Here is a 115,343-nt window from a genome sequence, read left to right on the forward strand (position 1 = left end):
TTCGATGAATCGACTTTGCCCATGAAGGGTAAGCGGAAACCAAATGGACATCAAGAACGCCGAGGAAAACAGGCTTTTAAACGGAATATCGTTGAAAGAGAAACTGATTACCCGACATTTAAAGAAGAGTTCGGCCATATCGAAGGCGATACCATTGTAGGCATTCATCATAAGAGTGCTGTCATAACTTTGGTAGAACGTCTATCGAAAATCATCATCACCTTGAAGCCCGAGGGGCGCAAGGCGATCGATATTGAGAATACTCTGAACCACTGGTTTGGATCGATTCCCAGACATTTATTTAAATCCATTACCTTTGATTGTGGGAAAGAATTCTCTAATTGGAAGGCTTTAAGTAACCAACATGACATCGCTATTTATTTCGCTGATCCAGGGACTCCTTCGCAACGAGCACTGAATGAAAATTCCAATGGCTTGCTGCGAAAAGATGGTCTGCCAAAAAACATGGATTTTAATCAAGTCGACCAAGCTTTTATCTCTTCAGTGGCGAATAAGAGAAACAATATTCCACGAAAGTCCTTGGATTATCAAACACCCCTGGAAGTATTTATGAGTTACATGAATGAAGATATTTTGTCTAGCTTAATTTGACAAATCAAATAATAAAAAGAGCGCTAAACTGAAAACTAGCTATTTGTTTTCCCGTTTAGAACTCTTTTCAGACAATAAATATTTAATAAAATACGAAGATAAGATAGCTATATTGCTTCTCATCTTTACGTTCTTTTAGAAACTATGCTTCTACTTCAGACCATTCATCGCGTTTTGCTAAAAATTCACGAGCCAAAGCTTGTGCACCTTCTAGTGTATGGCTGGCAGCCCAGCCACATTGTGTTTCATTGCTTGCAGGTACTTCAGTAGCTTCAAGAACATCTTTCATTGTTGCTTCAAGAACATCTAAAATGTCTTCGTAGCTTTCATGATTCAATACAGTCAAGTAAAAGCCTGTTTGGCATCCCATTGGAGACCAGTCTACGATGTAATCTGCGTGATTGCGGATTAGTTCGGCAGTCAAGTGCTCAAGTGAATGTAGACTTGGCATGTCCATGTGTTCTTTATTTGGTTGTTTAAAGCGGACGTCGTATTTAATGATAACATCGCCATGCGCACCCGTTTTTCGATCAGCTACACGTACATAAGGTGCTTTGACTTTTGTATGGTCAAGATTAAAACTTTCGACATTCATTCTCATTTGTAAGACTCCTATCTGTTTGTTCATTCGTTTTGATGCTTTTCACTAAAGAATTATTTAGTGAAATTTACAAAAACGTCTTTCTACTTGATTCTAACACTTATCGTTTCCAAGGTGTAGCAATCTGAAATATTTTTTAGATTTTTCTGCTAAGTCGTTTATTGGGACTTCTAGTTCTTGATTCTGTCAAATGCCTGAGCTAAATCGTTTATGAGATCCTGACCATACTCAATTCCTACAGAAAGACGGATCAAGCCGTCCTTTATGCCAGCCTCTTCTCGTTTTTCTTTTGGAATAGACGCATGAGTCATGACAGAAGGAATTTCCACTAAACTTTCTACGCCACCTAAACTTTCTGCTAAAGTAAATAGTTGGAGTGATTCAACAAATGGAGTAGCAGATTCTTCATTTTTTAAAGTAAAAGAAATCATTCCGCTAAAGCCGCTCATCTGTTGCTTAGCAACTCCATGGAGTTCATGATCGGGTAATCCTGGATAGTAGACCTTTTCTACTGCTGGATGAGAAAATAGAAAATCAGCTACCACAAAAGCATTTTTTTGATGTTCCTCCATACGAACACTTAGTGTCTTGATTCCGCGCTGAAGTAACCAGCTATCTTGGGGACCAAGTACGGCTCCGATAGCATTTTGGTAAAATCCGATCTGATCGGCTAGATCTTTATGGTTAGAAGTCACTAAACCAGCTACTACATCGCTGTGTCCGCCTAGATATTTGGTACCGCTATGGACAACGATATCAGAACCGAGATCTAAAGGTCTTTGAAAATAAGGAGTAGCAAATGTATTGTCAGCAATAACTATCAATCCATGTTGATGAGCCAGAGTGGCACTTTTTTCTAAATCAGTAATCTTTAGAAGCGGATTGCTAGGTGTTTCAAGATAAAGTGCTTTTGTATTGGGTTTGATGGATTGTTCTATTTTATCAAGATTACTCGTATCTATGATCGTGTACTCGAGACCATTTTTAGTAAGAACTTTGTCAAATAGACGGAATGTTCCTCCATAGACATCATCTCCTAATAAGATATGATCGCCAGCTTGAAAAAGAGAAAAAACGGCATGAATCCCAGAAAGACCAGAAGAAAAAGCGAATCCTCGAACACCGCCTTCCAAATCAGCAATCAGTTCTTCCAATGCAAAACGAGTAGGATTACCAGATCTTGAATATTCATATTGTTTAGGCTGGCCGACGCCATCTTGCCGATAAGTGGATGTTTGATAAATAGGTACACTGACAGCTCCTGTTGTGGGATCTTCACTAATGCCTCCGTGGATCAATTTTGTTTGAATGTGCATGTTTCTTTCCTCCTATAAGTAAATGTTTTTTGATAAATAGCGGTCTGCTGCGTCTGGAAAAATCGTAACGACACGATGACCAGGTGGTAAACGACGAATTTCTCTTAATGCTGCTGCAAAAGCCGCACCACTCGAACTTCCAACTAATAGTCCTTGTTCTCGTGCTAACTGCCTAGTATAGTTAAACCCTTCTACATCAGAGATTGTCTCGATCTGATTGATTGAAAGGGGAGAAAGAAACGGCGGAATGAATTCTACACCGATACCCTCAATTTCGTGAGGGGCTGGATCACCACCATTTAACACAGAGCCCTCTGGTTCTACACCGATTATTCGAATGTCGGGATATTTTTCTTTCAAAAAGGTAGAAGTTCCAGCAAAGGTTCCACCACTCCCAATTCCTGCTACAAAACTATGGATATTTTCTTTGATTTCATGAAAGATTTCTGGCCCTAACGTATGATAGTAAGCAGCAGGATTATCTTTATTTTCAAATTGAAGAGGCAGATAGCTGTTTGATATCTCCTCTGCAAGTTTTTTACTTTTGCTGATGGCACCGATGATTCCTTGCTCACTAGGAGAATGGATGATCTTTGCTCCCAATGCTTTCATCAATTGTTGTTTTTCTAAGCTAAACTTCTCTGGAACAACAAAAACCGTTCTTAATTTGTATGTGAGTGCGGCCAGAGCGATCCCAATTCCTGTATTTCCGGCAGTTGGTTCGATGATCGTCGTTTTTTCATTGATTTTTCCTTGGGCAAATCCTTCTTTGATCAAATAACTGCCCAATCTATCTTTGATACTTCCTCCAGGATTTAAATATTCTAGTTTTGCATAAATAGCAGAACCTTTAGGCATAGAATAGTGCTGATTGTCAAAGCGATAAAGCGGTGTGGAACCAATAGCTTCTGTAATTGTCGAGATAATCATATGGGCCTCCTAAAAAAAGATAATAAAAAAAGGAGCTGACTATTAAATCAGCTCCTTGAAAGACATAGAGAAAAATTGAGTAGATAAAAAGATAAGTTACCTGGTACTCATTCTATGAAGGGCAATTAATAGACATGACAAATAGTATGCTGCTTTTATGCACCATACAACAGCAACGATTCAATTGTTTTTGGTTGCTGACTGTCATGTGTATCCCTCCAAGTAAAATTTTTATTAACGATAGCATGAAAAAAAATAAAAGTCAAAGGCTTGAAAGAAAAAAATATTTCGATAGCATCGTTTACCCGTGTTTATTTTTCTGACAAATAGGCATGAGACCTTAAAAGATAGAGAATACTCTAGTTTTCTGGCCGGTTGTCTGATACAATAAAGTTGATTATGATAAAGAAAAGAAGGAGCAAAAATAATGATCTCAGCAAGTGATTTAAGAGCCGGTATGACTTTCGTACAAGACGGCAAACTGATTAAAGTTCTGGATGCAAGCCACCATAAACCTGGTAAAGGAAATACAGTTATGCGTATGAAACTGAAAGATGTCCGTTCAGGTGCAACATACGACACAACGTTCAGACCAGAAGAAAAATTTGAAAAAGCACATATCGACACAAAACCTGTACAATATTTGTACACGATGGATGATACAGCTTTCTTCATGGATTTGGAAACATATGAGCAATATGAAATTCCTGTAGAAACAGTAGAAGAAGAAATGAAATATATCCTAGAAAACATGGAAGTAAAAATCCAATTCTTCGGTAGCGAAGTCATCGGCGTTCAATTACCAACAACTGTCGTATTACGTGTTGTGGAAACACAACCTTCCATCAAAGGTGCAACAGTCACTGGTTCAGGTAAACCAGCGACAATGGAAACTGGCTTAGTAGTCAATGTTCCTGACTTCATCGAAACAGATGAATTGTTGGAAATCAATACAGCAGAAGGTTCTTATGTAAAACGTGCATCAAAATAATTCGCTAACGGATTGATAAGAATTTGAAAACAGAGCTTGACCTCTTGAAAGGCAGATCATCGGATCTGCCTTTCAAGAGGTTTTTTGTGGAATCAGCAAATTGAAAAATAAAAAAGTATTTGATTTTATTTATATTTTGAAAGATGAATGGCAAAAGCTAGAGAAAGAAGAAACTGCACTTATTTATGAAGAAATTGAAATGATTCATAAAATTGAAAATATCTGAACTATTCCGAACTATATTGAAGCGAAAATATTTTTTCATCACTAAATAGTGTTGAATTTATGTTTTTGTGTATAAATAGCTTCTAATAGTTCGGGTATTTTGTTTTTATAACCATTTTTATTCTTATTTTTAAAAAAATATTTCGAAATATACTAGACAATTCAGAAAATTTTGTTTAATATTATTCCAATAAAATTCAAATCTTTATCAAATGAAATTCCAATGAAAACGGAAAAAAAGTGAAAAGAGGAATGAAAAAATGACAGAATTGATAATTGGCGGAGTCACAGCAAGCACATTGGCAGAAAAGTATAAGACACCTCTGTATGTGTATGATGAAGAAAAGATGAGACAAACGATGCTGTCATTCAAGCGAGGCTTTGTATCGAAACGTTTTGATACAAAAGTACTTTACGCCTCTAAAGCATTCCAAACGATTGAGATGCTGCATTTAGTCCGTGAATATGGATTCGGGCTAGATGTTGTCAGTGGTGGGGAAATCTATACCGCTTTGCAAGCTGATTTCCCTAGAGATACTATCTACTTCCATGGTAACAACAAGACGCCAGAGGAACTGATCTATGCACTTGAAAATGATTTGTTGCATATTGTTGCCGATAATTTGATGGAAGTTGAATTATTAGCAGAATTAAGCCAACGCTATTTAAAAAAAATCTGTATCATGCTTCGGTTGAATGTCGGAGTAGAAGCACATACTCATGAATATATCGTCACTGCGCATATTGATTCAAAATTCGGCATGAGCTATGAAAGTAAAGAGTGCCAACAAGCCCTTCAGTTGATAAAAGAAAGCAGCTATCTAGAGTTAGAAGGATTTCATGCTCATATCGGGTCACAAATTTTTGATGTTACTGCTTGGTTAGCTGAAATCGACAAATTGACGAATTACTTAACCGATTTTGACCAACCTCTTTCCTTGAATCTTGGCGGAGGGTTTGGGATTCGTTATACACAAAATGATCAGCCGATCCCAGTCGAAGAGGCACTAAAAAAACTGATTGAATATACGGAAGAAGCTTTGGAAAAACGAAAACTGACCATTCGTCAATTACTGATCGAACCGGGTAGAAGTATTGTTGGAGAAGCTGGTACAACACTATACACGATTGGTTTCATCAAAAAGACACCACATAAAAAATATTACTTTGTAGATGGCGGGATGACAGATAATATCCGTCCAGCTCTGTATCAGGCAGAATACGATTGTGATTTAGCAGCAAAACTGTCGGAAGAAAAAACAGAGAAAGTGACGATTGCAGGAAAAATGTGTGAATCAGGCGATGTGGTAATCAAAGAAGCTTATTTGCCGAAAGCAGAATCGGGTGATCTTTTAGCTGTTTATTCCACGGGAGCTTATGGATACTCGATGAGCAGCAACTACAATCGAGCGACACGACCAGCAGTTGTTTTTGTCAATAATGGCCAATCAAGACTGATTGTTCGCAGACAAGCATTTTCTGATCTACTAAGGGGGGAAGTTTCCTATGATCCTTCATAAATATAATGGCTGCGGAAATGATTTTATCTTATTAGATTACGCAGAAGACACAGATTATAGTCAATTAGCCGCTTCTTTATGCACAAAAGAAAAATATGATACAGACGGATTGATCGCCGTAAAAATCGATCCGTTGGAAATGATCTATTACAACAAAGATGGCAGTCGCGCGCCGATGTGCGGAAATGGCATTCGCTGTTTTGCTCGATACGTAAATGATCAGAACATGATGAATGAACAGGAATTCAACGTAGAGACATTAGCAGGCACAAGAAAAATTACGGTGTTGGATCCCTCACCTTTTTATTGCAGCGTAGATATGGGAGTGCCAGATGATTCTCCGGAAAAAATCCAAGCTAATCAAACTTATCCAATAAAAAACCAGGAAATAGAGATCAATGGTGACAAAGTAACGATCACTAGTTTATTTTTAGGAACGATTCATACCGTTGTTTTTGTTGAAAATGCGCGTGAGGAAGTCTGGAGAAAAAGAGGTGAACTGATCTGTCATCATCCTTTGTTCAAAGAAAAAACCAATGTCAACTTTGTAGAAGTAGTCAATGAACAAGAATTGATCGTCCGTACCTATGAAAGAGGTGTAGGTTGGACACTTGCTTGCGGTACAGGTTGCTGTGCCTCTTATGTGGTTGCTAAGGAAACTGGGAAAATTTCAGCAGATCAGGTAGTTGTTCACTTGGAACAAGGAGACTTGATGATCTCTGGTGAGGATACGATACAAATGGCTGGCCCAGCAGTTCATGAATGGACAAGAATATTGGAGGAATGAAGATGATAAAAGGTTCGATCGTGGCGCTGATCACGCCGATGAATGAAGAGGGATCAGTAGATTATGCTGGTTTGGAAAAATTGATCCAATTCCATTTAGATGAACAAACAGACGGATTATTAGTTTTAGGTACAACAGGAGAATCTTCTACGCTCACACAATCTGAGGAGGAGAAGATCCTTCAACTGACAGTAAAGAAAGTGGCTGGCCGTGTGCCGGTGATTGCAGGAGCTGGAACGAATAATACAAAAGAAACGATTGAAAAAGCGAAGCATTTTGCTTCTTTGGGGGCAGACGCACTTTTGGTCATCACCCCTTACTACAACAAAACAAGTGACGCAGGACTAGCTGCTCATTTTACAGCAATTGCAGAAGCCTCACCGATTCCGCTTATTTTGTATAATGTTCCTTCTAGAACAGGCATGTCGATTCCAATTCATGTATTAGTAAATTTAGCAGAACATCCTAATATCATTGGTTTGAAAGAAGCCTCAGGAGATATGGCTTATGTGATGGATGCCGCTCGGTTGATTGGAGAAGAATTCTTCCTTTACAGTGGAAATGATGATTTGATCCTACCAGTAATGAGTATAGGAGGAAGCGGCGTAATAAGTGTATGGGCGAATATCCAACCTAAAATAGTCCATGAATTAGTAAAAGATACGCAGGACGGAAGATGGCAGCAAGCAAAAGAAAAGCAATTAAATGCACTTGAACTGATCCATGCCTTGTTCAGTGAGACCAATCCTATTCCTGTCAAAGCAGCCATGTCATTATTAGACTTACCTTCCGGACCTCTACGCCTGCCTTTAGTTTCTCTTTCAAAAGAGAAAAAGAAACAATTAGCTCAGCTTTTGTTAAAAGAAAGGACGGTTGAAAAATGAAAATCGGACTGATTGGCAGTGGACAGATGGGAAATAGAGTCGAAGAAGTTGTACAAGAAAGAGAAGATACGGTCCTTCTTTTACGGACGGCACCTAAAGAAGCAACTACGCTTGCTTTTACGGAACTGCCAGAACTGCTTATTGATTTTTCTCATCCAGATAATTTAGAGATGATCCTTTCGTATAGCTTGTCTTATCAACTTCCGTTAGTCATTGGCACGACAGGTTATACACAATCACAGTTCCAAGAAATAAAAGAACATGCCAAACATGTACCTGTGATGTATAGTGCTAATTTTTCGTTCGGCATCATGGTGATGAATCAACTAATCAAGCAAGCAGCTGCAATGTTGCAAGGCTGGCAGATCGAACTGATTGAAAAACATCATAGTCGTAAAAAAGATGCACCATCTGGTACTGCAAATATGCTGCTTCAAACAATCCAAGAAGTGCAAAAGCTGCAGCCCGTATACAACTGGCAAGGAAAAAAAAGAGAAGAAAGCCAAATTGGTGTACACAGTATTCGTGCAGGTTCTTTACCTGGTGAACATGATGTATTGTTTGCTGCTACTGATGAAATATTTACGATCAAACATGAATCTTTTTCTAATCGAATCTTTGCTGCAGGCGCAGTAGAAGCAGCGGACTGGTTGAAAGATCAGTCACCAGGTTATTACAAATTAGAAGATTTATTAATGGACAAAGGGGTGTAAAAAACGTGGAAGCTCAAGAAATCATCCGCTACATTCAAACGGCATCTAAAAAGTCGCCTGTGAAAGTCTATCTGAATGTAACCGAGCCAATCGAATTTAAAGAAAGTAAAGTTTTTGGTGAAGGAAGCAGCTTCGTTGTTTTTGGTGACTATGAGACGATTGCTCCGGTTTTAGAAGCTGAATCAGAAAAAATCATTGAAATCGAAATCGAAACTGCTGCAAGATACAGCGCAGTTCCTTTGCTAGATATTAAAAAAATTAATGCTCGTATCGAACCAGGTGCTATTATCAGAGATCAAGTGTCAATCGGCAACAATGCCGTGATCATGATGGGAGCGATCATCAATATTGGTGCAGTAATCGGTGAAAACACGATGATTGATATGGGTGCTGTCTTAGGTGGACGAGCGACAGTGGGCAAAAACTGCCATATTGGTGCAGGAGCTGTCTTAGCAGGTGTGATCGAACCAGCATCGGCTAAACCGGTTATCGTAGAAGACGGCGTACTGGTAGGTGCGAATGCAGTGATTGTTGAAGGTGTCCATATCGGAAAAGATGCAGTCGTGGCAGCAGGAGCAGTGGTTTTAGAAGATGTGGCAGCAGGCACTGTTGTCGGTGGAATACCTGCACGTGTATTAAAAATAAGTGATGATCAGACAAAAGAAAATACAGCATTGATTGCTGCGTTACGCGAATTATAGAGGAGATGGAGAAAAATGCGCGAAATAGATATCTGTATTGTGGGGGCAACCGGATTAGTCGGCCAAACGATGCTCAAAGTGTTAGAAGAATATGATTTTCCAGTAGGACGATTGAAATTATTAGCTTCAAAACGTTCAGCCGGTAAAGTTTGTGTATTCAAGAAAAAGAAACACACTGTACAGGAATTGACAGAAACTTCATTTGAAGGATATGATTTAGCGCTATTTTCTGCAGGTGCTTCTGTATCCAAAGAGTTTGCGCCAATCGCACGAAGTCAGGGACTATTTGTCATAGATAATTCCTCAGCATGGCGGGAAGATTCGGATATTCCATTAATCGTTCCAGAGGTCAATCTGGAAGACTATACATTGAATCGGCTGATTGCAAATCCAAATTGTTCAACCATTCAAGCGGTACTTCCACTTAAAGCTTTACAAGAAGCCTTTGGTATCCAGCGAGTCAATTATTCGACCTATCAAGCAGTTTCTGGTTCCGGGCAAAAAGGCATTGAAGATCTTCATCGTACGCAAAATGACGAGGAACCAGTTTTGTATCCTTATAATATTAGCCAAACGGTGATTCCGGAAATCGATCAGCCTTTGGAAAATGGGTATACAAAAGAAGAACAGAAAATGATGAATGAGACCCGTAAGATTCTGCATCAGCCTGCTTTGCCAGTATCAGCAACCTGCGTACGTGTGCCAATCGAAAATGGACATGGAGTCTCTGTGGCAGTTCAATTGCAAAAAGAGTTTACGACGGAAGAAATTAGAGAGTGTCTCAGCCAGTTTCCAGGGATTCAATTAGAAGATGATCTAGCAGCACATAAATATCCGACGAGCATTCTTGCTAGAGGAACAGATATGGTTTATGTTGGGAGGATCAGAAAAGACACTTCTTTAGAGAACGGATTGTTGTTCTATACGACTGCCGATAACATACGCAAAGGAGCCGCTGCGAATGCCGTACAGATTGCTGCAGCTTTAATGCAGAAAATAGCGGAGGTGGCAAGATGAGTAATACGCTGAAAGTAGCGAAATTCGGCGGAACATCGATGTCTCATGAAGAGCAATTCAAAAAAGTCCGTACAATTGTTCTTTCAGATCCCAATCGCCAAGTGATCGTTGTTTCTGCTTTAGGCAAACGTACGTCAGATGATGACAAAGTAACAGACTTACTTTATTTGATTTATGCTTACCTTCAGCATCATGTTGATTGGACACCCCTTTGGAAAAGGATTTGTGATCGTTTCATTCAAGTAAGAGATGTTCTTGCCCTGCAGTTACCTATTGAAGATGAACTAGCACGCATACAGAAACAACTGGAAGACGAAAAGATAACTGAAGATTATTTAGTAAGTAGAGGTGAATATCTGACTGCTCAACTGATGGCTGAGTATCTTGGTTACCAGTTTATTGACGCAAAAGACCTGATTTTCTTTGACTATGATGGGAAAATCGATCAGGAAAAAACAGCACAGGAAATCACAAAAGCATTTAAAAGATATCCGAAAATGGTTGTTCCAGGGTTTTATGGGGCGAACCCTGCAGGAAAAGAAAAATTATTGGGCCGTGGGGGAAGCGACATTACCGGCGCGATACTGGCGAAGATGTTGCAAGCGGAAGGTTATGAGAATTGGACGGATGTTTCAGGAATCATGATGGCTGATCCGCGAATCATCGATCATCCTAAAATCATCGAGGAAATCTCTTTTAGAGAACTGAGAGAGATGGCTTATATGGGGGCTAACGTTCTTCATGAAGCAGCTGTTTTCCCAGTTCAAGAGGCTGATATCCCCATCCAAATAAAAAATACCAATGATCCTTTCGCTCAAGGGACAAAAATATCGAATCACGAAATAGAAAAGGAAAATGGACTGACAGGAATAGCTGGACGCAAGGATTTTCTTTCCATTACTTTATTCAAACGTCATATGTCCGATGAAATCGGGTTTATCTGGAAAGCAATGAGCATTTTTGCTAAACATGAGATATCAATCGAACATATTCCTTCAGGGATCGACAATATCGGAGTGATCGTCTCAGCAGAAGCGATTGCCGATAAATTATTTCTCATCACGAAAGAATTAAAAGAAACACTTGGCGTGGAAGAAATCGTCGTGATTGAAGACTTAGCTTTGATCTCTGTCGTTGGCGGACCGCATAAAGAATTGATCGGTTTATCTGGAAAAGTGTTATCGATATTGAACAAATTAGAAATTCGCACATCGATCTTATCACAAGGAGCACAGGAGTTGAATCTGATCATCGGTGTACCGAATAATCAATATGAAACAGTAGTGAAGGGTATCTATGAAGGGATGGTGAATACGGATGCTGAAAGAATATCGAATGGCACTCCATCAAATTCCTGAAATCGGATTTCATGAATTCAAGACAAAAAAATATTTATATGAACAAGTAAAAAACAGCGGGGCCGTTATCCATGAAATCGGCGAAACAGGACTACTCCTTTATTTTGATAATCAACAAGAAGAAACGATTGCTTTTCGAACAGATATCGATGCACTGCCAGTCAAAGAAGAAACGAATCTCTCTTTTGCTTCTAAGCATGAAGGGTATATGCATGCATGTGGTCATGACGGACATATGGCGATGCTTTTAGGGTTGACTGACTTTATAACTAAACACATTGAGGATCTTATTTATAATGTAGTACTGATCTATCAGCCATCAGAAGAAATTTCCGGTGGCGCACAAAGCGTTATTCAGTCAGGATTGTTGGATAAATATGAAGTACAAGCAATATTTGGCTTTCATCTATGGCCTGGACTAGCTAAGGGAGAAGTTTTCTCTCGACCAGGACCTTTGATGGCACAAAGCAGTGAAACAGACATTATCATTAAAGGCCAGTCTGCACATATTGCTTCTAGTGAAAAAGGAATCGATAGTCTGGAGGCAGCTGTACGATTTTTGAAGAATGTTTATGATTTTGACCGGCAATTACCGGCAGAGTGGAATCATCTAATGAAATTTGGCCAAATCCAAGGTGGAACGATCCGAAATGTTTTAGCTGGAGAAGTTATTGTATCCGGAAGTATCCGTTCTTACAGTTCAGATATGCAAAATTATTTGAAGAGGGGATTAGACCATTTAGCAGAACAGTTTCACTCTACAGCTACTATTTCTTTTCACTATAATGACGGCTATCCAGCTGTAATCAACCATAGAGGCTTATATGCAGCACTGTTAGATTCAAACAAACTACATGAATTAGATGCTCCAGTTCTTCAAGCCGAAGATTTTGGCATATATACGCAACAATATCCATGTGTATTTTTCTTTTTAGGTGTCGGTGATACCCCTGCTTTACATGATCCGACGTTCGATTTTGATATGGATGTTTTAGAAAATGGTGTAGAATGGTACAAAACGATTCTTTTTACAGAAAATCTTCTTGTAAAAATCGATAGCAGTTCAAAAGAGGAGCGAGTAAATAATGACGAATTTATCCAATCGATTTAGTCCCAGGCTTTCTAGAATAGAAGTATCAAAAATACGACAATTCGATCAGCAAATATCTTCGATACCAGATGTGATCAAACTCACCCTGGGAGAACCGGATTTTCCAACTCCCGAACATGTCAAACAAGCCGGAATAGCAGCGATTGAAGAAGACTTTTCTCACTATACCGGAATGAGAGGATTAGAGGAACTGCGGGAAGCTGCTTGTATGTTTCAGCAGCAGCGTTATGGACTAACTTATGATCCGCAAACGGAAGTTTTGACGACGGTTGGTGCAACGGAAGCGATTGCCTCTGCATTGTTATCTGTTTTGGAAGAAGGAGACAAGGTTCTTATTCCAGCGCCTGCTTATTCAGGATATCAGCCATTAGTGGAACTAGCTGGTGCTGAATTGATCCCGATAGATACTTCTGACACAGGGTTTGTCTGTCAGCCGGAACAATTTGAACGAGCATTTGAACAATATGGATCAGCTGTCAAAGCAGTCATTTTAAACTATCCTAACAATCCTACTGGGACGACATTGTCTGCAAAACAATTGAAAGCAATCGCTGAGGTTTTAAAAAAATATCCGGTATTTGTTATAAGTGATGAAGTATATGCTGAATTGACTTATAGTGGAACGCATATGTCCATAGCTACTTATCTTCCAGAACAAACAATCGTGATAAGCGGGTTATCCAAGTCACATGCGATGACTGGTTGGCGAGTGGGCTTTATTTTTGCTCAAAAAGCCCTTATTGACGAACTAATTAAAGTCCATCAATATCTGGTGACTGCCGCTACAACGATGTCGCAAAAAGCTGCGGCTGAAGCGCTAATAAATGGGGTGAAAGATAGCGAGAATATGAAAGAGCAATATCAAACACGAAGAGACTATCTGGTCCAGCAATTGGCGCCTTTAGGATTTGAAGTGACCCAGCCAAACGGTGCATTTTACTTGTTTTGCAAACTCCCAGCTGCCATTCAAACTGACTCTTGGCAGTTTTGTGTAGAATTAGCGGAACAGGCAAAAGTTGCGTGTATCCCAGGAATTGCATTTGGACCAGAAGGAGAAGGTTATATCCGGATTTCTTATGCTAGCAGCATGGAAAAATTACATGAGGCCTGCAAACGGATCAAAGACTTTTTAACAGAACAGTGATTCATAGATTTTATCAAAAAAACAATCGTTAATTTTGCGGTATATTCTGCAAGGAGATGATTGTTTTTTAAATTTAGTTCAAATGAACGCGTTTCTTTTGATTCATAACTAATGTAATGTTAAGTTTAAATTGTTTAGAATGATTTTAAAAGAATATTCAAGGAGGTTTCATCAATGGAAAAAATCAAAGTTGTCATTGTAGGTGCATCTCATGGAGGACATCAATCGATCTTGGAACTATTGACACGATACGGTGAAAATGTAGATATCACGCTATTTGAAGCAGGAGACTATATTTCCTTCATGTCATGTGGTATGGAGCTGTATTTAGAAGACAAGGTAACAGATGTAAATGATGTACGTAATTTCAGACCAGAAAACTTTCCGCAATCCAATGTTCATATTTTAAATAATCACGAAGTAAAAACGATCGATGCCGATAAAAAAACAGTAACGGTTACTAGCGCATCAGATAACGAAACAAAAGAATATCCTTATGACAAATTGATTTTGAGTTCTGGTGTCAAACCAAACAATCTGCCAGTACCAGGAGCAGATCTAGAAAATGTCTACTTGATGCGTGGATACAATTGGGCAACCAAAATCAAAGAAAAATTAAATGATCCGGCTATTAAAAAAATCGCTGTCGTAGGTGCGGGTTACATTGGGATCGAAGCAGCAGAAGCAAGCCGAAAAGCTGGGAAAGAAGTCGTATTGCTTGATGTGATCGATAGACCTTTAGGCACTTATTTAGATGCTGAGATGACAGATATTTTAGAACAACACCTAAATGAAAACGGTATTGAAGTTTTGACAAATGCAAAAATCGAAGCTTTTACTGGTAACGGAAAAGTTGAGGCAATCAAAACAAGTGAAAAAGAAATCCCAGCAGATCTAGTCATTCAAGCTGCCGGTGTGAAGGCAAATACAGAATGGTTAAAAGGGATCGTCGACTTAGATGAACGTGGCTGGATCCAAACAAATGAATACTTGCAAACGAATCTTCCAGATGTGTATGCAGTAGGAGATGCTACACTTGCTTATTCTATCCCAGCCCGCAAAAAAATGCCGATCGCTTTAGCGACTGTTGCACGTAGAGAAGCACGTTATGTAGTAAAACATCTTTTTGAAGAAGTACCAAACAAACCGTTCGGCGGAGTCGTAGGTTCCTCTGCATTAAGTGTCTTTGACTATCATTTTGCAGCAAGCGGATTGAATAGCTTTACAGCAGCAAAAGCAGGAGTAGATGTACGAGTGTCTTATTATGAAGATACGTTAAGACCAAAATATGTACCAGAAGAACAAGGAAATCCAAAAGTGTCCATCCAATTATTCTCGGATCCAATGACCCATCAATTGCTAGGAGGAGCAGTATTATCTACCTATGATGTTACAGGTCAAGGAAATGTATTGGCACTAGCGATCCAAAACAAACTGACTTTAGAAGAACTAGCAGAAGCTGACTTCTTCTTCCAGCCAGGCTTTGACCGACAATGGAGCATGTTGAATCTAGCCGCTCAACAAGCGTTAGGAGAAGAACCATTTGTAGAATAAGAAAACGAAATATTTGAAAAGAGGTTGTGAAAAAGCTGCCTTGCATCAAGTAATAAGAACAGCCAAGTAAAAACAGCTTCTTATGTTTTTAACTTGGCTGGACTTATTACCGCAGATGCAAGCTTTTGAACACCGTTTATTCGCAAAAAAAGGACTGTGACACGATTTGTGTACCGACCCCCAAAAGTTAGACCAAAAAATCTAACTTTTGGAGGTCGGTATTTTTTATGGTTAAATATACTTTTGAACTTAAATTAAAGATCGTTCATGATTATTTGGATGGCAAAAGCGATTGGACCGTAAAAATCCAGATCAAGAGATTGAAGCGGAAATGCTTAAAATTCGGGAGAAGCACAAGGATTATGGCTGTTTACGGATGACCAATGAACTAAGAAACCGCGGTTTCTCTATCAATAAAAAGAAAGTTCAGCGCCTGATCAAGAAGCTAGGAATAAAAGTAACGGCATACACACGTAAATCACGGCGCTACAATTCTTATCGAGGACAAGTCGGAGCAGTAGCCCAAAATCGGATCCATCGTCGTTTCTACACCAGTATCTGCCATCAGAAAATCACGACGGATACAACTGAATTTAAATACCATGAAGTGGATGCCAAAGGCATTATCCGTCAAAAGAAATTGTATCTAGATCCTTTTATGGATATGTTCAATAGTGAGATTTTATCCTATCGTATCTCTGAAAAGCCCAATGCATTAGCGGTAATGGAAGGTTTGGAGGAAGCTGTCCAGACCACTAACGATTGTCCCTATCGTCGTATGTTTCACTCAGATCAAGGTTGGGCGTATCAAATGAAAGCTTATAGAAACAAATTGAAGGAGTACAAAATCTTTCAAAGCATGTCTCGGAAAGGGAACTGCTTAGATAATTCACTTATGGAGAATTTTTTTGGCTTATTAAAACAAGAGATTTTTCACGGGAAAGTTTATAACTGTTTCGTGGAATTAAAATCAGCCATCGATAGCTATATCTATTACTACAATAATGAACGGATAAAACAGAAATTAAACTGGTAAAGTCCCGTCCAATTTCGTAAAACAACCGTAACGGTTGTGTAAAAATATCATTTTAGAGCATGAAAAAAGGAGTGGATTTCTCCACTCCAAAAAAATCTAACTTTTGGGGGTAACTACAGTGTTTTAGTAAAAGGATACATTTCTTCCTTGTATATTCCATGCGTGTTCGTGAGAAAGCATATATAATTTAATTAACAGATAGTTAGGGGGAGAAAAAATGATTTTTTCAATTACAATGAAACTGGTATTCGGGTTGATCGGTTTATTATTAGTGGTACGTTTGCTTGGGAAGAAATCCATGTCAGAAATCACACCGTTTGATTTAGTCTATACGCTTGTTTTAGGTGGGATCTTAGAAGAATCAACCTATGATGACAATGTCCATGTAGGGCATGTCCTATTTGCCATTGCGCTTTGGGCAGTAATGATTTATGGTATCGAACGTATCGTCCAAAAAAATGAAAAGGTCAATCGTTGGGTCAAAGGCGAGCCATCTGTTCTAATCAAAGACGGCGTCATCAACATGACAGAGTTGACAAATAACCATATCGAGATGGAGCAGTTGCGAGCAATCTTAAGACAGCAGGAATGCTTTTCTCTTGAAAATGCCAAACATGTTATCCTAGAGAATGCTGGTCAAATGAGTGTATTGAAAAAATCAGATGAAGACAAAGCTTTATCGATCCTGCTTGTAGATGAAGGGCAAATTCAGCATAAAGTGCTTCAGTCCAATCAATTGACTGAAGCATGGCTTATGGAGAACTTGAAGAAAGAAGGCTATGCAGATGTAAAACAGCTGATTTATGTTGAATGGTCAGAAGAAAAAGGGCTCTACATACTAAATAAAGAAGACGTCATGCATGAATCTTACCGAATAGATGGATAGACAGAGGTTGTGAAATCAGCGCCTTGGATTGTTACTCAAAACTAAGCGACTTTTTCACAACCTCTGATATCTAATATACGTTGTTCCAGAAGTTGCTTCTTCGAAAAATCAGCCAAAATTCCACAAAAATTTAAGAAGCAATTTTCGAAAAATCCTTTCTTATTTTTTGAAGTTGATCACTTCTGTCACAACCTCTCATGTCACAAACCATTTTTTTGTTTCCTTTAACTCAATATACCGTACGTCTTCCCACAATATCGGCTGATGGTCAATCATAAAGTAATCTTCATAGGCTTCACCAATGAAGTGCCCTTCGACCTCATCCAAGAGTCTTCCAAATTCATCTTTTAAATTGAGCTGAATGATTACTGCTTTACGAGATAAAAAGGCTTCTGTCAGTATACTATCGATTTCTTGCAATGTCATTTGTTGTTTAGGAAGAGGCTGTTTGCGTGCTTCTTCTTCATTTTTTTTGATACCGTTGACTAGTTCTTCCATCGCAAAAGCAGTCCCCCATTTTAATCCAAATGGCCGATCTCGATACTCGTTATAGTCAATGAATTTTTTTGCTGTCCGTCTCATCTTTTCCACCTTCTAATCCACTCATACCACCTGCATGCCCGCCAACGAGAGAACTACGTGCGATGGCGCGTCCTCCTTGCAAGAGACTATGCGCATGGATGATTGATTGAAAGCCGTATTTTTTTCTAATCGTATCGACAACAAAATCAACTTTTGCTTCATTTATCTGCTTTTCAGGATCTTCAAAAAGGTTAAGCTGTAAACCTGTCGCGTATACGAGGTCGGAACAGTTCACGCCTACACGCCGAATATCCTGGTAGTGGTAATGCTGGTGGAAAATGGTCAATAAAGCATCTGCTAGATCTCTGCTAGCATTTGTCGCTTCGATTTTCATTTGCTGGTGAAACCCGGTCTTGCCATTTGGATCAAGATAGCCTAAAGAGTATCCTACCCATAAGCTGACTACTTGTGTTTTTGCTGCAGATCGTCTCAAGCGAGTGCCGACTTGGTCGGCCATTTCTTTGATAACAATCTCGATTTCTTCTCGTCTTGTATAATCTCTATCTAGGATTTGACTATTTCCGATACTTTTTGATTTTGGTGTATATTCTTGTCCCAAAAAACTTCGATCGATCCCCCAAGTATGGGCATAAAGCTGAGTACCGATGACCCCTAGCTTGCTTTTCAAGTGATAATAATCCGCGTGAGCTAAATCATAAACAGAATGTATACCCATTTGTTTCAGACGTTTTGCTGTTTGTTTGCCGATTCCCCAAAAGTCAGTGATATCTGAGATTTTCCATAACTTTTCTGGTACATCTTCATAACGCCATTCAGCAAACATTTGTTTTCCGTCTTTTGAGCCATTGTCTAAGGCTAGTTTAGCAAGTAGCGGGTTATCGCCAATTCCTATAGTCGTGTAGATTCCGGTCTGCTCAAACACATCTTTATGGATCAGTTTAGCCATGTCGTACGCATTTGTTTTACCAAAGAGTGCCATGCTATTTGTTACATCAAGGAAGCTTTCATCGACGGAATAGACATGATGGTTCGCTTCGTCTGCATATTTTTTATAGATAGAATTGATTTCTCTGTTCTTTTCCATATAATAGGCCATCCTTGGGGCAACAATATATAAATCACTTGGATAGGGGAAGGGAAGATCTCTGGCACGGCTGATATTGGTGATGCCGTAAGCTTTTTTTGCTGCAGGACTGGAAGCCAAGATTAATCCGCTACCCCGTGTTTCTGTCGAATCGGACGGATAGGACATGACTACTAATTTAGTTGTAAGGGGATCAAGATCCTTTTCAACGCACTCTACGGAGGCGTAAAAAGATTTGCAGTCAATACATAAAATATCTCTTGAAGGTTCTTTTTCATAAACAAATACCGGATTTTGATTCGCCCACATAACAATCACCTCTTCAACACAATTAGAACACACGTTCTCTTTCTGTGTCAATAAAAAACAGCAATTTTCGAATACGAGCAAAAGGCTCACATTTGAAAATTGCTGAGAGGTTATTTTTATCTATTTGTTTTTAGCTGAGATCGTTGATTTTTTTATCAAACATGAACAGCTTCTGGATCGATCTTTGTTGTCCCATTTCCAATGTGTGCAACATAAAATTCCGGAGCATAGCCGACAACTTTCATGTATTCATCATAGACATTGTTTTTGAAGGCAGGTATATTTTCTTCTTTGACAAGAGCAATCGCACAGCCACCAAATCCAGCTCCTGTCATTCGTGCACCCAAGACACCTTCTTGTTTTTGAGCAGCATCTACTAGTGTATCTAATTCGATCCCAGTTACTTCATAATCATAGCGAAGAGAGTGGTGAGAATCATTTAACAGTTGACCAAATACTTCTAAGTTCCCAGCTTCTAATTCAGCTTTTGCCTTCAAAGTCCGCTGATTTTCAGAAACGGCATGGCGAGCTCTGCGTATCAATGTATCATCGCCGATTTGGTCAATAGTTGATTCAAATTCTTCTTCATCTAAGTCTCCTAAAGAAGAGATAGGCAAAGTTTTTTGCAAACGTGCCAAGGCTTCTTCGCATTCGCTGCGGCGTTCATTGTATTTTGAATCTGCCAATTCCCGCCGCTTATTCGTATTCATGATGACGATTGCATAACCATCTAGTTTCACTGGGACCATTTCGTATTTCAGCGTATTTGTATCTAATAAGATTGCATGATCTAGCTCACCGAAGCCGATGGCAAACTGATCCATGATACCTGAATTGACACCGATGAATTCATTTTCTACTTTTTTACCTGTTTGGACTAGTTCCAAGCGATCTGTTTTTAAATCAAACAGATCTTCTAATACAACACCTACTAATAATTCTAATGAAGCGCTACTGGAAAGTCCTGCACCATTAGGGATTGTTCCTTCCACTAACAACTCAAACCCATGATCGATTGAGTGTCCAGCTTCTTTTAATTTAAGGACCATTCCTTTTACGTAATTTGCCCAGTTTGCTTTTTTATCATATTCTAGCTCATCTAAAGTAAAACTAATGACACCGATATCGTCAAAGTTTGTGGAATAAACTAATATTTTATTATCGTCTCGAGGTGCTGCGACACCTTGCGTTCCATAAGTGATGGAAGCGGGGAAGACATGGCCTCCATTGTAATCTGTGTGTTCACCAATCAAATTGATGCGTCCTGGTGAGAAGTATTGTGTAGTTTTTTTAGGTCCGAATGTTTCGGCAAATTTTGTGTTTAAGCTTCTTTTGATTTCCATGATGAGTTATTCCTTTCTTGTTTTGATTTTGAATTCTGTCACTGTTTCAAATACTGATCCGGCTTTTAAATGAATCGAACCAAATGCTGAGAAGCGCTCTGCACCTGGAGCTGTTTGAGTCTCAAATGTGATGCCACCATGATGTGCCAATTTTCGGTTGCGCATTTCTGGTGTTTCTGTGCCGAAATTTGCAGTGAAAATAACCACACTAGAAGCATCTGTAGCAATATCTACTTGGATTCTTTTATCGGGGCTAGTCAAGCGAGCGGCTTCTTTATCCAAGCCGGTTTCTTTTAAGAAAAATGGATGATCGATTCCGTCAACAAGATTTTTTTGATCCAAATCACTAGCAAAAACGGACGCTAATTTTTTAGGTATTTGAAAATCGAAAGCACTTCCTGCAGTATTTTCTTTTACCCCTATAGGAATACTATCTGTTCGCAAAGGAGCATAAGCTTCGCTATTTAGCCAAAGCTCATGTTGATCGATTGATTGAGAAGCATCTCCCGTCAAGTTGAAGTAAACATGATTTGTCGGATTGAATAAAGTATCTTGGTCACTGGTGCCGCGAGAGGTCACTCGCCAGATATTATCTTGTGTCAAAGTATAGCGGATTTCCACATCCATTGTACCTGGAAAACCATGTTCTCCGTCGGGACTTGTAGTAGTAAAAATGACAGAAGCTTCATTTTCGCCATTCAAAATGACATAAGACCATTTTTTTAATTCAAATCCAGGAGCACCACCATGCAGATTATGCCCAGTTTTTGGATCTGTGGCTAATTGGTAAGTTTTTCCATTGAGAGAAAAGCGGCCATTTTCGATTCTCCCTGCGGTGCGACCGATAGAAGCACCGATATACGGATCTTTTTCGATATATTCTTCAGCGGTATCAAATCCCAAAACTAATTCTCGATCATTTGATTTTAAACTGACGATTCTAGCACCTAAATCAGAGATAGAAAGTGCTAGCTTGTTTTTGTTCTCCAAGGTTATCAAGTGATAACCTTGGCCAAAATCTTTTTCTGTAATCTTCATTTTCAAGATCCTTTCTTAATGGGAAGGAACTACTGCATCGTGAAGTTCATCTTCCATTGTATCAGCTGGAGCCAATTTGTTTTCCAATTCCTCAACGATTTGTGCATGTTTTTTCTCTGTCAATGTAATCTTCCAAGCAAAAATAATAGCGGAGAAAATCATCAAAGCAGCAGGAGCATAGAATGCATAAGCTTTGAAAGTCGTTACGCCATGAGCAGTGATATCAGCAGCAGTAGCATTACCAGTCATCCCAGAAGCGATAGCGACAAACCCTACGATCCCGTTAGACAAAGCACCAGCGATTTTATCTAGTAAAGGGCGAATTGATAGAGTAACAGCTTCGTTACGGATACCATTTTTCCATTGACCATATTCAACAGAGTCTGTGATCGTCATCAAAGCGGATAAGAAAATCAATTGTTGAGGGAAGTAGAACAATACTAGCCCGATGATAACGATTGGCAAACTTGAACCTGCGATCGTAAAGAAAAAGTAAGAAGAAATCATCATTGCGATCCCTCCAAGGTAAACGTAGCGACGAGAGATGACGCGTGTAAGCATTGGGAATAGTGGAACAGCTACTAAACCAAGTAAGGCAGCAACTAGACCAACGATCCAAAATTCAGTTGGTTGGCCAAGTACATATTTGAAGAAGTAGAATAATACGGCAGTTGTTGCTACATTGGCAATCGCATAAGCGATATAAGCAAGGGCAAGCCACATCAACTGATCATTTTGAGCAACTGCTTTGAACACATCTTTGATCCCAGCTTTTTCATTTTGCTGACGGATCGCAGTATCGACTTCTTTTGTGCCCAAGGCAGTGATAATCGCAGTACCGCCTGAAATAACAGCAGCAATCACACCGAACCAGAACCAGCCTGAAGCGCCTTCAATATGTTTATGAGTAACAAGATAGGTAAAGAAAGTAACGATAGGGACAACGACTAGAGTAGTACCATTTGCACCTAGAGAAGAGCCGAAACGAGCAAACGTAGCAAATTTTTCACGTTCCTTTGTTTCCGTACTCAAAGCTGGAATCATTGACCAAAAAGCGATATCCTTAAATGAATAAAAACTATCCAATAAGATGAAAACGATTGCAAATAATATGATAAATAAAGTCGTATTATGAGTAGCTAAGCCAAAGAAATTGGTAAAGATTGCTACCAAGAGTACGGAACTAACAACGCCGCCGATAACTAACCATGGTTTGAATTTACCGTATTTTGTACGAGTATTATCGATGATGCCACCAATCAAAGGATCAAAAATAATTTCAACTAAGCGGATACCTACAACTAAGCTTGTAACTGTAGCAATCATTTTTGCATTCGTTGCCTTATCTGTTCCTGCGAACATCTGGCTTGTCACGAATACCATAAAATAAGTGCTTAATGTAACATAGAATGTGTCGTGTCCAAAAGCGCCTAAAGCGTAGGACACACGTTGGATCATTTTGCTTTTCATAATCTGTATTCCTCTCCTGTTCAATATATAATACTAAGTAAACCGGTTACAACGAATAACAAAGATCTTTTAATGACTTAAACTTAACAAGAAATCGCTTCCTTTTTAATATATTTCTGTGACTTTTATTTAACTTTTTGTTGCATTATACTAAAGGAGTAAGGAGGGATAGACGTGGAGCAATCGATTTTTTTAAAAAAGGAACATCAACAAGTAGAAAAAGAATTGTATTTTGATTTTTGTGGTTTCTCTAAAACGATGCCGTTTCATTCTTTTGGTCCTGCTATTCGCAATGATTACATCCTGCATGTCGTGATGGAAGGCAAAGGATCTTATCATGTGAAAAATCAACAATTCCAATTGAAAAAAGGTGATCTGTTCTTGATTCGTCCAGGAGACTCGACGTTTTACTTATCAGATGGAGAAGATCCGTGGATGTATTGCTGGCTTTCATTTGGTGGGAGTGCTGCAGAAGAAATCATTCGGCAGTCGCTTTTCAGAGAAGACCAATACACGATGGTCTCTTCTGACATACAAAAATATATCGACATTATTTTAGAATGCATGAAAGATACGGAAGAAACCTTGGAAAATGAATTACAGTTAACAGCATTAACCTACCGTTTTTTATCAGTCCTTTTAAAAGATGGCGGAAAGGTCAGCGGTGGTGTACAAAAGGTTCACTCCTCTTTAGCTGTTGAGACAGTCAAATACATCGAGGCACATTATGCTGAAAAATTGTCTGTTGAGGAAATCGCCCAGCATTTAGCGGTCAATCGGAGCCATTTGTCGCGAGTATTCAAAAATCATATGGGTACCAGTATCAAGGAATATTTGATCGGGGTACGGATCAATCGAGGGGCGTTTCTTCTTTCTCTGACGGATGAATCCGTGGAAAGTATTGCCTATCAAGTAGGGTTCAATAGTCTAGTCGTATTTAGCCGAATGTTCAAAAAGAGTACCGGAGAAACGGCTACGAACTATCGTAAACGTATGAAAAACGAAAATTTTAAGAATATTGCTTTGGATACCTTGAAAAAACAGTTGGAAAAACAAACCGCAGTTTCTTGGACAACCTGATTAGTCTGGTTAAAATGACAAGCATCGGCAAAAGAAACTTGTGGCGGTTATGCTACACTGTAAAGCGAAGACTAAAAAGGAGGAAAAGGGATGCGTACACTTATCATCATTAGCCATCCAACGATCGAAGAATCTTTAAATCAGCAATTTTTCAAAGAAGCTTCTGCTGGTTTACCAGCTACTTGGCATCATTTGGAATCAAGTTATCCAGACGGAAAAATAGATATAGAGACTGAACTACAGCTCTTGGCCCAGCATGATCGGATCATTTTCCAGTTTCCGTTTTACTGGTATAGTTCTCCTGCTCATTTAAAAATTTGGCAAGATAATGTCTTGGAACGAGCATCACATGTATTAAAAGGGAAAGAACTAGGAATCGTATTGACAACAGGTGTGGCGGAAAAAGAATACCAAGCTGGAGGAAAAGAAGAATATACGATTTCCGAATTTTTGAGGCCGTATCAGCGAATCGCAAATAAATTCCATATGACCTATCTTCCGCCATTCGTTTTAGCACAATTTATGTATTTATCCCAGGAAAAACGTTGGGAGAAGCTAATTGCTTATCAGCAGTATCTCTCATTGGAAGGCAAACCATCGCTGACTCAGCGGATTGACTGGTTTATTCAAAGAGTACAGGAAAATCAGAAAATGCAGGAAGAAGAATCTGAAAAACAAGCATATATCGTAGAAGCACTGACTGAGGCAAAAGAGCAGATCGAAGACTTGACCTTTACACTGCAAGAAATGAAAGGAACTTCATTATGACAAATGATTGGCTGATCCAACAATTAGATGAATTAAGCGAAAAATCAGAATATCAAGACCGTGCGCTCTTATATGAAATAAAGAAACTGATGGCTGAGATAGACGAACGAACAATGCAGCTGCAAGGAGAAATCGACGGACAATCTTGGAATCATCTCAACTGGTGAAATTTTCTTATAAATAACAAAGATAAAAATGTGCACAGCGGCAATTATTTGCTACAATAAGAATATGAAGCGTTTGATAACGCTATTATACATAAAAATTGGTGGTGAAAAAAATGTATGATGAAAATGAGTGGGGAGAAAATGTTCGGATGACCCGAAGAAGACAGCAAAAACAGGCAGCTCGTAAGCGGATGATCATGATTGGGGCAGCAGTTGCCGTGTTTTTGATCATAGCAGGAGGAGTTGCGGGTCTATATTTTCATGGAAAAAATTCGTCAGAAGCGAAAAGTACGACCATAACGGAAACAACGACAAAGAAAACAGAGACGAAACAAACAAGTGAGTCATCAACTAAAACAAAAGAGACGCAAACTTCTGAAGAAAAAACAGCAAATGGTTTGCCAGAGCAACTTCAAGCAATCGTAAATGATTATTCGAAAAAGATCGAAGAAAAGACGCCTGCATTGATTGAAGAATACCAGACAGAAATTCAGGGAAATCAAGAGGGCATAGCTGGTTTATCAGCAGTTGCTAACCAAAAAGCACGTGAGCTTCAAGCAATCTCCGACGAAGGGATCAGAAAATTACGTGCAGCGTATCAGGCAGCAGAAAATAAAGACGGTGTAGACTTAGATACTTTGATCAATCAATTATCGGCTAATTATACGAATCATGTAGCTAAGATTTCCGATATTTATTTGCAGACTAGCGCCTCTCTTCAAGCAGAGTCAACAAGCACACAAGACACAACATCTTCTGATTCTGAGACGGCAGAGTCGGTAGAAGCTTCTGAAATGCAAGCTCGAACAACACAAGACACAACAGATTCCTCTGAAACTAATACCAACAGCGCGACTTCACAGGCTGCGACAACCGTAGTTTTGGAAGGAGAAGGTCCAAATCAAATAGCCGAACGAACTGGCGTACCAGTAGAAACGATCTTGTCGCTGAATGGGATGAGCATGGAGAATTATTTCCTGACTCCCGGTGAGACGCTAAAATTGAATTGATAAAAGCAATAAAAAAGAACGAAGCTTCCACTAAGGTGAAGCTTCGTTCTTTTTTTATTTTCCGGTTCTTTTTTCGCGTACAAAGTAATGGATCGTCATGTAAAGCAAGAAAACGAGTCCAATAATCAATGAGATTCTCGTTTCAGGATTGATAAACATGAAAATCAATACGATAGCTAAAAAAGCAAGTGTCACATAATTCGTATAAGGAGATAGTGGCATTTTAAAAGGATGATCATGCATTTTATCTGCGTGCTTCTTTTTGAAGCGAATCTCGCTGATCAAAATCACTACCCAAGGAACCATACCAGGCAAAATACTTGAGCTGTATACGAAAACGAAAATATTTTCTGACTGGTTGATGAACATTGGTAGAAGATAATTTAAGATCAGACCAATTAAGATTCCACCTGAGATTGCTACGACAGGATAAAAAGGCGCGCCGTGACGAGAAAGTTTCAGAAATTTTTTAGACATCTTTCCATTCATGGCAAGTGTATAGACCATACGACTTGCGCTGAAAATCCCTGAATTACAACCTGATAATGCCGCTGTAATCACGACAAAATTAATCAGTCCTGCAGCAAATGTAATGCCGACTTTAGAAAAAGTTTGTACAAAAGGTGAACCAATCTCACTCAATTGATTCCACGGATAGATACTCACAATGATAAAAATAGCACCAATATAAAAAATCAAGATTCGACCGATAGTGGACTGGACAGCTTCAATGATCGTCTTTTTAGGATTCTCTGCTTCACCAGCAGTCATTCCGATCAGTTCGATTCCCTGATAGGAAGCAACAACGATCGATAATGCAAAGAAAAATCCTTTGACGCCTCCAGTGAAGAATCCACCATTTTTCCAAAGATTTGAAATCCCTACTGCCTGACCATGATTACCAAATCCAAATAAGATTACCCCAAGACCTGCAATGATCATCAAAATGATCGTTATGACTTTGATGATCGAAAACCAAAATTCTAATTCGCCAAACGCCTTGACAGAAATAAGATTTGCCAGCATAAGAAACAAGACGACAATGATCCCGGGAATAATTGCCGGCAAATCAGGCCACCAATAATTCATATAAGATCCTACAGCAATCACTTCACTTATTCCTACGACAATATATTGAAAAATATTACTCCAAGCGGTCAAGTAGCCAGCCACAGGATGGATGTACTCGCTCGCGTAATTTGCAAAAGAACCAGTCGAAGGATCAACGTAAAGCATTTCGCCTAAAGCACGCATAATCAAATACAAAAAGAATCCTGCAATCGCATAGGCTCCCATCACTGAGGGCCCTGTCCAGCGTATGGTTGAGGAGGCACCCATAAAAAGACCGACACCGATCGTTCCACCTAGTGCGATCATTTGGATATGACGGGCACTAAGACTTCGAGTTAACTTTTCTTCTTCCATACAAAAACTCCTTTCGTTGTTGAGTCAACAAGAAAAAATAATCAAACGTTTCAACACATGTTTTTCATTATTAGGTTAGCCTTATTGAACTCTTGATGTGATTCTACAGAAAATTTTCATAAAATGCGAGGAAAATTCGAAAAAAACTTTTTCATCATTCTACTTGAAAATGCTTTCCATTTTAGTTAAACTATATTTAAATAAAAAGTTAGGTAAACCTAAAAAGGAGTGTAAGATTTGGAACGTACGGCCATTGTAATTCAAGAACTTTCAGCCGCTTATCAAGGGAAAACTGTTTTGAAAACTATCAACTTGACGATAAATCCACAAAAAATTACCGGTATTATCGGACCAAACGGTGCAGGAAAATCAACATTTATGAAATCTTTGCTAGAGTTGATACCAGCTACTACTGGTAAAGTCACCTTTTCTGGACAGCCGGTAAACTCAGTCCGTAAAAAAATAGCCTACGTGGAACAGCGAAGTGAATTGGATCTTTCCTTTCCAATTGATGTATTAGGCGTTGTACTTTTAGGAACATATCCATCTTTACGAATTGGACAAAGACCTGGGAAAAAAGAAAAAGAACGTGCAAGACAAGCTTTGAAAAAAGTAGGGATGGAAGAATATGCCAAAAGACAGATCAGCGAACTATCGGGTGGACAGCTTCAGAGAGTTTTTATTGCAAGAGCTCTAGCCCAAGGAGCAGAATGGATCTTTTTAGATGAACCATTCGTAGGGATTGATGCGTTAAGTGAACGAAAGATTTTTGACATCTTGCAGGAATTGAAGAATTCAGGAAAAACGATTTTGATCGTCCATCATGATCTTCATAAAGTAGAAGAATATTTCGATGAGGTTATTCTTTTAAATAAACAGCTGATTGCTTCCGGTCCAGTACAAGAAGTCTTTACATCGAAGAACCTTCAATTGGCCTATGGTGAGATCATCAGACATTTAGTAAAAGGAGGAGAGAAAAAATGATCCAATCCTTTATTGATGGATTAATGAATTATCAATTCCTGCAATACGCTTTGGTCACTTCCATGCTTGTAGGACTTGCTTCTGGAGTCATCGGTTCTTTTATTATTTTACGAGGGATGTCTTTGATGGGAGACGCTATCTCTCACGCAGTTCTTCCAGGTGTAGCCATTTCTTATATGTTTGGTTTTAGTTACATCTTTGGAGCCACTGCTTTTGGGATGCTAACAGCAGCAGTGATTGGTTTCGTGACTCAGCGGAGCCGATTGAAAAATGATACAGCGATTGGAATTGTCTTTAGCTCCTTTTTTGCATTAGGGATTATCTTGATTTCATATGCCCAGAGTGCGACAGATTTGTATCATATTTTATTTGGGAATGTCTTAGCTGTTAGGGAAAGCGATTTGTTGCTGACAGCACTCGTTAGTGGAATCGTCTTGATATTTGTCTTTTTCTTTTATAAAGAATTGAAGATCACATCATTCGATCCGACAATGGCAAAAGCTTATGGGCTGAACACATCGCTGATCCATTATCTTTTGATGTTCTTTTTGACATTAGTGGCTGTAGTCAGTTTACAGACAGTAGGAACAATCTTGGTGATTGCCATGCTGATCACACCAGCCGCCACGGCTTACTTGCTAACGAACCATTTACTGAAAATGATCATTACAGCTGCAGGAATCGGTATGCTAAGTGCAGTTGTCGGTGTGTTTTTCAGTTATAGTTACAATTGGCCATCAGGAGCTACGATCGTGTTAGCATGTACCGCATTTTTTATCCTTGCTTTTTTATTTTCTCCAACAAAAGGAATTTTATTTCAGAAAGGAAGCAGATAGATGAAAACAAAAAAATCACTCTTTTTAATCTTGGCAGTTAGTTTCTTGGTATTAGCCGGTTGCGGAAAGCAGGCTTCTGACCAAGCGGATGAAGGAAGTAAAGAAAAGTTGTCAGTCGTGGCTACCAATTCGATCTTGGCGGACATGGCAAAAGAGGTCGGAACAGATCAAATAGATATCCACAGTATCGTACCAGTCGGAACAGATCCGCATGAATATGAAGTACTACCAGAAGACATCAAAAAGGCAAGCGATGCAGATGTTATTTTATACAACGGTTTGAATCTTGAAACAGGTAACAGCTGGTTCGATAACTTGATGGAAACGGCTAAAAAAGAAGAAGGAAAAGATTATTTTGCAGTTAGCAAAAATGTAGAACCTCTTTATTTAACTAGCGGTGAAGAACATACAAAAGCAGATCCCCATGCTTGGCTAGACATATCTAACGGAATAAAATATGTGGAGGAAATCGCACGTATATTCTCTGAAAAAGATGCAGAAAATGCGACACTCTATAAAAAAAATGCAGAAGCATATGTGGAAAAACTAAAAGAATTAGATACACAAGCGAAGGAAAGTTTTGCTTCTATCGAAGAGAACAAAAAATTATTAGTAACAAGTGAAGGGGCATTCAAGTATTTTTCACGAGCATATGATTTGCCAGCAGCTTATATATGGGAGATCAATACAGAAAGTCAAGGTACGCCTGATCAAATGAAAGCGATCATTGATCAGATAAGAGCAAAAGAAGTACCGGTTTTATTCGTGGAAACCAGTGTAGACTCAAGAAGCATGGAACGGGTAGCAAAAGAAACGGGTTTGAAAATCTATGATAAACTGTTCACTGATTCCATAGCAAAAGAAGGAGAACAAGGAGATTCTTACTATCAGATGATGAAATGGAATATTGAAACGATCCATGAAGGTTTGTCACAAATAAAAGAAAGCTGAAAAGTGCAAGGTCTAGCTTGAGGAGCAGGCCTTGTATTTTTTATAAGAGATATGAAAAAAATTATGCTGTTTTTCGGCGTACAGATACCTTTTTTGAAGAAATTCCGTTATAGTTAGAGTAAGGAAGGAAGGTGTGGCTATGAATTTTACACGTAAAGATAAATATACGATTAAAGAAGAAGTCTTTCGATTGATCAGCCAGCAGGAAAATACCGACAAGGATCAAGACCTTCAATTTCTTGAAGCAGAATTAGCTAAATTATTCATAGCAAATCAAAATGAGACAACAGAACCAGATGAAGAGCTGTACATAGGCAAATGGTTGTTTGATGAATTTCAGCCTTTAGATGAAAATACCGGTATCGGTTATTTTGTGTTCCTTTCTCCAGTCGGCTTCACACCTGGCGTATTAGTTAAACAAAACGACGAAATAACCGTCAAAGCATGGCCTGCATTATTTTCAGTCATCAAAGCAGAAGGAGTAATCAAAAAGATCCAGTCGGCCTATTATAAAAGTCAATTTATTGCCAACAGCAAATTAATGAATATGTTTTATAATCGTCTAGTAGAAATTGCCAGGCCTGGGAAAATCCCGCAAATATTCACGTACACACAGCAAAAAAATCTCTATGAAGAAGTATTGTATTCCCGCGATCTGTCTGAGTTTTCGCCATGGGAAGAGGTAAGGCTTCATGAACTGTTAAGTACAAAACCAGTTTCATTGAATTTTTTTAATGCATTAGATAACAAAAGAAAATTAATTTCAACAAATTATTGGGAAGTATTTGCTGCAAGAAAAAAATGGATGGAAGAAAAGAAGATTGCCGATCAGCAGATCCAGTTTGTCCAGCTGAAAAAAGAAAAACTATATTATGGGTTATACAGCCGTTAACAGCAAGCGAGGAAGACCATGACATTAAAAGAAGAAATCATACAAGAAAGCAAACGATTAGGAATTGACAAAATCGGGTTCACCACGGCGGAACCTTTTGATTCATTAAAAGAATCGTTGGAAGAACAAAAAGCAGCTGGCCATACTTCTGGCTTTGAACATCCAAATATCGATGAGCGTCTTTATCCTGAAATGACATTTGATCAGCCGAAATCGATCATTTCCATTGCACTTGCGTATCCTACTAGGATCCATGAAGAAGTGCCTAGGGATGAAAAACGCGGACAGTTTGCTCGTGCTTCTTGGGGGATCGATTACCATGATATACTCAGAGACCGTTTGAACCGATTGATCGAATTCATCCAAACAAGAGCAGAAAAATGGCAAAAAGAAGAGGAATGGCGTCTAGCTCCGCAAGTAGATACTGGAGAACTGATCGATGTCGCTGTAGCACAGCGAGCTGGTTTAGGATTTATTGGACGAAACGGATTGTTGATCACTGAAGAGTTCGGTTCATTTGTCTATCTTGGTGAGATCGTTACTAATATTGTATTTGAGCCTGATAAACCAGGAGAATTTGGTTGCGGTGACTGTATGCGCTGCGTGACTGCTTGTCCGACAAAAGCATTGCTTGGTGACGGAAGAATGAATGCCCAGCGATGTTTGTCTTATCAAACTCAGACAAAGGGGATGATGCCGGAAGAATATCGTAAAAAAATGCGAAATGTCATTTATGGATGTGATATCTGCCAGTTAGTCTGCCCTTACAATCAAGGAAAAGATTTTCATTTTCATGAAGAGATGGAACCAAAAGTAGACGAAGTATATCCAAAATTAAAGCCAATGCTTTCGATGTCTAATAAAGACTTCAAACAGCAATTTGGGCATTTAGCTGGTTCATGGCGTGGGAAGAAACCTTTGCAGAGAAACGCATTGATTGCTTTAGCTAATCTAGGTGATCGAACGGCATTGCCTGAGATTTCAGAATGTTTAACAGATGTCCGCCCTGTCATCAGAGGAACAGCAGCTTGGGCTATTGGATGTCTAGGAACAAAAGAACCGGAAAAATGGCTTGATGTATTAGATGAAATATTAGCTAAAGAAACAGAAGAAGTCGTTATAAACGAATTGGAACATGCCCAGAAATTATTGCGGAGAAAGTTAAAGTAAAAAAATAGTTAACATTATTCAAAGTTTTTGTCCAGTAATTGTTGTAACAATTACTGGTTTTTTTGTATTTTTTACATTTTTTTAAGAGAATTTGATAAAAATCAAAAATTTTTTTGCTTTTTTTTATGGATTATTGCAGTGAATGTTACAGAATCTGCGTTTTTCATTCAAAAATAAAAAAACATAGAAAAACGATTACTTTGCTTATACAACAAGGTTTTTATGGTTTTGTATCAAAAAAATATTTGTTTAAATGTTACAAATATTAAATAATTCGTCATTTTGTCATTAAATGTCATGATTCTTTTACCTATGAAATATTTCTAAATGATAAAGTTAATAGCGTTGAAAGAATAAAAAACGGAGAAAAAAAGGAGTTTAATATGAATTCATTTAAGAAAATTGTTTTAGGTACAACTTTTGCTGCTGGTGCTACTGCAATGTTTGTAGGAACTACAAATGCTCACGCTGATGAAGTTTATACAGTAAAATCAGGTGATTCATTATCTAAGATCTCACAAAAATTTGCAGGAGACAACTCAATGATCGATGCAATTGCTGAAAAAAATTCGATCGCAAACATCAACCGCATTTATGTTGGTGAACAATTAACAATCCCAACTTCAAATGATTCTTCAGCAACAACAGAAAACAAAACAACAGAAAATACAGCATCTACAACTGAAACAGCAACGCAAGAACATACATACGTTGCACCTGTTGAAACAGTTGAAGTAGCTCCTGCTGCCCCAGCTGCTGCAACAGCGCCAACTTCAAGCTCTGCAAAAGAATGGATCGCACAAAAAGAATCAGGCGGTTCATACACAGCTACTAACGGACGTTACATCGGCCGTTATCAATTAGATGCTTCATACTTAAACGGCGACTATTCAGCTGCCAATCAAGAACGTGTAGCAGAACAATATGTAACATCTCGTTATGGTTCATGGGATGCTGCTAAAACATTCTGGTTAGCAAACGGCTGGTACTAAGCCGATAAAAGGAAAATGATGAAACCGAGAAACTTGTTTATTCAAGTTCTCGGTTTTTTTGTGTGAAAAATAACTCGTTTGCTTCCCACAGCGCAGCAGTACAAATAAAAACTCGAATAATGTATAATAAAGAAAACGTTTTTTTGTTTAGGGAATGAGGAGGAGCCATGAGTACAAAAGAGAGTCTCGAATTAAACGAAATCACAAGTGGAAATCCACTGTTATCCAGTATTCGATCGATTGTAGAAACGACATTTTACGGTAATAATGTTCATGAAGTTTTTGACAGGAAGACAGCTTATCAACTAGCAAAAGGGAGTCCAGGAACGATCATCGCAGATTTAACAATCTCACATGCTGAAGAACTAGATTTACCAGCTGATGTCAGGACACTAGTATTCAATGATGGAAACATTGTGGGAAGAACAGCAAGTGCTCGGCGGATCTTTGAGGACTTAGACAAGGAACAAAGCAAATACGAGAAAATTTTAAGAGAAGCTGTGTATCAAAGTCGCAAGCGCCAGTTTTACCATACAAAAGTAATCGTTGGCCTATCTGAAGAATTTTCTGTGCAAAGTCATTTGCTGATTCCAGAAGGATTTGAGAACAATTTGTATTCTTATTTGCTGAATTTTCAGCCAGCGAATTCGAAGATCTTAGAGACTTATCAAAAGTCTGTTTCCTTTGATGAGGGAGATCTTTATATCTTTTGTGATCCCGAGTGGACACATGAAACATTTCCCAATGGACTCATTTTGTTTGATGCTCTCCATAATACAGCGGCTGTGCTAGGATTACGTTACTTTGGAGAATTAAAAAAAGCGACTTTGACGCTTGCTTGGGCATTGGGAAATCGCAATGGTTTTATTGCCTGCCACGGTGGGATGAAACAATATGCTAGTAATGACCAGACCTATACGATGGCTGTATTTGGGTTGTCCGGTTCTGGAAAATCAACGATTACCTTAGCAAAACATACGGAAGGTCACTCTGTTTCGATCTTGCATGACGATGCTTTCGTTATTTCTCGAAAAAATGGTTTTGCTACTGCCTTGGAACCTTCTTACTTTGATAAAACACAAGACTATCCGTCTGATGATCCGGCCATTTCTTCTTTCCTTACTTGTCAGAATGTGGGCGTGACATGTACAAGTAAAGGAGAAAAAGTCCTAGTAACAGGAGATATACGAAACGGAAATGGGCGGACAGTCGAATCACGTTATGCGACACCCGACCGAGTCGATCATCTTAGCGAAAAGATCGATGCTGTTTTTTGGATCATGAAAGATGATTCGCCTCCGCCAATTATCAAGATCAATGACCCAGTTTTAGCAGCGTCTTTTGGTGCAACATTAGCAACAAAACGATCAGACGCGGAAAATATCACTACAAAAAGACAGCTAGATGAGCTAGTCATTGAACCATTTGCTAATCCTTTCCGTGTCTATCCTCTTAGGGAAGACTATCAAGCTTTTCGAGAGTTGTTTTTGAAACAGCAAACAGCCTGCTATGTCCTGAATACTGGATATTTCGATGATAAAAAAATCAAACCTGAAACGACATTGTCAATCGTTGAAAGAATCGTGCAACAAACGGCAGAATTCAAGTCGTTTGGTCCATTTGAAGACATCCACTATTTACCTATACCAGATTTTCCTGTTTCTTTTGAGGATACGTCCTATAAAAATCTGGTGAAACAACGACTTGATATTCGTTTACGATTCATTGAAGCTCAGATAGGAAAAGATCTCTTGCCAGATGAAGCAAAAGAAAGTTTGGAGAATTTGATTCAGAAATTGAACTAAAATAACAGCTTTTTCAAGAAGTAATCCATGCGCAATATCGCTCGGGATCCTTACTTGAAAAAGCTGTTTTTCTATGATGGATTTTTCGTAATATAGGTGGAGATGTCCTTTTGATAATCTTCCGTAGGCCAATGACCAGTATTTAAGAAGTTGGCTAATAGATAGCCGATATAAGGACCTGTGGTCAAGCCAGAAGAGCCTAGACCGCTAGCAGCCAGTAAGCTTGGATCATCTGTCAGTACGCCGAAAAATGGGGAAAAATCTGACGTATAAGCACGGGTACCTACACGGAACTCGTATGGCCAGTTTTTTATCTGATCTGGATCAGTCAAGAACTGTTCTGTACTCTTAGTCAATCCCTTATAAGCTTCGCTAGTAGGAGCCAAATCCCAGCCTTGATCGTTTTCATGGGTAGCACCTAAAAGGATCTTTCCATCCATGAAAGGAATGAAATCAGCTTCTCCGTCAAGCATAGCAACAGGCCAGTCTTGACTCATCTTATAAGATGTCTGAAATGCTAAGAGCTGCCCTTTTTGCGGACGTATATCTGCAGCATAGCCTAATTCTTGTAATAAAGGCTTAAGTGCCGGGCCAGGTGTCAAAATTACACGATCAGCTGTGTATTCTCCAAACGGTCCCTTGATGAGCCAAGAATCGCTCTTCTTATGCAAAGTGACTTTTGCCTGGATCTGCTCCATTTGTTTTTGTGCTAAACGCTGACCAAGATGTTCTAAATATGCTTTTCCATCCAGACGACCACCACCACTGATACGCAGTGAAACTGCTGGTTTCAATAACGGAAGTGCTTGAGATGTCTGTTCAGGTGAAAGCCATTCGATGTTTCCAATTTCTGGCGCTTCTTCTTTTCGTTTCTCGGCAAGAACAGCCAATTCAGCTAAATCTTTTTCAGGTCGAAGCAAAAGTGTCCCTGATTGTGCGTAAATCGTTTGATCAAGTTGGAAATCTTTTATAAGTTTAGGGAAAAAAGCAGCGCCGTCTTTAGCCAGACGATACCATTGTTTGTTTCTGCGTTTCGACAACCAAGGGGAGATAATCCCAGCGCTAGCTTTAGTTGCCTGTCCTGTCCCTTCATCAAATAAAGCAACATTGAATTTTGATGTATCTAAGTAACTGGCTAGGGTCATACCAATGATCCCGCCACCGATAATGGCAATTTTTTCCATAAAAAAGCCTCCTTTTACAAACAACCATTTTCACACAAAAAAACGGCAGATGCAACACCTGCCGTATATGGAATCTACGCTTTTTTAGCAAAGAACAGATAATAGGCGAATCGAGCAAAGCTTACGAGAAGCAACAGCAACAAGACGCCTAATGCTGCTTTTGATCCTAATGTAGTAGACACTTCATAGTTATGGGAAGTATGATGCTGGACGTAATTGATAATGACCGCTACTAATGAAGTAGCCACAGCGCCAGAAAACTGCTGCAAGGTATTGAACATTGCGTTCCCGTCTCCTTGTAGTTCTTCATTCAGTGCATTCATTCCGGTGGTCATCATATTGCTGTAAGATAATCCGATACCGATCATATAAAACACATGACAAGCAATCAATACACCCACTGAAGCGTGTCCTATGAGTAGGAATAATGCTAGCCAACCAATCAAAGAAAGAATCAGCCCAGCAAAAATTGGCTTCTTCGGACCATATTGATCCAGCATTTTCCCGGAAAAAGGAGAAAGCAAAGCACCAACCGCTGCGCCGGGAAGCATCGCTAATCCAGCGACAAAAGGACTACTTCCTTGAACGATCTGAAGGAAATTCGGCAAGACAAAAGATACACCAAGTAATAAAAACTGATAAACTAAGAAGCCAATCAAAAACAAGCGGAATGTTTTATTTGAAAGAATAGACAGTCGGATCAGCGGATGCTCCACTTTTTTACTTCGATAGTAAAAAAGGAACCAGCCAATACCGCCGATGATTAAAGCAATCCAGCTGGAAACTGTTCCCAACGTACTCAAAAATGTTAGACTTCCACTAAACAAAAGACAAATTCCTAAAACGCTTATCCAATCCAAATAACCACTTTTTTGTACTGCCATCTCGGGAATAGCAAACCAGCCGATAATCAAAGAAAGAATCAAAACGGGCACAAGAAACAGGAAGATATGATTCCATGTAAAATGTGAAGTCATAATGCCTCCATAAGTGGGACCAATTGCTGGAGCAATGGCCGTTGTCAAAGTACCGACACCCATCATCGCGCCTCGTCGATTGAGGGGGGCAAATGTCAAGATAATATGGAACATCAACGGAAGAGCGATACCTGTCGCTGCACCTTGGAGCAATCGACCAAACAATAGGACCATGAAGGTAGGAGAGAAGAAATCGATCATTATACCTGCCAAGAAAAGCAGATTTGAAGCTAAAAAGAGTTTTTTGAGACTAAAATTGCGATTCAAATAAGTAGACAGCGGAACAATGATCGAAATCATCAAAAGATAAATCGTTGTTACCCATTGGACTTGTGCAGTCGTTAAATCAAACTGTCTGATAAGAGTTGGGAAAGTTACATTCATGGCCGTCTCGATCAATACGCCCGCAAAAGACATCATCCCTGTTGCAATTACTGCAGGTACTAAAAGCAGCTGTTTTTGTTTTGTCATTTACATCACCTCTAAAAAATTTCGTAAAAAAAGAGAGTGATTTCTATTATAAAAATAGAAACCGCCTCTCTCTCGACACGCCGAAACGTGTTATCTGTACGATTTATTTACTTAACTTATTCTAGCACAAACTGAAAAATAGTGTCAACACGATTAGCCAAGTCACTCAAAAAGAGGTATGATAATAAATAATTAAATGGAATTTCGCAGAGGAAGAAAAATGGAAAAAATTGAATGGCGTAAAGACAAGAGCTATAGTATGAAAAAAAGCCCGCAAATACTAGAGGTTCCTAAAAAACCATTCTTTAGCATCAGAGGGATCGGCGACCCGAATCAGGAAGACTTTAAACGAAGAGTAGCCTGTCTATATGCAGTCAGCTATGCAATACGCATGTCGCCTAAAAAAAATTGGCTGATTCCTGATTATCAGATGTATACTGTCTATCCACTGGAAGGACAATGGGGACTGCAAGAAAAGTATTTGCATGAACCAGTGATGAAAAAAGAACATTTTTCTTATCAATTGATGATCCGACAGCCTGACTTTGTTACAGAAGCGATAGCACAAGAAGCCATTCAGCGTTCTAGCAAACTTCCGGAAGACTTGAAAGAACAAGTAGTATTCAAAAAGATGGAAGAAGGTCTTTGTGCCCAAATCTTACACGTCGGGCCCTATGACGAAGAACCAGCAACGTTTGAGAAATTAGAAGCATTCATCGCAAAAGAAGGCTATGAAAGAGCTTCTAAAGAACACAAAGAGATTTACATCAGCGATCCAAGAAAATCAGCACCTGAAAAAATGAAGACGATTTTGCGTGTTAAAATAGAAAAAGGTTAGCAACCTGAATGAAAACAAAAAATAAAAGTAAAAAATACCAAAATATGAAGAAATATTACTTATCTTTTGCTATAATCAACATTGAGAGGTGTCTAATATGAAAAAGAAACAGCGACAAGCACTGATCCGCCAGATCATTACAGAACAACCTATTGGGACACAGGAAGAGCTGCTTGCGCGGCTGCATGAAGCAGGCGCCGATGTGACTCAAGCAACGATTTCTCGAGACATTCGAGAAATGAAATTAGTAAAAAGTCAAAATGAAAACAAAATAGTACGCTATACATTATTTAACCAGCCATCTGTTTCTTTAAATGAAGAACGTTTGCGTACAGCAATTAGACGCGAGGTTTTGCGTATCCAGTCTGTTCAGTTCATGGTCATCGTATTGACTGAACGAAATGGTGCCGATGTGGTAACGAATTGGCTAGATGAAGTGGCTTACCCTGAAGTTGTCGGAACGATGGCCGGTGTAGATACATTCATTATTATTTGCCGCTCAGAAGAAGAAGCACAGCGATTTGCAGAAAAGCTGGAAAAAATGAGGGAATAAATGAGGAGGACTTTTATATGAAAGATATGAAAGCGCTACAAAATGGATCGGATATTCGAGGAATCGCATTACCAGTTGAAGGTTATAAAGTAAACTTGACGACAGACATGGTAAAAAAGATCGGCTGGGGACTAGCAAACTGGATAAAGAAAAAGAAGAAGTCAACCAATCCAAATAAAAAATGGACGATTGGGATTGGTCATGACAGTAGGATAAGCGGACCAGCACTGAAAGAGGCGTTGATCCAAAGTCTGAAAGAACAAGGGATACATGTCATCGATTTCGAATTAGCTACTACGCCTGCTATGTTTATGTCCACTCAATTTGAACAGTTCTCGTGCGATGCTGCGGTTATGCTGACTGCTAGCCATCTTCCCTATTATTATAATGGAATAAAATTCTTTACCTCAGAAGGAGGAGCAGAAAAAGAAGATATTGCTTTTATCCTATCACAGCAGCAAAAAATAAAAAGCGAACAAACTGGAAGCGTAGAAAAAGCAGACCTGTTGACACCTTATGCGCAAGATTTAGTCGCAAAAATTAAAGAGAGGATTGGAACACTAGAAAGCAAACCACTAAATGGTTGGAAAATCATTGTTGATGCCGGAAATGGTGCTGGTGGATTCTTTGCTGAAAAAGTATTGAATAGCTTAGGTGCGGATTCAACAGGTTCCCAATTTTTGGAACCAGATGGCCGATTTCCTAATCATATCCCAAATCCTGATAATAAAGAAGCGATGGAAAGTATCAAGCAGGCTGTTTTAGCAAATGAAGCAGATCTTGGGATCATTTTCGATACAGATGTGGATCGTTCTGCAGTTGTCAGTGCTTCCGGAACAGTGATCAATCGAAATAATTTGATCGCAGTATTAAGTACAATCGTATTAAAAGAGCATCCAGGAACAAGAATCGTGACGAATTCCCCTACTTCTTCTCATCTACAAAGATTCATTGAAGAAAAAGGAGGCATCCAAGTTCGTTATATTTCCGGCTATCGAAATGTAATCAATAAAGCATTAGAACTTAACCGTCTTGGGAAAGATACACAGCTAGCCATCGAAACAAGCGGACACGCTGCATTCAAGGAAAATTATTTTCTGGATGATGGTGCATATGTCATCGCAAAGATCCTGATGCTTTTGCCAGAATTAAAAAGAAAAGGTATCACATTAGATGAACAAATCAAAGAGTTGAAACAGCCCGTAGAAGTACAAGAAATCCGACTAAAATTGTTCAGCGATGAACCACGCGAACAAGGAAACAAGATATTAGAAGAAATGAAGCGACTGTTGGAAGAAGAAAAAGGGATGAACTTCGACCCGGAAAATGAAGAAGGTATTCGGTATGATCTAGAAGAGCCATACGGAAACGGCTGGTTTTTGATCCGTTTAAGCTTACATGAGCCGTTACTAGTATTACAGATAGAAAATGATGAATTCGGAAAGAACAAGTTGGCGTTAGTAAAATTAGCAAAATTATTCGGACATTTTTCTGATCTTGAATCATTAACAGCAGAATAAACCAGTCTTTTTGAAAGGCTAGTTGCTTGGACGGCAAAAAAAGTGGTATGGTTAAATCGAGTGCTGGTAGGGAGACCAGCAAAAGGAGGAAAAAATGGTAACGAATATGGTTATTTTTTTAACAGTATTGGTTTATGGGGTCAACTTTCTGGTATATATGTATCTTAAAATCAATCATATAAAAGATTATGTAGAAAAGATTGCTATTTATTTTGGAACAAATATGACGCTGTTGTTCACGAGTAGTATTTTTTTGTTTTTTGGAAAAATAGTAGAAGACGGCATTCTGGTATTCGAATAAGCAGAATTTTTGTAGAAAGCGCCTTACTTGTCATACACTATAATTATAGCCAAGTAGCAAATGGTCAATCGAAAGGAGCAGTACAATGAAAAAAGCATACGAAACAGCAATGATCAACCATGGCGGGCGCAATGGAGAAGTCGAGGCACCAAATGGCTCGATGCATATGAAAATCACTCCTCCAGGAATCCATGCAGAAGGAACAAATCCAGAACAATTATTTGCAGCAGGTTATGCTTCTTGTTTCAATGGGGCGGTACAACATATGATCAAAGAAGCAGGAATGACAGCAGAGTCCACAGTAAAAGCACGTGTCTCTCTTTATAATTTAGATGATGGCGGCTATCAGATCGGTGTAGTATTAGAAGTGCATATCGATGGCATCAGCGAAGAAGAAGCCCAAAAAATTGCAGAAGATGCGCATGAATTCTGCCCTTACTCCAAAGCAACTAGAGGAAATATCGATGTAGAAGTAACGATTGTTTAGAAGAATAAAGGAAATCGAACCAGACTAAAAACGTGAAAGGACCGCTTTTTGTCTGGTTTTTTTTGACAAATAAAGCAGATGATTTGGAGAATAGACAATTATCGGTTATCATATTTTTATACCAATCGGTAGGTAAAAAAAGAAGCGAGGGAAAAAGGATGGAAAAATATCAAAATATTGTGATCGGTTTTGGAAAGGGCGGTAAGACTTTAGCGAAGGCGTTAGCTTCAAAAGGCGAATCGGTTTTAGTCGTTGAAAAGTCAACACGTATGTATGGCGGAACATGTATCAACATCGGCTGTATTCCTTCTAAATCATTGATTTTCAATGGAGAAAGAGGAATCGACTTTACAGAGGCTGTTGCTCGGAAAGAAAAATTGACGGGCATGCTTCGCGCCAAAAATTATCATATGATCAGCGATGAGGCAACTGGGACAGTGATGGACGGTACAGCACGTTTTCTTTCTAACCATCAAATCGAAGTGACGAATAATGGTGAAAAAGTGATTGTTGAAGGCGAACGGATTTTCATCAATACTGGTTCTGAACCAATCATTTTACCAATCAAAGGATTGAATACAAGTCGCTACTTGATTGATTCTACGCAAGCGATGGATCAGGAACAATTACCGGAAAAATTAGTGATCATCGGGGCTGGATATATTGGCTTGGAATTTGCATCAATGTTCAATGAATACGGATCTAAAGTTGTCGTTCTTGATGCCCATCCTGAATTTCTTCCTCGTGAAGATGAAGATATCGCGCAAATGATTTTAGAAGACATGACAAATGCGGGAATCGAATTCCATCTAGGTGTATCTGTAGATCAAGTAGCAGACCAAGAATCAACAGCTGCCGTCACCTTTACAGAAAATGGCCAAGAAGTAACAATCCAAGCGTCAAAAGTTTTGGCTGCAACTGGAAGAAAACCAAGTACAGCATCACTTGGATTAGAAAATACAGATGTTAAACTAACAGATCGCGGAGCAATCGCTGTGGATGAATACCTTCGTACAGATGCAGACAACATTTGGGCGATTGGAGACGTCAAAGGCGGATTGCAGTTCACTTATATCTCTCTAGATGATTATCGAATCATTATGGATCAGTTGAAGGGCGAGAATAAACGAACAACGAATAACCGGAAAGCTGTGCCTTACAGTGTATTTATCACTCCGACTTTATCCAATGTAGGTTTAACAGAAAAACAAGCCAAAGCACAAGGCGTCAATTACAAATTATTCAAGTATATGACAAGCGGTGTCCCTAAAGCACAAGTATTAGAAGATCCTAAAGGTGTATTCAAAGTTTTAGTCGACCCTGAAACTGACTTGATTCTAGGGGCAAGTATCTATGCGGAAGATTCTCATGAAGTCATCAACTTGATTTCGCTAGCTATGAATGGAAAACTTCCTTATACGTTATTGAGAGATCAAATCTATTCTCATCCAACAATGAGTGAAGCTTTAAATGATGTATTAAAATAAATAACGAATGGAGAATCCACCATGTTCAATAATAAAAATACAGCAGTAGTTCTCACTGACCCGCAAGTCGAGTTCTTGAAACCAGCAGGCGGTGGCTTTGGTTTGACAAAAGATATCTTAGAAAAATACAATACGATCGAAAACATGATCGAAATGGTGAAACAAGCAAAAGAAAAAGGATACAAACTCTTTATTTCTCCTCATTATTTTTACCCACATGACCATAAATGGCAATTTGGCGGTGCAGGAGAACATATGATGCTTGAGCAACAGATGTTTGCTAGGAAAAGTCAATATGAATCAGTTGAAGAAGGTTCAGGAGCTGATTTCATCGAAGAATTGAAACCATATTTGGATGAAAATACGATTATCAGCTCTCCTCATAAAATCTTTGGACCAGAAAGCAATGATTTGGCGCTCCAATTGAGAAAAAATGGAATCGACACAGTGATTCTTGGTGGAATGAACGGAAACTTGTGTAGCGATTCCCATATGCGTGAATTGGTAGAGAGTGGATTCAATGTTGTGGTAGCGACAGATGCAATTGGTGCTCCTGGTCAAGAAGCAATGGATGCAGCGTTGACGAACTTTGGCTTTATTGCAGATCAAGTGATGACAACAGAGGAAGTATTAGAGCAACTATCATAAGATAGGAATTGCTTTTGTCCTCGCAGTTCTTGAATCAATGAACATCTAGCTATATGAGAACAGTTTTATAGTGAGGGCTGTGTCAGATAATTTGGCACAGTCTTTTTTAAACGATTAAGAAGAAAAAATGATGAATTTATTGTATAATATAGGACTATGAGAAATGAAAAAGGAGAATATCATTGAAAACAAAGGAAAAGATCTTGGAAGCGACCAAAGATCTTATTTATAAAAAAGGCTATCATGAAACGTCAATCCGAGATATTCTAGCAGCTTCTGAGACGGGGAAAGGGCAATTTTATTATTACTTTTCTTCAAAAAAAGAAGTTTGTCTAGCGGTGATCCATGCGCATATGGTCGTGTGGCAGACAGAATTGTTCGAAGACATCTTAAATGCTGGAAAACAGCCAGAAGAAGCATTAGAAGAAATGTTGGACTGGATTTTTGCTGATCATGAGACACAGATCACTTATCATGGCTGTCCTGTAGGTAATTTGATTATTGAGTTGAGTACAGTGGATGAAGAATACCGTCTGTTGCTACTAGAATTAGTCAATCAATGGATCAAGTATACGAAACAAAATATCCTGGCACTTTCTGAAGAAAAACTGTCCGATGAAGAAGCATACCGTCAAGCCAAAGCGTTGATTGCTGAAATCCAGGGAAGTATCTTATTGTTGAAAGTCACACAGGATCTATCACTACTTAGACAAAATTTTCAATTGATCAAAGAAAGATTGTTAACTTCGCAAAAGGTTCTTTAATAATTAGAGGTTGTGACAGAAGTGGTCAGCTTCAAGAAATAAGAAGGAATTTACGAAAATTGCTTCTCAAATTTTTGTGAAATTTCGGCTTATTTTTCGAAGAAGCTACTTCTGGAACACCGTTTACCCAGAGGTCGTAAGCCTGCCGTTTCACTCCGAGTCACAAGGAACAATTTCAAAAAGCAGCTTCTCATGTTTGTTGAATATTGTGACTTGTGACCGAGGAGTTGGCAGGAGAATACCATTCACTGGAGAGTTTGTCACTTGTCACAACTTTTTTAGTTCTACACAAATTGAAAGCGTTTTGTTGGTACGAACTTCTTGTTGCAGTGTATGATAGAAAAAAAGATTGGGAGGGATTAGGATGTGTGGTCGTTATTTTTTTGATCTAGAGTCAGAGCTCCTTCAGAATTATTATCGAGAAGCCCAGACGAAACAACCGGAGCAGGCAGCAGAATTAGCAGCTGGAGAAGTTTTTCCGTCAAATCTTGTTGTGACGTTAAGAAAAGAGGAAGAAAACATCCTCACTCCGGAAATCATGAAGTGGGGATTTACCGGATTTAAAAAAGGACAATTGATGATTAATGCCCGTGCAGAGACAGTAGAAGAAAAAAAGACCTTTCATCAACCATTTTTGCAAAATCGTTGTGTTTTCCCAATGAGTGGCTTTTATGAGTGGAATGAAGAAAAAGACAAATTTATGTTTTCAAATAAGGAAAAAATAGTGTATATTGGCGGTTTTTATCGTAGCCATCAGGATGAAAAAATGGCAGAATCAATCATAATGACTACTGAACCTAACCGCACAGTCGCACCAATCCATGACCGAATGCCGCTTGTCTTGACTGAAGAACAAATCGAACCTTGGGTAACAGATGTTTCTTTTGCGCGAAAAATCATTACTCAACAGATGCCTGAATTAGTAATGGAGAAGGTATAACATAATCGATTTTTCAAAGAAAGAGCGGCAAAAAACGAAAAAGACTTCAGCACAGATCCCAAAAACAAAGAGAACAGAAGAAATGCTCATAAGCTGCATATACTGCATCTATAGAGTCACAGTCGACCTTTCTAAGGTATAGCTTCTATTTGTTTTTTACTCGTTCTGCGAGTCTTTTTTATTTATACCTAACGATGTTTATCATTATGACTCTTTGAATTCTTGGAATCTAAAATTCAAACTTAACGACTGGTTGGCAGTTGTATATTCTCTGAGTTTATAGATAAGAGGTTGCCATTTATCCACATTGATATGAGTTGGATCATGTAAAATCCCTTCTTCTACAAAAATAGCTACGATCTCACATTCTACAATAGCAAAGTCTTCTCTAGTTGAAATTCGTTGAACCAACGTTTCTATTTGAATCGGGCATTCTTTAATCCGAACAGTTGAAACTTCTTCACCTGCTAGTTTCGTGAACTTTCCCAATTGAAATTTGTCAGAGCAAAAGGAATAGCCAGCTTTTTGTTTATAATCAGGCATGATAGGATGGCCTGTCGTCTTTGCGATTTTCTCGATTTTTTTCCAAAGCGTTTTATCTGCAAGATTGAAGGTAGCGGGGAGTTAGCTATAGTATTTGGGTAGCTTTGGATCCATAGGTTCAATGTTTCTTGGATTATTTTTTTATTTAAAGAAAAAATGAACTGGCTACAATTTATTTCTATTTATATCCAATAAGATATACTTTAAACAAAACAATTTTCTAGATAGTTTACAAAGGGGAATTTTGCGTTACTTAGTGTTATATAGTATACTTTTATTAAGGGAGTGATGATAATGCTTGTTACAAAATCTAGATTACAAGGAAGTTCTGTAGTGGTAACTTTACCTTCTGATAACGGAAAGAAACCTTCAGAAAACCAAGAATATATCGTTGTGTATTCTGATGATGGAACAATTACGTTAGTTCCAAAAATTGAAGATCCATTTAGTGGTGGGGAAGAGGCCGAGTATTATGAGAAAGACGAATGGGAAGATTTAACTCCTGAAGGGAGAGAAATTTTATAGTGTCAGAAGAAAGAATTTATATTCCTAAAAAAGGTGATATTGTATGGATTGATTTTGATCCCTCAGTAGGAAAAGAAATTCAAAAAAGACGACCAGGACTAGTCGTCTCTCGTTATGAATTTAACCGTAAAACAATGTTTTCGGTCATATGTCCAATTACTTCCACTATAAAGAATTTACCGACACGTTACTCATTACCTGAAGAGCTAGATATAAAAGGACAAGTAATTATTACACAATTAAAATCTCTTGATTTTAAGGAACGAAAACTCAAAAAAATAGAAAACTTACCATTGCAAGACATGGCTAAAATTGATCAGATTATACAGTATATGTTTTAAGCATTGTAAGTAAACTCTATAATATTTTTATATGCTAAACATAACGAAATTAAAAAAAGGCCAAGTAAATGTCGTTCATTCTACTAGTGTGGTCGATGGGATTAATTTCCGTATCTTAAACTAAAGAATATATAGCATTTTAAACGAATGATTGAGGTGATTTCCTCAAGTCATTCGTTTTTTTGTGTCACAAAACTTGTTTTTTCACGACATATCTTAACGTATACGAAAAGTCGCGACAATACTTTAACAGAAAGAAGAAAAAGAACAACTGACAGTTTTAGTCCTAAAAAATCTAAACTCTTTAGATATGAGTAATGTCATTTTAAACTATATCGATGCTCAAAAACGTAAAATTTGGGATCAAGATCTGTCTAGGAAAGAATTTCTATAGTTTAACTGAATAACACAAAAAGGCATATCATGCGACAAGAAAAACAATGAAAAGAGAAATTTGCCATCACTGGAACATCCGTACAGAAATTAGCATAGATTCTGAAAAATCTACCGCTAGTTTCTATTTAGTTGTTCTAACGACACCAATACTTGTAATGCTCGAAAATGTGCAATTGGGTCAGATAGTGAACCAAAGTAGAATCTCAAAGCGACAATTATGAATGTAAAAGTACCTTTTATGATTAGTTTATTCTCTAATTGATTACATCCCGTATAATTAATAAAATTACTTTACCGATTACACGATCTTATGTCAGTAGAGCTTTTAGGTACACTATCAATACAGTTCATTCCAGTATAATGTAAGGTTTTTTTTATTTTGAGTCACTTTTTGTCAATATTATTATTTACAATACCTTCTATAATAAAAGCTATTTAAGGAAGTGTTTATGAATGAGTAAAAATTCTAAAGGATTCCTAACCATCTTATTAGCTTTTATAGGGTATATGTTGGTTGGGCTGCTAAAATCATACAGTAATGAGTTGCTGAATTTTTCAACATTTATTAATGATACATTAGTTCCAAGTTTGTTTTTCATTGTATTTTTTGCTGTTGGTTATTTTATAATAAAGATATGATGACTAATTTGGCTCAACTATTCCAGCGTCAGCTGAAGATATTGCAATTCCCGATTCCTTAATCATTTATCTGGATGAGACAGAAAGTGAAGTTGCAACAGATATGTATGTAGTTGAGGATAAAAATGATAGTTTAAAAATTAATAGTTCAGATACTTTACTAAGAGTAAGTCCTATCTTTTCAGCTGTTATTTTGGATAGGCTACAATTAACTAGACAGAAAAATTAAGGTGTGTAGACTAGAAGAAAACATACCAGGAGGAATTTTTATGTCTAAGAGAACACGAAGAACTTTTTCACAAGAATTCAAGCAACAAATCGTCAATCTTTACTTAGCTGGAAAGCCACGTGTAGAAATCATTCGAGAATATGAACTAACGGCTTCAGCATTTGACAAATGGGTAAAGCAATCTAAAACGAGTGGTTCATTCAAAGAAAAAGATAATCTTACGCCTGAACAAAAAGAATTGTTAGAACTACGTAAAAGAAACCAGCAATTAGAAATGGAAAATGATATTTTAAAGCAAGCAGCGCTGATATTCGGACGAAGAGACAAGTAATCGATGCGAATAAGCATCTTTACCCTATATCAGCGATGTGCAGAATATTAGGTCTATCACGTCAGTCCTATTATTATCAATCAAAACCAAAGAAAGACGAATCAGAACTTGAAGAAGTAGTCGCTGAAGAATTTATCCGCAGCCGAAAGGCCTACGGCTCAAGAAAAATAAAAAAGCCTTATCAAAACGAGGCATTCAGATCAGCCGACGAAAAATTAGTAGAATCATGAAAAATAGAGGATTAAAATCGAGCTATACTGTTGCTTATTTTAAAGTACATCATTCTACTTGCAATGAAGCCAAAACGACAAACGTATTGAATCGTAAATTCTTAAGAGACAACCCATTAGAAGCGATCGTAACAGACTTGACTTATGTACGAGTCGGGAAAAAATGGAATTGTGTCTGTTTCATTTTGGATCTGTTCAATCGAGAAATTCTCGGCTATTCTTGTGGAGAACATAAAGATGCCGTTCTAGTAAAAAAAGCATTTAGCCGTATCAAACAACCTCTGACAGAGGTTGAGATTTTTCATACTGATCGTGGAAAAGAGTTTGATAACCAAGCTATTGATGAATTATTAACAACTTTTGACATCAATCGATCATTGAGTCATAAAGGCTGTCCTTTTGATAATGCCGTAGCTGAATCAACTTATAAGTCGTTGAAAGTAGAATTTGTCTATCAATACACATTTGAAACCTTACAACAATTGGATTTGGAGTTATTTGACTATGTCAATTGGTGGAACCACCTTCGGTTGCACGGTACACTTGGCTACGAGACACCGGTTGGTTACCGTAACCAGAGATTGGCGCAGCGAATCCTTGATAATGAGCTCGGATGTGCTAACGCTAGCGAGGCAGTCTAACTTTAACTGTTAGCTCCTGCCGAAGATCGTCACATCCGAGGAGGCTCATTGTCAAGGACAATCGGAATAGCATACGGAAAGAAGTTCTGCACCTTATAAAATTTGTCAAAAAAACTGTTGCCATTCCAGTTATGTACTTCCAACAGGTGAGGCAGCCTTTACTGAATTTATCATCTCTTATGGAAGCTATAATGAAGAAATTCAGATCGTAGGAGTAGAAAATCCAGGGCCAGAAAGAGTACCGAATATGAAACGCGGGTCACTTCCTGCTACTGGTGGGAACGGGCTCTTGGCATTCTTACTAATCGGAATAAGTTTGATGATTGGAGCGTACAGCTGGTACCGTAAATTTAAAATGAAGTCTGAAGTATAAGCAACAAAAATAAGCTGCAGCAACCTTTATAAAACCGATTGCTGCAGTTTTTTTAAATAAGAAGGTGAAGAAAATGAAAAAGAGAACAGGTAATAGACCTCAAACCCAAATCAGTCTTTTATTACAATTATTTATGGCAGTGATGTTTCTTGCCGGAGCTGCAGTTTTTACATATCCATTTTTAGCAGATGCTCTCAGCAATTATTTGGATCAAAGAAGGATCGAGAATTATCAAAAGCAGCTTGAACGCGATAAAGAAGAAAAACATGAGCAACAATTAGCAGTGCATGAAAAGAAAAATCAGACGCTTGCTCATACATCAGTAATCCCAGGAATGGGACAAGTCAAAGATCCTTTTGAGCAAGCGGTTAGAAATGTCCGAAATCCAGGAAAAGAATACTACGAACAACATATGATCGGAGCAATCTATATTCCGAAAATCAATGTTAGCTTGCCTTTATTTGATGAAACGAATGATCTTTTGTTAGATAGAGGAGCGACAGTCCTGCAAGGCACCTCTTTTCCAACTGGAGGAGAGAGTACACATTCCGTGATTACCGCCCATAGCGGTATTGCTGAGAAAAAACTCTTTACGGATCTTGAAGAAATGGAGCAAGATGACCGATTCTATCTTGAAGTGTATGGTCGGATGCTCGCTTATGAAGTCGTTGAGAAAATTGTTGTCCTTCCAACAAAAACAAATACATTAGCAATCAGAGAAAAGCAGGATCTAGTCACACTTATCACTTGTACACCTTACACCGTGAACACTCACCGATTACTAGTGACAGGAAGGCGAGTTCCCTTTACAGAAGAAGTCTCTTCAAAGATAGAACAGACAAAAAAATACCATCTTTATCGATTACTTATACTCCTTCTAGGTATATTGCTAGTGCTAACGCTTTTCGGTTATTGGTGTTATTGGAAATTTAAAAGACAAAAACAACTAAGGAAAAATAACAGATCATAGACCAATTGTTAAGAATAACATAATAAATTTAAGCTGTATTGAAAAGACAAAAGCGATTAAATCGCATATTTCCAGTTTTTTTTAACGTTTGCTAAAATGACATTTTCCAGGTAAGCCAACTTGTTTCACAAGGGCTTCTTTGATATTGTAGTAGCAAGAAGAAAGATGGAGGGATTTTTTATGGCAAAAATCATGGTAGTCGAAGACGAAGAGATCATTCGACAATTGATCATGGAGGAACTTGAGAAATGGCAATTTGAAACCTTTGGAACGACCGATTTCAATCAAGTGTTCTCAGACTTTGAAAGAGAAGAACCACAGCTTGTATTACTAGATATTAATCTTCCCGTTTTGGATGGCTATTATTGGTGTCAAAAAATACGTGAAGTATCGAAAGTACCGATCATTTTTATCTCCAGCAGGAATACGAATATGGATATGATCATGGCTATGAACATGGGGGCAGATGATTTTGTGACAAAACCTTTCCAAATCGATGTACTGATTGCAAAAATCAATGCATTACTTCGCCGTTCTTACAACTACACAGAATTATCTAGTGAAATGATGAGCCACAATGGCATTACGTTGAATGTTGACAACGGAAGTATGGAAATCAACGGAGAGATCATTGATTTGAGCAAAAATGAATATCGTCTATTATTTATTTTGATGAAGCACAATGGAAAGATCTTAAGTCGGGAAAAATTGCTGCGAGCACTGTGGGATGACGAACGATTTGTAGATGACAATACATTGACAGTCAACATCAATCGGTTACGCCGAAAAATCGAACAGGCAGGTATCCAAGGATATATCGAAACAAAAGTAGGACAGGGATATATCGTTCCCTGAAAGGATGAGCGGTTAAGATGAATTTTTTTAAATATTTGAAAGATCAGTGGACATTGATCTTGGGATGGCTGTTTTTTATTGCATTGACGATCTTTGTGATGTGGCTGGCGCCAAACATCAAAGTTGATTTGAGCACAATTGCTTATTTAGCTTTGATTGAGGGCGTCTTTCTGATTTTTTATCTGCTGGGTGGTTACTTGAGCAAGAGAAGATGGTGGGGAAAATTAGCCGACATACAAAAAACTTCCCCTTTGCAAAACTATTTGAGCGGTGGACGAACAGAAGAAGAAAAACTGGTAGAAGAATATATCAATCAGCTGATCCGTGAACACCAAGAAGTAATGCAATCAGCAATCAGTAATCAACAAGACCAAAAAGATTATATTGACTCATGGGTCCATGAAATCAAAGTGCCACTTTCCGCTTCTAAATTGCTAGTTCGTTCGATCGAGTTCGATATTGACGATCAAAAGTATACATTACTAGAAAATGAATTATCAAAAATCGATGAATACGTAGAACAAGTTTTGTATTATGCAAGACTAGACAGTTTTTCGCGGGACTACCTCATCCAAGAATATAGGCTAAAAGGAATCATTCAGCCTGTGATACGCAGTCAGGCAAATTATTTTATCCAAAAAAATATTCGCTACGAGATTGTTGGTGAGGATCATACTGTTTTGACCGATGCTAAATGGATCGCTTTTATCTTCAACCAATTGCTTAGTAATGCCATCAAATATACGCCGGATCACGGAAACATTATTGTGAGCATAGAAAAGGAAGCACAAGGAGTCAGCCTTTCAGTTAAAGATTCAGGGATCGGTATCCCAGCGGAAGACTTGAAACGGATCTTTGATAAGGGATTTACTGGGAGAAATGGTCGACTTAGCAAAACACATTCAACAGGATTAGGACTTTATTTAGCAAAAAATCTGGCCGAAAAATTAGGTATCCATTTGACGGCTGAATCAACTGAAGGAAAAGGGACAACAATGACTTTATTTTTCCCAATCTTAAATTTTTATAATGAAAAACGTTAGAAAATCGTTAGAAACGAAAAAAAGTGCTTGTGTTGTTAACGTTTTCGCTGATAAGTTTCTTATCATGTGAAATAAAAGGAGATTGGTTATGGAAATTTTAATAGCATTAGTCCCTATGTTGGCATGGGGTAGTATTGGTTTAGTAAGTGGTAAAATTGGTGGCGATGCCAATCAACAAACACTAGGAATGACGATCGGTGCATTTCTGTTTTCTTTAGTTGTCTTTTTCGTTGTTAGTCCTGTAATCACCCCTTGGATTTTCTTGATCGGATTTTTATCCGGCTTAGCTTGGAGTGTTGGACAAAATGGACAGTTCCATGGAATGAAGTACATGGGTGTTTCTGTAGGGTTACCATTGTCTACTGGTTTTCAATTAATTTTGAATACGATTGCGGGAGCCATTTTCTTCCATGAATGGACACAAACGAAAGATTATGTATACGGTATTATTGCTTTAGCTCTTCTTGTAAGCGGTGCGTATTTGACTGCCCGACAAGATGACGAAGGAAAAATAGATACAGATAATAAAATGCTTGATTTTGGTAAGGGTTTTAGAGCATTGATCTTCTCTACGATTGGTTATGGTGTATATACCATCATCGTCAACTGGGCGAATTTGGATGCGATGTCAATTATCTTACCTCAAAGTATCGGAATGATCTTAGGCGCAAGCTTCTTTGCTTTCCGTAAAGTTAAAGTCGATCAGTTTGTGTGGAAAAACATGATCTGTGGATTATTATGGGGCTTAGGAAACATCTGCATGCTTCTAACAGTCAAATCACTTGGTTTAGCTGTTGGCTTCTCACTTTCACAAATGGGGATCATTATCTCTACTTTAGGTGGGATTTTCATCCTTGGCGAAAGAAAAACGAAAAAAGAGCTCATTTATGTTATTGTTGGTTGCCTTTTAGTCATTTTAGGTGGTATCCTTTTAGGGTATATGAAAACAGTTTAATCGCTGTTTTCCAACCTAAAATGGGGAGGAACTTCAATGGATTTGTTTCGTAAGAAAGAGATCAATCTCAATCATACGAGTGAGATGAAAAAAGAACTAAAAACGTCTGATTTGATCATGCTTGGAATTGGTGCGATCATCGGTACGGGAATATTTGTGGTGACAGGGGTTGCGGCCAATCAAAATGCTGGTCCAGCACTGTCATTTTCATTTGTCTTAGCTGCAATCGTTGTCATTTTGTCTGGACTAAGTTTCGCAGAATTTGCTTCGCGAGTGCCAGTGATTGGTGGGCCATATGCCTATCTGTATGTTGTATTTGGTGAATTTGCTGCCTGGCTGACAGGGTGGTTGTTGATCGGGGAATTTTTACTAGCGGTTTCCTCGGTTGCTTCCGGATGGTCTGGCTATATGCAAGGTTTTTTGAAAAGTTTAGGGGCCGAACTTCCACAAGCATTAACTGGCGGGTACAATCCGGAAAATGGTACATACATTGACTTGATTGCGGTGCTCGTAGTGATATTCGTCACTTACATCGTGTCGCTTGAAGCCAAGAAAGCATTACGTTTGAATAATGCCATGGTATATGTCAAATTTGGTATCATCGCGTTGTTTATCATTGTAGGAATATTTTTCGTTAAACCTGATAATTGGCAGCCATTCATGCCTTTTGGTTTTTCCGGTGTGCTAGATGGTGCAGCTCTTGTGTTTTTTGCTTTCTTGGGATTTGATGCCGTTGCAATGGCAGCCGAGGAAGTCAAAAACCCGCAAAAAGATGTGCCAAGAGGAATCATTGGTTCGATACTGATTGCTACTGTCCTTTACATCATCGTGACGCTGATCTTGACAGGAATCGTTCCGTATACTGAACTAGGAGTCAATGACCCAGTGGCTTTTGCAATGAGGTATGTAGGACATGGAACAGTGGGCGCGGTGATCGCTGTAGGGGCCATTTTAACGCTACTGACGGTAACAATCTCGATGATGTATTCACTTGCTCGTTTACTGTTTGCTGTCAGCAAGGATGGCTTACTTCCTAAGTTTATGACAGAAATCGATCAAAAGCATCGTACACCGAAAAAAGCGACTTATGCCGCTGGTGTGGCAGCTGTATTCTTTGCCGGATTTTTCCCATTGAATGTATTAGCGGAACTAACGAATATCATGGCGCTCGCCTATTTGATGCTTGTTAGTCTAGGCTTACTGAAGTTGAGAAAAATGTTTGGCAAACCAAAAGCTGGAGAATTCAAAGTGCCATTCGTTCCGCTATTGCCAATCATTTCCATCTTGACTTGTATTGTATTGATGCTTCGTCTGCAAACTGTGACATGGATCGTGTTCGGTATCGTAATGGTTATTGGACTGATCATTTATTTTGGCTATGGCTATGGACACAGCAAGATGAATGAGAAATAGACTCCAATGGAGAAGTTAGAAGAAAGATAAGAAAAACGCCCAACAACAGTTGTAATAAACTGTTGTTGGGCGTTTGTTTTAGTAACAAGCGAAAGGTGATCTATTGGGTTAAATCCAACAGTTTTTGTTTCAGATCTTCTTCCATGTGTCCAAGCTCTACTTCTGCATGACGACGTTTTTCTTTTCCTTCTTTTTGGATACGCAATGTCTCTTGGATTGTTTCGATCAAATCATTTTGAGTAGTTTGAAGGGTCTCGATATCCACGATTCCACGTTCATTTTCTTTCGCTGTTTCGATGGCTGAGATTTTCAGCATTTCTGAATTTTTCTTCAATAAGTCGTTTGTTGTTTCAGAGACTTGGCGTTGAGCAGTTACTGCATCTTTTTGACGAAGCAAGGTCAATGCGATCACGACTTGGTTTTTCCACAGCGGAATGGCTGTAGCGATAGATGCTTGGATCTTTTCAGCCAAGGCCTGATTTGTGTTTTGGATCAAACGGATTTGTGGTGCTTGCTGGATCGTGATCTGTCTAGCTAAGCGAAGATCATGCGTACGTTTATCCAGACGATCTAGGAATTGCGTGTAATCATTGGCAATCTGAACATCCATCTGATCGCCAGTTTCTTCTGCTCTTTTCATCGCTTCTGGAATGATCGTTGTTTGAAGTTCTTCCATTTTCAATTCTCCAGCAGCGATATAAATATTCAGTGCATCAAAGTAGTCTTTGTTTTTCTGGTAAAGCTGTTCTAACATCAGATTATCTTTTAGCAGACCGTCTTTTTCTTTATCTAATTTCACTGAAATCTTGTCAATTTGTGCACCAATCTTTTGATATTTTGCTGTCACTTCATAGATCGATTGTTTGACCTTCCCGAAGACACGCTGGAAGATGTTCCCTTCTCCGGCACGCAGTTCGTCAGGATTGGCTTCTTGGAGACGATACATCAGTTCAGTTAAGGAATCTCCTACAGGACCAATATCTTGTGCTTGCACATGATTCAACATCGATTGTGAGAATTCACTTAATTTTGCTTGGGCAGCCGATCCGTAGCTGATGACAGACTGTGCATCATTAGCATCGATTTTTGCTGCTAGCTGTTTAGCTTGTTCTTGGCGTTCCGCCGGTAGTTTGTCAATTAAACGAGCAGCTGTCTGTTGCTCTTGGAGCTGATCAATCTCCGCTTGTTGTGAAGTGGTCAGCGTATCTGTTGGAGTTGAAAACGGGTTGTTCAATAAATCTTCAAGTGTATCGTTAACTGGTGTAACATCTTTTGTTTCAGTCGGTTTATGATCCATAAAAAATTCCTCCTTGTTGAATCTGTTCTCGATTCTTACATGAATGTCTCTACTTTAGAAAAAGTACTCGAAACAGCCAGACATCATCTGAATGTTCCGAGTCTTCTTTTATGAACAAAAGAGTTAATCCTTTTGTTCTGGTTCATATTTATTATCACGCTTTAAGCTCTGTTTCGCAACAGATATCTCTACGTCGATATCATCTAGATCCTCAGCAACGAATTTTTGATAATCTTGTGCGATTAAAGCTGACAGCTGGTCGATGATCTGCGCGCTTTCTTCTAGTTTTTCATAGGTCTGTTTGTTTTTGATCTCATGGTCATTGATCTCATTATACTTATTTGTCAAATCAACTAGATTCGGCAGATGCGTATAAAGAAACTGACTTGCTTCATGCAGTCGGTTTGGTTCTTTCACCAATTCTTTGAATAAAGCTTTTGCTGCTTTGACTGGATCATGGCGGAGATCGATTGCTTTAAGTTTGGCTGTCTGCTGCATATTCATTTGCAATTGATTGATCTCATTTTTTGTTTGATTCATTGTTTGTCGAAAAAATGAAATTTCATTCGCTGTCATACCGCTTTTTTCATAGTGAGTTTCAAGTTCGTTAGTCAGTGCAGGAATTTCTTCTTGTTTTCCCTTTTTCCTGCGCGAACCAAAGAGTCCCCACAAAACTAAAACTACACCTATCAATAAAAGTCCTAGAACAAAAGAAAAACTATTGTTTCGGACAAAGAGAAATAGCAAGACCAATGCTAGAAGCCACGGCCAATTTCGTTTTATCATAATAAACCCTCCATGTCATTTATCGTTGAGTATTGAATTCTTTTCGTTATTCGATTACATACTTATTTTAGCATACGGACTACTAGAAAGAGTATCGGACTAAAGAAGGATTTTCTATATTTAGAGAAAATCTAAGGTTTATCTATGGTAAACTAATAAGGAGTTTTTGAGAAAAATTGAAAAATGAAAAAAAGCAGTTATGATTACAAAGAAAGCAGGAGAAGATATGCTGAACAATGAGCAATTTGAAGAAAAAACAATCAGTCGCAAAGAAATCTATAGCGGAAAAATTATTGATGTTGCTGTAGACGAAGTTCGTTTGCCAGATGGAGGAACTTCGAAGAGAGAACTGGTATTTCATCCTGGCGGTGTTGGGATCATTGCTTTTGACGAACAAGATCGTCTGCTTCTTGTCAAGCAATTTCGAAAACCTTTAGAAAAAGTGATTTTGGAGATTCCAGCTGGAAAAATCGATCCAGGAGAAGGACAAAATCCCGAAATGACAGCAGCTAGAGAATTAGAAGAAGAAACTGGCTATCGTGCGAAGTCGCTGAGCCATCTTACTTCGATGTATCTTTCACCAGGTTTTGCTAATGAAGTCCTTCATATTTATCATGCACAAGGGGTAGAGAAGGTCGAGAATCCTTTAGCACAAGATGAAGACGAAGTACTGGAGTTGTATCATCTAACTCTTGAAGAGGCGCAACAAGCGATGAAAGATCAGTTGATTTGTGATGCAAAGACGATTTATGCGATTCAATACTGGGAACTATTGACCAAAGGAAAGTAGAGGGATCGGCTTATGGCCAAAGGACCGCTTATTACGCGAAGCGAACTTCGCAAGCGACAACAAGCACAAGCAAGTGAGTCATTAAAAAAACAGCGAAAAGCAGAAACAGCTTATCAGCAAGAAGAAAAAAAGATTGCCAGCTTTTATCGTAAAGAAAGCAAAAAGAATAAACCAATCACGAAAACAAGGATCAGCGAACGGGAAAAGACGACCAAATGGAACTCTTTTTTGATGAAATCTCTTATTATTGTTATCCTAATGTTATGTGTGGTTTTTTTAGCAATCGCATTTATATAGAAAGAAGGAATTAAAAAGATGAAAATCGGTATTATCGGCGCAATGGAAGAAGAAGTAAAAATTTTGAGAGAGAACCTAAGCGAACCATTATCATGGGAACGCGCAGGCGCTTTATTTATTTCAGGTTCATTAGGTAACCACGAAGTGATCGTCGTACGTTCCGGTATAGGAAAAGTCTTAGCATCTATTACCACAAGTCTGTTGATCCAACAATACGGCGTGAACATGGTGATCAATACAGGTTCAGCTGGCGGAATCGGTGAAGGCTTACAAGTAGGTGACATCGTTATATCAGACAAAGTAGCTTATTTTGATGCAGATGCAACAGGATTTGGCTACAAACCAGGACAATTACCAGGAATGCCTCTATATTATGAAGCAAGCACATATTTGCGCAGTGAAATGGTTAAAGCAGCAAAAGCAACGAATTTGAACGCAAAAGAAGGATTGATCGTTACAGGTGATACATTTGTCGACTCGCCAGATAAAATCAAAGAAATCTTAACGAATTTCCCTGAAGCATTAGCTTGCGAAATGGAAGGAGCCGCTGTTGGACAAACAGCTCGTCAGTTCAATATCCCATTTTTGATCGTACGTGCAATGAGCGACACAGCAGATCACTCGGCGACACAAAGCTTTGACGAATTTATCGAAGACGCAGGCAAACGATCAGCAGAAATGGTGATCGAATTTGTCAAACATCTCGTATAAGGAGGACTAAGATGAACGCATTGATCTCGATTGACTACACATATGATTTTGTTGCAGAGGATGGAAAGCTGACTACTGGGACAGCAGGACAAGTAATTGAAAAAAAGCTGACTGCTCATACAAAGAAGTTTATTGATCAAAAGGATTTTGTCGTTTTTGCCATTGATGCGCATGATCCAAAAGATTCCTTTCATCCGGAGAACCGCTTATTTCCTCCGCATAATGTGATAGGAACGGGTGGACGGGAATTGTACGGCTCTTTAAAAAGTTTATACCAAGACTATGAGCAAGAGGAAAATGTTTATTGGATAGACAAACGGCATTATTCCGCTTTTAGTGGAACAGATCTAGACATCCGTTTACGAGAACGCCAGATCACAGATATTTATTTGACCGGCGTATGTACAGATATCTGTGTGTTGCATACAGCAGTCGATGCGTATAATCTAGGATACAAACTCCATATTTTCAAAGATGCCGTGGCAAGTTTCGATCCCGTTGGACATGAATGGGCATTGAGACATTTTGAATCCACACTAGGCGCAGAAATTTTATAAAAAAACAAAGTGATTTGATAAAATAAAAAGTACAAAATAATAAAAGAAGAGCATAAAACAAACGACTTTGTTTTATGCTCTTCTTTATACGTTATTTTAAAAAAATCTTATTCTTTTTACGTTAATAAATCTCTTTGTTATCAACAACTTAAGTTATATTTTTTCTTTTTATAAAATACACTTATTATAATTTTGTTTTTTATTGACAGTAAAAATAAATTAGGTAATACTTTAAGTAAACGTTTTCTAATTTGTTGCGGGAGGAATACACTTGTTAAAAAAACGTATAAAATACAGTGCGCTAATGATGAATCTCCTTATGCTCAGTACCCCGGTTTTAATTTCTGTCGTTGAAGTTGCTGCTAACGAACAACAGTCTGTGAACGAAGAAAATGCACACGTGAACATTGAAGGGATGTCAACAATGGAGGAAGTACCAAGAACTAGTGAAGATATGGATACGGAAGAAGGAAATGATCCTATGATGAAAGAATCAGAAAATGAAAAGACAAAAAAGCAATCTGAAGAAGCAAATGAAGAGTGGAAAGGGGTTGTTTTCGGAGAAAGCACAAGTGCTAGTAGGTATGCCATTGAACCATTAGAAGACGGCGTGCGGCTCTCTTCCACGAATAACGGCGGAAAATTCCAGTCAAGCGGATCAGATGGAATGACCTATTATTATCAAGCAATCCCCAAAGACATCAACTTTAGGATGCGGGCGACGATCGAAATAGAATCTTGCACCTATACGAATGCCCAAGAAGGATTTGCTTTAATGGTAAGAGACGCAGTACCAAAAGATCATTTGTTTGGGCAGGCATTTTATTCAAATTCATTTGCCATACTAGGCAGTCGGATCGAATATGTCTGGGACTCGGATAGACAAGAAGTGGTCAACACGAGCGGCAGCAAATATACGATGCGACTTGGATTGGGGACACGGGCAATCACAGGAATATCATCTGAAGATCCGCAAGCTGCGCCAGCTCCTGGGAGTGTCTCAGTGGAAACAACACCTTTAGAGACTTCAGCAGGGTTCTTGGAAAAAGAAACAGGTTCTTATAATATATTCGGAAACGGTCATGGGAATCTGTTTCCGGCCACGAACTCGATTACTAAACTGGACGTAGAGATGAAAAAAACGAATACTGGTTTAGAGGCATATTATTACGATCCTGAAACAGGAGAAGAAATGGCTTCTGACATCATGTATGACTGGGAAAAATTATACGCTTCAGATGAATCGGTTATTTATGCAGGATTTGCTGCAGCAAGGAATATGACGATCAAGGTAGAAGGAATCGAAGTTGCTTACTCAGATCCTGCGACAGATCCTCCTGGGCAAGAAAGACCTACTCGCTTGATTGATCCGATTTACACTGTGACCTCTAGTAATCATTCAGGAAACCAAGATCATACTATGTCCTTTAGAGCAAATGCTGACGGATTATTGACAATTAAAAATAAAGCAACAGGAGAGGTGCTTAAGAACGCAAAAGACTTGGCTATCACTGCGAATCGGGAATTTGATTATCAGACAAAACTGATGGAAGGAACGAACGAATTTACTTTCAGTTTTACGCCAGATAAAAACTATCCGCCAGAAGAATACGTAGAGATGACTAGTTATGAAACAAAAGAGATTCTTCATACAGTGGACTACCGTAAACCTAAATATTCGACAGTTTATGTAACACCAGAAGGGTCAGATGCAGGAAACGGAAGCAGACAAAATCCATTATCTCTGACACAAGCATTGAGATACGCATATGCTGGGCAGACAATCGTCATGGCGCCTGGAACTTATTCCTTCGAAAGAGGATTGACGATTCCCAAAGGCGTTAACGGGACAAGAGAAAACCCGATTAAGTTGATTGCAGAGAAAAATCCAGAAAACAAGCGTCCTGTACTTGATTTTAAAGGAACTGGAAATGGGATGACACTGTTCAGTCACTACTGGGGTTTACGAGGGTTTGACATTACAAATAGTGCAGCTATGCAAAAAGGATTACAGATTTCTGGAAATCATAATTTGATCGAAGAGATTCATGCTTATCGGAATGGAAATACAGGAATCCAAATCAGCGGTAGCTCAAATGATCCTTTCGAAGCATGGCCCGCGCATAACTTAGTCAAGAACTGTACATCTTTTGAAAATGCCGATCCAGGATTTGAAGATGCCGATGGATTTGCGGCCAAACTGACAATAGGAGAAGGAAATGTATTTGACGGTTGTATCGCGTATCATAATGCAGATGACGGTTGGGACCTTTTTGCTAAAAATGAAACAGGTTCGATCGGAAAAGTAATCATCAAAAACTCAGTTGCTTATCGAAACGGCTGGGTACCGGGAATTGAGGGAGAAGGTAACGGTAATGGATTCAAAATGGGCGGTTCTTCTTTAACGGGCCCTCATGAATTGATCAATAGTTTGTCTTTCGAAAATCTTGCGAAAGGAATCGATTCCAATAGCGGAACAGATATTATCGTCAATAGCAGTACAAGTTTTAATAACGGTTCATATAATGTGGCTCTTTATACCTCTTCAGCAGGAAACACAGACTACCATGCTTCTGGTATCTTATCTTTCCGAACAGAGAATCTTGAGATGAGAGAGCAGATCCGCCCATTGAATCAAAACGAAGATCAAATCTACCACTCGTTGAACTACTATTGGAATGAACGAGAGAAACAATCAGAAAATACTCTTGGACATACCGTATCAAAAGATTGGATCGAGTCTCTAAATACATGTTCGAAAGAAGGTCAGCAGCCTGTTACGCGCTATGAAAATGGAAGTATCCATGTTCATGGACTGATGCAGATTAAACCGGGGAATCGTCAAACAGAAAAGGAAAGAGTGGATGGTCTTCCATTATCTGTAGGTGCTATTTTTGACGGAGAAACCTCGCCATCTTCGGAATATCCAGAGTATGCAATCGTACAAGAACCAAATCAGACAAAACCAAATGAACAAAATAATCCGATTATTATACAAGAAGCAAATGGTGTGGCGGAGAATGCAGAAGGAAATATCATTGAACTGAAGCCTTTTACAGTTTTTGTGTCAACTTTCACACCAAATCAAGGAACGCCTGTCTTTGAAGATATGCGTTATTTCCCAGAAAAGATCCAAATCGTTGAAACACAGTCAAGTGCTCAATTTTCTAATCATACCGCTATTTTTTCAGCACCTTCAAAAGGAGAATATACGCTAGAAGTCACTTATCGTTCGGAAATATTTGATGGGGAAAAATGGTCTGCTCATACAGAATCTGTTACCCAGCAAAAAGCGATCACTGTGCGAGAAACTGCCGATGTGCCCCCGGGAAATGACAAACCAGAAAGAGAAAATCCAGGAAATGAATCACCAAATGAATCACCAAATGAATCACCAAATGGAAAACCTTCTCATCCGGACAGGACAGCAAAAGAAAGTGAAAAAAATGGCACTCAAGGACTCCCAAAAACGGGAGAATTTAATAACCCGTTGCTAGCATTAGCTGGAGGAATTTTGTTAATCGGTGTAGTTGTTTATGTCATGAAACAGCGAAAAAAATAAGTGGAATTTCTCCTTTTATGATGTAAAACAATTGACTGAGGAAAGTAAAAATAGAAGGAAATGAGACCAATAGATGTCTCACTTCCTTCTATCTTTTTATAGATGAGGTTCTCCTTGCTGCTTTTGATTGGCTGTTCTTATTACTTGATGCAGGACAGCTTTTTCACAACCTCTCCACTAAACGGTGTTCAATCAGCTGACCCTCGGTATTAGCTCAACAAACGGCAAAATATGAGGAACTATTTTTCCGTTTTTTCTCTAATACTCAGGTCAGGACGCTGATTTCACAACCTCTCGATAAACGGTGTTCAAAAGCCAGTTTCTCAGTAGTAAGTCAAATTTATGCAAAAATGTGGAAAGCTATTTTCACAAAATTTTTCTTACTACTTGAAACTAAGCGGCTTTTTCACAACCTCTGATACATGGTATTCCAGAAGTAACTTCTTCGAAAAATAAGCCGAAATGTCACAAAAATTTGAGAAGCAATTTTCCCCAATTCCTTCTTATTTCTTGAAGCTGACCACTTCTGGCACAACCTCTTACCAGATTCGCACTCTTTTTTCTGGCGCTAGATACATAGCGTCTTGTTCCGTGATACCAAATGTTTCATAGAATTCGTCAAGGTTTTTTGGTTGCACGTTTGCTCGGAGTTTAGCAGGGGCATGGACATCGATTTGCAGTAAAAGTTGTTGGTATTCTTTTTTTGCTTTTGTACGCCAAATCGTTGCCCAATTGACAAAGAATTCCTCGATAGAAAGATCTGATTCCGTTTTTGCTGCTTCCAATGCACAGCTTAGACCGCCTGCATCAGCAATATTTTCCGAAACGGTTAATTTTCCGTTTACTTTTCCGTCAGCAAAAGGCAGACCATCGAATTCTTCGATCATTGCTTGTGCTTTGTTTTGAAATTGTGTAAGATCTTCTTCTGTCCACCAGTTGTTCAAGTTGCCATATTCGTCAAATAAAGCGCCGTTATTATCAAATGCATGGGAAATCTCATGAGCGATAACAGCTCCGATTCCACCATAATTAGCAGAGCTTGATTGTTCTAGACTGTAAAATGGTGCTTGAAGGATCGCTGCCGGAAAGACGATCACATTCCGAAATGGATGATAATAAGCATTGACCGTGTCAGCACTCATTTCCCATTCTGAACGATCCACTGGTTTGTTCCATTTGCTGAAACGATCTTTTAATGTGAGTTTGCTGAAAACAAGAGTATTTGAAAGCAAAGTACCACCCTGATCTGCAGGTACTGTTTTGAACTGGTCGAATAATGCTGGGATCTTATCGGGGTAGCCTACTTGGATACCTAAGTTATTTAATTTTATGACGGCTTTTTCTTTTGTTGCATCCCCAAGCCAGTCATTTTCTTCTAGACGTTTTTTATAAACGGCGATCATTTTTTTCACCATTTGTTCTACGTCTTTTTTAGCAGCTTCGCCAAAATATTTTTTTCCGTAGTAATCGCCAACTACTTGATCGAATTGTCCAGAGGCAAGGTAATACGCTGCTTTTTTCTGAGGCATTGCTTCGTCTGTTCCAGACAATACGCGAGAATAGATTCCGCTGACTTGGCGGAATTCTTCTGATAGATAACCACTAAGAGAACGTACTGTTTTAATGATCATCCAGCTTTTGAATAACGGAAAATGAGCTTCTGTCAGGATGTCATTCAAATGATCGAAGTATACTGGATCAGTTACGATCACTTTATCTGGAGTTGTCCCAATCAAACCCGTGACAAGTTTTTTCAAGTCCAGTTTATCTGTGTATTGAATAAATGTATCAAAAGATTGCGGATTATACATTTTGCTGTAATCTGCGTTTTCTTCTGCACTTTTTACATGAGGAGCAATCAATTTATCAAATTGCACTGCTTGTTCCGTGATTGCTTCTGCCTGACTTTTTTCTTTGCCGGCAAGCTCTAATAACTGAACAGCCATATCAAAGAAAACGCCTATTAGTTGTGCACCGTTGGGATGGTCTGATGCATAATACGTCTTATCTGGAAGGAATAAAGAAGGCGGATAAGCAAAGAAGGCGTTCGTTTGCGCATTCTTCATATCTGCATCTACATCCAGATTAAATGGCAATGGTAATGTATCCAACAGCCATTCTGGAAATTGCTCATTCAATTCGTCGAAAGACTGCAATGATTCAACTTTTTCGATTATAGGTTGAAGTGGTTGAGCATGCAACTCATTTCTTCGGTCATAATCGTTTGCCAGTTGATAATATGCAAGGAAATGTTTCATTTTTTCTGAAGACACTTTTTCTGGATGGGCAAGCAGATCGTCTGTTTCTCCCATCAAAAGTTGGTCGATCCCGTCAACTAAATCTTGGAAACCGCCTGTAGCTGGTTTATCTGCAGGGATTTTTGCTGTTTTTTGCCATTCTTCATTGACTGCTTCATAGAAATCTTGTTTCAATCGTTCTTTGTTCATTCATCGATCGCTCCTTTTTTGTTTCGTGTGCCCATTATCTTACAAAATGAAGGAATTAACAAATAGAACATAAAAAATTGAAAATTCGAACAATCAAACTGATTTGTTTTTTTCAATCCTTCACTTATAATGAAAAAAAGGAGGCGATCCCAACTGAATCAAGTAGTGGATAAACCTTTATATTTCAAAGTAGATAAAAAAATTAAAAAATTAGCCAGCACTCAGCAGCTGCAGTCAAGAAAAAGTAAATTGCTTTTTTTAGCTCTGGTTTTTGAAGATCAAAGTTATGTGATTATCGATCAATCAGGACATCCGGTAGAATATTCTCCAGCAAAATATACTTATCAAGAGGGTCTTTCTTGTAAAAAATGGAAGCTGATCAATGAAGAGCCAATCGAGTTATCTAGATGGATCAACAGAAAAGAAGATATTCCCGCTTTGATCGAAGAAAAAAGGTCAGGAAAGGAACTCGCAAATTGCTGGGTGGGATTGCCAGAAGAACGTTTTTTGAGGTATAAGAAATGGGCTACCCCCTCAGGCTATCTTTGTGGTACTTACGCGGCAGCAGTTCTCCTTGCCTATTATCAAGACTATCGTAAGGAGTGGATGCTTCCAAATGAGATTCGCAAGAAAAATACGGCTGATTCGTTGGTTTTGACGAAGGCATTGCGTAGCCAGATCCAACCACTAGGACTTCCTACGATTCCTTTTCAGGTTAGTACAGGGATTTCTAGTTTTTTAAAGAAGAATGGCAATCATGAGCGTGCACGAGCAACTCTTCTAGGTTCATGGCAGCGAGCTACAAAACGTATACGTGAAGGCAAACCTGTGATGATTGGTATTTTGAAAGTACTTGGCAGTACATATGGCAATCATTGGGTGACAGCGTACGCTTATTTTGAAACTGAAACAGGAGAACGTTATTACAAAGTACACGACAACTGGGGCGATTATCATAAAGTCATTCCTGCCAGTTGGAGTAACGGAACAGTTTCACTTCCTTAAGAATTTGCTGAAATTAACAGAAAATCTTGGAAAAATATGTTAAACTATCGAAGAATAGAGAAGTTTTGGGGAGGACTACATGAGTAATAAGTATCAGGATGACACGTTGAAGATTTTTAGTTTGAATGGCAACCGTCCATTAGCTGAAAAAATCGCGAAAGTGTTCGGAACAGAATTAGGTAAAAGCGTCGTGAAGCAATTTAGTGATGGCGAGATTTCCATCAATATCGAAGAAAGTATTCGAGGGGATCATGTGTATATCGTTCAATCAACGAATGCACCTGTCAATGACTACTATATGGAACTACTGATCATGATCGATGCAATGAAGCGAGCAAGTGCGAAAACGATCAATGTCGTATTGCCTTACTATGGGTATGCTAGGCAAGACCGCACGGCGAAACCTCATGAACCGATCACTGCGAAATTGATCGCTAACTTGATCGAAGAAGCAGGGGCAACTCGAGTACTGACTTTAGATCTGCACACGGTTCAAGTACAAGGATTCTTTGATATTCCTGTAGATAATTTATTTACGATGCCGTTGTTTGCTCATTATTACCGTCAATTAGGTCTGACGGGAGATGACATCGTAGTTGTTTCGCCAAAAAACAGCGGTGTTCAGCGTGCACGTAGTCTTTCAGAATATTTGAACAGCACATTAGCCATCGTAGATCATGCAGATGATGCTTCAACTGAGGGTGGTTATGTGATCGGTGATGTTCAAGGAAAGACATGTATCATGGTAGATGATATCTTGAACACAGGAGCAACGCTTGCACGAGCAGCAAATGTATTAAAAGAAAACGGCGCAAAAGAAGTATATGCCTGTGCGTCACATGGATTATTGTCCGATCATGCGAAAAGTATTTTAGACAATGCACCAATCAAAGATATTTGTATCACTGATTCTGTTTTCACAGAAGAAAATCGTCATCCAGAAATCTTAACAATCGTTACATGTTCAGAATTAATGGGAGAAGCGGTCAAACGCATCCATGAAAATACACCGATGAGTCCGTTATTCCGTCTGGAAGAAAAAGAATTCGAATAAACAAAAAAAGAGGGAAAGAAGTTGTGACACAAGTGAGCAACTTCAAGGAGCTGCGACAAGACTTTTGTCATAGCTCCTTTTTTCTATGCCCATGAAACGTCCTCTAGACAAAAATGAGCTCTTCTTTGGTTTGTTCGCTATTTTATGCTAGAATGTGCCTAGCAATAATTTGGAAGGGATGAATGAAGTGAAAACTATTTATCTGGATCATGCGGCAACTACCCCCATGCATCCACAAGTAATTGAAGCGATGACGGCAATCATGCAAGACACGTTTGGAAATCCTTCAAGCATACATGGATTTGGTCGCCACGCGCATGAAAAATTGGAAACAGCAAGACAAATCATTGCAGACAGTCTGCAAGCAAAACCTCACGAGATCATCTTTAACAGTGGGGGAACAGAAGGGGATAATACAGCTATCTTAGAAACAGCGTTCTCGTGTCAAAAAGAAGGCAGACATCTAATCACTACAGCTATCGAACATCCTGCTGTTCTTAATACCATGAAATATTTAGAGACAAAGGGGTTTGACGTTACATATCTGCCTGTAGATGAAAAAGGGAATCTGTCGATCGAAGAGGTCAAAAAAGCGTTACGAGAAGATACGATCTTGGTCTCTGTGATGTATGGGAACAATGAGATCGGAAATTTGATGCCAATCAAAGAAATCGGTGAACTTTTAGCGGATCATCCAGCTTATTTCCATACAGATGCGGTACAAGCGTACGGAAACCAAACGATCCATCCAGAAGAATTAGGAATCGATTTATTAAGTATCTCTGCTCATAAAATCAATGGGCCAAAAGGCGTCGGTTTCTTATATAAACGAGACGGAGTAAATATCCCTGCATTGCTTTTAGGCGGGGAGCAGGAAGAAAAGCGGCGTGCAGGTACAGAAAATTTAGCAGGGATCTGGGGTATGGCAAAAGCAGTTGAACTGCTGTCACCTGAAGAACGTGAAGCACGTAACAACAAATATAAAGGATTCCAGCAATTGATTCTTGATACATTAGAAGCAAACGAAATCCCTTATCAAGTAAATGGTGATTTAACGAATAAACTCCCTCATGTGTTGAATCTTCGCTTAATTGGCGAAGCAAATGATTTGCTACTGATGAAGCTTGATCTTAATGGGGTCGCTATTTCTACTGGTTCAGCTTGTACAGCAGGTAATATCGAGCCTTCACACGTATTAGAAGCAATGTATGGAGAAGATACACCGATACTAAAAGAATCCATCCGTATCAGCTTTGGTTTGGGAAATACCGAAGACGACATCCAGTATTTCCTTGAACAATTAGTTCGTGCTGTCAAAAAATAACTAGTGAAGTCATTCTTATATGAACAGATGTCTGAGAGAACGCCTTCATTTTTTAGGGAACTTAACTGAAAAACCTAGTAAAAATCAGGATAAACTTTTATAATAAAGAGAAACTAATTTTATCGAGGTGAAAATCATGGCATTTGAAACAACAGCAACGGTACTGGGCGCACCAATTAGCTATCGTTTGCATCCTGATGCAAAAAGATATACATTGCGCGATAATGGATTTACAGAAACAAACGGAGGCAATTATCAATTGATCCGACCATTAGATGCCACGCCGCAAAGCAAAGAAGGATTCAAATTAAAAATCACTGTATCAAAAGATATTCAAACATTGAAAATGTCGATCACTACAGCAAATGGATTGAAAGCAGTCAATATTTTCAAAGATCCAAAACAGAAAATGAGCCAAGATAAATTTTATTTTCTGATGGATGGGATGATTAGCCGTGGGTTATTCGAAAAAGTCGAATGATCTGTGGATATAAAAAGACAACTAGTTTTGAAACGGCCTATTGTTAGATGACTAACTTTGTAAGGACGACGCAAATTAGTTGTCTTTTTTATTTTTAAATTTAACACATGTTGTTATTTTTAATATTTTGCTGATTTATTGTTTCTAAGTAAAGAAATTTAAATTGAAACGATTGTTATTTAGGGAAAAAGGTATTTTTTGAAAAAAGAATCCCGTATAATGATTGTTGTGCAAACGCTATACAAAATGAAAAAGAAAAGAGGGATGTTTATGGAAAATGAACAGTCGGTCGTTTTAACGAATTGGAAGAGAAATTATTTGTTCTTTTTATCGGGACAGTTTTTGTCAGGAATCACTAGTATGGTCGTCCAATATGCGATCATCTGGTATTTGACAAGAGAAACCGGTTCGGCGACAATTTTGAGTTTTGCTACTTTACTAGGAATGATTCCCATGGTTTTACTAAGCCCATTTGTAGAACCGCTAGTGGATCGCTGGGATAAAAAAGCTCTTTTGATTGTCACGGATATTATTGTAGCGATTTTCGCGCTTATTTTAGCAGTAGTCGGAACGATTTCAGAATCCTTCCCGATTTGGCTAGTTTTTGTGTCTTTGTTTATGCGTTCGGTCGCACAAACATTCCAAATGCCAACGATCAGTCGATTATGCCGACAATCGTTCCATCTTCTCACATAACAAGGACGAATGGACAGTTAGGAATGGTCCAATCAGCGAATTTCATCATTGCGCCAGCTCTAGGTGCGGCTTTGTTTTCAGTCGTTCCTGTCAATTACCTTATTTTATTAGATGTATTGGGGGCAGTTTTTGGTGTCGGCTTATTGATTTTTGTGAAGATCCCAAAAGTTTCTCCTGAAATATTGGAAGTTCCGCTTACTATTTTTAAAGATGCAAAATTTGGGCTGCAGCAATTGATGGATAACAAAGGGTTATGGTACATAACGATCAATGGTGCATTTGTGATGCTGTTGTTCATGCCAGCAATCAGTCTGTATCCATTGATGACGCTAGATTACTTTGGTGGTTCCGTTGGACAGGCGGGAGCAGTGGAAGTAGTCTACGCAGTCGGAATGCTCTTAGGCGGTGCACTGATCAGTTTTATAGGAACATGGAAAGACCGAATGAAACCTATTATTATAGCCTACATCATTATGGGCCTGACGATCGGTGCAAGCGGATTGGTTCCAAACGATAGTCAAGGGTTCTTGTACTTTCTTATCTTGAATGCAGGAGCAGGTTGTGCAACGCCATATTTCAATACACTGCTGATGGCAATGATCCAGCAGAGTTATGAATCGAATGTTTTAGGTCGTGTCTTAGGGAACTTCAACTCTTTGATGAACCTGGCAGGTCCAATTGGATTATTATTTGCAGGACCATTAGCTGATCGTTTAGGGGTAGAAAAAATGTTCTTGTTTTCTGGAATCGGGATTTTATTATGCGGAATCGTTTTATTTTTAACGTCAGCTGCTCGAAATTATGATAAAGAATTACAGAAAAAATTGGTAAAAGAACACCATGAGTAAAAAGACGAATAGTATGGAATGGAGTTGTGACAGAAGTCTTGTTACAACTCCATTTCTGATCCTAATGTTCCTGTGGCAATAAGCCTACTCAAATGAAAAATATGAGTAATTATCTTTATTTGTTTAATACTTGATATAGGGCAGTTTTTTCACGACCTATCGTACTTCCTCTTTGCTTCATAGATTTCTTTGATTTGTTGCTCAGATAACGGAGTGCCAAATGGTAGTTTTTCCTTTAAGAGTTCCCTTTCCGGTGCGTCTACGCCTACATTGACATCGTTCTCGATAGGTACGCTGTAATGATGGATATGTCCATGAAGATTGCGGATAGTGTCGTTAGGCCCGAGCAACATCGGATAATGAGTCAAGTAATATTGTTGATGGTCGAATTTAACGATGGCACCTACATCATAAAAATAAAATTTGGGACTTCCGTCAGTAAGCCTAGGATCATTTTTTTCTAAATAACGGAAAAAAGCGCGACTGTCATGGTTCCCTTTGATCAAGTGGATTGTTCCTTGCAGTTGAGTGACCAGTTCCAAAATTTCTGCATTTGCTTTTTCATATTGCGGATGCATAGCAAGGTCGCCTAGATGATAAACATGGTCGGTTTCTTTTATTACTGCATTCCAGCTAGTGATCAACTGTTGGTTCATTTCATCCACATTTGCAAAGAGCCGCGGAGCAAAGTCGTTTTTTCCTAATAAGCGTTCATGGAAAAAGTGCATATCACTGGTAAAGTAATTCATGTATCTTTTGCCTCCCTTTTTTCTTAGAGTAAACAAAATCACTTATCTGAGCAACTCATAACATCTAAAAAGAAAAGGTTGTAAATGAGACGTGTAGCTTTAAGCGATAAGAAGCAATTTTGAAAAATAGTTTTTCACAATTTATAAAATTATTCCTTATTGCCGAAAGGCTGGCCCTTTTTATGAGTATGCCAATTTTTTATATCGAATGCTCAAAAGATGAGTGATTTTTTGGTTGACTATCATGTTTGTGTACTGAATAGGTCCAGTAGAACAGTATTTTTACGACTTGATAATTAAGGGATGAAATTTTCAGAAATATGACGTATAATGTAAAATACTGAAAAGTTGCGACCTTCAACTCGTAGATGTTTCAGAATCTAATTGAAATGATGGTGATATCATGACAGACAACAGCAAAACACGCGTTGTCGTAGGGATGAGCGGCGGTGTCGACTCATCTGTAACAGCACTTTTGTTAAAGGAACAAGGATACGACGTGATCGGAATATTCATGAAAAATTGGGATGACACGGACGAAAACGGTGTATGCACGGCCACGGAAGATTATAAGGATGTAGCGAAAGTAGCTGCTCAAATCGGGATTCCTTATTATTCTGTGAATTTTGAAAAAGAATATTGGGATCGTGTATTTGAATATTTCCTAGCCGAATACCGCGCAGGACGTACACCTAACCCAGACGTGATGTGCAACAAAGAAATCAAATTCAAAGCATTCTTGGATTATGCAATGGATCTTGGCGCCGATTATGTAGCTACTGGACATTATGCGCAAGTCACTCGCGATGAAAACGGCGTGGTCCACATGCTTCGTGGAGTAGACAATAATAAAGATCAAACTTACTTCCTTAGCCAATTATCACAAGAACAGCTTTCAAAAACGATGTTCCCTCTAGGCGGCATGGAAAAATCAGAAGTACGGGCAATTGCTGAACGCGCAGGCCTTGCGACTGCTAAGAAAAAAGATTCAACGGGAATCTGTTTTATTGGTGAAAAGAACTTCAAACAATTTTTGAGCAACTATCTGCCAGCAAAAAAAGGAAATATGGTCACTCTTGATGGTGAAGTCAAAGGGCAACATGCTGGCTTGATGTATTATACGATTGGTCAACGTCAAGGACTAGGGATCGGTGGCGGAGGAGATTCGCAAGAACCCTGGTTTGTTGTAGGAAAAGATCTAGCGACAAACACATTATATGTGGGGCAAGGGTTCCATCATCCTGCATTGTATGCCACAAGCTTGGATGCAAGTGAAATCCACTTTACGACGAATGAACCAATGCCAAAAGAATTCAAGTGTACAGCGAAATTCCGTTATCGTCAGCAAGACGTTCCTGTGACAGTTCGCTTATTGGATGATAATCATGCAGAAGTCGTATTCGACGAACCTGTACGTGCAATCACTCCTGGACAAGCAGTTGTATTTTATGATGAAATGGAATGTCTGGGTGGTGGTTTGATCGACCACGCATATCAAGAAACAAAAGTTTTACAATACGTTTAAGCGATATTAAATGAATCAAAACAGCTATGGCTAACAAAAGAAACACCTTTTCTTTTGGATAGCATAGCTGTTTTTTTTGCAATAAAATTAATTTTTATTCATTTTATACTTGAAATACTTGTGTAAAAAGTTCATAATATCCAATAATATGAATAAAGTTGCTTTTTGTTAAGCAAGAGCAGTTGCAAAATAGAAGGAAATCTTTTGCAAGTGATTTGTTCAATTTTATAAGTGAGGGTGATGGAAATGGAAAAGAAATCAACGGGTATTAGCAAATGGGGACTGGTTGCTCTGGTTGTCAGTTCGTCAATCGGAAGCGGTGTGTTTGGGATCACAAGTGATCTGGCTAGTTCTGCAGCTCCAGGGCCAGCGATCCTTTCATGGATAATCGTTGGGATTGGTATTTTAGCTTTGGTATTATCGCTGAATCATTTAGGAGAAAAACGTCCAGATCTAGATGGTGGTATTTTCGGTTACGCGGAAGCTTCATTTGGTAAATTAGGTGGCTTCATCAGTGGTTGGGGTTACTGGTTGTCTGCGTGGCTGGGAAATGTTGCTTTTGCAACGATGCTGATGAGCGCCATGGGAGAATTTTTCGCGATATTCAAAGGTGGACAAAATGTTCCTTCTATTTTATTTGCAAGTATTTTTATTTGGGGTCTGACTTTATTAGTAAACAATGGAGTTGAAGGAGCGAGCGTCATCAATACAATCGTGACGATCTGTAAATTAGTGCCATTATTCCTATTTTTAATATTTGTATTTATCGCATTTAAAGTGAATATATTCACTGCTGATTTTTGGGGTAACGTATCTGATAATCTAGTGAATGGAACAGGGCAGCAAGGAACGATCTGGTTGCAGATTAAAGGTTGTTTGATGGTTATGATGTGGGTCTTTGTAGGTATCGAAGGCGCAAGTGTTTTAGCCAACCGCGCGAAGAAACGTTCAGAAGCCCAGCAAGCATCGATCATTGGTCTGCTTTGTTTATTGTTTATCTATATCCTTGCTTCGATCTTGCCATACGGCGTCTTATCTCAAGAAGAGTTAGCAACTATTTCACAACCTGCTATGGCAAATATTTTAAAAGGAATCGTGGGAAATTGGGGAGCAGCGCTGATCAATATCGGCTTGATTATTTCGATCATTGGTTCTTGGTTGTCTTGGACGATGCTCCCAGCAGAAACAACGATGTTGATGGCTCGAGACGGTCTGTTGCCGAAAGGTTGGGGAAAAACGAATAAAAAAAATGCCCCAACTTATTCGTTAGTTGTTACTGCAATCTTGACTAATCTATTCTTATTGACTTTCTTAGTTACTGATTATGCCTATCAATTTGCCTATTCTTTATGTACAGCGGCAATTTTGATTTGTTATCTACTTGTCGGGATCTATCAAGTCCAGTTTTCTTTAAAAGAAGGAATCAAAAAACAAGTAGTGATCGGTGGGATTGCTGTAGCTTTTGAATTGATGGGCATCATTTTAGCAGGATTTTCTTATGTCCTTTTATGTAGTATTGCCTATCTTCCTGGTTTTTGCTTCTACTGGATCGCTTGTCGTGAAACCAAACATCAAATTACGGGAAAAGAAAAAGTAATGATTGGGCTGATTTGTGTGGCCGCACTGCTTTCAATCGGGTTGCTTGCTGTAGGCTGGATCAAGATATAAGGGGGAAAGAAACATGAAAATCGCAAATTTCGGTGTAGAAGAATGGCTAAATAAATGGGAAAAGAAAGCGGTATATGATATTGCACAAAGCTCGATCGAAGCATTGACATTAGACGAACTCGTTGGCTTAGATGGGACTAGCGTAAGTGAATTTTTCGAAAAACGCAAAAACGAACCATTGGACTATGGCTGGATCGAAGGATCAGATGTTTTCAAACAAGAAGTCGCTTCTCTTTATCAAACCGTCGATCCGGAAAACATCTTACAAACGAATGGAGCGACTGGTGCTAATCTTTTAGCTCTATACGCGTTAGTGGAAGCAGGAGACCATGTTGTTTCGATGCTTCCTACTTATCAGCAATTATATGACATCCCCAAATCTTTAGGTGCCGCTGTTGACTTTGTTCATTTGAAGGAAGAAGAAGATTGGCAGTTTGATTTAGAACAGCTAGAAGCCTTAGTCAAACCTGAAACAAAAATCATCTGTTTGAATAGTGCAAACAATCCTACAGGCACATTGCTAGATCGGAAAACTTTAGAAAAAATCGCAGAAATTGCTCGTACAGTAGATGCATATGTATTGATAGATGAAGTATATGCGCCTTTAACGGATAAAGGTGAATTCTTGTCGATCGTAGATGTCTATGAAAAAGGTATAGCAACCAATTCCCTATCCAAAACCTACTCCATTCCAGGTATTCGTATTGGCTGGACAGCTACTGGACCTGAGTTGGCAGAAGTTTTTCGAAAGTATCGAGACTACACGATGATTTGCGGCGGAGTCCTGTCAGATGATCTTGCTGTACATGCATTGAAGAATAAAGAAAAAATATTGGAGCGAAACAAAAAGATCATTACAGAGAACCTTGTGATTTTAAAACAATGGGTAGCCAATGAACCGAAAGTTGAACTTGTCGCTCCCAATTACGTCTCTACTTCTTTCATTAAATTAGCCATCGAAGAAGATGACCAGACATTTTGTATCAATTTATTAGAAGAAACAGGAGTACTATTAGTACCAGGAAGTGCCTTTGATTTACCGAAGCATGCCCGACTAGGTTACTGTTGTAAAAAAGAAACCTTGGAAAAGGGATTATTCCTCTTATCTGAGTTCTTGAAAAAACAGGCCTAAACAAAAACACTGCAAGGACAGTCTGTGACAACTGTTCAAGCAGTGTTTTTCATTTACGCTTATTGTCTATGAGAAGGAGAGTGCCCTGAAGATATGGAGACTCCTGAAGCTTTTTCTTCTGCAGTTTCTTGCTGATGGATCTCTTGTGTATTGTGTCGTACAAGCAAGAAGTTGACCAAAACAAGAAGAGAAGTCGAAAGAAAGACGCCACGATAACCAAATGCACTAGAAACACTGGAGCCGATCATAGGCCCTACTACGTTACCAGTTGCTTGGAAAGATTGGTTATAACTGAAGATCCGTCCAGCAGCTTGATGAGGCGAATATTTTGTGATCAATGCTTGGACAGCAGGGAGCAGACAAGCATCAGAGATACCCATCAAAAAACGTAAGGCAGCTAATTGCCAAACATTCGTGACGCATGCCATTGGGATATAAACCAGAATCGCAAAACCCAAACCAATCGCAAGTATTCTTTCACTCCCAATCTTGTCACCTAAGCGACCAAATCTTGGAGCGGCTATCAAAGTGGCAATCCCAGGTATCGAAGCGATGATTCCGCTGATCAACGTAACATTCCCATGTCCATGCAGCAATTGGCGAATGTACAGACTGATGATTGGACTAATGGAATTGTTGGATGCTTGGATGATCATCGTTGTGACGAACATACCGATGACGACGTGTGGATATTTCAAGTCTTTGAAAATCTGTTTGGCAGAAACCATGTTTTCTTTTTTCACTGGGACAAATTTTTCATGGACGAAAAACAGACTCAACAAGAAGACGAAAAATAAGATGATCCCTGTAATGAAAAAGGTAGGGCGATAGCCAAACGCTGAAGCAGAGATCCCGCCAAGAAGCGGTCCAAGTAATGTTCCTGTAACAGAACCAGTTGCTAAGGTTCCAAGAACTTGACCACTTTTTTCTTTTGGCGTCCCAGTTGCGACAAGGGCAGCGGCATTACTGATATAACCAGAAAAAATCCCTTGAAGCAGACGCAATGCGACTAATTGATACACACTAGTCACGCAACCCATCAAAGAAATGACGATTGCCATTCCTAATGAAGCACGCAACAGCATCAATTTTCTTCCTTTTTGGTGGGCTAATTTTCCCCACCAAGGAGAGATCAGCGTAGTCACCAAGAAAGTAGATGAAAAAGTCAATCCGCTCCAAAAGTTCAACTGTGACGTACTATAATTACCTAACGTATCTATGTAAAGTGACATAAAAGGCATGACTAAACTAAATCCGATACCAGCCATAAATGTTCCAAACCATAAGACAAACAAGTTTTGTTCCCAAGTTTCTCTTTTCCTAAATAATTTTTCCTTTATTCTTGCAGCCAATTAGACTCCTTCTTTCTGAAAATTTTCATCTACAGCTCTTTATTATAAACTACAATATGTAGTTTATCAATGAAAGTCTCTTTTTTCTCTTTCTTTTTCGTGGTAAACTGAAAGAGTGAAGGATTTATTTTATGAGAGGAAACATGAAAATGAAAAAAAGAAATCTGTCTCAAGAGAAAATCATCGACTGCTTTCGAGAACTAGCAGAAGAGATGGATGTTCAGCAAATAACCTTTCAGCATTTAGCAAAACGCTTGGATATCAAGGCTCCCTCGCTGTATAACCATTTCAAAAATATTCGTGATGTCAAAACAGCGCTAACAGCGAAACTTCTGCAGGAACTTAATGACCAGCTGCGTCGGGCTCTTGTGGGAAAAAGTGGTCAGGAAGCACTGCAGATCTATGCAGAAACTTATCGATCCTTTGCTTTTTCAAATCAAGCAGTGTATGAGTTACTGATCAGTGTGCCCCACACCAATGAAGCAGTTTTATTAGAGGGAATCCATGAAACGAACCAGATCATTTTGCAGATCTTTGAGGCTTTTCAATTAACGAAAGAAGAAAAAGTCCACCGAAGCAGAGAATTATGTAGTATGATCCACGGCTATCTTTCCTTGCGTTTTTTAGGATACTTTACAAAAGAATCGACAATCGATCCAGAGGACAGCTATTTTTGGATGATCAATGACTTTATCGCTACTTTGCCTTAAACAATCAGATTCATTTATATCATTTTCAAGATGTTCATTAAATGATCCTTTTATAAGAGAAAATTCTTGCAACTTTCTTGAAAAGTGACTAAGATAAGTCTAGAAAAGCTGAAAGAAGGAGCACGAGTATGTATCAAGTAATTACCATGTTCGGGGACAATGAGCCTTGGTGGTTTTTTGAAGACTGGGAAGAAGATATTGAAGCAGAAGAAACATTCGAGTCTTTCGAAGAAGCACGACAAGCGTACGAAAAACAATGGAACGAAATCCATCAAAATTATGAATATATCAATGCAAAAAGTAACTTTCTCAGCGCCTTTTGGAATGACGGAGATGAGCGCTGGTGTGAAGAGTGTGACGATGATTTACAGCAATACAAAGGACTTGCGTTGTTGAAAAATCATCAGCCCATCACAGTAGAAAGCGGAAAGGAATTTTATGAAACAACTAATTCTAGCGGAAAAACCAAGCGTTGCGAAAGACCTAAGCAAGGTGCTTGGTGCTAATCAAAAGCACAAAAATTATTATGAAGGACCCAAGGTGATCGTTACTTGGGCCCTTGGTCATTTATTAGGATTGAAAATGCCGGAAGATCTGAATAAGGAATGGCAGAGCTGGCAAATGGACACGTTGCCAATGATCCCTAAAAAACTAGGAATCAAACCACTTCCTAAAACAGGACATCAATTAAAAGCAATCAAGCAGCTGGCTCAGCGAAAAGATGTCTCAGAAGCAGTCATTGCGACAGATGCCGGAAGAGAAGGGGAACTTGTTGCTCGCTGGATCTTAGAGTATGTGCATTTCAATAAACCAGTGAAGCGGTTATGGATCTCTTCTCAAACAGATAAAGCAATCAAAACTGGATTCAAGCAACTAAGACCTGCGAAAGAATATGATGCATTGTATGAATCTGCTCTTGCCCGGGCAAAAGCGGACTGGCTGGTAGGATTGAATGTGACCAGAGCCTTAACTGTGAAGTACGCGGATAATTTATCAGCAGGCCGTGTGCAGACACCGACACTAGCATTAGTGAGAGACCAAGAAAAGAAAATCGAGCAGTTCCGTCCACAAACGTATTTCACGATCACGTTGCAAGCTGGAAAAGAACAAGCCAAAATGCTTCAAAAAAATCAATTTGCTTTAAAAACACAAGAAGAAGCACAAAAACTTGTTCAATTGATCAGTACAAGCAAAGGAACTGTCACAGAAGTCCAAGAAAAATTAAAAACGGAATCTGCGCCATTGCCTTATGATTTAACAGAGATCCAAAGAGAAGCCAATCAACGCTATGGCTATTCTGCAAAGAAAACATTAAGTCTTGTACAAAGTTTGTATGAGACCCATAAGATCGTTACTTATCCGCGTACAGACAGCAAATATCTGACAAATGACATGAAAAGTACGATGAAAGAACGATTGCAAGCAGTCAGCGACTTTGCTCCTGAGGTCAAGCAGTATTTGAAAAACGGAGCCATCGTCCAACAGACAAAAGTATTCCAAGACAGTAAAGTGACCGATCACCATGCACTTTTGCCAACTGAAAACAGAGCACGTTATGAAAAATTAAGTAATGAAGAGCAAAAAATCTATCAAATGATTGTCTCTCGTTTTTTAGGACTGTTTGCTCAACCCCATAAAGTCAGCCAAACAAAAGTTACGGTTGAATTTGGTAAAGAACGATTCATTTTTCGGCAAAATCGTGTCGTCCAAGCAGGATGGAAAGGCGAAACTGAAACTGAGACGGAAACAGTCAAATGGGAAAAAGGAATGAGAATCAATCCCGATTTCACCATCAAAAAAGAACTATCTGCACCGCCTAAACCATTGTCAGAAGCAAGCTTGCTTGGTCAAATGGAAAAATACAGTCTGGGAACCCCAGCTACGCGTGCAGAGATTATCGAGAAACTAATCAAATCTGAACTGATGGAACGTACCCCTCAAGGACTGCAAGTATCTCCTAAAGGTAAGCAATTATTAGTATTGGTAAATCCCTCTTTAGTAACACCAGATTTGACAGAAAGCTGGGAAAAAGACCTTGAAGCTATTGCTGCAGGAAAGAAACAAGCAGGAACCTTCTTGAATGGAATCGAAAAAGAAACAAAACGCTTGGTGAATGAGATCAAATCAAGCAAACAAGAATATCAAGATTTCTCGATTACCCAAAAGAAATGCCCAGAATGTGGGGCCAATCTGCGCGAGAAAAACACACGTGACGGCAAAATCTATGTCTGCACCAATTCAGATTGCAACTACCGCAGAAGAAAAGATCCAAAAGTCTCTAATCATCGATGCCCGCAATGTCACCGGAAAATGGAAATCATCGAAGGTAAAAACGGTGCTTATTTCCGTTGTAAATACGATGGAACGACAGAAAAAATGCTTGATAAAAAAGAGCAGAAGAAGAAAATGACCAAACATGAAGAACGACGCTTGCTGAAAAAATATGCACAAGCAGAAGAACCAGAAGAAAGCCCATTAGCAGCAGCACTAAAAGCAGCAATGAAGAAGTAATAAGATATGAAAGAGGTTGTGATAGAAGTGGTCAGCTTCAAGAAATAAGAAGGAATTTACGAAAATTGCTTCTCAAATTTTTGTGAAATTTCGGCTTATTTCCGAAGAAGCTACTTCTGGAACACCATTTATTCGGAAAAAAGGACTGTGACAAGACTTTTGTCACAGTCCTTTTTCATTTAAAAAAATGTTTACTTCATTTGACGTATATTATTGGTGAGGCTTCAATTCATTTGGCTTCACTTTTTCTGTTTCTCTTATGATATAAACAGGACGCTGTTTCGTTTCTAAGAAGATTTTCCCGATATATTTCCCGATGATTCCAAGACATAACAATTGGATTCCACCAATGAACAGGAAGATCGAGACCATGGAAGGCCATCCTGATGTAGGATCACCAAACAACAATGCCCGCAAAATAATGAACAAAATTGCAATACCAGAACCGACACAAGACAAAGCGCCGATAAATGAAGCAATCGTTAACGGTGCATCCGAGAAGTTCACGATACCATCAATCGAGTAGTTGAATAATTTCCAGAAGGACCAAGATGTTTCGCCAGCCACACGTTCGCGGTTTTCATAAGAAATATATTCTGTTTTAAATCCGACCCAGCTAAATAATCCTTTTGAAAATCGGTTGTATTCTGTTAATTCTAGGACGGCATCCACCATTTGACGAGTCATCAAGCGGAAATCACGAGCGCCATCGACCATTTCTGTATCGCTGATTTTATTGATCAACTGGTAGAATTTTTTCGCAAAGAAACTGCGTATCGCAGGCTCGCCTTCACGAGTCGAACGCCGGGTGCCGACACTATCGACATCAGAAGTAGTGATCCGGTTGATCATCTCAGGAAGCAGTTCGGGCGGATCTTGCAGATCAACATCCATCACGGTCACTAAATCTCCTGTAGAAGCTTGCAATCCAGCGTACAGAGCCGCTTCTTTCCCAAAATTTCTGGAAAATGAGACAAAGCGGACATAAGGATAAGCTGAGGCTAGCTTCTTGATTGCTGCTAACGTACCGTCTTTTGATCCGTCGTCAATAAACAAATATTCGAACTCATGGGCACCTTTGAATTTTTCAACCTCATCAAAAAAAAGAGGAACAGTTTTTTCTTCATTAAAACATGGGACAACAATTGATACTTTCATCGTTTCTATCCTTTCAATCGTATGTTTATATATGGTTTACATTCAAAATTTAATAAACCTTAAATAACACCTTTTAAATTTGATTTTATGGAAAAGAACAGCTATTCTTTGGTAAACTAACGTATTTAGTTTACCATGTTTCCTCGGTTTATCAAACTTTTAAGAACAATTTTTATTAGTTGGCAAGTAGTTTTGGATAGAGAAAAAGGAGGAAGTTCCAGTCTACTGACCAGGAGCAAACAAAATGAAAATACACACACCTATCGGCTTTTTATGGTTAGATGCAGATGAATCCGGATTGACTGCTGTATCTTTTCAGCCAATTTCAGAAAGCGAATCAGCGAATCAGCAAATTTTAACGCGCACACAAGAACAGTTTGAAGAATATTTTGCGGGAAAAAGAAAAGAATTTGATGTTCCTTTATCTATAAAGAGAGGTACGCCTTTTCAGCAAAATGTCTGGAAAGCTTTGTCGACCATTCCTTATGGAGAAATCCGAACGTATAAAGAAGTAGCTGTTGCTGTTGATAGTCCGAAAGCTGTGCGAGCGATTGGGCAGGCAAATCGAACCAATCCATTGCCAATCGTTATTCCTTGTCATCGAGTGATCGGGCAAAATGGAAAACTGACAGGATATATGGGAAACGCAATAGATGGGGTTGAAATCAAACGCCAATTGTTGTTGTTAGAAGGATATCTGCAAAATTAAAAACAGTTGTGATTCGGACATTGTTCCATGCGAGAATCACAACTGTTTTTTCATGTTCATTCTAAACTTTGATCAGCCAAATAAATAGTAAAGCCATCACTGTTTGGAGAAGCCCGACAGCTAATCCATAAGATAAGAAGCGTGTACCTTCTTTCATGAATTTTGCAAAGTCTAAACGCAGACCAATTGCCGCTAAAGCAGTGATCTCAAACCAGCTGCTGATAAAATGTGCCGATTGGTCAATAACTACAGGTAAAGAAAACAAGCTGTTGACCAAACAAAAGATCACAAACCCTAATACATACCAAGGAAGTGGTAATTTTCGTTTTTTCTGCGTATCAGTTGGCGTTTCAAACAGAGCTGGTTGTTTCTTGTGCATGAATTTTTCAAACAGATAGACAACAACAACGAGCATCATAATACGTAGAATCTTAAATAGCATGGCGAATTCGACAACAGAATTGTCAAGTAAGCTTGCCCCAGCGACTACTTGACCAACAGATTGGAGTGTGCCACCCAAAAGTGCACTTTTTTCAATGAGATTTCCACCAAACAACTGTAATCCAAGGAAAGGGAGAGTCAACATCATCACAGTACCCAGTAGATTGACTAGTGTGATGATCTGTCCTTTTTCTTCCTCTTTCGCATGGATGGAAGGGGCGATCGAAGCAATAGCAGAAGAACCACAAACAGCGTTTCCTCCAGCCATCATCAAAGAAGAAGTATCGCTGAATTGCAGTTTTTTACCAATCAAGTAAGCACCGATGATAGTGACTGACATTTGCAGTAACACAAAAACAATTCCTTTTATACCAATTTGAGCAATCGTTTGAGCTGTGACAGTTGCACCTAGTAAAAAAACAGAGAATTCTAATAGTTTGCTTTCAGCAAATTTTGTGCCGATTGCTAGAACAGGCTGTTTAAAAAAAGTATTTCCTAATAAAATACCCAATAAAATAGCAATAGTCGCTCCACCTAACTGTGGCAGATAAATAGCAAGAAGCCTGCTGAAGGCAGCGATGGCAAAAGAAAGCAGTAAACCGGGTAAGATTTCGCGGACCGCTGAATCCTTTACAGATTTTATTGGATGTGACAATGATTTCATTTGATCGGTTCCTTTCGTCAATAAATACTAAAAGCATACTCGAACATAGTAGCACTAAACCAGTATTTTGACAAAAGAACAAGAGGTCGTGACAAAAGTCTTGTCACGACCTCTTGTTTCGAATAAACGGTGTTCAAAAGCCAGTTTCTCGGTATTAAGCCAAATTTATGCAAAAATGTGGAAAGCCATTTTCACAAAATTTTTCTTAATACTCGAAACTAAGCGGCTTTTTCACGACCTCTTGGTAAACGGTGTTCCAGAAGTAGCTTTTTCGGAAATAAGCCGAAATTTCACAAAAATTTGAGAAGCAATTTTCGTAAATTCCTTCTTATTTCTTGAAGCTGGCCACTTCTTTTACGACCTCTTGGTAAACGGTGTTCAAAAGCTTGCATCTGCGGTAATAAGCCCAACCAATTCAAAAACATGAACAGCTGTTTTTGTTTGGCCGTTCTTATTACTTGATGCAGAACAGCTTTTTCACAACCTATTGAATCGATTATTAAGCGATTTTTTTAGAAACAAATTTTCCATGTTTGCTATGTTCTTTAATTAAGAAACGTACGTAATGAGCAAGAACGTAGAAGACAACTACACTTGCAAACAGACATTCCGCAACTTTTAAGAAATCCAATACGCTACTATAGATACCTAAACTGTTGAAGTAATGAACAGTAGTAAATATAGCTGTTGCAGAGATAACAAGCGGGAATGTAAAGGCTGCATAGCTTGGATAAAAACGAAGCTTGAACAAACGTGGAAGCATAGACAGCACAACGAAATACAATACTTGAGATAAAGCGAACAATGCTACGACAAGATAAAAATTAGGTTCAGCAAAGTTTTTAAGATAACCTGTTAGGCAAAGAGAACCAGGTGCTGCAACGATCGTAATCAGCGGACGTGTCGGATGAGCCATATTTCTTACGAAAAAGACACGTTTGATGATGATCGGCAATAAGAACGCATAGCAGATCAATGAAATCCAAAAGAAAATTTTTCCAATAAGCGGGAAGAAGTTCCCGGCAGTTACAGTGATGACCCCAAATCCAACATAAATGATAAACCAGCTTGGATAAATTGCTTCAATTGAAAGATCAGCTTTGATAACATGGTGATAATTGAAATAAAAGACAAGGATCACTTGGAAGATAACAGCGCACAGCCAAATGAATTTGACAATTGGTGCAATACTTTCATATGAAACAAAATAAGTACAAATAACCATGAGTGACATCGTAAAAGTTGGTGAAACGGAGGCGATGATTGGATCATGCAACGTTTGTTTCGTGTGTTCGAATAAGATAAACAATTTAACAAAAATGAATATCATAAGAATCATAGAGATACCGCCAGTTAGATTGCCTAAAGCAACATGGTGATAGTCTTTAAACAGATTTCCAAGGGAAGCTAACCCAAGGATCAACCCGCAGATCGGGATCGGAATAATTTTCAAAAAGTTCTTCATATATAATATTCTCCTTTTTATTTAATAGATTTTAGTACCAAGATGAACGAATACATTGTAAAATGAATAGGAATGTATGATTACGAGCAAGCAGACAGCTGATTGTCTTCATCTAAGTTACTAGTTGGATCAGCAACTGTTTTGTTGTACATTTCTATTATAGATGGTTTTTTGTATATTTAAATCAAATAGTTTTTATAGTAATTATCATAAAAAGTTATGGAAGTGGTGCCATGTTTAAGTTATTAACGACTTTTCGAGCAGTATATGAAACAAGAAATTTTTCCAGAGCAGCAGAAGTACTGTTTTTATCTCAACCAGCAGTCTCGAATCAAATCAAACAGTTGGAGCGGGAATTGAATATCGATCTTTTTCAACGTAACGGAAGAAAAGAGATGCTTCCAACTAAGCAAGCCGACTTATTATATGAACGGACACTGGTTTTGTTAGAAGAATGGGAAGAAACTCAGCAAAAATTGCTCAATGAACAAAATGAAGAAGAAGTATGTCGGATCGTTGCTTCCCACACCTTTGCTGTCTATCCTTTGCCTCAGTTGATGAAACATCTGATCAAAAGGTTTCCTAAAGTGCATTTTGAGATCGAAATCGCGAATTCTCATGAATCATTAGAACAAGTAGCGAAACATGAATCCGATTTTGGTTTTATCGAAAAGCCATTAGAGACTTCCGGCGTACAAAGATACTCTTTGATGGAAGACCAGCTAGTCATCGCTGGGGACCCAAAAAGCAAATTGTGGCTTGTAAGAGAAGCAAACTCTGGTGTTTTTCATTACACGCAGCGTTATTTTGAAGAGATGAATATCCAAGATAAGAAGATGATCGTGAAAAGTAACGATGTAATTGTTGCGTTGCTGAAGGAAGGAATCGGTCGCTCGATTTTGTCTAAGCGCTCTGTTCCAGAAAATGTGCCAATGACTCCGTTGAATTTCCATCGTTATTTTTATTTCATCCAACGAACCAATCTGGTTTCTGATCAGCTGCTAGAGATTGCCGAAGAGATCCTTCGATACAATGAAAGCACAGAAACTTCTCACAGCGAGGAGAATCTCAGTTGGTAGATAATTGCATGTATCAAAAAAAGTTCTATGATACACTAAAGATAAGCAGTAGGCTTTTGTACTGCATTTGCTCAAGCAACTGCACAAACGGAAAGTTAATTTTTCCCAAATGTCTATGGAAAGACTTTCCATTATCTAACTGGACCGCTATAATAATCAGCAGTATGGTTTTTAAGAAAAGGGATGAAACATGGAAAAAAAATTAAAAGCTTCGAACGATAATCGTATTGATTATGGCGTGATTTTACCAGTCTTTCTGTTATGTTTGATTGGTCTGCTCTCATTATATGTAGCACTTAGCCATGATCCGAACAATCCAGCAGTCTTGAAAGGCGTAGGGATGCAAGTTGTCTGGTATTTAGTTGGAGCGGCAGCAATCGTTGTCATCATGCATTTGAATTCCAAATGGATCTGGAAACTGACTCCTTACTTTTATGGTTTGGGGTTAGTGGTAATGGGACTCTTGCTCAAATTCTATGATCAGAATTTAGCTGCTTCAACAGGGTCTAAAAACTGGTTTCGATTCGGTGCGTTTACTTTCCAGCCAGCAGAGTTGATGAAGATTGCGTACATCTTGATGATGGCACTGATCGTAACTAAACATAATACGCAAGTAAAAGAACGGACGATGAAATCGGACTTTTGGCTGATTGGGAAGCTCTTGATCGTGACAATACCGGTTTTAGCATTGATCATGGCCCAAGATGACTTTGGAACGATGCTTGTCTTTCTTGCGATCTTTGGCGGGATTTTCTTGATGTCTGGAATCTCTTGGCGCATCATCGCACCTGTAGTAATCTTGGCAGTAGTCGTTGGAGCAGGAACGATCTTCTTGGTTACGACTGAAGGCGGAAGAGACTTGCTTTACAAAGTTGGCTTCAAATCTTATCAGTTTGCACGTATTGATTCATGGCTGGACCCTTTCCATGATACGTCAGGAATGAGTTATCAGCCGGCCCAAGGACTTTTGGCAATTGGTACCGGTGGCTTGTTTGGTAAAGGATTCAACGTAAGCAATATTTATGTGCCTGTTCGTGAGTCCGATATGATTTTTACCGTTGTCGGTGAAAACTTCGGCTTTATCGGTGGTGCATTTGTCATTTTCTTGTATTTTATTTTAATCTATCGTATGATTCGGGTGTGTTTCGATACGAATAATGAATTTTACGCCTATATCGCAAGCGGTTTGATCATGATGCTGCTGTTCCATGTCTTTGAGAATATTGGAGCAAATATCGGATTACTTCCTTTAACAGGGATCCCATTGCCTTTCATTAGTCAGGGAGGATCTTCGATTTTAGGGAACATGATCGGTATCGGGTTGATATTATCGATGAGATACCAAAATGAAGCACCTGCAAGATCTTCAAGGAGGTAAGAAAATTGTACACCTTTTACTGGTACCCGAAATGTTCAACATGCAAAAAAGCCAAAGCGTGGTTAGACCAGCATGGCGTTAGTTATCAAACTGTTGATATGATCAAAGAAGTACCGAAGGCCTCAACGATTGAGACTTGGCTAGAAACGAGTCAAGTACCAATCCGTCGCCTGTTCAACACAAGCGGGATGAAATATCGGGAACTTGGACTGAAAGATCAAGTAGGCGAGTTTACGGCTTCAAAAGCGAGCCAAGTCTTATCGACAGATGGTATGCTGATCAAGCGGCCACTGATCTTACGAGAGGACCAGCTTGTTGCAATTGGATTCAATGAAAAAATTTATGAAGGAGAACTGATATAAAATGGCAGGCAAGCATTTGAAGAAAAAGGACAACCTTTGGATCTTATTTAATGGAAAAGAATACTGTGTTGGTTTGACAAATGAAGCGCAAGAAGAACTTGGAGACATCACGTTTGCCAATCTGCCAAAAGCAGGACAATCGCTAAAAAAAGATGAACCTCTGATCGAAGTTGAAGCGGAAAAAGCGGTCAATGAATTTGCCAGCCCGCTAACGGGTACAGTTTCTTCTGTTAATGATAAAATCGGTGAAGATATCAATATCTTGAATGATTCAGATGAAATGAATGCGTGGATCTTAAGTTTCAAAGATGTTGATCCAAAAGAATTTGACGAATTATAAAATCAGAAAATCACTTGAAAAAAGTTGACACTGATTCTTCCAGTTGCTATAATCATAAGCAATCCTATATGAAACGAGAAAGCTTTGAAAAGAAGAGTACATGTCACGGACGTTTGAAGAGAGCCCTGTTTGCTGAAAATGGGTAACGAAAATGAGATGGAAGATGGTCTTAGAGCAGAGTAAGCGAGCGTAAGCAAACTTACTACGGGAGTGCCCGTTACAGCGCGACAGTATACGGAAAGAAGCTAAGTCCAAGTACTGGAAGAGGCTGTTATTGCGAAGTAACGGTAAATCAAGGTGGTAACACGGAAGTTCAAGCTTTCGTCCTTTTGCTTAAGGCAAGAGGGCGAAGGCTTTTTTGTTTGAAAAATCATAAGAGAAAGATGTGAATGGCATGTCATTAATCCAACTAACGAATGTCAAAAAGACATTCAATGGGAAAAACGGAAACATCCAAGCCGTCAATGACGTTTCACTAAACGTTGAAAAAGGGGATATTTATGGAATCGTCGGCTATTCTGGCGCAGGAAAAAGTACATTAGTCCGTCTCCTGAATGGACTTGAGCTTCCCACGAGCGGCGAAGTGATCGTAAACGATCAAGATATTACAAAATTAAAAAACAAAGAATTACGTACATTCCGAAAGAAAATCGGTATGATCTTCCAGCATTTCAACCTGTTATGGTCAAGAACTGTACTTGAAAATATCCAGCTGCCGCTGGAATTAGCTGGCGTACCAAAGAGCAAACGTAAAGAACGGGCAGAAGAACTGTTGCGTTTAGTCGGGTTAGAAGGACGCGGACAAGCATATCCTTCACAACTTTCCGGCGGGCAGAAACAACGCGTCGGTATCGCACGAGCATTGGCAAATGATCCTGAGATCCTGCTTTGTGATGAGGCTACTAGCGCATTGGACCCGCAAACAACAGAAGAAGTATTAGACTTATTGTTAGCGATCAATAAGAAATTGAATTTGACCATCGTCTTGATCACACATGAAATGAATGTGATCCGCAAAATCTGCAACAAAGTCGCTGTGATGGAGTTGGGGAAAGTCGTAGAAGAAGGAGACGTATTGACTGTCTTCAGACAACCGAAAAAAGAAGTAACCAAACGCTTTGTACAACAAGACATCGAACCAGAAGCTGATTCGACAGAACTATTAGCTGAACTCATCAAAGAAAATCCAAGCGGCCGTTTGGCAACTTTGACCTTTAGCGAAAGAAATGCCAACGAGCCAGTCATTTCCCAAGCGATTCGACGCTATAACATCGATGTCAACGTTGTGTATGGAAAGATCAAACAAGTGAAAGAAGGTTCCTTTGGTTCATTGACTGTCTTGATGACTGGTGAAACCAAAGAATTAGATCAAGCAGAAGTGTTCATCAAAGAACAAGGAGTAGGAATTGAGGTGATCCATCGTGGATAAAAGCTTTTCAGAAACATATCTAGATTTTAAACAAATCAACCCGGAAACGATGAATCAGGCTATCCTTGATACACTATATATGACATTAATCTCAATGGTCTTAGTGACGATCATCGGATTAGTTTTGGGATTGATCCTTTACTCTATTGGACGCAAAAACAAACCGTATGCTCGAATCATTTATGGAATCGTATCGATCATCAGTAATATTTTCCGGTCAACGCCATTTATGATCCTGATGGTTTTGATCATTCCATTTACTAAAGCAATCGTAGGCACTATGCTAGGTGCGCAAGCAGCCATTCCAGCTCTTGTTTTATCCGCAGCACCATTTTATGCCCGTCTAGTAGAGATTGCTTTTCGTGAAGTCAGCCCTGGTGTACTGGAAGCAGCAGATGCAATGGGAGCAAGTTACTGGGAAATCATCTGGAAGGTCTTGATACCTGAAAGTATTCCCGCATTGATTTCTGGATTAACAGTTACAACGATCTCGATGATCGGATTTACTGCGATGGCCGGCGCGATCGGCGCAGGTGGACTTGGAGGTCTTGCTTGGCAGGAAGGCTACCAGCGTGGTAATCTGACAGTGACATTCGTTGCGACTTTAATTATTTTACTAATCGTATTTATCGTTCAAGGAATCGGTGATTTCTTAACTAAGAAAACAGACAAAAGATAATAGGATATAGGGGGATGTAGGATATGAAAAAGAAAATTTTTGGATTAGCAGCAGCGCTTTTGCTGACTGTAGGATTAGCAGCATGCGGTAACAACAGCGACAGCAAAGATTCAGCAAATAAAGCAGACGACACGACATTGAAAGTCGGCGCTTCACCGACACCGCACGCAGAGATTTTGGAACATGTGAAACCATTATTGAAAGATGAAGGAATCGATCTTGAAATCGTCAAATTCGATGACTATGTATTACCGAACCAATCTTTGGAAGAAGGCGACATTGATGCCAATTACTTCCAGCATATTCCTTATTTGAACAAAGAAATCAAAGAAAAAGGATATGACTTTGTCAATGCCGGTGCTGTCCACATCGAACCAATGGGCTTGTACTCTAAAAAAGTCAAAGAAGTTTCCGAATTAAAAGATGGTGCAACAATCATTACTTCAAATTCTGAATCAGACTGGGGACGCATCATCACAATTCTACAAGATGCTGGCTTAGTCAAAGTCAAAGATGGAGTAGATCTGGAAACAGCAACATTCGATAATATTGAAGAAAACCCTAAGAACTTGAAGTTCAACCATACGATCGACCCATCACTTTTAGCTTCTACGTACCAAAATGATGAAGGTGACCTAGTTGCAATCAACGCAAACTTCGCTTACGGCGCAGGGTTGAATCCATTAGAAGATGCCGTATTGCTTGAAAAGGACAACTCTCCTTACGTGAATATTATTGCGACTCGTAAAGGTGATGAAGACAGTGACAAAATCAAAAAACTGATTGAAGTGCTTCACCGCAAAGAAGTCCAAGAATGGATCACAGACAAATGGGGCGGCTCTGTTAAACCAGTAAAGGCTGATGCAAAATAAGGTATGGAACAAAAAAGATGAGAAATAAGTCTGTAATGGCTTATTTCTCATCTTTTTTATATCTATTCTAATTTAGAAATCAAAATTGTTTAATAATAAATAAAAGATATTTGATTTTAGTAAGGAAGGTCATTGCGCTTCATTCTCAATTAGTCTAAAATGAGTGAGAACGAAAGAGAATTTGGGGGTATAATGCATGTCTGTCTTAGAAATAAAAAATCTACATGTGTCGATCGAGGAAAAAGAAATCCTTAAAGGCGTAAACCTAACAATGAAAACCGGAGAAATCCATGCCATCATGGGACCTAACGGCACAGGAAAATCTACCTTATCTGCCGCTATCATGGGCAATCCAAACTATGAAGTAACAGAAGGCGAAATTTTGTTTAACGGGAAAAATGTTTTAGACTTGGAAGTAGATGAACGTGCGCGACTTGGCTTATTTTTAGCTATGCAATATCCAAGTGAGATACCAGGTATCACGAATGCGGAATTCATGCGTGCAGCGATCAATGCGAAACGTGATGAAAACGACAAAATTTCTGTTATGGCATTTTTGAAAAAGTTAGATGAAAAAATGGCTTTACTAAATATGCCAGAAGAAATGGCTGAACGTTATCTGAACGAAGGTTTTTCTGGCGGAGAAAAGAAACGGAATGAGATCCTGCAATTGTTGATGTTAGAACCAACATTTGCAATTTTAGACGAAATCGATTCAGGTCTGGATATCGATGCTTTGAAAGTCGTTGCTAAAGGAGTAAATGAAATGCGCGGAGACAATTTCGGTGCATTGATCATCACCCACTATCAACGATTATTGAACTATATCACACCTGATGTCGTTCACATCATGATGGAAGGCCGAGTAGTCATGACAGGGAATGCTGACCTAGCTAAACGTCTGGAAGCAGAAGGCTACGCTGGTATCAGTAAAGAATTAGGAATCGACTATAAAGAAGAAGAAGCGTAAGGGGGAGCAAGAATGAAAGAAAAAAACTGGCTCGATTATCTTGACGCGGTAAATGATTTTTCTTTAAGTAAAGGAGAACCTGATTGGATGAGAACCTTCCGTCAAGACGCACTAGCGAAAGCAGATGAACTGCCATTGCCGCATATCGATCGGGTGAAATTCCATCGCTGGTCGTTATTTGATGTGAAAGAAACACAAACCATCAGTGAAACAGGCACGATTCCGGCATTTGATGCAATGAAAGACAATCCTGTGCTTGTCCAACAAGGTTCATGGACGATTTTTGAACAACTGCCTGTGGAATTAGCAGAAAAAGGAGTCATTTTTACCGACTTGTTCACTGCAATGATCGAATATCCAGAACTAGTCCAAGAATATTATATGAAAAAAGCAGTAAACATGAACGAAGACCAATTGACTGCACTCCATGTAGCTTTTATGAACAGCGGTATTTTCCTGTATGTGCCTAAAAATGTCGTGATCGATGAACCACTCGAGTCCTTATTCATTCAAGATGGCGCATCCGATGAGCACTTCTTCAAGCATGTGTTGATCGTGGCAGATGAACATAGTGAATTTTCTTATCTGGAACGTTTCCAGACAACCAAAGAACAAGTAGCAAAATCATCAGGTAATATCATCGTGGAAGTCATCGCTAAAGCTGGTTCAAAAATCAAATATTCAACCGTAGATCAATTAGGAGAAAATATTACTTCTTATATGAATCGCCGTGGGCACATTTTACGAGATGCTTCTGTCGACTGGGCAATTGGTGTCATGAATGACGGTCATGTGATCGCTGACTTTGACTCAGATTTAGCAGGAGAAGGTGCACACGCAGAAGTCAAAATCGTGGCAATCAGCTCGGGCAGACAAATCCAAGGAATCGATACGCGAGTAACCAATAAAGCCCCTCATACGATCGGGCATATTTTGCAACACGGAGTGATCCGAGAAAAAGGAACATTGACCTTTAATGGTATCGGCCACATCTTGAAAGGGGCAAAAGGTGCAGATGCCCAACAAGAAAGTCGTGTCTTGATGCTTTCTGATAAAGCACGTGGTGATGCGAATCCTATTCTTTTGATCGATGAAAACGAAGTAACTGCTGGACATGCTGCCAGTGTAGGACGAGTTGATCCAGAAGAAATGTACTATCTGATGAGTCGAGGATTGCATAAAGAAGAAGCAGAGCGCTTAGTGATTCGAGGATTCCTCGGTTCTGTCTTAACAGCAATCCCTGTAGAACAAGTTCGGAAAGAATTAGTCGAAGTAATCGAAGGGAAGTTGAATGGATGATCGATGCTAAAAAGCTACGCAATGATTTTCCTATCTTATTTCAAGACGTCAATGATGAACCTTTAGTTTATCTGGATAATGCAGCGACGACCCAAAAGCCAAAACAAGTACTCCAGGCATTAGCGCACTATTACGAACACGATAACGCCAATGTTCATCGCGGTGTCCATACGTTAGCAGAACGCGCGACCCATGATTATGAACAAGCAAGAGAAAAAGTACGGGCGTTCATCCATGCAAAAGAAACAGCAGAAGTGCTGTTTACTCGAGGTACGACGACAAGCTTGAATTGGGTAGCCAGAAGCTTCGGCGACCGCTATATCAAAGCAGGAGACGAGATAGTGCTCTCTTACATGGAACATCATTCTAATGTTATCCCGTGGCAGCAGTTGGCAAAACGAACAGGTGCTGTCTTGAAATATATCGAACTAACAGAAGAAGGCTTCCTGGATATGGAGGATGCAGCGAAAAAGATTACGGACAAAACCAAAATCGTCTCCATTGCTCATGTATCCAATGTCTTAGGTGTCATCAATCCTGTTCAAGAATTAGCTGAACTTGTCCATGAAAACGGCGGGGTCATCGTAGTAGATGGTGCTCAATCTGCCCCGCACAGGGCCATTGATGTCCAAGCACTAGACTGTGATTTCTTTGCTTTCAGCGGACACAAAATGTGCGGACCAACAGGTATTGGTGCTTTATATGGTAAACGAAAATGGTTAGAAGAAATGGAACCTGTTGAATTTGGTGGCGAAATGATCGATTTTGTCAAATTATACGACAGTACATGGAAAGAACTACCTTGGAAATTCGAAGCAGGGACACCAAATATCGCCGGCGCTATCGCATTAGGCCATGCAATCGATTATTTGCAAGAACTCGGCATGGACAATATCCATCGATATGAAGAAGAACTAGCCGCTTATGTGTTGCCAAAATTACAAGCAATTGATGGATTGACTGTTTATGGTCCACAAGACCCGAATTTTCGGACAGGAGTCGTTGCATTCAATTTGGATGGGTTACATCCCCATGATGTCGCGACAGCTTTAGACATGGAAGGGGTAGCCGTCAGAGCAGGTCATCATTGTGCGCAACCGCTATTGAAGTACCTTGAAGTATCAGCGACTGCTCGCGCGAGCTTTTATTTCTACAACACAACGCAAGACGCCGACCGTTTAGTTGAAGCAATCATGGCAACAAAGGAGTTTTTCCAGCATGGGACTATCTAAATTAGACAATTTATACCGTCAAGTGATCTTGGATCATTCTTCCCATCCGCATCATCGTGGAAGCTTGACTGACTCGACAAGTAAGATCGAATTGAACAACCCCACATGTGGAGATGTGATCGAATTGCAAGTCGATGTAAAAGACGGAATCATCAAAAATATCGCCTTTGACGGCAGTGGCTGCTCCATCAGTACGGCAAGTGCCTCGATGATGACAGACGCCGTCATCGGAAAATCAATAGAAGAAGCAGAACATTTAACTGTAGACTTTCTACAGCTTGTCCAAGGAAAAGAAGTCAAAGATCCCGACCAATTAGGCGATGCTGCTATGCTTGGTGGTGTAGCTAAATTTCCAGCTCGGATCAAATGTGCGACACTTGCCTGGAAAGCACTAGGAAAAGCAATGGAAAACGATGGTACCGCAGCTTTCCATCATTACCACAAGGAAGAGGAGTGAGAACATGGGCGTACCAGAATTAGAAGAATATAAATTCGGGTTTCACGATGATGTCGAACCGGTTTTCAGTACAGGAGAAGGCTTGACAGAAGAAGTGATCCGTGAGATGTCAAGAATCAAAGGCGAACCAGAATGGATGCTTGAATTCCGTCTGAAATCTCTAGAAACATTTAACAAAATGCCAATGCAAACATGGGGCCCCGACCTTTCAGACATCGATTTCGATGCCATCAAATATTACCAAAAACCAAGTGACAAACCCGCTCGTGACTGGGAAGACGTACCAGAAAAAATCAAAGATACATTTGAAAAGATTGGTATCCCAGAAGCAGAACGAGCTTATCTAGCCGGTGCTTCCGCACAATATGAATCAGAAGTCGTGTACCATAATATGAAAGATGAATTCGAAAAGTTAGGAATCGTCTTTACTGACACTGACTCTGCTTTGAAAGAATACCCTGAATTATTCAAAGAGTACTTTTCAAAACTTGTACCGCCAACTGACAACAAATTAGCAGCGCTGAATTCAGCCGTATGGTCAGGTGGCACCTTTATTTACGTGCCAAAAGGCGTCAAAGTCGATGTTCCATTACAAACTTACTTCCGGATCAATGCGGAAAACACGGGACAATTCGAACGTACGCTGATCATCGTTGACGAAGGAGCAAGCATCCACTATGTCGAAGGTTGTACGGCACCTACTTATTCAAGTAATAGTCTGCATGCCGCCATCGTAGAAATCTTTACAAGAAAAGATGCGTATTGCCGTTACACAACGATCCAAAACTGGTCAGACAATGTGTACAACTTAGTAACCAAACGAGCAAAAGCATACGAAGGCGCAACCGTTGAATGGATTGACGGAAACCTAGGTGCAAAAACAACGATGAAATACCCAAGTGTTTACTTAGATGGAAAAGGCGCACGAGGCACCATGCTCTCCATCGCCTTTGCAGGAGCAAACCAAATCCAAGATACGGGTGCAAAAATGATCCACAATGCACCAAATACATCTAGCTCTATCGTCTCTAAATCAATCTCAAAAGACGGCGGAGAAGTAAACTATCGAGGACAAGTAACCTTCGCCAAAAACAGTGCGGGTTCGATCTCTCATATCGAATGTGACACAATCATCATGGACGAATGGTCGAAATCCGATACGATCCCATTTAATGAGATCCACAACAGCCAAGTCTCTTTAGAACACGAAGCCAAAGTCTCAAAAATCTCAGAAGAACAACTCTACTATCTGATGAGCCGAGGCCTGACCGAATCTGAAGCAACTGAAATGATCGTCATGGGCTTTGTTGAACCATTCACCAAAGAACTTCCAATGGAATATGCAGTCGAACTCAACCGATTGATCAGTTATGAGATGGAAGGCAGTGTGGGTTAAACCTGTTATAGGAGCTAGAACCCTTGATATATAAGGTTTCTAGCTTTTTTTGTTTTGCCTGTATACTAGAAATGACCAGCTTTTGACCAGCTCTTTTACTGATGAGCCATCATATCAGCAAAGTCTTGACCTGTTTTCTTAGGTGCATTATTTGTAATATGTGCATAGATGTCTAATGTCACTTTACTATTTTCATGCCCTAATCGTTGTTGAACTACCTTGACAGATTCTCCTGCTTCTAATAATAAACTAGCATGTGTATGTCTAAACCCATGAGGTGTAATACGAGGCAAGTTATATTTTTTCAAAATATATCTTAACCAATCATTAACAGTGTTTGGAATGTATAGAGTGTTTTTAACTGTTGTAAAAACATGTTGCTCTTTAGAGCTAGTATTGGTGTTAGTATCAAATCTTAGACAGCTTTTCGTAGAGACAAGAATAAATTAAACTTATCTACGAGAGGATGAATTTTTATGACCCGATATGAAGAAAATTTTAAACAAATGATTGTTGAACTGAATCAAACTGGACGTTCTGTTCGAGGGTTAGCGAAAGAATATGGCTTATCTGAAGCAACGATTTACAAATGGAAGAATTTATATTTACCTGATCAGTCCACAGGACTGACTGGAAAAGAAGTAGCTGAACTGAGAAAAGAAAATGCTCGTTTAAATGAGGAACTTGAAATCTTAAAAAAAGCCGCAGCCATATTCTCTCGGAAAACCTAAATTCGCTTGTTCAATTTATTGAAAAATGGTGTAAGGATTACACTGTTTCTTTGTTATGTCGGTTATTAGAAATCCCTAGAAGTGTCTATTATTTTTATAAGAATAAACCGTTGACAGCTACAGAAATCAGAAATAATAAGTTGAAAAAGAAGATTTCAACAATTTTTTTACGAATAAACAACGCTATGGTGCCACAAAGATCCATCAAGTTTTATTAAAAGAAGGGATTTCAGTATCTCTTAAACATGTCCAAAAGCTAATGAAACAATTAAATTTAAGGTCGATTGTAGTTAAAAAATATAGACCTCAAAGGTCTAATAAACCGATCATTTCAAAAGAGAATCTCTTAAATCAGGACTTTTCTACTGAAACGATCTGTGAGAAATGGGCAGCTGACATTACGTACATTCCTACTAAGAAAAATGGTTGGTGTTACTTATCTTCAATCATGGATTTACACACGAAAAAAATTATTAGTTATACATTTTCAAAACGAATGACTGTGGATTGTGTCATTCAAACATTGAATAAAGCAAAAATACATTATCACATTCCAGAAGGAATGATTCTACACACTGACTTGGGCAGCCAATACACAGCAAGAGAAGTGGAACGATGGCTTAAAACCAACAAAATAAGGCATTCTTATAGTAGAAAAGGAACACCTTATGATAATGCTGGAATCGAATCTTTCCATGCCTCATTGAAAAAAGAAGAAGTCTACACGACTAGCTACTCAGATTTTGAAGAAGCAAATCGAGCGCTATTTAGCTACATTGAAGGATTTTATAACCGAAATCGAATCCATAGCTCGATTCACTATCTAACCCCACAGGAATTTGAAGAATTAGCAAAAGAAAAAATGGCTTAACCGTCTCTACTAAAATGTGTCCAAGATATTGACTCAAATCCAGTCAGCGGTCTTCCTGAAACCTATACAACCACTTTACGAACGTTTAAAAAGTTTCTGCCACAGATCCAAAATGCGCTTCACTACAGCTATTCAAATGGACCATTGGAATGTTTAAACAACCACATCAAAGTATTAAAACGCAATGCGTACGGCTTTCGCAGCTTTTACAATTTCAAACTACGGATCATGATTCGTCATGGCAAAACATTTTTAACCAAATAAACAGAACAGAAAGAGAGTTTCTTCTTTCTGTTCTGTCCAAATTATTCTAAGATTTCTCTTTACCAACATCATTTGACAAAGAGCCTGTATTTATTACTGTCGAGGACAATGGCATCGGCATGATTGAAGAGGAACAAAAAAACATTTGGGATCGCTATTATAAAGCCGATCCGTCAAGTAAAAATACAAAGATAGGCGAGTCAGGTCTTGGATTATCAATCGTGAAGGAACTAGTGCGCCTGCACCACGGTTCAATTGAAGTGACCAGCCGAAAAAATGAAGGAACGACCTTCCTGATACAATTTCCAAAAGAAAAATAAAATTACCAGTAAAAAACCGTGGAGAGATAGCTGCTATTGATTTTTGCTATGTCTTTTCTTTGAGAGGTATCCGGTATGGTGGAGTGTCTGAAAAATAAAAAAATGGAGGCCAATTTTGTGAAAGCTGTTATTTCTGGAAGTATTGTTTTCCAAGAAGAATATCGAGATATGGAAAAAGATTTCAGTAAAAAAGGCATTGAATTAATTGATTATCCTCGCTCATGTCCGATCCTAGACAAAGAGTATCCAGAAATCTTGACGACTTTTTTTTAAATATCGCAGCAGCGGATTTATTTTTTGTATTTAATCAAGATCGGAAAGGGGTATTAGGCTATATTGGTGCCGCAACTTTTTCAGAAATGAAGTATTGTCTGATGCAAAATCTTATTCATGGAAAAAGGATCAAAATAGTCTTATTTAAGGAACCATCAGAGGAAAATTTTTTGTTTTGATGAGGTAGATCGCTGGCTAAAGAATGGCTGGATGGAAATCAGACAGCCTAACAATTTGGCATAACAAAGGTGTGGGCAAAAAACTGCTCACACCTTTTTGAATTTTTTATTTATATACTACAAAATCACTTGAAAATTATGATTCACTTTTGCTTCGATGCGTGGGTGAATATTCAAATAGTCGGCAATTAATTCGGTCATGTCGATTTGGATTTCTCGGACAATTTTCTCCGCACCAAACATCGCATAATTTCCTCCGCCGATTGCCCGATATTGATTTGTCACCACTTCCAGCATTTGTTGCGGAAGAACGGGGTGACCTTTAAAACGAAGTTCGGTAATCCGTTGTCCAACAGGCTGTTTCATATCAATAGTGTACTGAATCCCTTCATACATGTCATAATTGTAGTACTGGGGCTTAGGCTGAATAAAGGCTGGATTGAATACGATTTGGTTATTTTCTACAGCTAAATAATTTGCGGTCTGCTCCAACGCCGCTCTCAAATCTGCACCATTTATTTGAATCACTGCCAGAGTATTCGGATAAATATAGTTGGTGATGACGTCCCGCATCGTGATCGTCTCACCAAAGCCTTTTCCTTCATTATTGAATAACGCAGTTCCAGAAATCTCTGAGCCGCTGGCAAATAATTGTACACGATTAATAAACTCTACATAGGGATGTTCCTCAAGACGAGCCTGCATCGGATCATTAATACGCATATTTCCGTTCACTTTACCTAAGGGTTGATCCAACCATTTCTCTAGTTTTTCTTCTACCGGTACGATCGCTGCAAGAATTTCTGGATCAGGCTCTGATTTTTCAACTGAGTGTAAAGCAACCTGGTGATCTGTAACAACCACTTGCCCCTCTTTTTTCTCGACGGTAAGACGAATTTCACCGATGAACTCGCCACGATAGCCTGGTTGAACAACGGGAACACCATGAACCGTTTCAGCAATTTTCCGGTGCTGATGACCGGTGAAAAGGGCGTCAATGCCTTCAACCTGCTGCAATAGCTCGTAGCCTTCATTCTCTCCAGTTAGCGCTTCTGTGTCCTCACCGGTTAACAAGTCTTTTTCAAATCCGCCGTGGTAACTAACGATTACCAAGTCTGCTTGTTTCCTTAATAGAGGAACATATTCTTTTGCTGTTTCGACGATACTCTTAAACGTAATTCCTGCTAAGGTTTCTGGCTTTTCCCAGTGAGGAATGTATTGTGTCGTTAATCCCAAGATAGCAATTTTTACACCCACCTTTTCGATAATCTTATAGGCGTTTCCAAAGTATGGTTGGTCATTTTTGTTCACCATATTGGCTCCTAATATAGGCGCTTGATAATTCTTAATCGCTTCCTCGAGATAATCCACACCATAGTTAAACTCATGATTTCCCAACACTTGAACATCATAGCTCATTTGGTTAATCAAGTCTGTAAGCTCTTTGGCTGAACCATATTCTTTAGCAAGATAATAACTCAAAGGAGACCCTTGGATGAAATCACCATTTTCGATCGTAATTACCGGTCCATCTGCTTTTGCCCGTAATTCCTTCAGTTTCGACGATACTTTAGCCGTTCCTAAGGCCAGATCGGTTCTGCCGGAATAGTCTGTTGGTGAAACATAGCCATGCATATCACTTGTCTCTAAAAACGTAATGTTCATTCTGCGTGCTCCTTTAGCTGACTCAAAATAGAAAAACCGAAGCGTATTCAGCTGTTCGGTCTCTTTTTTTGATTTATAATGCCTTAATCCTTCATTTGAAGTGTTTTTAAAATGTTGCCTGGAATAAAGTTTTCTGTTGTCTGGCGAACAATCCTTCCTTGATCGAGATGATAAAGGTTATACCCATGACGTTCTTCAAAGCGTACGAAGCCATCGCCTTCATCTTCACCAACAAAGGACATACTCGATACAGTAAAATAGGGGATCCCATTAATTTCATCAGTAAATGTGTGATGGGTATGACCGTTTAGGATACAGCGAATATCGTAAGGTGCGATTAGCTTCAAGAAACGTTCGGTACCAGGCCATTTTGGTATACTGCTTTGGTGAGACAGTAGATGATGATGGGTGACCAAGAAAATCGGTTGGTCTTTTTCTTGCTCTAAGGCTTTTTTCAGCCATTGAAATTGCTGATCGTCCACTATACCATCTGCGTATCCATAGCTTGAATTATCAAAGGAAATCACTGTAAACTCAGGATATTTGACTATCTGGTTGTACGGGGCAGAAGAGGCGGCTTCATCGCACCAGCCTACCCAAAAATGTTCTTTGATATCGTGATTGCCTAGAGTAACAAGAATCGTCGTTTCTCCTAGCGCATTTTCCAGCCAAGTCTTCAAGTATCGATAATCGTCTATTTCGCCATCTTCGGTTAAATCTCCGCTGATAATCACAAGGTCCAAGGGTGTTTGCTGCAGGAGATGATGAATGCATTGCTCCAGAGGGATAAGGGGATTCTGCATCGTAGCCAGCATTCCCTTATAGCCTTCTTCACAAGCCTCATACTCTCTGCGAAAGTGTATATCTGATATATGCAATATATTCATTCTTATCTCAATTTCTTTCTTATAATTCCGGTTATTTGATCTAAAATAAACACGGTTACGACTACGCCAATCAAAATAATACTCACTTTGCTCCAAGACCGAGTTTGAATCGCGAATATCAATGGAGCACCGATTCCGCCAGCGCCAACTAAGCCTAAGGTAGCCGCACTACGAACCGCTATTTCAAAATGATTTAATGCTAAAGAACAATAAATCGGCATCAAATAGGGGATGCGAACAAAGAAAATCGTTTGCCAAAAATTTGCTCCTACCGCATGCATTTCTTCAACAAGTCGCTCATCCATCGCTTCCATTTCTTCTGTAAAAAGTTTTCCAAGCATTCCGATCTGATGGACGCCAATCGCCATAACACCAGCAAAGGGGCCAGGTCCGACGACTTTCACAAAAATAATTGCAAAAACTAGTTCAGGAAAAGCTCGTAAAACATTACAGATAAGCTTGCCAATTTTTGTTACCCATGGATGTGCTTGCCAGAGGTTAACCGCACTGATCAAGGTAATGGGAATCGCTAATACCGTAGCGATCATTGTCCCTAAACAGGCGATTCCAATGGTTAATAATAGCAAACTAATCAAATCCTCGCCGCTGCCATCATATAGAAACTGCCAATCAGGCTGACCTAACCCTCTCAAAACGTCCATTCCCATGGAAGGAGAGAAGGTGCTTAATCCAGAGTAATCCAGAGTAGCGGCCGACAAAATAACGAGAATCACTAAAGCAACTAATGATAAAAGGGTTCTTCTGTTCATTTCACGAAGCATCATAACAGGGACCTCCTGACACGTTCACTTAATTTATCAACGATCGCGACAGTTACTAGGATCGTTAGAATAATGATTGAAACTCGTTCATAATTCAAAAGCGCAAGTGAGGAATTTAGAATAACGCCAATACCACCAGCTCCGACATATCCAAGGACAGTAGAAGCACGAACATTCACCTCAAACGCGTAAAAAGCATAGCTCGCAAACTGACTCAAAACTTGTGGAGCGATCGACCAAATAGCGATTTGCATTTTATTTGCTCCAACAGCCGCAGCGGCTTCAATCGGGCCAAAGTCAATGGTTTCAATTGCTTGAAACATTAATTGTGACACCATACCAAAAGTAAAGACAGCGATAGTCAACACGCCAGTCGCTTCACCAATTCCAAACACAGCAACAAAAAGCGCGGCTAAAAGCAGGGTAGGGATGGTCCGTACTAAACCTAAAAGAAAACGAAAGATGGTAGAAAGAAGACGGTTTTCTGTCACTACAGTGGTCGCTAAAAAACTAACAGGGATCGCTAAAATTAAGCCAATGACCGTTCCAAGCAAAGACATTTGAAGTGTTTTCACCATAGGCTCGACTAATTTAGGTAAATAGCTAAAGTCTGGATGAATGAAGCGTGATAAAAAGACAGTCATTTGATTGGAGTTTTGAAAAACCTGAGAAAAATCAGCTGACGTGATCCAGGCACTTCCTTGAAAACAAACAATTAAGAACAGAAGAATAAGCAGGTGTTTATACCATTTAAAGTGAACGGTTTCTTTCAAGCTCATCGATTTCGCCTGCCTTTTCTTCAAAGATTGCATTGCCATAAATTTGCTCTAAGCGTTCATCGGTTAAGTCGTCTGGACGACCATCAAAGACAACCTGAGCAGCTTTTAACGCGAGCACACGCGTAGAAAACTCACGAGCCAGAGGGACTGAATGCAGATTGACAATGACTGTTTTATCCATCGTTTGATTGATATTTTTTAGGTCCATCATAACCTTTTGAGTCGTGATTGGATCTAATGATGCAACGGGTTCATCCGCTAAAATAATGGGGGCTTGCTGCACGAGTGCTCGCGCAATGGATACTCGCTGTTGTTGCCCACCACTGAGCTCATCACTGCGTGTCTGCAATTTATCAGACAAACCAACTTTTTCCAGTGCTTCCTTTGTCTGCTGGTAGTCTTCCTTCGTAAAAAGACCTAAAATACTTTTCCAAGTGGAGTAATAGCCCAAACGTCCAGATAGCACATTTTTCTGAACCGTACTACGCTTTACCAGATTGAAGCTTTGCGAGATTAGACCAATCTGGCGGCGAATCTGTCGCAGCTCTTTTTTATTCGCTTTTGTAATAGAGGTTCCATTAATGCGAATATCTCCTTTGGTGGTTTCTGCCAAGCGATTGATACTGCGCAGCAGAGTGCTCTTTCCAGCACCACTCAACCCTATGATGGAAACAAATTCTCCATCTTCAATTGTTAAGTCAATATCCTTCAAGCCAACAACGCCATTGGGATAGACCTTCGAAACATTGTCAAAAATAATCATTATCCTTCTCCATTTTTTTAAGTGTAAGCAAAAAAAAGCTTGCTGACACTTACTGATGTTTTATTCTGCTGCTTTTTTCGTGTAGTCTCTGATCGTGTCATAGGCAGAATCAGCAGCTTCTTCATAGCCCTGATGCCCCCACAAAGCCATTGCTTCTTTGCCATCTTTATCATCCTTCATATTTAAGAAGGTCTCTTTAATTTTCGCTTTTAAATCTTTTGACATGTCAGGCTGTACAGCGATTGCGTCATTCGGAATATCGCCTTTTGTCAGGTACAGGACTTTTAAATCCTTAAATAAATCATTATCTGGGAAATTCGAAGCAAAAACATTTCGCGCGCCTTCAAAAACAAACGCCGCATCCATTTGCTTGTTCAACACTGCGGTAATCTCACTCGGAATATCATTCACAGTGGTCATCTTTGTATCTGCAGTAGGATCAATCCCAGCATCTTTCAATTCAGCGACAGGATAGATGTAGCCGCTAGCAGAGTTAGGACTTAAGGTTGCGATATTTTTTCCTTTTAAATCAGTTAACTTATTCAATCCGCTATCGGCACGAACCAATACTTCTCCTTTAAAGGTGTTCGTAAGTTTGTCCTTTAATGGCAAGCCAGTTTCTTGATCATAATCGCCGAGCTGAGAAGTCAGGATTGCATCTGCAGCTCCAGCATCCTTTGCTTGAACATAGGCTGCAGGCGGCATAATTCCGACATCGACTTGACCAGAAGACATCGCTTCGACGATCGTTGAATAATCAGTAGCTAACGTCACTTCTACCTCACGATCTAACTTTTTCGATAAATACTTAGCAAATGGTTTTGCTTTTGCCTCCATACTACCATCATTGTTTGTTGGAACGAATTGAACAACTAATTTTTCTTTGCTCTCTTTTTCTGAGCTGCTACTTGTATTCCCAGAACCGCAGGCCGCCAAAGTGGTCAATAACATGACTCCGATGAACCCTTTTGCTAACTGTTTGAACTGCATTTTTCTCCTCCTGTTGGATATAATTTCTAATACGTCTAAATCATAGCAGGGAATCAAAATCAATGAAGTGACGCACGTCCTATTTTACACAACTTTTACATACAATTTACAAACAATTATAAATAATTATTCGTATTGAGCCGAAAAACAATCTAAGCTATAATAAAGAAAAACTTCTTAGAGGTGACGATTTCATGAAAAAAATCCATGATACGAAGCAATTAACTGCTTACGTTGAGAAGCACAACCTGCAGGATTATATGGATTCAGATATATTGGCAATGGCTTCTTTACTTTTTTTTGAAAAGGAAGAGCACCTCATTCAAACGGGAAAAACCTCAGATTATTTGTATTTTTTAGTGGATGGGACGGTAATGGTGTACTCGTATTCTTCTGATACACAAAATATTTGCATCGATTACGCAAAGCCCGCTACACCACTCGGCGAAGCCTCTTCATTGTGGGAATTATCGCCGAAAAGCAGCGTTAAAGCAGTGACTAAGTGCATCTGTATCAGCATTCCGCTAAATCAATATCGAACACAGCTTCAAAAAGATGTTCGCTTTTTGCAGAATATTTGCCAGTTACTAAGTTATCGTTTAAATTCCGGGATAAATTTGGCGAACTCACTGACAGAACCTGTTGAAACTCGTTTAGCAAAGTTTATTTTGACCCATCACGAAAACGAACGTTTCTCATTTCGGTTAACCACCTGCGCCTCAATCTTAAATGTCAGTTATCGACATCTTTTACGAACAATCACGAATTTTCGTGAGGAGAATATTATCGAAAAGAAAAAGAATTATTACTTGATTCATGATATCGAAGCTTTAGAGGACTTAGCTGAGAATATAAGTAGTCCAGTAAAAGCAGAATAACAGCTATAAAAAAACAGCAGTCAGAAGTGATTGCTGGTTTTTTGATAGTGGAGAAATTGGGAAACGGAAAATCTTCGTTGAAGAGTAGTGTTCTATATATTGGTATGCTATACTTTTAAAAGTTCAATGTGTCAAGACACATAAAAAGGGGAGAAAAATTTTGAAGAAAATACTTGTTTCATTGTTGTTTTTGGTGTCATTAGTAACGTTAGTCGGCTGTAGTCAGTCTCAGGGGGAGAAGCAAAGTGAAAAAGAGAAAAGTAAAATCGCTTTGGTTCTTGGATTTGGCGGGGTTGATGACCGCTCCTTCAATCAAGCTGGCTGGGAAGGATTAGAGGCTTGGGGAAAAGAGAAAAAGCTGACAGCAAAAAAAGATTTTACGTATATAGAAACGAACAATCCAGAGGATAACAGTACCAATATCGATCAGGCAATCAGAAACGGCTTTACCACCATTATTAGCTTGAGCTACTTGCAAGCAGAGGAACTGGAAAATGCTGCTAAAGATAATCCAAAGTTGAAATTTGCCTTGGTAGATGGTGAGATTACTGGGAAAAAGAATATCTCATCAGCAACCTTTAAAGATCAAGAAAGTGCGTATTTAGCAGGACTAGCTGCCGCATATACGACAAAAAGTGATCAAGTAGGCTTTATTGGTGGAATGGAAGGGCCCGTGATCCAACGTTTCCAAAGCGGATTTGAAGCTGGCGTTAAGGCAGGGGCCACAGCACTGAACAAGGAAATTACTGTTAACGTACAATATGCCGCATCCTATGATTCGCTAGATAAAGGAAAAGCTATTGCTGCTTCTATGTACAAAGAGGGAGTCGATATTCTTTATCAGGCGGCAGGAAGTACTGGAGCTGGGGTGTTCCAAGAAGCAAAAGCCCGCAATGAAAACGACTATAGCAGAAAAGTATGGGTGATTGGTGTAGATCGCGATCAAGCGGATGAAGGGGATTATAAAATGGAGAACGGCGAGACAGGGAATTTCACGTTGACTTCTACAAAGAAAAATGTCGGTGCAGAAGTCAAAGAATTTGCAGAAACTTCTCATAACGATAAATTTCCTGGCGGCAAGCATTTGACCTTTGGTTTGAAAGAAGAAGGGGTAGATCTGACAAAAGGACAATTATCAGAGGAAGCCTATCAGGCAGTTTCAGACGCAAAAGAGAAAATCATCAGTGGTGATTTCAGACTGTAGACAAAGTCCATTTTATGGATGATGTCTACAGTCTTTTCTTTTATAATAGATTTATGAAAACGAATGCAAGGAGTGATAGCTATGATGTCTAAAAACAATACGAATGGTAGAAATCAATTTGCGATGCTTACGATTGATGATCTAGTTCCTCAAGATCATCTCGTTCGAAAGATTGATGCCGTGCTTGATTTTGAATTTATTTATCCAATCGTCGAAGCCACTTGCTCCGATTTAGGTCGCCCAAGTATCGATCCAGTGATTCTGATCAAATTGGTGTTTATTCAGTATTTATTCGGTATCCGTTCCATGCGACAAACCATTAAGGAAGTCGATACCAATGTCGCTTACCGCTGGTTTTTAGGCTACTCCTTCGAAGAGAAAATCCCCCATTTCTCAACTTTTGGAAAGAATTATGTTCGCCGATTTAGAGAAACGACGGTGTTTGAGGATATTTTTGCCTATATTTTAGAACAAGCAGTTAAAGCAGGTTTTGTAACAGAGGATAATTTGTATCTGGATTCTACCCACATCAAAGCTAACGCCAATAAACATAAGTTTACGAAAGAAATGACCCATGATGAAGCGAAAGCCTATCAGGATGAATTAGAAGATGAGATCAATCGTCAACGAATAGAGGCTGGAAAACGCCCTTTTACTTTGGACTTAGAAAAGGAAGTGAAGCTGAAAGAAAGAAAAATAAGTAAAGCTGATCCGGAAAGCGGCTACAACGTCAAAGGCGAACGAGAAAAACAATTTGCTTATTCTGCCCATACTTCATGCGACGACAATGGATTTATTCTTAGCACAATCATCACTCCTGGAAATATTCATGACAGTTAAGTCGCCTTTCAGCTCGTCAAACAATCGAAGAGACTTTTTCCTGAAATCAATTGTGTTGTCGCTGATGCTGGGTATAAGACACCTAAGTTTGCTCACTTTTTGACTCATTTGAACCTTCGACCTTGTTTGCCTTATTCAAGGCCCAAAGGGAAAAAGGGGCTATTATCAAAAAATGAGTTTCTCTATGACGAGTATTTTGATTGTTATATTTGTCCGCAAGATCAAATGCTCGCTTTTTCAACGGTTACTCGAGAAGGGTACCGAGAATACAAATCCAATCCAAAAGAATGTGTGAACTGTTCTCTGCTAAACCAATGTACCAAAAGTAAAAATCATCAACGAGTCATCACGAGACATGTTTGGGGAGATCTGATGAATGAAGTGGAACATCTTCGCCTAACAGATCTGAATAAATCAATTTACAAAAAACGGAAACAAACGATTGAACGAATATTTGCGGATGCAAAAGAAAAGCATGGGATGCGTTGGACCAAGTATCGAGGCTTGGAAAAAGTCGCGACGCATACGATGCTAGTGTTTGCTGCAATGAATTTAAAGAAATTAGCCACCTGGCTATGGAAAGGCAAGGAGCCTTTATTTTTTTGTTCAAAAATTCGAAACGAAGTAGATAAAAAGCTGTTCCAAGCTCGAGTTACGAGTTTGGAACAGCTTTTGTCTACAGTCTGAGAGGACTACCTGTATTAGTCCTCTTTTTTGACCAGATTTTGACCAGTCTATTTTACATTCTAATATATTCATATGAGCTAATTTTATGATTAAATGGTAAGTTTTTCCTTGTTTGTTTTAGTTTAAACTAGTGTGTAATTCAAAAATCTATATGGAAGGGTCTGTTGGATAACAACTAATTCATTGCTCGAAACGTTTATATTAAAGCGTTTCGAGCATTTTTTTATTTGCATTTTAATAGTTGGCTACGTTTGGAATTATTAGCCCATAAATTTTGAAAATCGGTCACCTGTTTTCTTAATAGATTGTGGTGTGACATGAGCATAGATATTCATGGTAGTTTTAATATCTTTGTGACCTAATCGTTCTTGTACTTCTTTTATCGAAGCACCACTTTCAAACAATAAGCTACAGTGGGTATGCCTAAATCCATGTGGAGTAATTTGAGGCTCCATCGGTGTCTTTTTGTAAATCCAGTCTAACCAATCGTTTACTACTTGGGGGTAGTACAGCTTGTTTGTGTTTGTAGTGAAAAGAAACTGCTTTGGTGAATTCGTGTTATAGCCATATAAGATCATTATTTTCATTTGTTCTTGTTGCCAAATACGCAGTTGTTTAAGTGTAAAATCATTAAGCTGAATCGTTCTTGATGAATTTTTAGTTTTAGGTACTTGTAGAACTACTTGATTAAACTCGTCTTGAGCGATAGTTTTACCAATTGTTATTGTTTTATTGAAATAGTCTATATCTTCCCATTGAAGCGCCAATGTCTCGCTTTTACGCATTCCTGTATAAGCTAATAAACGGAAAAAAGTGTACAGTTTAACTGAATTATTTTCTTTAGTATTCTGTAAAAATAGTTGTAATTGATCTTTCGTATAAAACTTCAAGGGTTGTTCGTCTTCAATTTTTCTTGGAAGCAATGTTTTAGACATAGGATTATCTTTACAGACTTCCATTGCTACTCCAAATTTAAATATTTGAGCAGTTGTTTTTCTCAAGAAACCATATTGTTTTATTGTTTTGTGCCATTCATTAACCTGTTTTTGACAATAACTAACACTTATTTTATCCAATCGTAATTCCCCAAAAGCAGGTAATATATGGTTCTTGCAAAAACGTTGAGCAACGGCAACGGAAGATGGTTTTACTCTCGTTCTGTAGTTATCAATCCATAATTCATATAACTCTTGAAAAGTTGTAACATTGATTTTAAACTCTTGTTTTTCTTTAAAGTCTACAAGTAGTCTATTAAGTGCTATTTGTGCCTCAGCTTTTGATTTGAATCTTCTACGCTTTGTACGTATATCTTTTCCAGTCTTGGGATCTTTTCCTAAATAAGTTTCAAATCCCCAATATTTTTCGCCATTTTGTAATTTATAACTAAAAAATGTGGCCATTTGATTCTCTCCTTACTTCATGATTGCAGGTAGAGAAGTTATTTGAAGAATCAATTGCTTTTAAATTTATCGTGATTATTAGTTAGAAATTTTGCGATTATACTATTTTTCTCATATGGGAAATTGTATTTTTTGCTAAGATCAGAAATAAATTTTTCTGTTTCAAATTGGTTTTTAGTAATTTTATAAAAGAAATCCTCGACAGATGAATACTGTGAAATATCTTGATAGGCTAAGTCCATTTCGTTTAATAGCTGTTTTGAAGAATCAATCAGTATTTCTTTTTCACCGTATTTGAAATCCCCATTTCTTATCTTATCTTGAAGTCTACTGTTGGCTCTTTTGAAAAATAGCTCTTTAGAGATAGAGTGTTTTTGACTAGCATACTCTTCGATAAGAGGATTGGAATGGCAACAGTTTTTTTGACAAATTTTATAAGGTGCAGAACTTCTTTCCGTATGCTATTCCGATTGTCCTTGACAATGAGCCTCCTCGGATGTGACGATCTTCGGCAGGAGCTAACAGTTAAAGTTAGACTGCCTCGCTAGCGTTAGCACATCCGAGCTCATTATCAAGGATTCGCTGCGCCAATCTCTGGTTACGGTAACCAACCGGTGTCTCGTAGCCAAGTGTACCGTACAACCGAAGGTGGTTCCACCAATTGACATAGTCAAATAACTCCAAATCCAATTGTTGTAAGGTTTCAAATGTGTATTGATAGACAAATTCTACTTTCAACGACTTATAAGTTGATTCAGCTACGGCATTATCAAAAGGACAGCCTTTATGACTCAATGATCGATTGATGTCAAAAGTTGTTAATAATTCATCAATAGCTTGGTTATCAAACTCTTTTCCACGATCAGTATGAAAAATCTCAACCTCTGTCAGAGGTTGTTTGATACGGCTAAATGCTTTTTTTACTAGAACGGCATCTTTATGTTCTCCACAAGAATAGCCGAGAATTTCTCGATTGAACAGATCCAAAATGAAACAGACATAATTCCATTTTTTCCCGACTCGTACATAAGTCAAGTCTGTTACGATCGCTTCTAATGGGCTGTCTCTTAAGAATTTACGATTCAATACGTTTGTCGTTTTGGCTTCATTGCAAGTAGAATGATGTACTTTAAAATAAGCAACAGTATAGCTCGATTTTAATCCTCTATTTTTCATGATTCTACTAATTTTTCGTCGGCTGATCTGAATGCCTCGTTTTGATAAGGCTTTTTTTATTTTTCTTGAGCCGTAGGCCTTTCGGCTGCGGATAAATTCTTCAGCGACTACTTTTTCAAGTTCTGATTCGTCTTTCTTTGGTTTTGATTGATAATAATAGGACTGACGTGATAGACCTAATATTCTGCACATCGCTGATATAGGGTAAAGATGCTTATTCGCATCGATTACTTGTCTCTTCGTCCGAATATCAGCGCTGCTTGCTTTAAAATATCATTTTCCATTTCTAATTGCTGGTTTCTTTTACGTAGTTCTAACAATTCTTTTTGTTCAGGCGTAAGATTATCTTTTTCTTTGAATGAACCACTCGTTTTAGATTGCTTTACCCATTTGTCAAATGCTGAAGCCGTTAGTTCATATTCTCGAATGATTTCTACACGTGGCTTTCCAGCTAAGTAAAGATTGACGATTTGTTGCTTGAATTCTTGTGAAAAAGTTCTTCGTGTTCTCTTAGACATAAAAATTCCTCCTGGTATGTTTTCTTCTAGTCTACACACCTTAATTTTTCTGTCTAGTTAATTGTAGCCTATCCAATATCAATTCCTGCTCGTTTTGGATTACCTTTTCGATTTAATTTTCCATTTTCAGGTGAGTTGAGGAAATTGTTAAGGACACTATAATGAAGAGGTGTTCCATTATAGTCGGGTTTATGACGACTTTTGGAAGTAAAAATCCATCCATTATCTTTATAATCAGGATTGAATCTTATATGTTGGTGATTTAACTCAATTTCCTCTTTAAGAATTTCTATAGCCCTTTTAGATAATTGGACATTTCGGTAACTTTGTAAGTTTTTTACATTACCTTCATAGCTATTTTCTGCAGCTCCTCCGTGAGTGGACTGACTAATGATGATATTTTGCTTTTCAAAATATTGATAGGCACCAATATTTTGGAGTTTTCGACTCTGTAAGTCAACAGGGCCATTAGTTAGAATACCTATTTGGATGCGGTTTTTATGTAGAGCCAGCAGTAGTTGATGTATCTCAGGAATCATCGTAATCTGATCGAGTTCATATTCATAGTCAGCTTGGAATTCTAGAGCTTCTGTCCTAGAAATACTATCGATGCCAAATTCTTCCATAGTCTTCTGACAGCGAAAAATTCTAAGCTGCTCAATACTGATGAGTTTTTTCGTGTATTTAGGAAAAGCAACATCAGACCAATATCTGAAACGTTTGTAAATGTTATCTATTTGTTGGATATCAATCGTTGGAAAACATTTCTCAACGCTACGTTTAAAGGGGAGTTGATGGTCATAAAGAGTGTCATCAAGGTCAAAAACAATATTTTTATAAGTCATAATTCTAGTCCGCTTTTAAAATAGTAGTGTACTGGCTAAATTCCTCTAAGTGTTGAGGGCTAATCTGGTTATCTGTAATGATGGTATCGAGTTGATCTAGATTATAGAAGTTAAAGAAATCGTATCGATCGAATTTAGTACTGTCTACTAATAAGAATTTTTCTACAGCATTGTTTAGGGCAAGTTGTTGAATCACACCTTCCTTGTCACTATATGTAGCAATAGAATTATGGGTAACAGCATTTGCACTAACAAAAGCTTTGGCAAATCTCATTGCTTTTAAATTTGTCGAAGCCATTGAACCTACAAAAGCTCCAGTTATTTCTCTATATTCACCGCCAAGAAGCAATAAATCAATGGTTTCGCTATCTTTTAGAATCAAGAACACAGGGAGACTATTTGTAATGACACGAATTTTATAACCTTTACGACCTTTCAATTCTAATGCCAGTTGTTCAAGTGTAGTTCCGGGTCCAATAAAAATAGTATCGCCATCTTTGATTAAAGAGCAGGCTTTTTTAGCAATGTCAATTTTTTCTTTTGTATTTAGACTTTTCTTCTCGATATGTGTCTTTTCAAGTGGCTTTTTAGAGGAAAGCAATTGTGCACCACCATGAGTACGTGTTAAAAGTCCATCAGCTTCTAGAGCATCAAGGTCTCTACGGGCTGTCATATCGGAAATATCTAGTTCATCTATTATTTCTTTTATGGTTATGGTCCCATCAATCTTTAACATGTCTAAAATTTTTTCTAATCGTCGTTTTTTGTTCATATGAAGACCCTTCTTTCATAAAGTAATTTTTTTCCAAAGATAATTCTCTTTTAATTGTATCATAAAAGACAATATTTTCAAGGTAAAACAAACAATTTCAAACAAAAACAAATGTTAGATGATGAAATAAGAACAGAGGATTGACGTATATTAGCTTAGGTCAGATTTTGTATAAGACGAAAATAAAGTAGGACCTCTTAATCAGTAAGTTATAGAAAGTAAAAGACTTTTGTAATACTTGAATAGATATTTCACGTCCATTTTGTGATGGATTAAATGAACAAAAATGAACAATAATTTAACGGTGTTATCTATTTTTTAAAAAAACAAATAAAAAAAACAAAAAATAAACAAAAAAGTGTTGCTTTTTGTTTGAATGCTTGATATTATATAAACAAAGGAATGGTGGAAACGTTTTTTCGAACATTTTGCAAAATGTTTTCTACTTCTACGTAGCATTTCTTTCTAAAATTTAGGAGGTGGTCAAAATGGCTATTGTTGTTGGTGCAGATCTCAAAGGTACGAGATTAAAAGATGTTGTGAAAAATTTTCTTGTAGAAGAAGGTTTTGAGGTAATTGATGTGACTAAGGACGGACAAGATTTTGTTGATGTTACCTTGGCAGTTGCCTCTGAAGTAAATAAAGATGAGCAAAACTTAGGTATTGTAATTGATGCTTATGGAGCTGGTCCATTCATGGTAGCAACTAAAATTAAAGGTATGGTTGCAGCAGAAGTTTCAGATGAACGCTCAGCTTATATGACACGTGGACATAACAATTCACGAATGATTACGGTTGGCGCTGAAATAGTCGGTGATGAGCTTGCTAAAAACATCGCTAAAGGTTTCGTCAATGGTAAATATGATGGCGGACGTCATCAAATCCGAGTAGATATGCTTAACAAGATGTGTTAAGAAAAGGAGTTAAGGAATGAGAATCGCAATTGGATGTGACCACATTGTCACAGATGAAAAAATGGCAGTATCAGAATTCTTGAAATCAAAAGGACATGAGGTCCTTGATTTCGGGACATATGACCACGCACGTACTCACTACCCTATCTATGGTAAAAAAGTCGGTGAAGCAGTAGTAAGTGGTCAAGCAGACTTGGGAGTATGTATCTGTGGTACAGGTGTCGGCATTAACAATGCAGTCAATAAAGTTCCAGGTGTTCGCTCAGCGTTGGTTCGTGATATGACATCAGCTATATATGCAAAAGAAGAGTTAAATGCGAATGTTATCGGTTTCGGTGGAATGATTACTGGTGGTCTTCTTATGAATGACATCATTGAAGCTTTCATTGAAGCTGAGTACAAACCAACAGAAGAAAATAAAAAATTGATTGCAAAAATCGAACACGTTGAAACACATAATGCACATCAAGCAGATGAAGATTTCTTTACAGAATTCCTTGAAAGATGGGACCGTGGTGACTACCACGATTAAGGTATAACAAATGATTCTGACAGTCACACTAAATCCTTCAGTAGACATCTCTTATCCTCTAGAAACATTGAAAATTGATACAGTGAATAGGGTGAAAGATGTTAGTAAGACAGCTGGTGGAAAAGGCTTAAATGTTACTAGAGTCTTGTATGAATCTGGTGATAAAGTTACTGCTACAGGTTTCTTAGGTGGTAAAATTGGTGAATTTATTGAAAGCGAATTAGAACAATCTCCTGTTAGTCCAGCTTTTTATAAAATCTCAGGAAACACTAGAAACTGTATTGCTATCTTACACGAGGGTAACCAAACAGAAATTTTGGAACAAGGACCAACAATTTCTCATGAAGAAGCAGAAGGCTTTCTTGACCACTATAGCAATCTTATTAAACAATCAGAAGTTGTGACAATTTCAGGAAGTTTACCTTCAGGACTTCCCAACGATTATTATGAAAAACTTATCCAACTTGCTTCGGATGAAGGAGTAGCAGTCGTTTTGGATTGTTCAGGTGCACCTCTTGAAACAGTTCTAAAATCGTCGGCTAAACCTACTGCCATCAAACCTAATAATGAGGAACTTTCACAGTTGCTTGGAAAAGAAGTAACAAAAGATATTGAAGAACTCAAAGACGTTCTTAAAGAGTCACTTTTTAGTGGTATCGAATGGATAGTGGTCTCATTAGGTCGAAACGGTGCCTTTGCAAAACATGGTGATGTTTTCTATAAGGTAGATATTC

The 115,343-nt window shown here is 38.8% G+C and carries 107 protein-coding genes, 9 pseudogenes and 1 other annotated feature (2 of these 117 only partly in view); of the genes and pseudogenes, 84 read left to right on the forward strand and 32 right to left on the reverse strand.

What is annotated here, in order from left to right; genetic code table 11:
- Window positions 1–612, forward strand: the 3' portion of a protein-coding gene (locus RBL01_RS02065) for an IS30-like element IS1252 family transposase (protein WP_000222577.1). 348 nt of this gene lie to the left of the window's left edge; 612 of the gene's 960 nt are visible here — the last part of the coding sequence; its start codon lies off the left edge, out of view; its stop codon occupies window positions 610–612.
- A 142-nt stretch (window positions 613–754) separates the two neighbouring features.
- Here RBL01_RS02065 and RBL01_RS02070 read toward each other — a convergent pair whose 3' ends face one another.
- The 3 genes from RBL01_RS02070 to RBL01_RS02080 all read right to left on the reverse strand — a co-directional run bounded on the left by RBL01_RS02070 (window position 755) and on the right by RBL01_RS02080 (window position 3,459).
- A complete protein-coding gene (locus RBL01_RS02070) occupies window positions 755–1,213 on the reverse strand; it encodes an S-ribosylhomocysteine lyase (RefSeq protein ID WP_002289439.1) in 459 nt (152 codons plus the stop codon).
- Between the two features lie 170 nt (window positions 1,214–1,383).
- Entirely contained in the window at window positions 1,384–2,529 is a 1,146-nt protein-coding gene (locus RBL01_RS02075) for a cystathionine gamma-synthase (RefSeq protein WP_038809489.1), read from the reverse strand.
- A gap of 12 nt (window positions 2,530–2,541) precedes the next feature.
- Window positions 2,542–3,459, reverse strand: coding sequence for a PLP-dependent cysteine synthase family protein (locus RBL01_RS02080; protein WP_002289436.1), 918 nt, complete (start codon window positions 3,457–3,459; stop codon window positions 2,542–2,544).
- A gap of 427 nt (window positions 3,460–3,886) precedes the next feature.
- Here RBL01_RS02080 and efp point away from each other — a divergent pair, with 427 nt between their 5' ends.
- The 14 genes and pseudogenes from efp (at window position 3,887) to RBL01_RS02150 (ending at window position 17,386) form a co-directional block, all read left to right on the forward strand.
- A complete protein-coding gene (gene efp, locus RBL01_RS02085; RefSeq protein WP_002289434.1) occupies window positions 3,887–4,450 on the forward strand; it encodes an elongation factor P in 564 nt (187 codons plus the stop codon).
- Between the two features lie 100 nt (window positions 4,451–4,550).
- Complete coding sequence (locus tag RBL01_RS02090; RefSeq protein ID WP_256624887.1) at window positions 4,551–4,676, forward strand: hypothetical protein; 126 nt, start codon at window positions 4,551–4,553, stop codon at window positions 4,674–4,676.
- Window positions 4,677–4,935: 259 nt separating this feature from the next.
- Window positions 4,936–6,195 (forward strand): diaminopimelate decarboxylase, encoded by a 1,260-nt coding sequence (lysA, locus tag RBL01_RS02095; RefSeq protein WP_002286883.1) that lies wholly within the window; start codon window positions 4,936–4,938, stop codon window positions 6,193–6,195.
- Window positions 6,182–6,982, forward strand: coding sequence for a diaminopimelate epimerase (dapF, locus tag RBL01_RS02100; RefSeq protein WP_002327453.1), 801 nt, complete (start codon window positions 6,182–6,184; stop codon window positions 6,980–6,982). Before lysA ends, dapF begins: the two co-directional genes overlap by 14 nt.
- Before the next feature lie 2 nt (window positions 6,983–6,984).
- Window positions 6,985–7,866 carry a 4-hydroxy-tetrahydrodipicolinate synthase gene (gene dapA / locus RBL01_RS02105; protein ID WP_002327452.1) on the forward strand — a complete coding sequence of 294 codons (882 nt, stop codon included), beginning with the start codon at window positions 6,985–6,987 and terminating at the stop codon, window positions 7,864–7,866.
- A complete protein-coding gene (dapB, locus tag RBL01_RS02110; protein ID WP_307780967.1) occupies window positions 7,863–8,579 on the forward strand; it encodes a 4-hydroxy-tetrahydrodipicolinate reductase in 717 nt (238 codons plus the stop codon). Before dapA ends, dapB begins: the two co-directional genes overlap by 4 nt.
- 5 nt (window positions 8,580–8,584) lie before the next feature.
- A complete protein-coding gene (gene dapD / locus RBL01_RS02115; protein WP_307780968.1) occupies window positions 8,585–9,280 on the forward strand; it encodes a 2,3,4,5-tetrahydropyridine-2,6-dicarboxylate N-acetyltransferase in 696 nt (231 codons plus the stop codon).
- Between the two features lie 15 nt (window positions 9,281–9,295).
- The gene (locus RBL01_RS02120) at window positions 9,296–10,297 is read left to right on the forward strand and encodes an aspartate-semialdehyde dehydrogenase (protein ID WP_002327450.1); all 1,002 of its coding nucleotides are present in this window, start codon (window positions 9,296–9,298) and stop codon (window positions 10,295–10,297) included.
- An 8-nt stretch (window positions 10,298–10,305) separates the two neighbouring features.
- Window positions 10,306–11,655 (forward strand): aspartate kinase, encoded by a 1,350-nt coding sequence (locus RBL01_RS02125; RefSeq protein WP_395521206.1) that lies wholly within the window; start codon window positions 10,306–10,308, stop codon window positions 11,653–11,655.
- Window positions 11,615–12,766, forward strand: a complete 1,152-nt coding sequence (locus RBL01_RS02130) for a M20 family metallopeptidase (RefSeq protein WP_002297890.1) — start codon at window positions 11,615–11,617, stop codon at window positions 12,764–12,766. The genes RBL01_RS02125 and RBL01_RS02130 overlap by 41 nt, the downstream gene beginning before the upstream one ends.
- Entirely contained in the window at window positions 12,741–13,910 is a 1,170-nt protein-coding gene (locus RBL01_RS02135) for a pyridoxal phosphate-dependent aminotransferase (protein ID WP_002328565.1), read from the forward strand. Before RBL01_RS02130 ends, RBL01_RS02135 begins: the two co-directional genes overlap by 26 nt.
- 174 nt (window positions 13,911–14,084) lie before the next feature.
- A complete protein-coding gene (locus RBL01_RS02140) occupies window positions 14,085–15,464 on the forward strand; it encodes an FAD-dependent oxidoreductase (protein WP_002286868.1) in 1,380 nt (459 codons plus the stop codon).
- Between the two features lie 280 nt (window positions 15,465–15,744).
- Window positions 15,745–16,500: pseudogene (locus RBL01_RS02145) on the forward strand (IS3 family transposase); the annotation flags it as partial.
- A 217-nt stretch (window positions 16,501–16,717) separates the two neighbouring features.
- A complete protein-coding gene (locus RBL01_RS02150) occupies window positions 16,718–17,386 on the forward strand; it encodes a DUF421 domain-containing protein (RefSeq protein ID WP_002293693.1) in 669 nt (222 codons plus the stop codon).
- Between the two features lie 195 nt (window positions 17,387–17,581).
- On the opposite strand, the gene RBL01_RS02155 is transcribed toward RBL01_RS02150, so the two are convergent.
- From RBL01_RS02155 to RBL01_RS02175, 5 genes are all read right to left on the reverse strand, one after another.
- Window positions 17,582–17,968 (reverse strand): hypothetical protein, encoded by a 387-nt coding sequence (locus RBL01_RS02155; RefSeq protein WP_002293692.1) that lies wholly within the window; start codon window positions 17,966–17,968, stop codon window positions 17,582–17,584.
- Entirely contained in the window at window positions 17,940–19,322 is a 1,383-nt protein-coding gene (locus tag RBL01_RS02160; protein ID WP_002327444.1) for a Y-family DNA polymerase, read from the reverse strand. Before RBL01_RS02160 ends, RBL01_RS02155 begins: the two co-directional genes overlap by 29 nt.
- A gap of 155 nt (window positions 19,323–19,477) precedes the next feature.
- Entirely contained in the window at window positions 19,478–20,665 is a 1,188-nt protein-coding gene (locus RBL01_RS02165) for a galactokinase (protein WP_002327443.1), read from the reverse strand.
- 6 nt (window positions 20,666–20,671) lie between these two features.
- Window positions 20,672–21,703 carry an aldose epimerase family protein gene (locus RBL01_RS02170; protein ID WP_002325138.1) on the reverse strand — a complete coding sequence of 344 codons (1,032 nt, stop codon included), beginning with the start codon at window positions 21,701–21,703 and terminating at the stop codon, window positions 20,672–20,674.
- 15 nt (window positions 21,704–21,718) lie between these two features.
- Window positions 21,719–23,173: a glycoside-pentoside-hexuronide (GPH):cation symporter gene (locus RBL01_RS02175; RefSeq protein WP_002293689.1), complete on the reverse strand. Its 1,455-nt coding sequence runs from the start codon at window positions 23,171–23,173 to the stop codon at window positions 21,719–21,721.
- 174 nt (window positions 23,174–23,347) lie between these two features.
- On the opposite strand from RBL01_RS02175, the gene RBL01_RS02180 reads away from it, so the two are divergent.
- The 4 genes from RBL01_RS02180 (at window position 23,348) to RBL01_RS02195 (ending at window position 26,198) form a co-directional block, all read left to right on the forward strand.
- On the forward strand, window positions 23,348–24,253 hold the full coding sequence (locus RBL01_RS02180; protein WP_002286852.1) for an AraC family transcriptional regulator: 906 nt from the start codon (window positions 23,348–23,350) through the stop codon (window positions 24,251–24,253).
- Between the two features lie 90 nt (window positions 24,254–24,343).
- The gene (locus tag RBL01_RS02185) at window positions 24,344–25,021 is read left to right on the forward strand and encodes an NAD(P)H-dependent oxidoreductase (RefSeq protein ID WP_002327442.1); all 678 of its coding nucleotides are present in this window, start codon (window positions 24,344–24,346) and stop codon (window positions 25,019–25,021) included.
- On the forward strand, window positions 25,018–25,188 hold the full coding sequence (locus RBL01_RS02190) for a hypothetical protein (RefSeq protein ID WP_002286849.1): 171 nt from the start codon (window positions 25,018–25,020) through the stop codon (window positions 25,186–25,188). The genes RBL01_RS02185 and RBL01_RS02190 overlap by 4 nt, the downstream gene beginning before the upstream one ends.
- 113 nt (window positions 25,189–25,301) lie before the next feature.
- Window positions 25,302–26,198, forward strand: coding sequence for a LysM peptidoglycan-binding domain-containing protein (locus RBL01_RS02195; RefSeq protein WP_002286848.1), 897 nt, complete (start codon window positions 25,302–25,304; stop codon window positions 26,196–26,198).
- A gap of 54 nt (window positions 26,199–26,252) precedes the next feature.
- On the opposite strand, the gene RBL01_RS02200 is transcribed toward RBL01_RS02195, so the two are convergent.
- Complete coding sequence (locus RBL01_RS02200) at window positions 26,253–27,623, reverse strand: amino acid permease (RefSeq protein ID WP_002318348.1); 1,371 nt, start codon at window positions 27,621–27,623, stop codon at window positions 26,253–26,255.
- A gap of 237 nt (window positions 27,624–27,860) precedes the next feature.
- Here RBL01_RS02200 and RBL01_RS02205 point away from each other — a divergent pair, with 237 nt between their 5' ends.
- The 7 genes from RBL01_RS02205 (at window position 27,861) to RBL01_RS02235 (ending at window position 35,253) form a co-directional block, all read left to right on the forward strand.
- The gene (locus RBL01_RS02205) at window positions 27,861–28,607 is read left to right on the forward strand and encodes a metal ABC transporter ATP-binding protein (protein WP_002318347.1); all 747 of its coding nucleotides are present in this window, start codon (window positions 27,861–27,863) and stop codon (window positions 28,605–28,607) included.
- Entirely contained in the window at window positions 28,604–29,443 is an 840-nt protein-coding gene (locus RBL01_RS02210; protein ID WP_002286845.1) for a metal ABC transporter permease, read from the forward strand. Before RBL01_RS02205 ends, RBL01_RS02210 begins: the two co-directional genes overlap by 4 nt.
- The gene (locus RBL01_RS02215) at window positions 29,444–30,394 is read left to right on the forward strand and encodes a metal ABC transporter substrate-binding protein (RefSeq protein WP_002328561.1); all 951 of its coding nucleotides are present in this window, start codon (window positions 29,444–29,446) and stop codon (window positions 30,392–30,394) included.
- A 139-nt stretch (window positions 30,395–30,533) separates the two neighbouring features.
- Entirely contained in the window at window positions 30,534–31,286 is a 753-nt protein-coding gene (locus RBL01_RS02220) for a hypothetical protein (protein WP_002327438.1), read from the forward strand.
- Window positions 31,287–31,304: 18 nt separating this feature from the next.
- On the forward strand, window positions 31,305–32,456 hold the full coding sequence (queG, locus tag RBL01_RS02225; RefSeq protein WP_038809666.1) for a tRNA epoxyqueuosine(34) reductase QueG: 1,152 nt from the start codon (window positions 31,305–31,307) through the stop codon (window positions 32,454–32,456).
- 383 nt (window positions 32,457–32,839) lie between these two features.
- Window positions 32,840–33,448 carry a LysM peptidoglycan-binding domain-containing protein gene (locus RBL01_RS02230; RefSeq protein WP_002286836.1) on the forward strand — a complete coding sequence of 203 codons (609 nt, stop codon included), beginning with the start codon at window positions 32,840–32,842 and terminating at the stop codon, window positions 33,446–33,448.
- A 167-nt stretch (window positions 33,449–33,615) separates the two neighbouring features.
- Window positions 33,616–35,253, forward strand: coding sequence for a phosphoenolpyruvate carboxykinase (ATP) (locus RBL01_RS02235; protein ID WP_307780911.1), 1,638 nt, complete (start codon window positions 33,616–33,618; stop codon window positions 35,251–35,253).
- Between the two features lie 71 nt (window positions 35,254–35,324).
- On the opposite strand, the gene RBL01_RS02240 is transcribed toward RBL01_RS02235, so the two are convergent.
- A complete protein-coding gene (locus RBL01_RS02240) occupies window positions 35,325–36,437 on the reverse strand; it encodes an NAD(P)/FAD-dependent oxidoreductase (RefSeq protein WP_002327436.1) in 1,113 nt (370 codons plus the stop codon).
- A 74-nt stretch (window positions 36,438–36,511) separates the two neighbouring features.
- Window positions 36,512–37,885 carry an MFS transporter gene (locus tag RBL01_RS02245; protein WP_002293681.1) on the reverse strand — a complete coding sequence of 458 codons (1,374 nt, stop codon included), beginning with the start codon at window positions 37,883–37,885 and terminating at the stop codon, window positions 36,512–36,514.
- Between the two features lie 220 nt (window positions 37,886–38,105).
- Here RBL01_RS02245 and RBL01_RS02250 point away from each other — a divergent pair, with 220 nt between their 5' ends.
- The 9 genes from RBL01_RS02250 to RBL01_RS02290 all read left to right on the forward strand — a co-directional run bounded on the left by RBL01_RS02250 (window position 38,106) and on the right by RBL01_RS02290 (window position 45,423).
- Complete coding sequence (locus RBL01_RS02250; RefSeq protein WP_002325134.1) at window positions 38,106–38,723, forward strand: GyrI-like domain-containing protein; 618 nt, start codon at window positions 38,106–38,108, stop codon at window positions 38,721–38,723.
- Window positions 38,724–38,820: 97 nt separating this feature from the next.
- Complete coding sequence (gene argR / locus RBL01_RS02255; protein ID WP_002286829.1) at window positions 38,821–39,276, forward strand: arginine repressor; 456 nt, start codon at window positions 38,821–38,823, stop codon at window positions 39,274–39,276.
- 17 nt (window positions 39,277–39,293) lie between these two features.
- On the forward strand, window positions 39,294–40,796 hold the full coding sequence (locus RBL01_RS02260) for a phosphomannomutase/phosphoglucomutase (protein ID WP_307780912.1): 1,503 nt from the start codon (window positions 39,294–39,296) through the stop codon (window positions 40,794–40,796).
- A gap of 94 nt (window positions 40,797–40,890) precedes the next feature.
- Entirely contained in the window at window positions 40,891–41,097 is a 207-nt protein-coding gene (locus tag RBL01_RS02265) for a hypothetical protein (protein ID WP_002293677.1), read from the forward strand.
- Between the two features lie 85 nt (window positions 41,098–41,182).
- Window positions 41,183–41,584: an organic hydroperoxide resistance protein gene (locus RBL01_RS02270; protein WP_002286825.1), complete on the forward strand. Its 402-nt coding sequence runs from the start codon at window positions 41,183–41,185 to the stop codon at window positions 41,582–41,584.
- Between the two features lie 158 nt (window positions 41,585–41,742).
- Window positions 41,743–43,071: an FAD-containing oxidoreductase gene (locus RBL01_RS02275; RefSeq protein WP_002327434.1), complete on the forward strand. Its 1,329-nt coding sequence runs from the start codon at window positions 41,743–41,745 to the stop codon at window positions 43,069–43,071.
- A 21-nt stretch (window positions 43,072–43,092) separates the two neighbouring features.
- Window positions 43,093–43,719, forward strand: a complete 627-nt coding sequence (locus RBL01_RS02280) for a cysteine hydrolase (protein WP_002286816.1) — start codon at window positions 43,093–43,095, stop codon at window positions 43,717–43,719.
- Between the two features lie 182 nt (window positions 43,720–43,901).
- Complete coding sequence (locus RBL01_RS02285; RefSeq protein WP_038809688.1) at window positions 43,902–44,483, forward strand: TetR/AcrR family transcriptional regulator; 582 nt, start codon at window positions 43,902–43,904, stop codon at window positions 44,481–44,483.
- A gap of 364 nt (window positions 44,484–44,847) precedes the next feature.
- Window positions 44,848–45,423 (forward strand): SOS response-associated peptidase, encoded by a 576-nt coding sequence (locus tag RBL01_RS02290; protein WP_002352505.1) that lies wholly within the window; start codon window positions 44,848–44,850, stop codon window positions 45,421–45,423.
- Window positions 45,424–45,627: 204 nt separating this feature from the next.
- Here RBL01_RS02290 and RBL01_RS02295 read toward each other — a convergent pair whose 3' ends face one another.
- A complete protein-coding gene (locus tag RBL01_RS02295; RefSeq protein ID WP_002306002.1) occupies window positions 45,628–45,966 on the reverse strand; it encodes a hypothetical protein in 339 nt (112 codons plus the stop codon).
- A gap of 294 nt (window positions 45,967–46,260) precedes the next feature.
- On the opposite strand from RBL01_RS02295, the gene mazE reads away from it, so the two are divergent.
- The 10 genes and pseudogenes from mazE (at window position 46,261) to RBL01_RS02345 (ending at window position 54,907) form a co-directional block, all read left to right on the forward strand.
- Complete coding sequence (gene mazE / locus RBL01_RS02300; RefSeq protein WP_002323011.1) at window positions 46,261–46,491, forward strand: type II toxin-antitoxin system PemI/MazE family antitoxin; 231 nt, start codon at window positions 46,261–46,263, stop codon at window positions 46,489–46,491.
- Window positions 46,491–46,832: a type II toxin-antitoxin system PemK/MazF family toxin gene (locus RBL01_RS02305; RefSeq protein WP_002286801.1), complete on the forward strand. Its 342-nt coding sequence runs from the start codon at window positions 46,491–46,493 to the stop codon at window positions 46,830–46,832. The genes mazE and RBL01_RS02305 overlap by 1 nt, the downstream gene beginning before the upstream one ends.
- A gap of 849 nt (window positions 46,833–47,681) precedes the next feature.
- Window positions 47,682–47,867: a hypothetical protein gene (locus RBL01_RS02310; RefSeq protein ID WP_002304207.1), complete on the forward strand. Its 186-nt coding sequence runs from the start codon at window positions 47,682–47,684 to the stop codon at window positions 47,865–47,867.
- A gap of 269 nt (window positions 47,868–48,136) precedes the next feature.
- Window positions 48,137–49,298, forward strand: a pseudogene (locus RBL01_RS02315) (IS3 family transposase).
- A gap of 130 nt (window positions 49,299–49,428) precedes the next feature.
- Window positions 49,429–49,671, forward strand: a pseudogene (locus tag RBL01_RS02320) (LPXTG cell wall anchor domain-containing protein); the annotation flags it as partial.
- A 73-nt stretch (window positions 49,672–49,744) separates the two neighbouring features.
- Window positions 49,745–50,641 carry a class C sortase gene (locus RBL01_RS02325; protein ID WP_002352497.1) on the forward strand — a complete coding sequence of 299 codons (897 nt, stop codon included), beginning with the start codon at window positions 49,745–49,747 and terminating at the stop codon, window positions 50,639–50,641.
- 180 nt (window positions 50,642–50,821) lie between these two features.
- Window positions 50,822–51,496 (forward strand): two-component system response regulator SapR, encoded by a 675-nt coding sequence (gene sapR / locus RBL01_RS02330; protein ID WP_002291233.1) that lies wholly within the window; start codon window positions 50,822–50,824, stop codon window positions 51,494–51,496.
- A gap of 17 nt (window positions 51,497–51,513) precedes the next feature.
- On the forward strand, window positions 51,514–52,539 hold the full coding sequence (sapS, locus tag RBL01_RS02335) for a two-component system sensor histidine kinase SapS (protein WP_002327427.1): 1,026 nt from the start codon (window positions 51,514–51,516) through the stop codon (window positions 52,537–52,539).
- Between the two features lie 88 nt (window positions 52,540–52,627).
- Window positions 52,628–53,494: a GRP family sugar transporter gene (locus tag RBL01_RS02340; protein WP_307780818.1), complete on the forward strand. Its 867-nt coding sequence runs from the start codon at window positions 52,628–52,630 to the stop codon at window positions 53,492–53,494.
- Between the two features lie 36 nt (window positions 53,495–53,530).
- A complete protein-coding gene (locus RBL01_RS02345; RefSeq protein WP_002352496.1) occupies window positions 53,531–54,907 on the forward strand; it encodes an amino acid permease in 1,377 nt (458 codons plus the stop codon).
- A gap of 100 nt (window positions 54,908–55,007) precedes the next feature.
- Here RBL01_RS02345 and RBL01_RS02350 read toward each other — a convergent pair whose 3' ends face one another.
- Window positions 55,008–56,204 (reverse strand): toxic anion resistance protein, encoded by a 1,197-nt coding sequence (locus tag RBL01_RS02350; protein WP_002286766.1) that lies wholly within the window; start codon window positions 56,202–56,204, stop codon window positions 55,008–55,010.
- Between the two features lie 123 nt (window positions 56,205–56,327).
- On the reverse strand, window positions 56,328–56,990 hold the full coding sequence (locus tag RBL01_RS02355; RefSeq protein WP_002327425.1) for a 5-bromo-4-chloroindolyl phosphate hydrolysis family protein: 663 nt from the start codon (window positions 56,988–56,990) through the stop codon (window positions 56,328–56,330).
- A 226-nt stretch (window positions 56,991–57,216) separates the two neighbouring features.
- Between RBL01_RS02355 and RBL01_RS02360 the strand changes: the two genes are divergently transcribed.
- The 5 genes from RBL01_RS02360 to RBL01_RS02380 all read left to right on the forward strand — a co-directional run bounded on the left by RBL01_RS02360 (window position 57,217) and on the right by RBL01_RS02380 (window position 62,907).
- A complete protein-coding gene (locus RBL01_RS02360) occupies window positions 57,217–57,780 on the forward strand; it encodes an NUDIX hydrolase (protein WP_002325125.1) in 564 nt (187 codons plus the stop codon).
- A 12-nt stretch (window positions 57,781–57,792) separates the two neighbouring features.
- Window positions 57,793–58,077 carry a cell wall synthase accessory phosphoprotein MacP gene (macP, locus tag RBL01_RS02365; protein ID WP_002286760.1) on the forward strand — a complete coding sequence of 95 codons (285 nt, stop codon included), beginning with the start codon at window positions 57,793–57,795 and terminating at the stop codon, window positions 58,075–58,077.
- A gap of 18 nt (window positions 58,078–58,095) precedes the next feature.
- Entirely contained in the window at window positions 58,096–58,788 is a 693-nt protein-coding gene (locus RBL01_RS02370; protein ID WP_002291218.1) for a 5'-methylthioadenosine/adenosylhomocysteine nucleosidase, read from the forward strand.
- A gap of 11 nt (window positions 58,789–58,799) precedes the next feature.
- On the forward strand, window positions 58,800–59,345 hold the full coding sequence (locus tag RBL01_RS02375) for a cysteine hydrolase family protein (protein WP_002291217.1): 546 nt from the start codon (window positions 58,800–58,802) through the stop codon (window positions 59,343–59,345).
- Between the two features lie 271 nt (window positions 59,346–59,616).
- Window positions 59,617–62,907 (forward strand): right-handed parallel beta-helix repeat-containing protein, encoded by a 3,291-nt coding sequence (locus RBL01_RS02380; RefSeq protein ID WP_080391749.1) that lies wholly within the window; start codon window positions 59,617–59,619, stop codon window positions 62,905–62,907.
- A 539-nt stretch (window positions 62,908–63,446) separates the two neighbouring features.
- Here the strand turns inward: RBL01_RS02380 and RBL01_RS02385 are convergent.
- A complete protein-coding gene (locus tag RBL01_RS02385) occupies window positions 63,447–65,354 on the reverse strand; it encodes a M13 family metallopeptidase (RefSeq protein WP_002301660.1) in 1,908 nt (635 codons plus the stop codon).
- Between the two features lie 129 nt (window positions 65,355–65,483).
- Here RBL01_RS02385 and RBL01_RS02390 point away from each other — a divergent pair, with 129 nt between their 5' ends.
- From RBL01_RS02390 to efmA, 5 genes and pseudogenes are all read left to right on the forward strand, one after another.
- Complete coding sequence (locus tag RBL01_RS02390; RefSeq protein WP_002327421.1) at window positions 65,484–66,359, forward strand: dihydrolipoamide dehydrogenase; 876 nt, start codon at window positions 65,484–65,486, stop codon at window positions 66,357–66,359.
- Window positions 66,360–66,438: 79 nt separating this feature from the next.
- Window positions 66,439–67,413 (forward strand): ribose-phosphate diphosphokinase, encoded by a 975-nt coding sequence (locus RBL01_RS02395; protein WP_307780817.1) that lies wholly within the window; start codon window positions 66,439–66,441, stop codon window positions 67,411–67,413.
- A gap of 178 nt (window positions 67,414–67,591) precedes the next feature.
- Complete coding sequence (locus RBL01_RS02400; RefSeq protein ID WP_002352493.1) at window positions 67,592–68,737, forward strand: cysteine desulfurase family protein; 1,146 nt, start codon at window positions 67,592–67,594, stop codon at window positions 68,735–68,737.
- Between the two features lie 136 nt (window positions 68,738–68,873).
- Window positions 68,874–69,218: a DUF1831 domain-containing protein gene (locus RBL01_RS02405; protein WP_002286736.1), complete on the forward strand. Its 345-nt coding sequence runs from the start codon at window positions 68,874–68,876 to the stop codon at window positions 69,216–69,218.
- A gap of 270 nt (window positions 69,219–69,488) precedes the next feature.
- Window positions 69,489–70,762 (forward strand): annotated as a pseudogene (gene efmA, locus RBL01_RS02410) (multidrug efflux MFS transporter EfmA).
- A gap of 149 nt (window positions 70,763–70,911) precedes the next feature.
- On the opposite strand, the gene RBL01_RS02415 reads toward efmA, so the two are convergent.
- Window positions 70,912–71,511, reverse strand: coding sequence for a metallophosphoesterase (locus RBL01_RS02415; protein ID WP_002291205.1), 600 nt, complete (start codon window positions 71,509–71,511; stop codon window positions 70,912–70,914).
- 403 nt (window positions 71,512–71,914) lie between these two features.
- Here RBL01_RS02415 and mnmA point away from each other — a divergent pair, with 403 nt between their 5' ends.
- From mnmA to RBL01_RS02430, 3 genes are all read left to right on the forward strand, one after another.
- On the forward strand, window positions 71,915–73,036 hold the full coding sequence (gene mnmA / locus RBL01_RS02420; protein ID WP_002327417.1) for a tRNA 2-thiouridine(34) synthase MnmA: 1,122 nt from the start codon (window positions 71,915–71,917) through the stop codon (window positions 73,034–73,036).
- A 246-nt stretch (window positions 73,037–73,282) separates the two neighbouring features.
- A complete protein-coding gene (arcD, locus tag RBL01_RS02425) occupies window positions 73,283–74,704 on the forward strand; it encodes an arginine-ornithine antiporter (RefSeq protein WP_002327416.1) in 1,422 nt (473 codons plus the stop codon).
- 13 nt (window positions 74,705–74,717) lie between these two features.
- Complete coding sequence (locus RBL01_RS02430; RefSeq protein WP_002325117.1) at window positions 74,718–75,836, forward strand: aminotransferase; 1,119 nt, start codon at window positions 74,718–74,720, stop codon at window positions 75,834–75,836.
- A gap of 59 nt (window positions 75,837–75,895) precedes the next feature.
- Here RBL01_RS02430 and RBL01_RS02435 read toward each other — a convergent pair whose 3' ends face one another.
- Complete coding sequence (locus tag RBL01_RS02435) at window positions 75,896–77,188, reverse strand: multidrug efflux MFS transporter (protein ID WP_307780816.1); 1,293 nt, start codon at window positions 77,186–77,188, stop codon at window positions 75,896–75,898.
- A 149-nt stretch (window positions 77,189–77,337) separates the two neighbouring features.
- On the opposite strand from RBL01_RS02435, the gene RBL01_RS02440 reads away from it, so the two are divergent.
- The 3 genes from RBL01_RS02440 to RBL01_RS02450 all read left to right on the forward strand — a co-directional run bounded on the left by RBL01_RS02440 (window position 77,338) and on the right by RBL01_RS02450 (window position 80,409).
- On the forward strand, window positions 77,338–77,898 hold the full coding sequence (locus RBL01_RS02440) for a TetR/AcrR family transcriptional regulator (protein ID WP_033651460.1): 561 nt from the start codon (window positions 77,338–77,340) through the stop codon (window positions 77,896–77,898).
- Between the two features lie 128 nt (window positions 77,899–78,026).
- Window positions 78,027–78,404: a DUF1033 family protein gene (locus tag RBL01_RS02445; protein WP_002291196.1), complete on the forward strand. Its 378-nt coding sequence runs from the start codon at window positions 78,027–78,029 to the stop codon at window positions 78,402–78,404.
- The gene (locus tag RBL01_RS02450) at window positions 78,337–80,409 is read left to right on the forward strand and encodes a DNA topoisomerase III (RefSeq protein WP_033581948.1); all 2,073 of its coding nucleotides are present in this window, start codon (window positions 78,337–78,339) and stop codon (window positions 80,407–80,409) included. Before RBL01_RS02445 ends, RBL01_RS02450 begins: the two co-directional genes overlap by 68 nt.
- A gap of 210 nt (window positions 80,410–80,619) precedes the next feature.
- Here the strand turns inward: RBL01_RS02450 and RBL01_RS02455 are convergent, their stop codons facing one another.
- On the reverse strand, window positions 80,620–81,567 hold the full coding sequence (locus RBL01_RS02455) for a glycosyltransferase family 2 protein (RefSeq protein ID WP_002318912.1): 948 nt from the start codon (window positions 81,565–81,567) through the stop codon (window positions 80,620–80,622).
- Between the two features lie 244 nt (window positions 81,568–81,811).
- On the opposite strand from RBL01_RS02455, the gene RBL01_RS02460 reads away from it, so the two are divergent.
- On the forward strand, window positions 81,812–82,276 hold the full coding sequence (locus tag RBL01_RS02460; RefSeq protein WP_002298278.1) for a methylated-DNA--[protein]-cysteine S-methyltransferase: 465 nt from the start codon (window positions 81,812–81,814) through the stop codon (window positions 82,274–82,276).
- Window positions 82,277–82,337: 61 nt separating this feature from the next.
- Here the strand turns inward: RBL01_RS02460 and RBL01_RS02465 are convergent, their stop codons facing one another.
- Window positions 82,338–83,381 carry a YeiH family protein gene (locus RBL01_RS02465; RefSeq protein ID WP_002291191.1) on the reverse strand — a complete coding sequence of 348 codons (1,044 nt, stop codon included), beginning with the start codon at window positions 83,379–83,381 and terminating at the stop codon, window positions 82,338–82,340.
- A 499-nt stretch (window positions 83,382–83,880) separates the two neighbouring features.
- Window positions 83,881–84,846, reverse strand: a complete 966-nt coding sequence (locus RBL01_RS02470; protein WP_002291188.1) for a TDT family transporter — start codon at window positions 84,844–84,846, stop codon at window positions 83,881–83,883.
- A gap of 233 nt (window positions 84,847–85,079) precedes the next feature.
- On the opposite strand from RBL01_RS02470, the gene RBL01_RS02475 reads away from it, so the two are divergent.
- From RBL01_RS02475 to sufB, 12 genes are all read left to right on the forward strand, one after another.
- The gene (locus RBL01_RS02475; RefSeq protein WP_002352485.1) at window positions 85,080–85,925 is read left to right on the forward strand and encodes a LysR family transcriptional regulator; all 846 of its coding nucleotides are present in this window, start codon (window positions 85,080–85,082) and stop codon (window positions 85,923–85,925) included.
- Window positions 85,926–86,115: 190 nt separating this feature from the next.
- Complete coding sequence (locus RBL01_RS02480) at window positions 86,116–87,303, forward strand: FtsW/RodA/SpoVE family cell cycle protein (RefSeq protein WP_002318915.1); 1,188 nt, start codon at window positions 86,116–86,118, stop codon at window positions 87,301–87,303.
- Window positions 87,304–87,308: 5 nt separating this feature from the next.
- Complete coding sequence (locus RBL01_RS02485; RefSeq protein ID WP_002295166.1) at window positions 87,309–87,665, forward strand: arsenate reductase family protein; 357 nt, start codon at window positions 87,309–87,311, stop codon at window positions 87,663–87,665.
- A gap of 1 nt (window position 87,666) precedes the next feature.
- Entirely contained in the window at window positions 87,667–88,005 is a 339-nt protein-coding gene (locus RBL01_RS02490) for a glycine cleavage system protein H (protein ID WP_002291179.1), read from the forward strand.
- A gap of 75 nt (window positions 88,006–88,080) precedes the next feature.
- Window positions 88,081–88,337 (forward strand) — a binding site (T-box leader).
- A gap of 62 nt (window positions 88,338–88,399) precedes the next feature.
- Window positions 88,400–89,434 (forward strand): methionine ABC transporter ATP-binding protein, encoded by a 1,035-nt coding sequence (locus RBL01_RS02495; RefSeq protein WP_002304234.1) that lies wholly within the window; start codon window positions 88,400–88,402, stop codon window positions 89,432–89,434.
- On the forward strand, window positions 89,427–90,113 hold the full coding sequence (locus tag RBL01_RS02500; protein WP_002287674.1) for a methionine ABC transporter permease: 687 nt from the start codon (window positions 89,427–89,429) through the stop codon (window positions 90,111–90,113). Before RBL01_RS02495 ends, RBL01_RS02500 begins: the two co-directional genes overlap by 8 nt.
- A gap of 23 nt (window positions 90,114–90,136) precedes the next feature.
- Window positions 90,137–90,985: a MetQ/NlpA family ABC transporter substrate-binding protein gene (locus tag RBL01_RS02505; protein ID WP_307780815.1), complete on the forward strand. Its 849-nt coding sequence runs from the start codon at window positions 90,137–90,139 to the stop codon at window positions 90,983–90,985.
- A gap of 196 nt (window positions 90,986–91,181) precedes the next feature.
- Window positions 91,182–91,955 carry a Fe-S cluster assembly ATPase SufC gene (sufC, locus tag RBL01_RS02510; protein WP_002327676.1) on the forward strand — a complete coding sequence of 258 codons (774 nt, stop codon included), beginning with the start codon at window positions 91,182–91,184 and terminating at the stop codon, window positions 91,953–91,955.
- 12 nt (window positions 91,956–91,967) lie between these two features.
- Entirely contained in the window at window positions 91,968–93,254 is a 1,287-nt protein-coding gene (sufD, locus tag RBL01_RS02515; protein ID WP_002327410.1) for a Fe-S cluster assembly protein SufD, read from the forward strand.
- Window positions 93,251–94,486 (forward strand): cysteine desulfurase, encoded by a 1,236-nt coding sequence (locus RBL01_RS02520; RefSeq protein WP_307780814.1) that lies wholly within the window; start codon window positions 93,251–93,253, stop codon window positions 94,484–94,486. Before sufD ends, RBL01_RS02520 begins: the two co-directional genes overlap by 4 nt.
- Window positions 94,473–94,943, forward strand: coding sequence for a Fe-S cluster assembly sulfur transfer protein SufU (gene sufU / locus RBL01_RS02525; RefSeq protein WP_002287684.1), 471 nt, complete (start codon window positions 94,473–94,475; stop codon window positions 94,941–94,943). The genes RBL01_RS02520 and sufU overlap by 14 nt, the downstream gene beginning before the upstream one ends.
- A 4-nt stretch (window positions 94,944–94,947) precedes the next feature.
- Complete coding sequence (gene sufB / locus RBL01_RS02530) at window positions 94,948–96,339, forward strand: Fe-S cluster assembly protein SufB (RefSeq protein WP_002287686.1); 1,392 nt, start codon at window positions 94,948–94,950, stop codon at window positions 96,337–96,339.
- Between the two features lie 95 nt (window positions 96,340–96,434).
- Here the strand turns inward: sufB and RBL01_RS02535 are convergent.
- Window positions 96,435–96,737 (reverse strand): annotated as a pseudogene (locus RBL01_RS02535) (site-specific integrase); the annotation flags it as partial.
- A 78-nt stretch (window positions 96,738–96,815) separates the two neighbouring features.
- Between RBL01_RS02535 and RBL01_RS02540 the strand changes: the two are divergent.
- The 4 genes and pseudogenes from RBL01_RS02540 (at window position 96,816) to RBL01_RS02555 (ending at window position 98,798) form a co-directional block, all read left to right on the forward strand.
- Window positions 96,816–97,941, forward strand: a pseudogene (locus tag RBL01_RS02540) (IS3 family transposase).
- Window positions 97,942–97,992: 51 nt separating this feature from the next.
- Window positions 97,993–98,205 (forward strand): annotated as a pseudogene (locus RBL01_RS02545) (transposase); the annotation flags it as partial.
- A 119-nt stretch (window positions 98,206–98,324) separates the two neighbouring features.
- The gene (locus RBL01_RS02550) at window positions 98,325–98,525 is read left to right on the forward strand and encodes an ATP-binding protein (protein WP_002297848.1); all 201 of its coding nucleotides are present in this window, start codon (window positions 98,325–98,327) and stop codon (window positions 98,523–98,525) included.
- 75 nt (window positions 98,526–98,600) lie between these two features.
- The gene (locus RBL01_RS02555) at window positions 98,601–98,798 is read left to right on the forward strand and encodes a hypothetical protein (RefSeq protein WP_002297850.1); all 198 of its coding nucleotides are present in this window, start codon (window positions 98,601–98,603) and stop codon (window positions 98,796–98,798) included.
- A 296-nt stretch (window positions 98,799–99,094) separates the two neighbouring features.
- Here the strand turns inward: RBL01_RS02555 and RBL01_RS02560 are convergent, their stop codons facing one another.
- From RBL01_RS02560 to RBL01_RS02585, 6 genes are all read right to left on the reverse strand, one after another.
- A complete protein-coding gene (locus RBL01_RS02560; RefSeq protein ID WP_002297851.1) occupies window positions 99,095–100,642 on the reverse strand; it encodes a bifunctional metallophosphatase/5'-nucleotidase in 1,548 nt (515 codons plus the stop codon).
- A gap of 83 nt (window positions 100,643–100,725) precedes the next feature.
- Window positions 100,726–101,529, reverse strand: a complete 804-nt coding sequence (locus RBL01_RS02565; protein ID WP_002297853.1) for a metallophosphoesterase family protein — start codon at window positions 101,527–101,529, stop codon at window positions 100,726–100,728.
- Window positions 101,530–101,531: 2 nt separating this feature from the next.
- Window positions 101,532–102,314, reverse strand: coding sequence for a phosphonate ABC transporter, permease protein PhnE (phnE, locus tag RBL01_RS02570; RefSeq protein WP_005880282.1), 783 nt, complete (start codon window positions 102,312–102,314; stop codon window positions 101,532–101,534).
- A complete protein-coding gene (phnE, locus tag RBL01_RS02575; RefSeq protein ID WP_002297856.1) occupies window positions 102,311–103,090 on the reverse strand; it encodes a phosphonate ABC transporter, permease protein PhnE in 780 nt (259 codons plus the stop codon). Before phnE (RBL01_RS02575) ends, phnE (RBL01_RS02570) begins: the two co-directional genes overlap by 4 nt.
- Entirely contained in the window at window positions 103,062–103,853 is a 792-nt protein-coding gene (phnC, locus tag RBL01_RS02580) for a phosphonate ABC transporter ATP-binding protein (protein ID WP_002297857.1), read from the reverse strand. Before phnC ends, phnE (RBL01_RS02575) begins: the two co-directional genes overlap by 29 nt.
- 60 nt (window positions 103,854–103,913) lie before the next feature.
- Complete coding sequence (locus RBL01_RS02585) at window positions 103,914–104,843, reverse strand: phosphate/phosphite/phosphonate ABC transporter substrate-binding protein (RefSeq protein WP_002297858.1); 930 nt, start codon at window positions 104,841–104,843, stop codon at window positions 103,914–103,916.
- A gap of 194 nt (window positions 104,844–105,037) precedes the next feature.
- Here RBL01_RS02585 and RBL01_RS02590 point away from each other — a divergent pair, with 194 nt between their 5' ends.
- The 3 genes and pseudogenes from RBL01_RS02590 to RBL01_RS02600 all read left to right on the forward strand — a co-directional run bounded on the left by RBL01_RS02590 (window position 105,038) and on the right by RBL01_RS02600 (window position 108,452).
- Complete coding sequence (locus RBL01_RS02590) at window positions 105,038–105,721, forward strand: cyclic nucleotide-binding domain-containing protein (protein ID WP_002297859.1); 684 nt, start codon at window positions 105,038–105,040, stop codon at window positions 105,719–105,721.
- 160 nt (window positions 105,722–105,881) lie between these two features.
- Entirely contained in the window at window positions 105,882–106,925 is a 1,044-nt protein-coding gene (locus RBL01_RS02595; protein WP_002340328.1) for a BMP family protein, read from the forward strand.
- Window positions 106,926–106,988: 63 nt separating this feature from the next.
- Window positions 106,989–108,452, forward strand: a pseudogene (locus RBL01_RS02600) (IS1182-like element ISEfa7 family transposase).
- 260 nt (window positions 108,453–108,712) lie between these two features.
- Here RBL01_RS02600 and RBL01_RS02605 read toward each other — a convergent pair.
- The 5 genes and pseudogenes from RBL01_RS02605 to RBL01_RS02625 form a co-directional block, all read right to left on the reverse strand.
- The gene (locus RBL01_RS02605) at window positions 108,713–109,852 is read right to left on the reverse strand and encodes a tyrosine-type recombinase/integrase (RefSeq protein WP_307780977.1); all 1,140 of its coding nucleotides are present in this window, start codon (window positions 109,850–109,852) and stop codon (window positions 108,713–108,715) included.
- 50 nt (window positions 109,853–109,902) lie between these two features.
- A pseudogene (locus RBL01_RS02610) lies at window positions 109,903–110,256 on the reverse strand (transcriptional regulator); the annotation flags it as partial.
- Between the two features lie 127 nt (window positions 110,257–110,383).
- A protein-coding gene (locus RBL01_RS02615; RefSeq protein WP_410779637.1) for an IS3 family transposase occupies window positions 110,384–111,546 on the reverse strand; the annotation gives its coding sequence in 2 pieces (ribosomal slippage) (window positions 110,384–111,270 and window positions 111,270–111,546; 1,164 coding nt in all).
- A 68-nt stretch (window positions 111,547–111,614) separates the two neighbouring features.
- A complete protein-coding gene (locus tag RBL01_RS02620) occupies window positions 111,615–112,391 on the reverse strand; it encodes an HAD family hydrolase (protein ID WP_307781040.1) in 777 nt (258 codons plus the stop codon).
- Between the two features lie 4 nt (window positions 112,392–112,395).
- Window positions 112,396–113,163 carry a DeoR/GlpR family DNA-binding transcription regulator gene (locus tag RBL01_RS02625; RefSeq protein WP_307781039.1) on the reverse strand — a complete coding sequence of 256 codons (768 nt, stop codon included), beginning with the start codon at window positions 113,161–113,163 and terminating at the stop codon, window positions 112,396–112,398.
- Window positions 113,164–113,651: 488 nt separating this feature from the next.
- Here RBL01_RS02625 and lacA point away from each other — a divergent pair, with 488 nt between their 5' ends.
- The 3 genes in view from lacA to lacC are tightly spaced (at most 16 nt apart) and all read left to right on the forward strand, a layout consistent with a single transcriptional unit that may run on beyond the window.
- A complete protein-coding gene (lacA, locus tag RBL01_RS02630) occupies window positions 113,652–114,077 on the forward strand; it encodes a galactose-6-phosphate isomerase subunit LacA (protein WP_002290555.1) in 426 nt (141 codons plus the stop codon).
- Between the two features lie 16 nt (window positions 114,078–114,093).
- Window positions 114,094–114,609, forward strand: a complete 516-nt coding sequence (lacB, locus tag RBL01_RS02635; protein WP_002345825.1) for a galactose-6-phosphate isomerase subunit LacB — start codon at window positions 114,094–114,096, stop codon at window positions 114,607–114,609.
- Window positions 114,610–114,619: 10 nt separating this feature from the next.
- On the forward strand, window positions 114,620–115,343 hold the 5' portion of the coding sequence (gene lacC / locus RBL01_RS02640) for a tagatose-6-phosphate kinase (RefSeq protein ID WP_002290553.1). Its footprint extends 209 nt past the window's final position; only the first 724 of its 933 coding nucleotides appear in the window; its start codon is at window positions 114,620–114,622; its stop codon lies off the right edge, out of view.

The organism is Enterococcus sp. SB12 (assembly GCF_030910025.2).
In the GTDB taxonomy this organism is placed as follows: Bacteria; Bacillota; Bacilli; order Lactobacillales; family Enterococcaceae; genus Enterococcus_B; species Enterococcus_B faecium.

What these genes read in the sequence shown, in the direction of transcription:
- RBL01_RS02070 (WP_002289439.1), bottom strand. Translation starts at nt 1,213, where the DNA reads ATGAGAATGAATGTCGAAAGTTTTAATCTTGACCATACAAAAGTCAAA.
- RBL01_RS02075 (WP_038809489.1), bottom strand. Translation starts at nt 2,529, where the DNA reads ATGCACATTCAAACAAAATTGATCCACGGAGGCATTAGTGAAGATCCC.
- RBL01_RS02080 (WP_002289436.1), bottom strand. Translation starts at nt 3,459, where the DNA reads ATGATTATCTCGACAATTACAGAAGCTATTGGTTCCACACCGCTTTAT.
- efp (WP_002289434.1), top strand. Translation starts at nt 3,887, where the DNA reads ATGATCTCAGCAAGTGATTTAAGAGCCGGTATGACTTTCGTACAAGAC.
- lysA (WP_002286883.1), top strand. Translation starts at nt 4,936, where the DNA reads ATGACAGAATTGATAATTGGCGGAGTCACAGCAAGCACATTGGCAGAA.
- dapF (WP_002327453.1), top strand. Translation starts at nt 6,182, where the DNA reads ATGATCCTTCATAAATATAATGGCTGCGGAAATGATTTTATCTTATTA.
- dapA (WP_002327452.1), top strand. Translation starts at nt 6,985, where the DNA reads ATGATAAAAGGTTCGATCGTGGCGCTGATCACGCCGATGAATGAAGAG.
- dapB (WP_307780967.1), top strand. Translation starts at nt 7,863, where the DNA reads ATGAAAATCGGACTGATTGGCAGTGGACAGATGGGAAATAGAGTCGAA.
- RBL01_RS02120 (WP_002327450.1), top strand. Translation starts at nt 9,296, where the DNA reads ATGCGCGAAATAGATATCTGTATTGTGGGGGCAACCGGATTAGTCGGC.
- RBL01_RS02130 (WP_002297890.1), top strand. Translation starts at nt 11,615, where the DNA reads ATGCTGAAAGAATATCGAATGGCACTCCATCAAATTCCTGAAATCGGA.
- RBL01_RS02135 (WP_002328565.1), top strand. Translation starts at nt 12,741, where the DNA reads ATGACGAATTTATCCAATCGATTTAGTCCCAGGCTTTCTAGAATAGAA.
- RBL01_RS02140 (WP_002286868.1), top strand. Translation starts at nt 14,085, where the DNA reads ATGGAAAAAATCAAAGTTGTCATTGTAGGTGCATCTCATGGAGGACAT.
- RBL01_RS02150 (WP_002293693.1), top strand. Translation starts at nt 16,718, where the DNA reads ATGATTTTTTCAATTACAATGAAACTGGTATTCGGGTTGATCGGTTTA.
- RBL01_RS02155 (WP_002293692.1), bottom strand. Translation starts at nt 17,968, where the DNA reads ATGAGACGGACAGCAAAAAAATTCATTGACTATAACGAGTATCGAGAT.
- RBL01_RS02160 (WP_002327444.1), bottom strand. Translation starts at nt 19,322, where the DNA reads ATGTGGGCGAATCAAAATCCGGTATTTGTTTATGAAAAAGAACCTTCA.
- RBL01_RS02165 (WP_002327443.1), bottom strand. Translation starts at nt 20,665, where the DNA reads ATGGAAATCAAAAGAAGCTTAAACACAAAATTTGCCGAAACATTCGGA.
- RBL01_RS02170 (WP_002325138.1), bottom strand. Translation starts at nt 21,703, where the DNA reads ATGAAGATTACAGAAAAAGATTTTGGCCAAGGTTATCACTTGATAACC.
- RBL01_RS02175 (WP_002293689.1), bottom strand. Translation starts at nt 23,173, where the DNA reads ATGAAAAGCAAAATGATCCAACGTGTGTCCTACGCTTTAGGCGCTTTT.
- RBL01_RS02185 (WP_002327442.1), top strand. Translation starts at nt 24,344, where the DNA reads ATGCGTACACTTATCATCATTAGCCATCCAACGATCGAAGAATCTTTA.
- RBL01_RS02190 (WP_002286849.1), top strand. Translation starts at nt 25,018, where the DNA reads ATGACAAATGATTGGCTGATCCAACAATTAGATGAATTAAGCGAAAAA.
- RBL01_RS02195 (WP_002286848.1), top strand. Translation starts at nt 25,302, where the DNA reads ATGTATGATGAAAATGAGTGGGGAGAAAATGTTCGGATGACCCGAAGA.
- RBL01_RS02200 (WP_002318348.1), bottom strand. Translation starts at nt 27,623, where the DNA reads ATGGAAGAAGAAAAGTTAACTCGAAGTCTTAGTGCCCGTCATATCCAA.
- RBL01_RS02210 (WP_002286845.1), top strand. Translation starts at nt 28,604, where the DNA reads ATGATCCAATCCTTTATTGATGGATTAATGAATTATCAATTCCTGCAA.
- RBL01_RS02215 (WP_002328561.1), top strand. Translation starts at nt 29,444, where the DNA reads ATGAAAACAAAAAAATCACTCTTTTTAATCTTGGCAGTTAGTTTCTTG.
- RBL01_RS02220 (WP_002327438.1), top strand. Translation starts at nt 30,534, where the DNA reads ATGAATTTTACACGTAAAGATAAATATACGATTAAAGAAGAAGTCTTT.
- queG (WP_038809666.1), top strand. Translation starts at nt 31,305, where the DNA reads ATGACATTAAAAGAAGAAATCATACAAGAAAGCAAACGATTAGGAATT.
- RBL01_RS02230 (WP_002286836.1), top strand. Translation starts at nt 32,840, where the DNA reads ATGAATTCATTTAAGAAAATTGTTTTAGGTACAACTTTTGCTGCTGGT.
- RBL01_RS02235 (WP_307780911.1), top strand. Translation starts at nt 33,616, where the DNA reads ATGAGTACAAAAGAGAGTCTCGAATTAAACGAAATCACAAGTGGAAAT.
- RBL01_RS02240 (WP_002327436.1), bottom strand. Translation starts at nt 36,437, where the DNA reads ATGGAAAAAATTGCCATTATCGGTGGCGGGATCATTGGTATGACCCTA.
- RBL01_RS02245 (WP_002293681.1), bottom strand. Translation starts at nt 37,885, where the DNA reads ATGACAAAACAAAAACAGCTGCTTTTAGTACCTGCAGTAATTGCAACA.
- RBL01_RS02250 (WP_002325134.1), top strand. Translation starts at nt 38,106, where the DNA reads ATGGAAAAAATTGAATGGCGTAAAGACAAGAGCTATAGTATGAAAAAA.
- argR (WP_002286829.1), top strand. Translation starts at nt 38,821, where the DNA reads ATGAAAAAGAAACAGCGACAAGCACTGATCCGCCAGATCATTACAGAA.
- RBL01_RS02260 (WP_307780912.1), top strand. Translation starts at nt 39,294, where the DNA reads ATGAAAGATATGAAAGCGCTACAAAATGGATCGGATATTCGAGGAATC.
- RBL01_RS02265 (WP_002293677.1), top strand. Translation starts at nt 40,891, where the DNA reads ATGGTAACGAATATGGTTATTTTTTTAACAGTATTGGTTTATGGGGTC.
- RBL01_RS02270 (WP_002286825.1), top strand. Translation starts at nt 41,183, where the DNA reads ATGAAAAAAGCATACGAAACAGCAATGATCAACCATGGCGGGCGCAAT.
- RBL01_RS02275 (WP_002327434.1), top strand. Translation starts at nt 41,743, where the DNA reads ATGGAAAAATATCAAAATATTGTGATCGGTTTTGGAAAGGGCGGTAAG.
- RBL01_RS02280 (WP_002286816.1), top strand. Translation starts at nt 43,093, where the DNA reads ATGTTCAATAATAAAAATACAGCAGTAGTTCTCACTGACCCGCAAGTC.
- RBL01_RS02290 (WP_002352505.1), top strand. Translation starts at nt 44,848, where the DNA reads ATGTGTGGTCGTTATTTTTTTGATCTAGAGTCAGAGCTCCTTCAGAAT.
- RBL01_RS02295 (WP_002306002.1), bottom strand. Translation starts at nt 45,966, where the DNA reads ATGCCTGATTATAAACAAAAAGCTGGCTATTCCTTTTGCTCTGACAAA.
- mazE (WP_002323011.1), top strand. Translation starts at nt 46,261, where the DNA reads ATGCTTGTTACAAAATCTAGATTACAAGGAAGTTCTGTAGTGGTAACT.
- RBL01_RS02310 (WP_002304207.1), top strand. Translation starts at nt 47,682, where the DNA reads ATGAGTAAAAATTCTAAAGGATTCCTAACCATCTTATTAGCTTTTATA.
- RBL01_RS02325 (WP_002352497.1), top strand. Translation starts at nt 49,745, where the DNA reads ATGAAAAAGAGAACAGGTAATAGACCTCAAACCCAAATCAGTCTTTTA.
- sapR (WP_002291233.1), top strand. Translation starts at nt 50,822, where the DNA reads ATGGCAAAAATCATGGTAGTCGAAGACGAAGAGATCATTCGACAATTG.
- sapS (WP_002327427.1), top strand. Translation starts at nt 51,514, where the DNA reads ATGAATTTTTTTAAATATTTGAAAGATCAGTGGACATTGATCTTGGGA.
- RBL01_RS02340 (WP_307780818.1), top strand. Translation starts at nt 52,628, where the DNA reads ATGGAAATTTTAATAGCATTAGTCCCTATGTTGGCATGGGGTAGTATT.
- RBL01_RS02345 (WP_002352496.1), top strand. Translation starts at nt 53,531, where the DNA reads ATGGATTTGTTTCGTAAGAAAGAGATCAATCTCAATCATACGAGTGAG.
- RBL01_RS02350 (WP_002286766.1), bottom strand. Translation starts at nt 56,204, where the DNA reads ATGGATCATAAACCGACTGAAACAAAAGATGTTACACCAGTTAACGAT.
- RBL01_RS02355 (WP_002327425.1), bottom strand. Translation starts at nt 56,990, where the DNA reads ATGATAAAACGAAATTGGCCGTGGCTTCTAGCATTGGTCTTGCTATTT.
- RBL01_RS02360 (WP_002325125.1), top strand. Translation starts at nt 57,217, where the DNA reads ATGCTGAACAATGAGCAATTTGAAGAAAAAACAATCAGTCGCAAAGAA.
- macP (WP_002286760.1), top strand. Translation starts at nt 57,793, where the DNA reads ATGGCCAAAGGACCGCTTATTACGCGAAGCGAACTTCGCAAGCGACAA.
- RBL01_RS02370 (WP_002291218.1), top strand. Translation starts at nt 58,096, where the DNA reads ATGAAAATCGGTATTATCGGCGCAATGGAAGAAGAAGTAAAAATTTTG.
- RBL01_RS02375 (WP_002291217.1), top strand. Translation starts at nt 58,800, where the DNA reads ATGAACGCATTGATCTCGATTGACTACACATATGATTTTGTTGCAGAG.
- RBL01_RS02385 (WP_002301660.1), bottom strand. Translation starts at nt 65,354, where the DNA reads ATGAACAAAGAACGATTGAAACAAGATTTCTATGAAGCAGTCAATGAA.
- RBL01_RS02390 (WP_002327421.1), top strand. Translation starts at nt 65,484, where the DNA reads ATGAAAAAAAGGAGGCGATCCCAACTGAATCAAGTAGTGGATAAACCT.
- RBL01_RS02395 (WP_307780817.1), top strand. Translation starts at nt 66,439, where the DNA reads ATGAGTAATAAGTATCAGGATGACACGTTGAAGATTTTTAGTTTGAAT.
- RBL01_RS02400 (WP_002352493.1), top strand. Translation starts at nt 67,592, where the DNA reads ATGAATGAAGTGAAAACTATTTATCTGGATCATGCGGCAACTACCCCC.
- RBL01_RS02405 (WP_002286736.1), top strand. Translation starts at nt 68,874, where the DNA reads ATGGCATTTGAAACAACAGCAACGGTACTGGGCGCACCAATTAGCTAT.
- RBL01_RS02415 (WP_002291205.1), bottom strand. Translation starts at nt 71,511, where the DNA reads ATGAATTACTTTACCAGTGATATGCACTTTTTCCATGAACGCTTATTA.
- mnmA (WP_002327417.1), top strand. Translation starts at nt 71,915, where the DNA reads ATGACAGACAACAGCAAAACACGCGTTGTCGTAGGGATGAGCGGCGGT.
- arcD (WP_002327416.1), top strand. Translation starts at nt 73,283, where the DNA reads ATGGAAAAGAAATCAACGGGTATTAGCAAATGGGGACTGGTTGCTCTG.
- RBL01_RS02430 (WP_002325117.1), top strand. Translation starts at nt 74,718, where the DNA reads ATGAAAATCGCAAATTTCGGTGTAGAAGAATGGCTAAATAAATGGGAA.
- RBL01_RS02440 (WP_033651460.1), top strand. Translation starts at nt 77,338, where the DNA reads ATGAAAAAAAGAAATCTGTCTCAAGAGAAAATCATCGACTGCTTTCGA.
- RBL01_RS02445 (WP_002291196.1), top strand. Translation starts at nt 78,027, where the DNA reads ATGTATCAAGTAATTACCATGTTCGGGGACAATGAGCCTTGGTGGTTT.
- RBL01_RS02450 (WP_033581948.1), top strand. Translation starts at nt 78,337, where the DNA reads ATGAAACAACTAATTCTAGCGGAAAAACCAAGCGTTGCGAAAGACCTA.
- RBL01_RS02455 (WP_002318912.1), bottom strand. Translation starts at nt 81,567, where the DNA reads ATGAAAGTATCAATTGTTGTCCCATGTTTTAATGAAGAAAAAACTGTT.
- RBL01_RS02460 (WP_002298278.1), top strand. Translation starts at nt 81,812, where the DNA reads ATGAAAATACACACACCTATCGGCTTTTTATGGTTAGATGCAGATGAA.
- RBL01_RS02465 (WP_002291191.1), bottom strand. Translation starts at nt 83,381, where the DNA reads ATGAAATCATTGTCACATCCAATAAAATCTGTAAAGGATTCAGCGGTC.
- RBL01_RS02470 (WP_002291188.1), bottom strand. Translation starts at nt 84,846, where the DNA reads ATGAAGAACTTTTTGAAAATTATTCCGATCCCGATCTGCGGGTTGATC.
- RBL01_RS02475 (WP_002352485.1), top strand. Translation starts at nt 85,080, where the DNA reads ATGTTTAAGTTATTAACGACTTTTCGAGCAGTATATGAAACAAGAAAT.
- RBL01_RS02480 (WP_002318915.1), top strand. Translation starts at nt 86,116, where the DNA reads ATGGAAAAAAAATTAAAAGCTTCGAACGATAATCGTATTGATTATGGC.
- RBL01_RS02490 (WP_002291179.1), top strand. Translation starts at nt 87,667, where the DNA reads ATGGCAGGCAAGCATTTGAAGAAAAAGGACAACCTTTGGATCTTATTT.
- RBL01_RS02495 (WP_002304234.1), top strand. Translation starts at nt 88,400, where the DNA reads ATGTCATTAATCCAACTAACGAATGTCAAAAAGACATTCAATGGGAAA.
- RBL01_RS02505 (WP_307780815.1), top strand. Translation starts at nt 90,137, where the DNA reads ATGAAAAAGAAAATTTTTGGATTAGCAGCAGCGCTTTTGCTGACTGTA.
- sufC (WP_002327676.1), top strand. Translation starts at nt 91,182, where the DNA reads ATGTCTGTCTTAGAAATAAAAAATCTACATGTGTCGATCGAGGAAAAA.
- sufD (WP_002327410.1), top strand. Translation starts at nt 91,968, where the DNA reads ATGAAAGAAAAAAACTGGCTCGATTATCTTGACGCGGTAAATGATTTT.
- RBL01_RS02520 (WP_307780814.1), top strand. Translation starts at nt 93,251, where the DNA reads ATGATCGATGCTAAAAAGCTACGCAATGATTTTCCTATCTTATTTCAA.
- sufU (WP_002287684.1), top strand. Translation starts at nt 94,473, where the DNA reads ATGGGACTATCTAAATTAGACAATTTATACCGTCAAGTGATCTTGGAT.
- sufB (WP_002287686.1), top strand. Translation starts at nt 94,948, where the DNA reads ATGGGCGTACCAGAATTAGAAGAATATAAATTCGGGTTTCACGATGAT.
- RBL01_RS02550 (WP_002297848.1), top strand. Translation starts at nt 98,325, where the DNA reads ATGATTGAAGAGGAACAAAAAAACATTTGGGATCGCTATTATAAAGCC.
- RBL01_RS02555 (WP_002297850.1), top strand. Translation starts at nt 98,601, where the DNA reads ATGGTGGAGTGTCTGAAAAATAAAAAAATGGAGGCCAATTTTGTGAAA.
- RBL01_RS02560 (WP_002297851.1), bottom strand. Translation starts at nt 100,642, where the DNA reads ATGAACATTACGTTTTTAGAGACAAGTGATATGCATGGCTATGTTTCA.
- RBL01_RS02565 (WP_002297853.1), bottom strand. Translation starts at nt 101,529, where the DNA reads ATGAATATATTGCATATATCAGATATACACTTTCGCAGAGAGTATGAG.
- phnE (WP_005880282.1), bottom strand. Translation starts at nt 102,314, where the DNA reads ATGATGCTTCGTGAAATGAACAGAAGAACCCTTTTATCATTAGTTGCT.
- phnE (WP_002297856.1), bottom strand. Translation starts at nt 103,090, where the DNA reads ATGAGCTTGAAAGAAACCGTTCACTTTAAATGGTATAAACACCTGCTT.
- phnC (WP_002297857.1), bottom strand. Translation starts at nt 103,853, where the DNA reads ATGATTATTTTTGACAATGTTTCGAAGGTCTATCCCAATGGCGTTGTT.
- RBL01_RS02585 (WP_002297858.1), bottom strand. Translation starts at nt 104,843, where the DNA reads ATGCAGTTCAAACAGTTAGCAAAAGGGTTCATCGGAGTCATGTTATTG.
- RBL01_RS02590 (WP_002297859.1), top strand. Translation starts at nt 105,038, where the DNA reads ATGAAAAAAATCCATGATACGAAGCAATTAACTGCTTACGTTGAGAAG.
- RBL01_RS02605 (WP_307780977.1), bottom strand. Translation starts at nt 109,852, where the DNA reads ATGGCCACATTTTTTAGTTATAAATTACAAAATGGCGAAAAATATTGG.
- RBL01_RS02620 (WP_307781040.1), bottom strand. Translation starts at nt 112,391, where the DNA reads ATGACTTATAAAAATATTGTTTTTGACCTTGATGACACTCTTTATGAC.
- RBL01_RS02625 (WP_307781039.1), bottom strand. Translation starts at nt 113,163, where the DNA reads ATGAACAAAAAACGACGATTAGAAAAAATTTTAGACATGTTAAAGATT.
- lacA (WP_002290555.1), top strand. Translation starts at nt 113,652, where the DNA reads ATGGCTATTGTTGTTGGTGCAGATCTCAAAGGTACGAGATTAAAAGAT.
- lacB (WP_002345825.1), top strand. Translation starts at nt 114,094, where the DNA reads ATGAGAATCGCAATTGGATGTGACCACATTGTCACAGATGAAAAAATG.